This window comes from Dactylosporangium sp. NPDC049742, assembly GCF_040674675.1.
In the GTDB taxonomy this organism is placed as follows: domain Bacteria; phylum Actinomycetota; class Actinomycetes; order Mycobacteriales; family Micromonosporaceae; genus Dactylosporangium; species Dactylosporangium maewongense.
In genome coordinates this window covers 1-109,977 of record NZ_JBFANF010000040.1, presented here as the reverse complement: position 1 = coordinate 109,977, position 109,977 = coordinate 1, and the positions used below count along the sequence as shown (strand labels likewise).

Annotated in this window: 87 protein-coding genes, 1 rRNA gene and 1 pseudogene; 29 read left to right on the top strand and 60 right to left on the bottom strand. The window is 73.3% G+C overall.

All coding sequences use genetic code 11. The annotated features are described in order from the left end of the window. The 3 genes and pseudogenes from AB0J72_RS37780 to AB0J72_RS37770 form a co-directional block, all read left to right on the top strand. A partial coding sequence (locus AB0J72_RS37780; protein WP_363407743.1) for a BTAD domain-containing putative transcriptional regulator occupies positions 1 to 495 on the top strand: 495 nt, incomplete at its 5' end. Then, positions 411 to 674: pseudogene (locus AB0J72_RS37775) on the top strand (BTAD domain-containing putative transcriptional regulator); the annotation flags it as partial. The gene AB0J72_RS37780 and the pseudogene AB0J72_RS37775, both read left to right, overlap by 85 nt. Positions 675 to 1,062: 388 nt before the next feature. After that, positions 1,063 to 1,800, top strand: coding sequence for an NB-ARC domain-containing protein (locus AB0J72_RS37770; RefSeq protein ID WP_363407761.1), 738 nt, complete (start codon positions 1,063 to 1,065; stop codon positions 1,798 to 1,800). A gap of 341 nt (positions 1,801 to 2,141) precedes the next feature. Here AB0J72_RS37770 and AB0J72_RS37765 read toward each other — a convergent pair whose 3' ends face one another. The 4 genes from AB0J72_RS37765 to AB0J72_RS37750 all read right to left on the bottom strand — a co-directional run bounded on the left by AB0J72_RS37765 (position 2,142) and on the right by AB0J72_RS37750 (position 5,789). Further along, positions 2,142 to 2,861, bottom strand: a complete 720-nt coding sequence (locus tag AB0J72_RS37765; RefSeq protein WP_344512421.1) for a GAF and ANTAR domain-containing protein — start codon at positions 2,859 to 2,861, stop codon at positions 2,142 to 2,144. Between the two features lie 46 nt (positions 2,862 to 2,907). Further along, entirely contained in the window at positions 2,908 to 4,047 is a 1,140-nt protein-coding gene (locus tag AB0J72_RS37760; RefSeq protein ID WP_344512419.1) for a SigB/SigF/SigG family RNA polymerase sigma factor, read from the bottom strand. 206 nt (positions 4,048 to 4,253) lie between these two features. Next, a complete protein-coding gene (locus AB0J72_RS37755) occupies positions 4,254 to 4,994 on the bottom strand; it encodes an ATP-binding protein (RefSeq protein ID WP_363407739.1) in 741 nt (246 codons plus the stop codon). A gap of 102 nt (positions 4,995 to 5,096) precedes the next feature. After that, the gene (locus tag AB0J72_RS37750; RefSeq protein ID WP_363407736.1) at positions 5,097 to 5,789 is read right to left on the bottom strand and encodes a phosphoribosyltransferase family protein; all 693 of its coding nucleotides are present in this window, start codon (positions 5,787 to 5,789) and stop codon (positions 5,097 to 5,099) included. A 284-nt stretch (positions 5,790 to 6,073) separates the two neighbouring features. On the opposite strand from AB0J72_RS37750, the gene AB0J72_RS37745 reads away from it, so the two are divergent. Continuing rightward, entirely contained in the window at positions 6,074 to 6,571 is a 498-nt protein-coding gene (locus tag AB0J72_RS37745; protein WP_363407733.1) for a hypothetical protein, read from the top strand. 125 nt (positions 6,572 to 6,696) lie between these two features. Here AB0J72_RS37745 and AB0J72_RS37740 read toward each other — a convergent pair whose 3' ends face one another. The 9 genes from AB0J72_RS37740 to AB0J72_RS37700 form a co-directional block, all read right to left on the bottom strand. Then, positions 6,697 to 8,385 (bottom strand): insulinase family protein, encoded by a 1,689-nt coding sequence (locus AB0J72_RS37740; protein ID WP_363407730.1) that lies wholly within the window; start codon positions 8,383 to 8,385, stop codon positions 6,697 to 6,699. 2 nt (positions 8,386 to 8,387) lie between these two features. Further along, complete coding sequence (locus AB0J72_RS37735; protein WP_363407727.1) at positions 8,388 to 9,314, bottom strand: hypothetical protein; 927 nt, start codon at positions 9,312 to 9,314, stop codon at positions 8,388 to 8,390. 394 nt (positions 9,315 to 9,708) lie between these two features. Then, positions 9,709 to 10,599 (bottom strand): ROK family protein, encoded by an 891-nt coding sequence (locus AB0J72_RS37730; RefSeq protein ID WP_363407724.1) that lies wholly within the window; start codon positions 10,597 to 10,599, stop codon positions 9,709 to 9,711. Next, positions 10,596 to 12,059: a lyase family protein gene (locus tag AB0J72_RS37725; RefSeq protein ID WP_363407721.1), complete on the bottom strand. Its 1,464-nt coding sequence runs from the start codon at positions 12,057 to 12,059 to the stop codon at positions 10,596 to 10,598. Before AB0J72_RS37725 ends, AB0J72_RS37730 begins: the two co-directional genes overlap by 4 nt. After that, positions 12,056 to 12,886 (bottom strand): creatininase family protein, encoded by an 831-nt coding sequence (locus AB0J72_RS37720; RefSeq protein WP_363407718.1) that lies wholly within the window; start codon positions 12,884 to 12,886, stop codon positions 12,056 to 12,058. Before AB0J72_RS37720 ends, AB0J72_RS37725 begins: the two co-directional genes overlap by 4 nt. Continuing rightward, positions 12,874 to 14,628, bottom strand: a complete 1,755-nt coding sequence (locus tag AB0J72_RS37715) for an iron ABC transporter permease (protein ID WP_354905286.1) — start codon at positions 14,626 to 14,628, stop codon at positions 12,874 to 12,876. Before AB0J72_RS37715 ends, AB0J72_RS37720 begins: the two co-directional genes overlap by 13 nt. Continuing rightward, complete coding sequence (locus AB0J72_RS37710) at positions 14,625 to 15,707, bottom strand: ABC transporter ATP-binding protein (protein WP_363407714.1); 1,083 nt, start codon at positions 15,705 to 15,707, stop codon at positions 14,625 to 14,627. The genes AB0J72_RS37715 and AB0J72_RS37710 overlap by 4 nt, the downstream gene beginning before the upstream one ends. Before the next feature lie 100 nt (positions 15,708 to 15,807). After that, positions 15,808 to 16,866, bottom strand: coding sequence for an extracellular solute-binding protein (locus AB0J72_RS37705; RefSeq protein WP_344512398.1), 1,059 nt, complete (start codon positions 16,864 to 16,866; stop codon positions 15,808 to 15,810). Positions 16,867 to 16,895: 29 nt separating this feature from the next. Then, entirely contained in the window at positions 16,896 to 17,972 is a 1,077-nt protein-coding gene (locus AB0J72_RS37700; RefSeq protein WP_363407711.1) for an ROK family protein, read from the bottom strand. Between the two features lie 610 nt (positions 17,973 to 18,582). On the opposite strand from AB0J72_RS37700, the gene AB0J72_RS37695 reads away from it, so the two are divergent. Together AB0J72_RS37695 and AB0J72_RS37690 are read left to right on the top strand one after the other, a co-directional pair. Then, a complete protein-coding gene (locus AB0J72_RS37695; protein WP_363407708.1) occupies positions 18,583 to 21,228 on the top strand; it encodes a sugar-binding protein in 2,646 nt (881 codons plus the stop codon). 305 nt (positions 21,229 to 21,533) lie between these two features. Further along, positions 21,534 to 23,915 (top strand): hypothetical protein, encoded by a 2,382-nt coding sequence (locus tag AB0J72_RS37690; protein ID WP_363407705.1) that lies wholly within the window; start codon positions 21,534 to 21,536, stop codon positions 23,913 to 23,915. 14 nt (positions 23,916 to 23,929) lie between these two features. Here the strand turns inward: AB0J72_RS37690 and AB0J72_RS37685 are convergent, their stop codons facing one another. After that, a complete protein-coding gene (locus tag AB0J72_RS37685) occupies positions 23,930 to 24,475 on the bottom strand; it encodes a DoxX family protein (protein WP_363407702.1) in 546 nt (181 codons plus the stop codon). Positions 24,476 to 24,670: 195 nt separating this feature from the next. On the opposite strand from AB0J72_RS37685, the gene AB0J72_RS37680 reads away from it, so the two are divergent. Further along, entirely contained in the window at positions 24,671 to 27,982 is a 3,312-nt protein-coding gene (locus AB0J72_RS37680; protein WP_363407699.1) for a hypothetical protein, read from the top strand. Positions 27,983 to 28,058: 76 nt separating this feature from the next. Continuing rightward, positions 28,059 to 29,276 carry a glycosyltransferase gene (locus AB0J72_RS37675; protein WP_363407696.1) on the top strand — a complete coding sequence of 406 codons (1,218 nt, stop codon included), beginning with the start codon at positions 28,059 to 28,061 and terminating at the stop codon, positions 29,274 to 29,276. Here the strand turns inward: AB0J72_RS37675 and AB0J72_RS37670 are convergent. The 4 genes from AB0J72_RS37670 to AB0J72_RS37655 are packed head-to-tail and all read right to left on the bottom strand — an operon-like array spanning position 29,219 to position 32,839. Next, positions 29,219 to 30,430: an ABC transporter permease gene (locus tag AB0J72_RS37670; RefSeq protein ID WP_363407693.1), complete on the bottom strand. Its 1,212-nt coding sequence runs from the start codon at positions 30,428 to 30,430 to the stop codon at positions 29,219 to 29,221. The genes AB0J72_RS37675 and AB0J72_RS37670 overlap by 58 nt on opposite strands. After that, the gene (locus AB0J72_RS37665; RefSeq protein ID WP_363407758.1) at positions 30,427 to 31,101 is read right to left on the bottom strand and encodes an ABC transporter ATP-binding protein; all 675 of its coding nucleotides are present in this window, start codon (positions 31,099 to 31,101) and stop codon (positions 30,427 to 30,429) included. The genes AB0J72_RS37670 and AB0J72_RS37665 overlap by 4 nt, the downstream gene beginning before the upstream one ends. A 53-nt stretch (positions 31,102 to 31,154) precedes the next feature. After that, entirely contained in the window at positions 31,155 to 32,228 is a 1,074-nt protein-coding gene (locus AB0J72_RS37660) for a peptidoglycan-binding domain-containing protein (RefSeq protein ID WP_363407690.1), read from the bottom strand. Next, complete coding sequence (locus AB0J72_RS37655) at positions 32,225 to 32,839, bottom strand: hypothetical protein (RefSeq protein ID WP_363407687.1); 615 nt, start codon at positions 32,837 to 32,839, stop codon at positions 32,225 to 32,227. Before AB0J72_RS37655 ends, AB0J72_RS37660 begins: the two co-directional genes overlap by 4 nt. A gap of 129 nt (positions 32,840 to 32,968) precedes the next feature. Here AB0J72_RS37655 and AB0J72_RS37650 point away from each other — a divergent pair, with 129 nt between their 5' ends. The 4 genes from AB0J72_RS37650 to AB0J72_RS37635 all read left to right on the top strand — a co-directional run bounded on the left by AB0J72_RS37650 (position 32,969) and on the right by AB0J72_RS37635 (position 36,298). Beyond that, positions 32,969 to 33,625: a response regulator transcription factor gene (locus tag AB0J72_RS37650; RefSeq protein WP_344512378.1), complete on the top strand. Its 657-nt coding sequence runs from the start codon at positions 32,969 to 32,971 to the stop codon at positions 33,623 to 33,625. Positions 33,626 to 33,639: 14 nt separating this feature from the next. Further along, complete coding sequence (locus tag AB0J72_RS37645; RefSeq protein ID WP_363407755.1) at positions 33,640 to 34,791, top strand: HAMP domain-containing sensor histidine kinase; 1,152 nt, start codon at positions 33,640 to 33,642, stop codon at positions 34,789 to 34,791. A gap of 86 nt (positions 34,792 to 34,877) precedes the next feature. Next, positions 34,878 to 35,396 (top strand): NADAR family protein, encoded by a 519-nt coding sequence (locus tag AB0J72_RS37640; protein ID WP_363407752.1) that lies wholly within the window; start codon positions 34,878 to 34,880, stop codon positions 35,394 to 35,396. Beyond that, entirely contained in the window at positions 35,393 to 36,298 is a 906-nt protein-coding gene (locus AB0J72_RS37635) for a hypothetical protein (RefSeq protein ID WP_363407684.1), read from the top strand. Before AB0J72_RS37640 ends, AB0J72_RS37635 begins: the two co-directional genes overlap by 4 nt. A gap of 40 nt (positions 36,299 to 36,338) precedes the next feature. Here the strand turns inward: AB0J72_RS37635 and AB0J72_RS37630 are convergent, their stop codons facing one another. The 3 genes from AB0J72_RS37630 to AB0J72_RS37620 form a co-directional block, all read right to left on the bottom strand. Then, positions 36,339 to 38,444 (bottom strand): MMPL family transporter, encoded by a 2,106-nt coding sequence (locus AB0J72_RS37630; RefSeq protein WP_363407681.1) that lies wholly within the window; start codon positions 38,442 to 38,444, stop codon positions 36,339 to 36,341. 85 nt (positions 38,445 to 38,529) lie between these two features. Then, positions 38,530 to 39,822, bottom strand: coding sequence for a DUF1254 domain-containing protein (locus AB0J72_RS37625; RefSeq protein WP_363407678.1), 1,293 nt, complete (start codon positions 39,820 to 39,822; stop codon positions 38,530 to 38,532). Positions 39,823 to 40,075: 253 nt separating this feature from the next. Beyond that, entirely contained in the window at positions 40,076 to 42,691 is a 2,616-nt protein-coding gene (locus tag AB0J72_RS37620; RefSeq protein ID WP_363407675.1) for an ATP-dependent helicase C-terminal domain-containing protein, read from the bottom strand. Positions 42,692 to 42,814: 123 nt separating this feature from the next. On the opposite strand from AB0J72_RS37620, the gene AB0J72_RS37615 reads away from it, so the two are divergent. Beyond that, positions 42,815 to 43,795, top strand: coding sequence for a hypothetical protein (locus AB0J72_RS37615; protein WP_363407672.1), 981 nt, complete (start codon positions 42,815 to 42,817; stop codon positions 43,793 to 43,795). A gap of 8 nt (positions 43,796 to 43,803) precedes the next feature. On the opposite strand, the gene AB0J72_RS37610 is transcribed toward AB0J72_RS37615, so the two are convergent. Further along, positions 43,804 to 47,418: a BTAD domain-containing putative transcriptional regulator gene (locus AB0J72_RS37610; RefSeq protein WP_363407669.1), complete on the bottom strand. Its 3,615-nt coding sequence runs from the start codon at positions 47,416 to 47,418 to the stop codon at positions 43,804 to 43,806. A gap of 106 nt (positions 47,419 to 47,524) precedes the next feature. On the opposite strand from AB0J72_RS37610, the gene AB0J72_RS37605 reads away from it, so the two are divergent. Further along, entirely contained in the window at positions 47,525 to 48,187 is a 663-nt protein-coding gene (locus AB0J72_RS37605) for a hemerythrin domain-containing protein (protein WP_363407666.1), read from the top strand. Positions 48,188 to 48,207: 20 nt separating this feature from the next. On the opposite strand, the gene AB0J72_RS37600 is transcribed toward AB0J72_RS37605, so the two are convergent. Then, entirely contained in the window at positions 48,208 to 48,687 is a 480-nt protein-coding gene (locus tag AB0J72_RS37600) for a hypothetical protein (RefSeq protein ID WP_363407663.1), read from the bottom strand. A gap of 117 nt (positions 48,688 to 48,804) precedes the next feature. Next, positions 48,805 to 50,319: an amino acid permease gene (locus AB0J72_RS37595; RefSeq protein ID WP_363407660.1), complete on the bottom strand. Its 1,515-nt coding sequence runs from the start codon at positions 50,317 to 50,319 to the stop codon at positions 48,805 to 48,807. Positions 50,320 to 50,445: 126 nt separating this feature from the next. On the opposite strand from AB0J72_RS37595, the gene AB0J72_RS37590 reads away from it, so the two are divergent. Then, the gene (locus tag AB0J72_RS37590; protein ID WP_363407657.1) at positions 50,446 to 51,747 is read left to right on the top strand and encodes an FAD/NAD(P)-binding protein; all 1,302 of its coding nucleotides are present in this window, start codon (positions 50,446 to 50,448) and stop codon (positions 51,745 to 51,747) included. On the opposite strand, the gene AB0J72_RS37585 is transcribed toward AB0J72_RS37590, so the two are convergent. Genes AB0J72_RS37585 through AB0J72_RS37570 form a run of 4 tightly spaced genes read right to left on the bottom strand, consistent with a single transcriptional unit; the run spans position 51,701 to position 55,530 of the window. Beyond that, positions 51,701 to 52,306 carry an ATP/GTP-binding protein gene (locus AB0J72_RS37585; protein WP_344512360.1) on the bottom strand — a complete coding sequence of 202 codons (606 nt, stop codon included), beginning with the start codon at positions 52,304 to 52,306 and terminating at the stop codon, positions 51,701 to 51,703. The two genes, AB0J72_RS37590 and AB0J72_RS37585, sit on opposite strands and share 47 nt — an antisense overlap. Next, positions 52,287 to 52,670 (bottom strand): DUF742 domain-containing protein, encoded by a 384-nt coding sequence (locus AB0J72_RS37580; RefSeq protein WP_363407654.1) that lies wholly within the window; start codon positions 52,668 to 52,670, stop codon positions 52,287 to 52,289. Before AB0J72_RS37580 ends, AB0J72_RS37585 begins: the two co-directional genes overlap by 20 nt. Further along, on the bottom strand, positions 52,657 to 53,079 hold the full coding sequence (locus AB0J72_RS37575) for a roadblock/LC7 domain-containing protein (RefSeq protein ID WP_363407651.1): 423 nt from the start codon (positions 53,077 to 53,079) through the stop codon (positions 52,657 to 52,659). The genes AB0J72_RS37580 and AB0J72_RS37575 overlap by 14 nt, the downstream gene beginning before the upstream one ends. After that, on the bottom strand, positions 53,080 to 55,530 hold the full coding sequence (locus AB0J72_RS37570; RefSeq protein ID WP_363407648.1) for a nitrate- and nitrite sensing domain-containing protein: 2,451 nt from the start codon (positions 55,528 to 55,530) through the stop codon (positions 53,080 to 53,082). Between the two features lie 167 nt (positions 55,531 to 55,697). On the opposite strand from AB0J72_RS37570, the gene AB0J72_RS37565 reads away from it, so the two are divergent. Next, positions 55,698 to 56,099 (top strand): hypothetical protein, encoded by a 402-nt coding sequence (locus tag AB0J72_RS37565; protein WP_363407645.1) that lies wholly within the window; start codon positions 55,698 to 55,700, stop codon positions 56,097 to 56,099. 573 nt (positions 56,100 to 56,672) lie between these two features. On the opposite strand, the gene AB0J72_RS37560 is transcribed toward AB0J72_RS37565, so the two are convergent. Beyond that, entirely contained in the window at positions 56,673 to 57,614 is a 942-nt protein-coding gene (locus tag AB0J72_RS37560) for a PfkB family carbohydrate kinase (protein ID WP_363407642.1), read from the bottom strand. Positions 57,615 to 57,704: 90 nt separating this feature from the next. On the opposite strand from AB0J72_RS37560, the gene AB0J72_RS37555 reads away from it, so the two are divergent. Continuing rightward, the gene (locus tag AB0J72_RS37555) at positions 57,705 to 58,817 is read left to right on the top strand and encodes an FAD-binding oxidoreductase (protein WP_363407749.1); all 1,113 of its coding nucleotides are present in this window, start codon (positions 57,705 to 57,707) and stop codon (positions 58,815 to 58,817) included. Here AB0J72_RS37555 and AB0J72_RS37550 read toward each other — a convergent pair. Further along, positions 58,814 to 59,398 carry a PadR family transcriptional regulator gene (locus AB0J72_RS37550; RefSeq protein ID WP_363407639.1) on the bottom strand — a complete coding sequence of 195 codons (585 nt, stop codon included), beginning with the start codon at positions 59,396 to 59,398 and terminating at the stop codon, positions 58,814 to 58,816. The two genes, AB0J72_RS37555 and AB0J72_RS37550, sit on opposite strands and share 4 nt — an antisense overlap. 56 nt (positions 59,399 to 59,454) lie before the next feature. On the opposite strand from AB0J72_RS37550, the gene AB0J72_RS37545 reads away from it, so the two are divergent. From AB0J72_RS37545 to rpsT, 4 genes are all read left to right on the top strand, one after another. Further along, positions 59,455 to 60,222, top strand: a complete 768-nt coding sequence (locus AB0J72_RS37545; protein ID WP_363407636.1) for an ABC transporter ATP-binding protein — start codon at positions 59,455 to 59,457, stop codon at positions 60,220 to 60,222. A 61-nt stretch (positions 60,223 to 60,283) separates the two neighbouring features. Then, on the top strand, positions 60,284 to 62,755 hold the full coding sequence (locus AB0J72_RS37540; protein WP_363407633.1) for a PAS domain S-box protein: 2,472 nt from the start codon (positions 60,284 to 60,286) through the stop codon (positions 62,753 to 62,755). A 150-nt stretch (positions 62,756 to 62,905) separates the two neighbouring features. Next, the gene (locus AB0J72_RS37535) at positions 62,906 to 64,147 is read left to right on the top strand and encodes an Ig-like domain-containing protein (protein ID WP_363407630.1); all 1,242 of its coding nucleotides are present in this window, start codon (positions 62,906 to 62,908) and stop codon (positions 64,145 to 64,147) included. Between the two features lie 138 nt (positions 64,148 to 64,285). Further along, positions 64,286 to 64,552, top strand: coding sequence for a 30S ribosomal protein S20 (gene rpsT, locus AB0J72_RS37530; RefSeq protein WP_344512338.1), 267 nt, complete (start codon positions 64,286 to 64,288; stop codon positions 64,550 to 64,552). Positions 64,553 to 65,050: 498 nt separating this feature from the next. On the opposite strand, the gene AB0J72_RS37525 is transcribed toward rpsT, so the two are convergent. The 9 genes from AB0J72_RS37525 to nadD all read right to left on the bottom strand — a co-directional run bounded on the left by AB0J72_RS37525 (position 65,051) and on the right by nadD (position 75,481). After that, the gene (locus tag AB0J72_RS37525) at positions 65,051 to 68,128 is read right to left on the bottom strand and encodes a hypothetical protein (protein WP_363407626.1); all 3,078 of its coding nucleotides are present in this window, start codon (positions 68,126 to 68,128) and stop codon (positions 65,051 to 65,053) included. 104 nt (positions 68,129 to 68,232) lie between these two features. Beyond that, positions 68,233 to 69,216, bottom strand: coding sequence for a DNA polymerase III subunit delta (holA, locus tag AB0J72_RS37520; protein WP_363407623.1), 984 nt, complete (start codon positions 69,214 to 69,216; stop codon positions 68,233 to 68,235). A gap of 4 nt (positions 69,217 to 69,220) precedes the next feature. Next, positions 69,221 to 71,536, bottom strand: a complete 2,316-nt coding sequence (locus AB0J72_RS37515) for a ComEC/Rec2 family competence protein (protein WP_363407620.1) — start codon at positions 71,534 to 71,536, stop codon at positions 69,221 to 69,223. Next, positions 71,533 to 72,300: a ComEA family DNA-binding protein gene (locus AB0J72_RS37510; protein ID WP_363407617.1), complete on the bottom strand. Its 768-nt coding sequence runs from the start codon at positions 72,298 to 72,300 to the stop codon at positions 71,533 to 71,535. The genes AB0J72_RS37515 and AB0J72_RS37510 overlap by 4 nt, the downstream gene beginning before the upstream one ends. 129 nt (positions 72,301 to 72,429) lie before the next feature. Then, positions 72,430 to 73,296, bottom strand: coding sequence for a DegV family protein (locus AB0J72_RS37505; protein WP_363407614.1), 867 nt, complete (start codon positions 73,294 to 73,296; stop codon positions 72,430 to 72,432). Positions 73,297 to 73,407: 111 nt separating this feature from the next. After that, on the bottom strand, positions 73,408 to 73,665 hold the full coding sequence (locus tag AB0J72_RS37500; RefSeq protein ID WP_363407611.1) for a hypothetical protein: 258 nt from the start codon (positions 73,663 to 73,665) through the stop codon (positions 73,408 to 73,410). A 162-nt stretch (positions 73,666 to 73,827) separates the two neighbouring features. Beyond that, on the bottom strand, positions 73,828 to 74,427 hold the full coding sequence (locus tag AB0J72_RS37495) for a histidine phosphatase family protein (protein ID WP_363407608.1): 600 nt from the start codon (positions 74,425 to 74,427) through the stop codon (positions 73,828 to 73,830). Further along, positions 74,424 to 74,807: a ribosome silencing factor gene (gene rsfS / locus AB0J72_RS37490; protein WP_344512322.1), complete on the bottom strand. Its 384-nt coding sequence runs from the start codon at positions 74,805 to 74,807 to the stop codon at positions 74,424 to 74,426. Before rsfS ends, AB0J72_RS37495 begins: the two co-directional genes overlap by 4 nt. Before the next feature lie 80 nt (positions 74,808 to 74,887). After that, a complete protein-coding gene (gene nadD / locus AB0J72_RS37485; protein WP_363407605.1) occupies positions 74,888 to 75,481 on the bottom strand; it encodes a nicotinate-nucleotide adenylyltransferase in 594 nt (197 codons plus the stop codon). Between the two features lie 83 nt (positions 75,482 to 75,564). Here nadD and AB0J72_RS37480 point away from each other — a divergent pair, with 83 nt between their 5' ends. After that, a complete protein-coding gene (locus AB0J72_RS37480) occupies positions 75,565 to 75,783 on the top strand; it encodes a DUF397 domain-containing protein (protein WP_033365485.1) in 219 nt (72 codons plus the stop codon). 82 nt (positions 75,784 to 75,865) lie between these two features. Here AB0J72_RS37480 and AB0J72_RS37475 read toward each other — a convergent pair whose 3' ends face one another. After that, the gene (locus AB0J72_RS37475) at positions 75,866 to 76,375 is read right to left on the bottom strand and encodes a hypothetical protein (RefSeq protein ID WP_363407602.1); all 510 of its coding nucleotides are present in this window, start codon (positions 76,373 to 76,375) and stop codon (positions 75,866 to 75,868) included. Positions 76,376 to 76,377: 2 nt separating this feature from the next. After that, a complete protein-coding gene (locus AB0J72_RS37470) occupies positions 76,378 to 76,560 on the bottom strand; it encodes a hypothetical protein (RefSeq protein WP_363407599.1) in 183 nt (60 codons plus the stop codon). Between the two features lie 266 nt (positions 76,561 to 76,826). Here AB0J72_RS37470 and trpS point away from each other — a divergent pair, with 266 nt between their 5' ends. Further along, on the top strand, positions 76,827 to 77,852 hold the full coding sequence (gene trpS / locus AB0J72_RS37465; RefSeq protein WP_363407596.1) for a tryptophan--tRNA ligase: 1,026 nt from the start codon (positions 76,827 to 76,829) through the stop codon (positions 77,850 to 77,852). Here trpS and AB0J72_RS37460 read toward each other — a convergent pair. The 9 genes from AB0J72_RS37460 to AB0J72_RS37420 form a co-directional block, all read right to left on the bottom strand. Beyond that, entirely contained in the window at positions 77,785 to 78,933 is a 1,149-nt protein-coding gene (locus AB0J72_RS37460) for a hypothetical protein (RefSeq protein ID WP_363407593.1), read from the bottom strand. The two genes, trpS and AB0J72_RS37460, sit on opposite strands and share 68 nt — an antisense overlap. Before the next feature lie 129 nt (positions 78,934 to 79,062). Next, positions 79,063 to 80,517: a GTPase ObgE gene (obgE, locus tag AB0J72_RS37455; RefSeq protein ID WP_363407590.1), complete on the bottom strand. Its 1,455-nt coding sequence runs from the start codon at positions 80,515 to 80,517 to the stop codon at positions 79,063 to 79,065. Positions 80,518 to 80,644: 127 nt separating this feature from the next. Continuing rightward, on the bottom strand, positions 80,645 to 80,902 hold the full coding sequence (gene rpmA / locus AB0J72_RS37450) for a 50S ribosomal protein L27 (protein ID WP_360567371.1): 258 nt from the start codon (positions 80,900 to 80,902) through the stop codon (positions 80,645 to 80,647). 10 nt (positions 80,903 to 80,912) lie between these two features. Continuing rightward, positions 80,913 to 81,227, bottom strand: a complete 315-nt coding sequence (rplU, locus tag AB0J72_RS37445) for a 50S ribosomal protein L21 (RefSeq protein WP_033365478.1) — start codon at positions 81,225 to 81,227, stop codon at positions 80,913 to 80,915. 127 nt (positions 81,228 to 81,354) lie between these two features. After that, entirely contained in the window at positions 81,355 to 84,327 is a 2,973-nt protein-coding gene (locus AB0J72_RS37440; RefSeq protein WP_363407586.1) for an Rne/Rng family ribonuclease, read from the bottom strand. Positions 84,328 to 84,459: 132 nt separating this feature from the next. Beyond that, positions 84,460 to 85,263 (bottom strand): TIGR03936 family radical SAM-associated protein, encoded by an 804-nt coding sequence (locus tag AB0J72_RS37435; protein WP_363407583.1) that lies wholly within the window; start codon positions 85,261 to 85,263, stop codon positions 84,460 to 84,462. Then, positions 85,256 to 87,220, bottom strand: a complete 1,965-nt coding sequence (locus AB0J72_RS37430) for a TIGR03960 family B12-binding radical SAM protein (protein ID WP_363407580.1) — start codon at positions 87,218 to 87,220, stop codon at positions 85,256 to 85,258. Before AB0J72_RS37430 ends, AB0J72_RS37435 begins: the two co-directional genes overlap by 8 nt. Positions 87,221 to 87,269: 49 nt before the next feature. Further along, positions 87,270 to 89,615 carry a glycoside hydrolase family 65 protein gene (locus AB0J72_RS37425; protein ID WP_363407577.1) on the bottom strand — a complete coding sequence of 782 codons (2,346 nt, stop codon included), beginning with the start codon at positions 89,613 to 89,615 and terminating at the stop codon, positions 87,270 to 87,272. Beyond that, positions 89,615 to 90,370 (bottom strand): beta-phosphoglucomutase family hydrolase, encoded by a 756-nt coding sequence (locus AB0J72_RS37420; RefSeq protein ID WP_363407574.1) that lies wholly within the window; start codon positions 90,368 to 90,370, stop codon positions 89,615 to 89,617. The genes AB0J72_RS37425 and AB0J72_RS37420 overlap by 1 nt, the downstream gene beginning before the upstream one ends. 85 nt (positions 90,371 to 90,455) lie before the next feature. Between AB0J72_RS37420 and AB0J72_RS37415 the strand changes: the two genes are divergently transcribed. Continuing rightward, entirely contained in the window at positions 90,456 to 91,304 is an 849-nt protein-coding gene (locus AB0J72_RS37415; protein ID WP_363407571.1) for a hypothetical protein, read from the top strand. Positions 91,305 to 91,440: 136 nt separating this feature from the next. On the opposite strand, the gene AB0J72_RS37410 is transcribed toward AB0J72_RS37415, so the two are convergent. The 3 genes from AB0J72_RS37410 to AB0J72_RS37400 all read right to left on the bottom strand — a co-directional run bounded on the left by AB0J72_RS37410 (position 91,441) and on the right by AB0J72_RS37400 (position 93,758). Continuing rightward, positions 91,441 to 92,169 carry a lysophospholipid acyltransferase family protein gene (locus AB0J72_RS37410; RefSeq protein WP_363407568.1) on the bottom strand — a complete coding sequence of 243 codons (729 nt, stop codon included), beginning with the start codon at positions 92,167 to 92,169 and terminating at the stop codon, positions 91,441 to 91,443. Positions 92,170 to 92,271: 102 nt separating this feature from the next. Beyond that, on the bottom strand, positions 92,272 to 93,114 hold the full coding sequence (locus AB0J72_RS37405; RefSeq protein WP_363407565.1) for a DMT family transporter: 843 nt from the start codon (positions 93,112 to 93,114) through the stop codon (positions 92,272 to 92,274). Continuing rightward, complete coding sequence (locus AB0J72_RS37400) at positions 93,111 to 93,758, bottom strand: phenylalanine--tRNA ligase beta subunit-related protein (protein ID WP_363407562.1); 648 nt, start codon at positions 93,756 to 93,758, stop codon at positions 93,111 to 93,113. The genes AB0J72_RS37405 and AB0J72_RS37400 overlap by 4 nt, the downstream gene beginning before the upstream one ends. A 41-nt stretch (positions 93,759 to 93,799) precedes the next feature. On the opposite strand from AB0J72_RS37400, the gene AB0J72_RS37395 reads away from it, so the two are divergent. Next, complete coding sequence (locus AB0J72_RS37395; RefSeq protein WP_363407559.1) at positions 93,800 to 94,411, top strand: XRE family transcriptional regulator; 612 nt, start codon at positions 93,800 to 93,802, stop codon at positions 94,409 to 94,411. Here AB0J72_RS37395 and ileS read toward each other — a convergent pair. Further along, positions 94,392 to 97,499 carry an isoleucine--tRNA ligase gene (gene ileS / locus AB0J72_RS37390; protein WP_363407556.1) on the bottom strand — a complete coding sequence of 1,036 codons (3,108 nt, stop codon included), beginning with the start codon at positions 97,497 to 97,499 and terminating at the stop codon, positions 94,392 to 94,394. The two genes, AB0J72_RS37395 and ileS, sit on opposite strands and share 20 nt — an antisense overlap. Positions 97,500 to 97,856: 357 nt before the next feature. Between ileS and AB0J72_RS37385 the strand changes: the two genes are divergently transcribed. Continuing rightward, the gene (locus AB0J72_RS37385; RefSeq protein ID WP_363407553.1) at positions 97,857 to 99,383 is read left to right on the top strand and encodes a glycosyl hydrolase family 18 protein; all 1,527 of its coding nucleotides are present in this window, start codon (positions 97,857 to 97,859) and stop codon (positions 99,381 to 99,383) included. A gap of 87 nt (positions 99,384 to 99,470) precedes the next feature. Here AB0J72_RS37385 and ndk read toward each other — a convergent pair whose 3' ends face one another. Next, entirely contained in the window at positions 99,471 to 99,884 is a 414-nt protein-coding gene (gene ndk, locus AB0J72_RS37380) for a nucleoside-diphosphate kinase (RefSeq protein ID WP_354901747.1), read from the bottom strand. A gap of 236 nt (positions 99,885 to 100,120) precedes the next feature. Between ndk and AB0J72_RS37375 the strand changes: the two genes are divergently transcribed. After that, complete coding sequence (locus AB0J72_RS37375; RefSeq protein WP_363407549.1) at positions 100,121 to 102,592, top strand: VOC family protein; 2,472 nt, start codon at positions 100,121 to 100,123, stop codon at positions 102,590 to 102,592. Here the strand turns inward: AB0J72_RS37375 and AB0J72_RS37370 are convergent. The 4 genes from AB0J72_RS37370 to AB0J72_RS37355 form a co-directional block, all read right to left on the bottom strand. Beyond that, complete coding sequence (locus AB0J72_RS37370) at positions 102,589 to 103,560, bottom strand: YafY family protein (RefSeq protein WP_363407546.1); 972 nt, start codon at positions 103,558 to 103,560, stop codon at positions 102,589 to 102,591. The two genes, AB0J72_RS37375 and AB0J72_RS37370, sit on opposite strands and share 4 nt — an antisense overlap. Before the next feature lie 3 nt (positions 103,561 to 103,563). After that, positions 103,564 to 103,908, bottom strand: coding sequence for a DUF4233 domain-containing protein (locus AB0J72_RS37365; protein ID WP_363407543.1), 345 nt, complete (start codon positions 103,906 to 103,908; stop codon positions 103,564 to 103,566). Positions 103,909 to 104,082: 174 nt separating this feature from the next. Continuing rightward, entirely contained in the window at positions 104,083 to 105,351 is a 1,269-nt protein-coding gene (locus AB0J72_RS37360; protein ID WP_363407746.1) for a folylpolyglutamate synthase/dihydrofolate synthase family protein, read from the bottom strand. 148 nt (positions 105,352 to 105,499) lie between these two features. Next, positions 105,500 to 108,118, bottom strand: a complete 2,619-nt coding sequence (locus tag AB0J72_RS37355; protein ID WP_363407540.1) for a valine--tRNA ligase — start codon at positions 108,116 to 108,118, stop codon at positions 105,500 to 105,502. Between the two features lie 73 nt (positions 108,119 to 108,191). Here AB0J72_RS37355 and AB0J72_RS37350 point away from each other — a divergent pair, with 73 nt between their 5' ends. Beyond that, entirely contained in the window at positions 108,192 to 109,061 is an 870-nt protein-coding gene (locus tag AB0J72_RS37350; protein WP_363407537.1) for a hypothetical protein, read from the top strand. Between the two features lie 85 nt (positions 109,062 to 109,146). Beyond that, on the top strand, positions 109,147 to 109,773 hold the full coding sequence (locus tag AB0J72_RS37345; protein WP_363407534.1) for a hypothetical protein: 627 nt from the start codon (positions 109,147 to 109,149) through the stop codon (positions 109,771 to 109,773). 112 nt (positions 109,774 to 109,885) lie between these two features. Here the strand turns inward: AB0J72_RS37345 and rrf are convergent. Continuing rightward, a 5S ribosomal RNA gene (rrf, locus tag AB0J72_RS37340) occupies positions 109,886 to 109,977 on the bottom strand; the annotation flags it as partial.

Here is a 109,977-nt window from a genome sequence, read left to right as displayed (position 1 = left end):
GAGGCCACGGACCCGGCGGGCGACCCCGGCCAGCCCGTGCGGATCCACATCCTGGGCCCGCTCGCCGTGAGCCGCGCCGCCACCGACGTGCCGGTGGGCCGCGGCGCCCGCCGCGCCGTGCTCGCCCGGCTGGCGCTGTCGGCGAACGCGCCGGTGCCGATGGCCGAGCTGGTCGCGATGCTCGGGGAGGTCCGGCCGCCGCAGTCGCCGGCCCGGGCGGTGCAGACCTGCCTCTCCAAGCTCCGTGCGGCCCTGCGGCCGGCCGCGGTCATCGGCCGCACCCCGGGCGGGTACCGGCTCGACCTCGCCGGTGACCAGCTCGACCACGCCGAGTTCCGGCGCCTCGTGCGGCGGAGCCGCCCGGCGGGCCCGGCGGAGGCCCTGGAGCTGCTCGAGGCGGCCCTGGCGCTGTGGCACGGCGACCCGCTGAGCGACATCCCGCAGCTGCAGGACCACCCCTGGTCGTCGCGCTCGCCGACGAGCGGATCGCGGTGACGCTGCGGCACGCGGAGCTGGCCCTCGCCGCCGGCCGGCCCGACCGGTGCCTGGCGCCGCTGCGCGAGCTGGCCATCGCCAACCCGCTCCACGAGCCGCTGCACGCCCGGCTCATCGAGGTCCTCGCCGCCGCCAACCTCCAGGCGGCCGCGCTCAGCGCGTACGCCTCCATCCGCCGCAGGCTGGTCGCGGAGCTGGGCATCCAGCCCGGCCCCGAGCTGCTCGACGCCCACCGGCGGGCGCTGCGCCCGGAGGCCGGGACCGGGGCGGCGGGCGAGCCGCAGCCGCCGGCCCAGCTGCCGGCCGACATCCCGCAGTTCACCGGGCGGCGCGCCGCGCTGGCACGGCTCGACGCCCACCTCAGCGGGTCCGCGGTCGTCATCACGGCGGTCGTCGGCTCCGGCGGGGTCGGCAAGACCGCGCTCGCGGTCCACTGGGCCCACCGGGTGCGGGCCCGGTTCCCCGACGGCCAGCTGCACGTCGACCTTCGCGGGTACCACCCCGCCGCCGCGCCCATGACCCCGGACGAGGCGCTCCACGGCTTCCTGACGGCGCTGGACGTGCCGCCTGAGCGGGTCCCTGCCGGCCCGGAGGCCCGGGCCGCACTGTTCCACCCTGCTCGCGGGCCGGCGCGTCCTGGTGCTGCTGGACAACGCCCGCGACGCCGAGCAGGTCAGGCCGCTGCTGCCCGGGGCGCCCGGCTGCCATGTCCTGGTCACGAGCCGGAGCCCGCTCGCGAGCCTCGTCGCCGCCCAGGGCGCGCACCTCGTGCCGCTGGACCTCCTCACCCCGGACGAGGGCCGGGACCTGCTGGCGCACCGTCTCGGGGCGCGGCGGACCGCCGCCGAGCCCGACGCGGTCGGCATGATCGTCGAGCGGTGCGCCCGGCTTCCGCTGGCCCTGGCCATCGCGGCGGCCCGCGCCATCGCCCGCCCGAACGCGTCGCTCGCCGACCTGGCGGCGCAGCTCGGCGACGGCGGTGGCCGGCTCGCCACGCTCAGCACCGGCGACCCCGGCACCGACGTCCGGGCGGCGTTCTCGTGGTCGTACCGGGAGCTGAGCCCGGCCGCGGCGAGCCTGTTCCGCCTGCTGGGGCTGCACCCCGTGGCGGACTTCTCCGCGCCGGCGGCGGCCGGGCTGGCCGGGCGGCCGCTGCCGGAGACGCTCGCGCTGATCGCCGAGCTGACCGACGTCCACCTGCTCGCCGAGCCGGCGCCCGGCCGGTATGCGCTGCACGACCTGCTCCGGGCCTACGCCGCCGACCGCGCGGCCGCCTCGGGCCACCGGAAGCTCGGCACGCGCTAGCCTGGCACGCGCTAGCCCGGCACGCGCTAGCCCGGCACGCGTGAGCCCGGCACGCGTGAGCCGGTCCGGCCGCCGAAATGCTCAGCGCAGTCTGGCCGCCGGACCGCTCGGCGTGTGCCGGCCGGTCCGGCCACCGGAAGCCTGAAAGCTTGGCAGGTGCTGGGCGGTCCATCGCCGCCCGGCGCTCTGACCGGCCGCCGCGGGGGCGCCAGGCCAGCTCATCGCCGTACGGCGCGCCGACCGTCTCGATCAGCCGCCGCGCCGGCGTCAGGCCGGCCCACCGCCGTGCGGCGGCCCGACCGTCCCGGCCGGGTGCCGTGCGACCCGCCGGGCGCGGCGGCCTAAGCCACCGTCGCGCGGCGCTCGACCGTCTCGACCAGGCGCTGCGCGACCGTGGCGAGCGGCAGCCCGAGCCGGCTCGCGGTGCCGTGCAGCACCTCCAGGGCCGCCTCCGACGAGCAGGCCCGCTGCACCATCATGATCCCGATGGCCCGGTTGACGGTCTCGCCGTCGGCCAGGGCCTCGGTCAGCTCGGCGTGCAGGTCGGCCTGCCGGCCCCGGTCGAGGACCGCGGCGAGCAGGAGGCCGGCGTGCTCGGCGATGAGCATCGCCGTCAGACCCGCGTCGGGGGTGAAGCGGCCGGGCTGGGCCGCGTACACCGTCAAGGCCCCTATGACCTGCTCGTCGATGTCGACCGGGACGGTCAGCACACCGTGCACGCCGGCCGAGAGCGCATGCTCGCGCCACCCCGGCCAGCGATCGTCCGACGACAGGTCGGCGCTGACGATGAGGTCACGGGTGCGGATCGCCTCCATCGACGGGCCGGTGCCGCTGTGGTACTGGCTGTCGTGGAGCTCGGCCGGCAGCTCCGGCGACGCCGCGGCGGTCGACGGCCCCCCGGCCCGCACCAGCGTGACCGCACACCACGACGCCCCGTCCACCAGGTCGGCAGCGGTCTCGACGAGGTCCTCCAGGGCCTCGTCGAGGTCGTCGCTGGCGATCAGGCGCGCGGTGAGCTGGCGCAGGACGGCGGCGATCTCCACCGTGTGGAGCTCCGTCACAATTCCCCCTTCAGACACGCCGCCTCCTACCCGGCGCGTCGAGATCTCAACCGTCCAGCAGCGCCCGGCGTAATCCTTCCAGGGTCCGTGACAGCAACCGCGACACGTGCATCTGCGAGATGCCGAGGTCGGCGGCGATCTGCGCCTGGGTACGGTTGCCGTAGAAGCGCAGCGACAGGATCCGCCGCTCCCGCTCCGGCAGGCGGGCGATCAGCGGCTTCACCGCCTGGCGGAACTCGACGCCGTCGATGTCGCGGTCGTCGTCGCCGAGCACGTCGGCGAGCGTGCCCGCGTCGTCGTCCCCGCCGAGCGGCGCGAACAGCGACACCGGCCGGTACGCCGAAGAGGCCACCAATGCCTCCAGGATCTGGTCCTCGGCGACACCGAGGTGGTCGGCGACGTCCCGCGGCGTGGGCGAGCGCCCGAGCCGCTGCCCGAGCGTGTCCCGCACCCGGTTGATCTCGATCCGCAGCTCCTGGAGCCGCCGGGGCACGTGCACCCCCCAGCCCTTGTCACGGAAGTACCGCTTCAGCTCCCCGACGATCGTCGGCGTCGCGTACCCGCCGAAGTCGGTGCCGTAGTCGGGGTCGAAGCCGTCGATCGCCTTCATCAGCCCGAGCGCGGCGACCTGGCTGAGGTCGGCGGGCGACTCGCCCATCCCGTGGAACCGGCGGGCCAGCCGATCGGCGAGCGGCAGGCTGTGCTCGATGGCCCGCTGCCGCAGCGCGCCGCGCCTGGCGTCCTTGACGTCCATCGTGGCCGCCTGGCGCAGCAGCTCGTTGACGGTCGTCCACTGGCTCTGCGGCTCTTCCTCATCATGTACTGGTGGTGGGGCGCCGACCGGTGGGTCGTCGTACGCACGCAGGCGCTTCGCCGCCCCGATGATCTCCAGGACGTCCAGCACCAGGTCCGACGCGCCGGGGGTCCGCAGGCCACCGCCGCGCTCCTGGGCCTCCAGCTGCGCGCGCAGCAGCGTGTCGGCGGCGGCGCAGTCCAGCAGCCGCAGCCGCGACAGGTCGACGGTCAGGTGCACCCGTCCGGCATCGAGCCGCTGGTTGAGCTGGATTCGCAGGTCGAGGCTCGCCGCGTGGTCGAGCACTCCCGAGGGGCGCAGGATCTCCTCGTCTCCTTCGCGCCAGGATTCCAGTGAAAGTGCCGATTCAAATCGGTCTTCATATATGGGCATTGTCTCCATGGTGGAGACTCCCCCCTATCCCATCGCGTTGCGCAGCAAGCGATTCGCGGTTGAGCGTGCGGTCGTGGAACCGGGCGGAATTGCTTTCCCGGTCACTGTACGCACGGGGGAATTGCCAATGAATATGTGAAAGGGTGAGGTCGTGGGTGACCTTTCCTGCGCGCGCGAGGTCGCCTTTGTCTTGGTGGCCGCGGGATTTATGCCCGCAGCGACGCCCAGACGACCTTGCCGTCGGGGACGGGGGTGCAACCCCAGCGCTGGGTGAGCGCCTCGACCACGAGCAGCCCGCGGCCACCCTCGGCGAGGGTGTCGTCGGACGAGCCGCGGACGGGCAGGGCGTGGCTGCCGTCGCGCACCGACAGGTGCAGCTGGTGGCGGCGCAGGCTGACGCGGACCTCCAGCTCGGTGCCCGCGTGCCGCACCCCGTTGCTGACCAGCTCGGTGATGATGAGCTCGGCGAGGTCGGCGAGCCGGGCCACCTCCCACAGCCGGCAGGCCCGGTCCACCAGGTGCCGCGCCGCGGCGGTCGCGTCGAGCATCGGCTGGAGCCGGACGCGCATCATGGGCGGCTCGCCGCCGGGCGCCCCGGCGCAGCCGTGCGCGATCGCCGCGTCGGTGGTCGCGAAGAGGGGGATCTGCCGCGCGACCGCCATCCGGTCCAGCGCGTGCCGCAGCGGCGCGGGGGCGGCCGCCATGCTGACCGCGCTGCCGGGCCAGGCCGCGGCGTGCTGGGCGAGGGCGGGGAGCACGGTCAACGCCACGTCCTCATGGGTCCGCAGCTCGGCGACGTCGAGCACGATGAGCGCGGGCTCCGTGGCGAGGCACTCCAGGACGGTGGTGCGCAGCACCGGCGCGGTGTTCACGCCCAGGCTCCCGGCGACGTGCACCACGGTCGCATCGCCGCGGACCTCGACGGTTGCCGCAAGACTCGCCCTCATGGGGTGACGCTCTACCCGCCCCCGGTGGGTTAAACCCCACTGGCGGCGGATAGAGCGTCCTCGCATTGTTCCGGCGAACTGGTTGGATCGGGGCGTTGCCCCTCAGACCGGCGTGGGAACCTTCACGGCGCCCCACGCCATGGCGCAGATGCCGGCGACGTCCGTGTCGGCGACCGGGGTGAAGTCGGTGTAGTACAGGCCGAGAGCGTGGAACTCCCGGGGGGAGTGGATGTCGATGACCGCGTCGACGTCACCGGCGAGCAGGTCGACCGACTCCGCGGCACACACCGGCGCCGCGAACACGATGTGCGCCGGCTTCTGGGTCTGCAGCGCCCGGACCGCCGCCCGTGCCGTGACCCCGGTCGCGAGCCCGTCGTCGACGAGGATGACCACGCGTCCGGTCACCTCCGCCGCGGGCCGCGAACCGCGGTAGCGCTCCTGCCGGCGCCGCAGCTCCACCCGCTCCCGCTGTACCGCGGGCGTGAGGTCGCTGACGGTGAGGCCGGCGCACGCGAGCGCGCCGCGGTCGAACACCGGTGGCCCGTTCTCGGCGATCGCGCCCACCCCGTGGTCCGACTGCCACGGCAGCCCGATCTTCCGGGCGACCATGAGGTCGAAGTCGGCGTGGACGGTCTCCGCCACCGCGAACCCGACGGGGACTCCGCCCCGGGGGAGCGCGAGCACCAGCGGGGCCTGCGTCATGTCGAGCTGCCGCAGGTGCGCGGCGACGGCGGTGCCGAGCAAGCGACCCGCGGCCGTTCGGTCCGCGAACCGCTCGGCCTCAGGCGGCCACATGGTCGTAGGCTTCCACTCGGGCGACCCGGAGGCCGGCCAACATGATCCGCATCAAGCGGACACCTCCTTCGATCGGCGCGGTGGGGCCGTCGCCACGCTGGGCCGTGTCCCCTGCTGGCCGCTCTGCCGCGGCCTACCTCGCCCGGTCCGAAGACTACGCCCGTTGAGCTGGGGAAACGTCCGCTTGCCATACTTCCTCACGGGTGAAACCGGCAGTCCAGAAATTCCTGTTGTCTCCCGTTTCTGAAGTGACGCGGTCCCGCCCGGCCGGGCATGATGACCCGGTGGACACGCCAGCGCAGCGGGACGCGGCCCTCGCCGTGTTCGACATCGACGGAGTGGTCGCCGACGTCCGGCACCGCCTCCGCCACCTCGACAAGCGCCCGAAGGACTGGGCCCGCTTCTTCGCCGCCGCCGACCGCGACCCGGTCCTCCCCGAGGGCGTCGAGCTGGCCCTGCGGCACGCCGCCGACCACGTCCTCGTCTGGCTCACCGGCCGCCCCGAGCACCTGCGCCCGGTGACCGACGCCTGGCTCCGCAGCGCCGGCCTCCCCGCCGACCTGCTCTTCATGCGCCCCGCCCGGGACCGCCGCCCCGCGAAGGACTTCAAGGCCGCCCAGCTGTCGCTCCTGGCCCGCGAGTCCCGGATCGCCGTCGTCGTGGACGACGACCCCGAGGTCATCGTCAAGCTCCGCACCCTCGGCCACCCCGTCCACCTCGCCGACTGGGTCCCACACTCCTCCACCCTGCAGGCCGCCCAGGAACAGGACGGCAAGACCTGACCTTTCGGCTCGCGTCAGGCTTCCGGCTTACGTCAGGCCTTTCGGTTTGCGTCAGGCCTTCGGCTCGCGTCAGGCCTTTCGGCTTGCGTCAGGCCTTCGGCTCGCGTCAGGCCTTTCGGCTTGTGTCAGGCTTTCGGCTTGCGGAGCAGGCCGATGCCGATCAGGGCCAGCGTCACCGTGCCGCCGCACACCACGCTGCGGGCGACGACCCGCTGCCAGTCGTTGTCACCGTCGGTGCCGGTCAGGACCACCATGTAGAGGCCTCCGGCGCACAGCACGAGGAACGCCAGCGCGAACATCCCGATCGCCGCGACGATCCGGGCGGTCCGCGACGGCGGCGCCGGCGGTGCGTCCGCCGCGTCCGGACCTGTCTCGGCCGGTCGGGGCTGCGGGACGTGGTCGCGGGCCGGCATCGGGACGGTGACGGCGGCCAGGGCCCTGTCGACGGACTGCAGCGCCTCGGCGCTGATCTGGTGCAGCGTCGGCTCGATCGGCACCTGGATGGCGTCGTTGCCGATGAGGACCCGCCCGCCGTCGGGGAAGGCGAGCATGGCCGCGCACTCAGCGAACCGGACGGTCCGCTTGTGGTCGCCCGCCTGCAGGCCGGCGCTGTCGGGGCCGATGACGAGGACGGCCTTGCCGCCGCCGCGCGGTTCGAAGGGCTGGCCGGTCGCGGCCGTCTCCGAGAGGACCGGCGCGGCCGTGAACCCGGCCCAGTCGGCGGTGCTGCCGTCCGGCACCTGCAACAGCGCCGACCCGAGCACCTCGACCGCCGCCTCGTGGACGTCGGCGGCGGTGACCGCCCGCAGCTCGGCGCGGGCCTCCTCGACGGCCCGCACCGGGTGCCCGGTGAGCAGGTCGAACGCCTGAGCGGACAGGCGGCCCACCTCGGCACCCGGGTGCGCGTTGGCGTCCTCGGCCTTGGCGATCACGGCGGCCACGTCGGCCTCGTCGATCCGGCCGACGCGCAGCTTCGCCAGCACGTCGACGAACCCGCCGAGGACCGCGGTCTCCTTGCCCGGGGCGGCGTCGGCGAACGCCGTGACGACGGCGTGACCGTCGCCGCGGGGGTTGTAGGCGGCGCCGACCGCGTAGGAGTTGCCGTCCTCCTGGCGCAGGCTGCGGTACAGCTCCCGCTCCAGGACCCAGCCGAGGACGTTGCCGGCGATCCGGCGGCGCATGACACCGTCGACGACGACGTGGCCGTCACCGCGGTAGAAGGCCGGGGTGACCGGCAGCGCGGACGACGGGGCGGCGACGGGCCGGCGCGTGCCGTCGCGCAGCGGCAGGCGCAGGTCCGGCGGGACGCGCCGGCCGGCGATCCACAGCACGGCGTTCTGCCGCGTGAACCACGTCGCGGCCCACTCCCGCAGGTCCTCCGGCGTGAGCCGGTCGACGCCGAGCTCGGGGAAGCCGACGAGGCCGTGGTCGCGGGCCCCGTACCGCCACACGGGCAGGGCGTCGTTCACCCCGTCGTTACGGCCGGCCGCCTCGGCCCGCAGGATGGACCGTTCGGCCTCGAGGCGGTCCATCGGCGGGTCGAGCAGGGCCTCGCACACGCCGGCGAGGAAGCCGGTGATGTCGTCCTCGCCGCCCTGCAGGTGGAACGACGTGACGACGGTGCCGGTCGTGCCGTTGTAGTGGTAGTCGGCGAGGGCCCGGCCGTGCAGGACGAGGTGCTCCAGCAGGTGGGTGATGCCACGGCGCGGCAGCGTCTCGTCGGCCTGCCCGACCCTGAAGACGAGCCCGGCGACGGACGGGCCTTCGTACGGGGCGTACAGGGTGGGGACGCCGTCGACGTCGATCTGCCGCATGCTCACTGCCCCGCCGCCTTCCGGGCCTTGGCCCGTTCGGTCTCGAACGCCGTCACTTCGTCGTCGCCGAAGTAGTCCCAGTAGAAGCTCGAGCCGTGGTCGCCGACGGCCCGGAAGTGTTCGGCCGCGACGGCGTGCTCGCCCATCTTGCTGTAGACCAGGGCGAAGAGGTTGTGCGCGGTGACGGCACGGTAGCCGCCGGCGCGGAACGCGGGGTGCCGCACCGAGCGCGCGGCGGCCTCGTCGATCTCGGCACGGACGTCGGGACGCTGCAGGTGCGCGCCGACCTGTCCGCGCTCCAGGCCGATCTCCAGGTGCGCCTCGAGCAGGGCGAGCGCGCCGAGGGAGCCATCGGGGCCGCGGCGCAGGCACTCCAGCCCGAAGGCGTGGACCTGCTCGTCGGAGCCGCCCCACTTCTCGCACAGCTGCTGCACGAGCGACCCCTGGGCGTTGTAGACGTACGGGGTGTGCCGGCTGAGCCGGTCGTAACGGCGGCGCGCCTCCGGCAGACCGAGCTGCAGGCCACGACAGGTCTTCAGACGACCGACCCAGGCGACGGCGTTACCGGGCTCCTCGGCGGTGACGTCGATGAGGACCCGCTCGGCCTGGCGGAGATGATCGTGGAAGGCGGCGAACTGCTCGCGGCTCACATGCTGCGCCCGCAGCGCCGACCGGATGTTCCAGCCGACGACGATGAGGCGGTTGCCGTAGAGGGCGCGGGCGAGCGGGCTCCGTTCGGACTCCGCGACGGAGCGCAGGAAGTCCTCGCTGCCGTCGATCTCGCTGACGAGCGCGCCGGCGTAGGTCTGGTCGTCCGGATCGGCCAGCCCGGCGAAGAACGCGGCGACCGCCGGCCAGTCGCGGCCGATCACCGACTGCCGCAGTTGCCGCAGCTCAGGAAACGGCCCGGCCGGGTCGAAGTCGATCACGATGGGACAGCGTAGGGCAAGATCCTCTCGCGCAGCGTCCATATTTCGGCCGGTCCGGCTCCGCCGTTGACGGAGCCGGACGGCGGTGTGAGCTGGTTGCGGCAGAGCACGAGCGCGACGGGCCTGATCCGCAGACCAGAGATAGACACAGGCCAGCAACACAACACCAGCGATGCAGGCCAGCGCGGCCCACGCGGGGTAGGGCATGACGGCGGGCGCATCTGTCCCCAGTGAAGAGTCAGACACCACAACGCCCGGCTCCGACGCTTCCGGCGGCGACGAAGGCGACGGTGCGCCGCGCATCGAAGTGATGGCGGGTGAATGCCGATCCGCAGCGGCACGGGCGGGACCGCCCCGGGGGTTGGGCCGGGGCGGTCCTGCGGGTGGGGGAAGGTCAGGCCTGGGCTGCGAGCGTGATCGAGCCGAGCAGCGCGGCGTCCTGGGCGAAGTCGGACAGGACCACCTCGGGCGGGTACGGCAGCGCGTGGGAGAGCCTGTCGGTCAGCAGCTCGCGCACCAGGTCGTCGCGGGCGACGCCGCCGACGAGGACGAGGCGCTGCGGGTCGAGGAGCAGGCAGCACGTGACGACGTGGCGGGCCAGCTCGTCGACGCGGGCGACCAGCGCGTCGCGGACCACGCCGGGCTGTGCCGCGGCCGCGCAGAGGCCGGCGGCGCCGTCGGGCAGGGCGAGCCGGTCGGCCAGCTCGTCGAGGGCCCGGCCGGAGAAGTCGGTCTCGAGCAGCGGCTCGGGCGACGCCGGCCAGTCCGGGCCGGTGACGGCGTAGGCGATCTCGCCGGCCGCGCCGCGGAACCCGGGCACGACGGCGCCGTTGACCGTGATGGCGGTGGCGACGCCCGTGCCCAGGCCGATGACGAGGCCGGGGTCGGCGTCCCGCAGCGCTCCGCGGTGCAGTTCGGCGAGGGCCGCGGCGTTGAGGTCGTTGGCGACGCTGACGCGGGAGACGCCCAGGTGGTCGCGGACGGCCTCGGCCAGGCGCAGGCTCTCCCAGCCGGGCACGTTCGGCGCGAGGTCGATGCCGTCCTCGCGGATCACGCCGGGCGAGGCGATCCCGACCGCGTGCAGGGTGCCGCCGGTGTCGGTGACGAGCTTCTGGGCCCGGTCGAGGGCGCGGTCGAGGGCCTGCCGCGCCCCGCGGGCGGCCAGCGTCGGCAGGCGCTCCGAGACGAGCAGGCGGCCGTCGGCGTCGCCGATCCCGATCGCCATCTTCGTGCCGCCGAAGTCGATGCCCAACAGCCGCCGGTCGGCGGGGGCTTCGAGGTTCACTGTGCGGCCCTTTCCGCGACCGCGGCCGCGAGCTTCGTGTCGGCCTCGCGCAGCCGGTGCCGCAGCGCGTCGACCTCGGCGAGCGTCGCGTCCAGGTGGGATCGGAGCCGGGCGACCTGGGCCCGGACAGCGGCCTCGCCCGGGCCGTCGGCCTGGGCGCGGCGCAGCACCAGCTCCGGCAGCAGGGCCGCGGCGCGGAGGTCCTGCACGGCGGCGTCGCCGAGGGAGTCGATCCCGGCGACGTCGCGCGCCGCCTCCCGTATGCCGTCGTCGGTCCAGGTCGCGGGCGGCCCGGAGCGGACCAGGCGGCCGATGACGGAGTGGGCGGCGCGGAACGGCAGGCCGTGCCGGGTCAGGGCGTCGGCCGCAGCGGTCGTGGTCGCGCCGGTCGCGACGATCGTCTCGGCGTTCGGCGGCCGCAGCGGCTCCAGCAGCTCGAACAGGCCGCCGAGCAGGGCGAAGAACCGGTACGCGCGGTCGTTGCTCTCCCACAGCCGCACCTGCACGTCGGTGGTGGCGTTGTTGGAGTCCTCCCACCACGCCGCGCCGACGTTGTTGAACACGGACGCGGCGTCGGCGGCCGTCGCGCCGGCCATCGAGACCAGGTGCTCCAGCACGACCGGGTTGCGCTTCTGCGGCATGATGCTGCTGCCCTGCGTGAACTCCTCGGGGGTGCGCACCCATTCCCAGGTCAGCCAGTCCATGAGCGTGCGGGCCACGCGCGCCCCGGTGGCGGTCGCCTGCGCGTTGAGCGCGCCCGTGCGCATGAGGTGGTCGGCGCCGGCGACCGCCTCGTACGAGTTGACCACCACCTCGTCGAAGCCGAGCAGCTCGGCCACGCGGTGGGGGTCGATCGCCAGGTCCGTGCCCGCGAAGGCGCAGGAGCCGAGCGGCGACCGGTTCATCTCGGCGAGCAGGCTCGCGTAGGCGGCGGCCTGACCCGCGAGGGCCTCGGCGTATCCGGCGAGCACGTGCCCGATGGTGGTCGGCTGGGCGGGGCGGCGGTGGGTGTACCCGACCACGACCACGTCGGCGTACCGGTCGGCGCGGTCCAGCAGCACGGCGCCCGCGTCGCCGAGCGCGGCGATCACACCGAGCAGCTGGTCGCGCAGGACCATCCGGAACACGCCCGAATCGAGGTCGTTGCGGCTGCGGGCGAGCTGGACGCTGAGCTGCCCGGTCGGGATGCCGCAGGCCTCGGCGAGCCGCTTCTCCAGCGTGAAGTACGTGTCCTCGACCGAGCCGTCGTACTCGAACGTCCCGGGCCGGTCGTCGCGGAGCTTGACCAGCCCGCGCAGCATCTGCGCCGCCGCGTCGGCGGGGACGAGGCCCTGCTCGGCGAGCATCACCACGTGCGCCTCGCTGGCCTTCACCATCGGCCCGTAGAGGTAGGCGGCGTGGTGGTCGAAGACGACGCGGAGGTGGTGCTGCTGGTAGGTGGTCAACGGCTGGTGCGTCATGCGTTCCCCTCGTGTCGTTGTGGTGCCGGATCGGCGCCGGGCGGGCCGGGCAGCGGCGCTGCGACCCAGGCCCGCGCGACTTCTCCGAGCCGGGCGGCGGCCGTCTCGCGCACCCGCCGGCCGGCCGCCTCGGTGGCCAGCGAGACGTGGCCGGACCAGCCCTGCCACGGCTCGGGTCGCGACTCGACCAGGACGTACGGATAGGCGGTCGGCAGCTTCGGCCGGGGCGGCAGGTCGGGCGCGACGCCCGGGTGCACCGCCTCCGGGTCGAAGCCGAGCACGGCGGACGTCTCGTAGGCGCCGCCGTGTCCACGCGAGGGCAGCTCGCCGAACAGCTCGGTCGTCTCGCGGGCGTCGACGAGCTGGAACCAGTTGACCAGCAGCAGGCTCGCCCGCTGCCGGCCGGACACCCATTCCATCGCGGCCCGGGCCGTGGACATGTTGGCGTCGTGCCCGTTGACCACGAGCACCCGCGGGAAGCCCGCGGCGACGATGCCGTCGAGCACGTCGCACAGGTATCCGACGGCGATCTCGGGCCGCACGGCGATGGTGCCGGGCCACGGCCGCGTCTGCCCCGGGCACGCCGCGTACGGCACGGCCGGGAACGACACGGCCCGCAGCCCGGCGCCGGCCACCTCGCCCGCGAACCCGTCGGCCAGGATCAGGTCGGTGCCGAGCGGCAGGTGCGGTCCGTGCCACTCGACCGCGCCGACGGGCAGGACCGCGAAGTCGGCCGCCGCGGCGACGCGCGCCAGTTCGTGCCCGGGCAGGCGGCTCACCGGGAGGAGCCCGCCATCCGCCTGCCAGGCCTCGATCAGTTCGTCCATTGTTCCGCCTGTCGTGCCGCGGCCCGGCCGCCGCCGTTCTCCAGCCGGCTGGAGAACCACATCACCACGAAGATCAGCACCACCTGCAGCATGCCGTACGCGGCGGCCGTGCCGATCTCGAAGGAGTACATGCGGTTGTTGATGGCCACCGAGATCGGGACGGTCGAGGAGGTGTAGATGAGCACCGACGCGACGAACTCGCCCACACCGTGCACGAACGCCAGCAGCGCGCCGACGATGACGCCCGGCAGCATCAGCCGCACCGTGATGTTGAGGAAGGCCCGGAACCACGACGCGCCGAGGTTGCGCGCGGCCTCCTCCAGCGACGGGTCGATCAGCGCCAGGGACGCGGAGCTGGCCCGGAACACCAGCGGCAGGAACCGCACGAAGTACGCCAGCGGCAGGATCCAGAAGGTGCCGATCAGCGCCTGCCCGAAGCTGAACGAGTTGCCGGTGCTGAACGCCGAGATCAGGTTGATCGCCACGACGGTGCCCGGCAGCGCCCATGCGATCATGACGCCGATGTCGAGCAGGCTCCTGCCGACGAAGCGCAGCCGGCGCACCGCGTAGGCGATCAGGACGCCGATCACGATGCACCCGGCGGTGGCGAGCAGGCTCATCTGCAGCGAGTTCAGGATCGGCTGGAACGCCTTCGGCTCGGACACGATCGTGACGAAGTTGTCGATGGAGTACGCGGACGGGATGATCTCCGTCGTCCACGACCCGTCCTCGGAGAACGCCACCAGCGCGATCGTCGCGACCGGGGCCAGCAGCACGATCGCCGCCAGCACGGAGGCGACCGGCGCGAGCCAGCGCCCGACCGGGTTGGAGATCTCCCGGCGGCGCGCGGAGATGCCCTTCGACTGCGACAGGTAGCTGCGCCGCCCCTCGTACCAGCGCATCAGCAGCAGGAAGGCGATCGACACCAGGCCCAGCGCCGACGCGTACGTCGAGGCCATCGGCAGGTCGCCGTTGGTGCGGTTGATGTAGATCTGCATCGTCATGGTCTGGTCGACGCCGAACAGCAGCGGCGCCGTGTAGGACGCCAGCGACGTCATGAAGACCAGCAGCGACGCGGACACCATCGCGGGGGTCAGCATCGGCAGCAGCACCGTGCGCCAGACCCGGACGCGTCCGGCGCCCAGGTTGTACGCGGCCTCCTCGATCGACGGGTCCAGTCCCGCCAGCGCGGCCGACGCGGCCAGGTAGAAGAAGGGGTACATGGTGAAGGTGTGCACGACGAGCACGCCGGCGATGCCGTCGAACGCGAGCACCGGCGACTCGGTCCCGAACAGGTGCTGCAGGCCGCGGGGCAGGATGCCGATCTCGCTGTACAGCAGCTGGAACGAGATCGCTCCGATCAGCGGCGGCAGTGCGGCCGGCACCAGGATGAACGCCTCGATGAGGCGGCGGCCGGGGAAGGAGAACCGCTTGAGCAGGAACGCCATCGCGACGCCGACGACGCCGCAGAGCACCACGCTGGCCACCGAGATGGCCAGCGACGTGATCAGGGAGGTGCGCGCGACGCCGGCCGAGGTGAAGAACTGCGTGTAGTTGCTGACGCCGTCCTCGCTGACGCTCTCCACGAACGTGGCGAGCATCGGCTGCACCACGTAGCCCCAGAGGATCAGGACGAGCGGGGCCACCATCAGGTACGGGAACCAGGCCGCGTTCGCGCCACCGGCCAGCCGCCGGGCCAGCGCGACCCGGCGGGACGGGACGGCGGACGACGCCGCGGTCACGGCCGGACCACCCACAGCCGCTCGGCGGTGAGCCGCAGGCCGATCCGGTCGCCGACGTCGACGCGGCCGGGCACCTCGACCGCCGCGACGGTCACCTCGCCGCCCTCGGCGCCGATGTCGACCGTCAGGTGCGTGGCCATGCCGGTGAACTCCAGGGCGGTCACGCGCCCGCGGATCACGCCGGGGTCGTCGGGGCCGGCCAGCGCGATGTGCTCGGGCCGGGCGGAGACCAGCGCGGTGTCGCCGGTGCGCAGCCCGTGCCCTTCCGGCGCGCCGGACGCGATGGTGCCGGCGCCGCCGGGCAGCGCGACCTCGACCGTGGTGGTGTCGGCGGCCGTGACCGGCAGCGACAGCACGTTGCTGCGGCCGATGAAGCGCGCGACGAACGCGTTGGCCGGCTCGTGGTACACCTCGCGCGGCGAGCCGATCTGCTGCACGCGGCCGGCCTGCATCACGGCGATGCGGTCCGACATGGCCATCGCCTCGGCCTGGTCGTGGGTCACGTAGATGGACGTGGTGCCGGCCTCGCGCTGGATGCGCCGGATCTCGGTGCGGGTCTCCTCGCGCAGCTTCGCGTCCAGGTTGGACAGTGGCTCGTCGAGCAGGAGCATGCGCGGGCGGATCACCAGCGCGCGGGCCAGCGCGACGCGCTGCTGCTGCCCGCCGGAGAGCTGCTCGATCCGGCGCGACCCGTATCCGTCGAGGTGGACCTGGGCCAGCGCCTCGTTCACCCGCCGGTTCGACTCGGCCCGCGTCACCTTGCGCACCTTGAGCCCGTAGGCGACGTTCTGCGCCACGGTCATGTGCGGGAAGAGCGCGTAGTTCTGGAACACCATGCCGGTGTCGCGCTTGTTGGGGGCGAGCCGGGTGACGTCCTGCCCGCCGAAGCGGATGTGCCCCTGAGTGGGGAAGTAGAACCCGGCCACCATCCGCAGCGTGGTCGTCTTGCCGCACCCGCTCGGCCCCAGGAGCGTGAAGAACTCCCCCGCACCGATGGTGAGGTTCACGTCGTCGACCGCGGCGGCCTCGCCCGACCGGGAGAAGCGTTTGCTCACCGACTCCAACTCGACGTCGATCATCTTTCCCTCTCTACGCTGCCATCGATGCTGGACGGTCAGCAGACTTGGAACGTCCGGGGGGCCGGGTCGCCGCCGTGCGACGGCCCGGCCCGGTAGGCGGTCAGCCCTTGTTCTTGATCTCGGCGTTCCAGTGGTTGATCCACTGGGTCTCGTTCTTGGCGATGACGTCCCAGTCGACGTCCATCGGCTTGAGGTTGAGGTCAGCCAGCCACTGCGGCTTCTCGGAGATCGGCACGGCGGGGATCTGGAAGAAGTCCTTGGCCAGCTTGGCCCGCAGCTCGCCGTCGAACAGGAACTCGATGAAGGTCTTGGCGCCCTCGGTGTTGCCGCCCTTGATCGCGGCCACGCCGTCGACGAGCACCGGCGCGCCGGACGCCGGCATCACGTAGCCGAACGGCATCTTCGACTGCTCGGACTGCAGCAGGATGTCCTGGAGGTTCCAGGCGCTGAGCACGCCCTGCTCGCGGGACATCTTGACGTACAGGTCCGTCGGGTTGGCGGCGTAGTCACCGGTGTTGGCGTCGAGCTTGCGCAGCCAGTCGTAGCCGGGCTGCGGGTTGCTGCCGTCCTTCGACAGGCGCTGGATCATCGAGGCGTAGATGGACCGCATGGTGCCCGACGCGGCCACGTCGCGGATGATGACCTTCTTCTTCCACTTCGGGTCGAGCAGGTCGTCCCAGTCCTTCGGCGCCTGGTCGGCCGGGATCGCCTTGTTGTTGTACATGATGACCTCGGGCAGCAGGATCTCGCCGAACCAGCGGCCCTGCGCGTCCTTGTACCGGGCGTCCATCTGCCCCGCGAAGGAAGGCTGCCACGCCTCGAGCAGGCCGTCGCCGGCACCGGCCGACAGGCCCTGCTGCGTGCCGCCCCACCAGACCGAGCCCTGCGGGTTGGCCTTCTCGGCGCGGGTCCGCTCGAGCACCTCCTGGGCGCCCATGTTGAGCACTTCGACCTTGCCCTTGTACTCGGGGTGCTTGGCGACGAACTGCTCGACGACGAAGTCGGTGACCTTCTTGTCGCGCGCGCTGTAGACGACGATCTTCTCGGCCGGCTTCCCGGAGGCGCCCGCCGAGGCGGAATCCTTGTTCTCACTCCCGCAGCCGGTCAGACCGGCCACTAACGTGCTGACCGCGAGGGTGAGGGCAACGCGACGTCTCATGACTTCCTCCGCATGCAGAAAGGGGGGTGTTATCGGTGGTGGTTCGTGGTGAGGAAAGGGCCGGGTAGCCGTACCGCGGCCGACAGGGCGTAACTGATCGCGCCGTGCAGCACCGCCTGGTCCCCGAGCACGGCCCGGCGCACCTCGGTGGAGGCCGGAACCCTCGCGGTGACCAGGTCCTGGATGCGTGCCAGCGCCGCGTCGTCGAGCTCGGCCGCCGCGCCGCTGAGCAGCACCCGGCCCGGGTCGACGACGCAGGCGCAGGAGATGACGAGCCGGGCCCACGCCTCCAGCACCTCGTCGAGGTAGGCGCGGGCGGCGGCGGACGTGACCGCGAGCTCGATCAGCTCGCTGACCGGCGCCTCGGGGCGGCGGCCGGGGTTCAGTGCGACGACCCGCTCCGCGATCGCGTTGGCCGACCAACGCGCCTCGAAGGGGCCGACGCCGCTGTAGGCGCGGTCCGCCTGCGGATCGAGCGGGAGGAAACCTATCTCCCCCGCCGCGCCGCTCGCCCCCCGCCGCACCTGGCCGTCGAGGATGAGACCGGCGCCGATGCCGTCGGCGACGTGCAGCAACAGCAGGTCGTCGACGTCCTTCCCGGCGCCCGCCATCCGCTCCCCCGCCGCCATCAGGTTGACGTCGTTGTCGACGACCACCGGCACGCCGAGCTCCTGCTGCACCGACTGGCCGATCGGCCGCGCCTCGACGAGGCCGACCGAGGGCGCCAGCCGGACCGCGCCGTCGGACGACACGCCGGGCACAGCGATCGCGACCCCGCACAGCGACGGCCGGTTGTCGGCGACCAGCTCCGCCACGAACTGGCAGACGGTCTCGACGACGTCGCGGCCGAGGCGGGACGTGCGGTGGGCGATCACCGTGCCGTTGCTGTCCGCGATCTCGCACGTGATGCGGGCCGGCTCGAGCGACACCGCGGCCACCAGCTCGGCGCGCGGGTTGAACTCGAGCATCGCCCGCGGTCGCCCGTGCGTGTTGGCGCCCGGGCCGCGCTCGATCAGGTATCCGTCGGCGATCAGGTCACGCACGAGCGCCGTGAGCGTCGCCGCAGGAAGTCCGGTGAGCTCGGCCAGATCGACCCGGGACAGCACACGCGCTTCCCGGGCAGCCGAGATCACCGACTGGCGCTTGATCTCACGCGACCGTTCCCGGCTGACCGGACTTGTCGGTGCTCTCCCCACGGCGATCACCCTTTCTTACTAGTGCGAAGAAAATCGGGGGTCAAGTCACGGAACGATCTCGAAGGGCCACGATGCCCCCGCGATATCCGACGAGCTGGACATGGCAAAAGGCCAGGTGGCTCGCATAAAAGGACAGTAATGTGGACAGATCATAAACACAAATATGGACATTCATGGTCGGATCGGGACCATGCTCAGGGGCGCCTGATCGGCGATTCTTTCTAGAGCGAAGAAAATGCCCGTCCGAGTGTTGACAGCCCTTTCGGGCGGTCCCTAGCGTTACGCCACAACACCCTTCCAGTGCTGACCGGCTTGCCGGCCGCTGTGATGCATGGCGACTGTCCACTGTGGACGGTCGTTCTGCCGTGCCGGGCGCCGTCGCGTCCGCGCACTAATTTCGCAGTCTGAATTAACTCGGCAAACCGCCAGCGGTCCAGGAGTACCCCCGTCTCCACCACACGAAGAAGGTTGCCCTATGAGATGGCGCGGCAAAGCCGTGATCGCCACATGCGGTCTGTTGATGGTGGGCCTGGCAAGCCCTGCACAGGCCAAACCGAACGCACCGATCGACCTGGACATCATGTTCATCGGTGCGCACCCGGACGACGAGGCCGGACAGCTCGGCATGTTCGGGTACTGGAACGAGTACCACAACATGAAGGCCGGGGTCATCACGATGACCCGGGGCGAGGGCGGCGGCAACGCGGTCGGCCTCGAGGAAGGGCCCGCGCTCGGCATCCTGCGTGAGGCCGAGGAGCGCCGCGCCGTCGGCCGGGCCGGCGTCATGAACGTCTACAACCTCGACGCGCTCGACTTCTACTACACCGCGAGCGCGCCGCTGTCCGAGCAGATCTGGAACTACGAGAAGTCGCTGTCGCGCATCGTGCGCACGATCCGGACCACCAAGCCGGAGGTCATCGTCACGATGAACCCGTCGGCGACCCAGGGCAACCACGGCAACCACCAGGAAGCCGCGATGCTCGCCGTCGAGGCGTTCTACGCGGCGGCGGACCCCAACGTCTTCCCCGAGCAGATCAAGAAGGAAGGGCTCCAGCCCTTCCGGCCCGCCCGCCTCTTCCAGGGCGGTGGCGGCGGCACCAGCTCCAACGGCCAGGCCTGCGAGACCACCTTCACCCCCTCCCAGGCGACCAACACGATCTTCGGCACCTGGCAGGGCTACGAGTCGGCCCGCAACGGCGGCATGCGGTGGAACCAGGTCGGCGTGCTGGCCCGGCGTGAGTACGCCTCCCAGGGCTGGGCCGACACGGCCGACGCGCAGACCAACCCGGCGAGCATCGGCTGCAACCGGATCACGATGATCGACAGCCGGACCCCGTACCCGGACCCGAACGTCGGTGGCACCGCCGCGCTGCAGGGCACCAGCATCCGCGCCGCCGGCGGCCTGCCGCTCGGCACGGAGCTGCACGTCCGCTCCGAGCAGTGGGAGGTGCTGGCCGGCCAGCCCTTCGAGGTCACGACCCACGTGCGGGCCACGCAGGCGATCCCGGGCGCGAAGGTGGCCCTGGCGGCCCCGGCCGGCTGGACCGTCACGGGCCAGGGCGACATCGGCACCGTCACGCCCAACAACAAGGAGTCCGTCGCCACGTTCACCGTCACCCCACCGGCCACCCTGGTCGCGGGCGAGCGGTTCCAGCTCAAGGCGACCATGACCTCCAAGAAGGACGGCACCGGCAGCAACACCACGCTGGTGCAGGCCACCGCCCCGGTCCGCGGCACGCTCGAGCCGCTGCCCGAGGTGGGTGACTTCCGCGAGTGGACGCAGCGCAACGAGGTCCAGTCCCTCGACGCGCTGATCGAGTCGATGCTGAGCATCCCCAGCGGCGGCACCCGGCCGATCCGCGTCGACCTCACCAACCACAGCGACCAGGTGCAGTCCGGCTCGGTGAAGCTCAAGGTGCCCGCCGGCTTCGCCGTGGCCGAGGCGCAGCAGAGCTACAGCGGCCTGCAGCCCGGCGCGCGCGGCTCGGTCACGTTCACGGTGACCAACACCGACGCGTCGCTGCCGACCGCCAACCGGGCGCCCAACGACGGGCGCTACGCGGTGCAGATCGAGACCAGCTTCGCCGGTGGCAGCGCGGTCGAGCCCGGTGTCCTCAACATCGTGCCCGTCACGTCCATCCCCAAGGCGGCGAAGGCCCCGGTCGTCGACGGCACGGCGAGCCCGGGCGAGTACGGCGGCCAGGCCATCGACATCTCCACCCGCTGGGAGGGCACCGCGGCCTCGGCGGCGGACATCTCCGGCAAGGCCTGGCTGACCTACACCGACGACGCGATCTACGCACTGTTCGAGATCACCGACGACGTGCTCGGCACGGTGCTGCCGCCCGAGGACTGCAAGCGTCCCCGGCGCAACGACAACATCGAGTTCGGCATCGACCCGCGCGGCGGCTCGCCGAACACCTCCACGGTGTTCAACGTGGCGCTCTTCCCGGCGACGAAGGACCCGGCCAACGGCAACCCGCCGTGCTTCGCCCGGGAGCGGGACAACCACCAGGGCGCCGGCCCGGTGACCGCGCCCGGCATGCAGGTCGCGTCCGTCGTCTCCAGCAACCCGTACACCGGCTACCGCATCGAGGTGAAGGTGCCGTTCAGCGTCCTGCCCGACAACGTGGACGCGGCGAAGATGGGCATGAACATCCTCGTGAACGACTCCGACACGCAGGACCTGGCGGCGCAGACCCGCGTCGGCTGGTCCACCTGGAGCGGCGTGCGGGCCGACCCGTGGCGCTGGGGCGTCGCCAAGCTGGAGGGCTACCAGACCCAGCCCTCCTCGCCGAAGGCGCCGATCATCCCGGCCACCGCGGCGGAGAGCGTGAAGTCGCCGCAGACGATCCTGCAGTCGAGCTCGGACATGGTCGCCCCCGGCGGCTGGACGGCGCTGCCCGAGGGCACGATCAAGATCAAGGACGCGGTCAAGCAGCAGAACGGCGTCCAGGTCGAGCTCAAGGCCCGCCAGGCCGGCACCGCCCGGGTGTTCGTCTGGGACGGCAACGCGATCCTGGCGCAGTCCACGGTCGAGTTCGACGGCAGCGGCTCGAGTGCCGTGTGGCTGCCGACGACCGGCGCCCTGCCGGCCGGTGCCACGCTGCTGGTCTCGTACCAGTCCGGCGAGGCCACCACGGGCATCGCCCAGCCGCTGAGCTGAGCACACACAGCTGAGCTGAATACACACAGCTGAGCTGTGCGCATCACGGAGGGGCCGGCACACGCCGGCCCCTCCTTCTCGTGATCCCGGCGCCCCGGACCCTTCGTCAGGGTTTGGCAGATCGTGGTGCCTCGTGGGCGTTTTCGGGCCTGACCGCGACGCTCAGTGGTGGTGAACACCGGAAGAACGGGGCTTGACAGGGCGCGGGTGATGTCAGGCGTCACTGTGCGCGGTCGGGGTACGGCGGTCAGGATGCCTATACTCGGGCCGCAGCGTCCGGCGAACCCCTGAAGGTGACTCTCACGATGACTCTGGCACAGCAGGCCGAGCACGACGGCGGTGTCCAGTCCGACGAGCGGTCGTCCGGCCCGGTGCGGACGGCTGTCTGGAAGTCCGGGTGGTTACCGGCGGTGCTCGTAGCGGTCGCCACGGTCGGGCTGCTGTGGTTCTACGACGTGTCGCCGGCGACGACCGGGATCTTCGCGGCGTACGTCGCGGTCGGGATCACGCTGCCCGGGACGCTGTTGTGGCGGCTGGTGCACCGCAGGGCCCGGACGCTGCCGGAGGACCTGGCGGCGGGGACGGCCATCGGGTATGCGATCGAGGTGCTCGCCTACATCCCGGCCCGCGCCCTGGGGGTGCCGCTGGCGGCGCAGCTGGTGCCGCTGGCCGTCATCGCGGCGTTCGCGGGCGTGCCGGGGCTGCGCAGGTACTGGCGCGGCAGCGGGGAGAGAGCGCCGCTGGGCTGGTCGTGGGCGATGGCGGTCGTGGCGCTGGTCATGCTGGCGTGGGCGTCCAAGTACTACCGGTACCTGGGCACGGAGTGGCCCAGCTACGGCAAGACGGACATCGACCTGCCGTTCCACCTGGCGCTCACCGGCGAGTTCAAGCACCACATGGACCTCGTGACGCCGTGGGTGACCAGTGAGGGCGTCTTCTACCACTGGTTCGTCTACGCGGACTTCGCCTCGACCAGCTGGGTGACCGGGATCGAGCCGTGGGTGCTGATCGCCAGGCTGTCCCTGCTGCCGATGATCATGGCGTACGTGGTGCTGATCGCCGCGTTCGGGCGGCGGGTGACCGGGTCCTGGCTGGGCGGGGCGCTCGCGTCCCTGGCCACGTTCCTCATCCTGTCGCCGGACCCGTACGGCTGGCAGCTGGCGGGCTTCTACCAGAACTACGCGTTCAACACCATGGACGACGGCTCCAACATGAAGCTGTTCCTGTGGGCCAGCCCGACCCAGACGTTCGGCAGCCTGCTCTTCGTGCCGCTGATGCTGCTGCTCGTCGACCTGCTGCGGGAGCACGGCGGGGACCGGCGGCGGTGGGTGCTGTTCGCGCTGCTGCCCGCGGCGATCATGGGCGCGAAGGCGACGTTCCTGCCGACGCTGCTGTGCGGGCTGCTGCTGGTCGTCTGCGCGCAGCTGGTGTTCAAGCGGCGGCTCAACCGGGTGGCGCTCGCCGCGCTCGGCGTCGTCGGCGCCTGGATGGCGTTCGCGAACCTGGTGCTCTTCGGCGGGGAGAGCCAGGGGCTGGACATCGTGCCGCTCGGTGGCATGCGGCACAACCCGGCCGGCGACACCACCGGCTTCGTGGCCGACCCCAAGATGTACCGCCTGGTGATCCTGCTCGCCCTGACCGTGCTGTGCTGGGTCTGCATGTGGGCCGGTGCCGCCGGGCTGCGCCACCGGCTGTTCGACGCCGAGGTGCTGCTCATGGCCGGGCTCGGCATCGTCGGCATGGCGGCGCTGATGCTGTTCGCGCACTCCGGCGGCTCGGCCGAGGGCTTCTTCCTGATGGGCGCGCGGCCGTACCTGGCGACCCTGGCCGTCTGGGGGCTGCTGCTGCTCGCGCCGGCGCTGACCTGGCGCACCGCCCGCCCGCTGCTGGTGGCCTTCGCCGCCGGCGTGCTCGTGATCTTCGCGATCCGGGCCGTCGACGGCAGCCACACGCCGCGCTTCAGCCCCACGTTCCGCACGGTGCAGCTGACCGCGAAGATCACGTACCCGTACGTGATCCTGGCGCTGGTGATCGTCGTCGCGGCGGTCCTGGCCTGGCGGTACCGGAGCCGGCTCGGCGGCATCAGGCCGGCGGCGCTGGTCGTGACGCTGATGCTCGGCTTCTCGCTGCCGACCATCGCCAGCCAGATCGGCAACCTGTACCCGATCGGCCAGAAGAACGGCTGGAAGAACGCCGCCGAGCTCTGGCCGATCGTCACGGAGGGCACCCCCGAGGCGGGCCGCTGGCTGCGGGCGCACTCCTCGACCAACGACCTCATCGCCACCAACGCGCACTGTGTGTACCTCAGCGTCGCCGACGGTTGCGACCGGAGGCACTTCGGCATCGCCGCGTACAGCGAGCGCCGCGTCCTCGTCGAGTCGTGGGCCTACACCGCCGAGGCGCACAGCCAGGAGCTCTCGCAGGGCGTGATCCAGCAGTACACGATGTACTGGCACCCGCAGATCATCATCGACAACGACGCCGCCTTCACCGCCCCGTCCGCGGAGACCGTCGGCAAGCTGCGCGACCAGTACGGCGTGCGGTGGCTGTGGGTCGAGGACGTCTCCAACTGGTACTGGGAGGACGAGCCGCCGTTCCCCGACGAGGTCCACGTGTCGCCGGACCTCGGCAAGTTCGCTCAGCTGCGGTACCGCGCCGGACACGTGGCCGTCTACGAGATCAAGTAGCCCGGGGAGCGGTCTCAGAACTGGGCGTGGGTCATCGTGTACCAGGTGGGCACGAACGTCGTCAGGACCAGCAGGACCAGCACGGCCAGCGACGTCAGCGCGCGCCGGGTCGTGAGGCGGGCGGGCTCGGTGGGGCGCATGGTGGACCGGCCGGCGGCGACGAAGGCGGCCACCCCACCGAGCACGACGGTGGCCGGGACCAGCGCGAACTCGCCACGGACGAGGTGGAAGCCGGCGGCCAGGACCATGGTGAGCGCGAGCCCGGCGGCGGCGAGCGGGACCAGCCGCGGCCTGACCCCGGTGAACGCCGGCAGGATCAGGCCGATGCCGCCGAGCACCTCGGCGACCCCGATGAAGACGATGAGCGGCTGCGGCACCGCGGCGTACCAGGCCACCGCCCGGGGCGCCGCGGCGTAGAGGGCGTCGTCGGCGAGCAGCACCTTGCCGAAGCCGCTGCCGGCGAAGAAGAAGCCCCACAGCACCTGCAGGGTCCACAGCACGCCGTTGAGCGTGAAGCGGATCTTGGCGGCGGGCCGGATCGTGGTGGCGGTCGCGTCCATGGTGTCTCTCCCTGATGTCGTGGTGCGTGTGTCGCTGACGGAAGACAGCTGACCACCGCGGCGGCACACCGCGCGCCGGCCGTGGGACACCGTGGGACACCCGGAACGCGCCCCGCCTGCGGGAACACCCGGGTGTTCCGGCGGAGCCGACCGGGACGCGGCTCGGCACGGGCGCACGCCGGGCAAGATGTGGGGATGGACGGCGATCATCTGCCCTACCCGGCGCGGCGCGGGCTGCAGGCCGCGCGGGCCCTCGCGGGCGCGGCGGACGGCACGCTCGCCGCGACGCTCGCCGCGCTGCGCGCCGGGGAGCGGCACGAGCGCGAGGTGGCGCTGTTCATGGCGCTCGTCGGGCGGGACCGGCCGGCGGTGCTCGCCGCGCTCACCGACGAGGACCCGCACATCCGGCGCAGCGCCCTGCTCGCCTGGGCCGGGTCGGCCGAGACCGCGCCGGAGCCGGTCGCCCGGGTCGTCGCGGACGCGCCCGCCGACACGCGGGTCCGGCTGTACCGGCGGATCCGCGTCCGTGGGCGGACGGACCTCGCCGAGGCGCTCGTCGACCCGGTCCGCGCCAGGTTCGGCGACGCCGAGGCCGCGGCGCTGCTGCCGGCGTGCGGCGAGGCCACGGTCGCCCGGCTGCTGCCGCAGCTGGCCCACGCGCTCGGCGACCGGGCCACGCTGACCCGGCGCCACCCGCGGGCCTGCCTCGACCAGGCGGAGCGGGAGCTGGCGGCGCTGCCGGAGGCCGCCCGCGGACCGTGGTGGGCGCGGCACGGCGCGGGGGTGCTCGCCGCGGCACCCGCGCAGCCGCACCGGGTGCTGGAGCTGCTGGAGCGGCACGGGCCGCGGGAGTCCCTGCCGTCGCCGTTGCGCGCCTACGGCGTGCTCACCGCCGCCGACCCGCTGCTGGTCCTGGCGCTGCTGGCCCGGCCTTCGCGGGCGGCGTGGCTGGCCAGGACGACGCTGCCGCGGGCGGTGCTGTCACGGCTGGGCCGGCTGCCGGTGGCGGGGCTGGTGGGGCTGGCGCGCCGGCTGCGGGGGCACGGGCCGGCGTTCGCGCGGCTGCTCGCCGCGGTGCCGCCGCACGACCGGGCGGAGCTCTTCACCCGCGCGATGTCCGATGTGGACCGTTCCCGGTCGCTGCCGGAGGCCGGCGTGCACCGGGTGCTGCCGGCCGGGCTGCGGGTGGCGGAGGCGCGCCGGGCGCTCACGCTCGAGGCGGTGCGGCAGAGCGAGGCGCTGACCCTGGCCTACACCGCGCACCTGCCGTGGGCGGAGGCGGAGGAGCCGCTGCTCGCCGCGACCCGCCGGGCCCGCGCCGAGGACCGCGTCACCGCCTGGCAGCTGCTGATCCGGTGCGCGGCGCGCGGGAACGACCCGGCCGCCGTCCTCGCCGCGACGCACCACCTGCTGCGGCTGCGCAACGAGCAGGACCCGGTGCGCGCCGCCGCGCTGTGGAGCCTCGCCGACGTGCGGCCGGCGCTGCTGCGGCCCGAGCTGGTCGAGCCCCTCGAGCAGGTCGTCGCGGACGTCGTACAGGCGCGGGACAGCTCACCGATGGCGTTCGGCCGGCTCAGCGACCTCGCCGTGCTGGTGCTGCGCGAGCGGTTCGACTCGCCGGTGCTGGTCCGGTGGGCGCTGCACACGTTTCAGCGGCTCCTCGGCGACGACCGGGTGCCGCGCCTCGGCGACCTGCCCCGGCTGCGGCGGGGGCAGGAGACGCAGGCGTTCGAGGCGGTCCGCGGCTGGGTGCGGCTCGGCGCCGAGCGGGCGAAGTTCGAGCCGCTCTTCGCGATCGCCCGGGCCCTCGGCGAACGGGCCTGGCGGCTGCCGGACCTGCAGTCGATGCTGGAGCGGGCCACCCGCCGCGGCAACCTCGCGGACGTCGCCCGCACCGCCGTCGACCTGTGGCTCGCCGATCCGAGGCACCGCGCCGAGCGGGTCGAGGCGGTGCTGCGCGAGGACCCCTCGGCGATCGCCCTGCCCGCCGTGTGGCGGGCCGTCTGTGCCCGGCGCGGCGACCTGCTCGACGCCGCCCTGACCGGCCCGCCGCCGACCGGCCGGTTCGTGCCGGCCGGGGTCCGCTGGGTGCCGCCGCGCCCGGTGCACCCGCGGCGCTGGCTGCCCCATCAGCACCGGGCGTACGTCGAACGCCAGGCCGAGGTGGTGCGGGACGCGGGCGCGACGCCGCAGGCCCGCGCGGCGGCGCTGCGCGACGCGGCCCCGATCCCGGTGTACGGCGAGGCCCTGGTCCTGGAGTGGACCGACGCGGGCGACGTGGTCCTGGCGGAGGCGGCCCTGGCGGCGCTCGCCTGGACCGACCGGCCGGCGGCGGCGCTGCCCGTGCTGCTCCGCCACGTCGGTGACGACCGGGCCCGGGTGGTGGTCGCGGCGGCCGGCCGGGTCAGCCGCTTCACGCCGCCGTCGGTGCTGCTGGCGGCGCTCGACCCGGCCCGCGGCAAGGTGACCGCCCGGAAGGAGGCGGTCCGGCTGCTGGCGGCGCGGTCGGTGCCCGGCGCGGCGGACACGCTGTGGCGGCTGTGGCAGGACCCGGGCCTGCACCGCTCCGTCCGGGTCGCGATCGTGGCCGCGGCCCGGCAGCGCGCCGGCGACCCCGCGATGTGGCGGATCCTGCGCGCGGCGGGCACCGGCCCGGACCGGGACAGCGGCCGCGACGAGCTGGCGGTGCTCCTGGCGGCGCACCCGTGGGCGGTGCCGGTGCCGCTGCGCGGCGACTACGCGGCGCTGGTGACCGCGGCGGCCGCCGGGCCGGACAAGCACGCCGCGACGTGGGCATGGGCGGCGCTGCCCGGCTGGGCGCCGTGGCTGGCGGACGTGACGGGCGCGGCGGTGTCCCGGCTGACCGACCTCGACGACCGGATCGTGTGGCGCCCCGTCGTGCGGGCCCTGGCCGGCCTCGTCGGCACCGGGCGCGGCGAGGCGCCGCTCGTCGCCGCCGTGCGGGCCCTGGCGGCGACCGGCACCGACACCTCCGACACCTCGCGCGACACCGCGCGGCGGCGGGTCGAGGCGATCGTCGACGCGGTCGTCGCGTGGTCCGACCGGGCGGCGCACGACGCGGCGGGGCGGGACGCGGCCGGCGCCGCGGGGCGGGCACTGTCCACGGTGGACGGATACGTCCCGGCGGCGGCGACCCTGCTGGTCGAGGCGGCCGACCTGGCCGACCCGGCGGCCGGCTGGCTCGAGGGGATCCGCCGGCTGACCGCGGACCGGCCGGTGCTCGCGGCGCGGCTCGCCGGGCGGGCCGGCCGGCGGCTGGAGCGGCCGGCCGCCGAACCGGACACGACCCTGGCGATCGCCGCCCGGCTCGCCGCCGGGGACGGGCTCACCGACGGGCTGTTCGGCCTCGCGTACGCCGCCCGGGGTGGCGACCTGGGCTGGCCGGAGCCGTGGCGCGACGTCGTCGCCACGCTGCGCCGCCACCCGGTCGCGGAGGTGCGGGACGCCGCGCTGGCCCTGTCGACGGACCCGGCAGTGGATCAATGAACATCGGCTTTCCAGACGGCGTACACCTCGCGTGAGCCATCCCCGAACCCGGCGGGCGTGCCGCACCATGTCCGGCGTGAGAGTTGCGCACTTCTGCGACAGCCATCCCGGCCGCTCCGACGGCGTGGCGATCTCGGTGGCGACGACCGTGGCGCTCCTGCGTGACGCCGGGCACGAGGTCCAGGTGTACCAGCCGGCGCCGCTGCTGCGCGGGCGGGCCGAGCCGTGCGGGGTGCGGTCGGTGCCGGTGCCGCTGCGCAACGTCCGGATCGGGGTGCCGAGGTTCCCGGGGATGCGGCGGGTGCCGGAGGTCGTGCACATCCACACCCAGGGCCCGGTCGGCGTCGGCGGCCTGCGGTACGCGCGGGCCCACGACATCCCGGTCGTCATGACCTGGCACACGGACCTGCTCGCCTACTCGGCGCACTTCATGGAGATCCAGCTCGGCGCCGCCCACGCCGCGCAGCGCCTGCAGGTCGGCTGGACCGTCCGCGATTACCTGAAGCTGACCCGGCCCGGCACCGAGCGGCGGGCCCAGCTGGTGCGGGTCGGCCAGGAGTTCCTGGACCGCACCGCGATCCTCATCGCGCCGTCGGAGAAGACGGCGGCGAGCCTCGCCGAGTTCGAGCGCGTCCCTCCGGTGTGGACGGTGCCGACGTCGGTGACGCTGCCGGACAGCCCGCTGAGCCGCGACGACCTGCGGCGGTCGCTGCGGCTGCCGGCGGACGCCCCGGTGGTCCTCGCCGTCGGGCGGGCCACCAAGGAGAAGGACCCGCAGCTGCTGCTCGAGGCGTTCGCGCGGCTGCTGCGGCGGCTGCCGGACGCGCGGCTGGTGATGCTCGGCGTGCTGCAGCGGCGGCAGGCGGTGCTGCGGCAGGCGCGGCAGGCCGGGGTGGCGCACGCGCTGCGGCTGGTCCGGCCGGTGCCGCACGCGAGCATGGCCGCCTACTACCGGATGGCCGACGTCCTGGCGTTCGCGTCCACCACCGACACGCAGGGCCTGGTGCTCGTCGAGGCGGAGGCGCAGGGCCTGCCGGTCGTCCTGGCCGACGCGGCGCTCGCCGGCACGCACCGGCTGAGCACCGCGCCCGACGCCGACTCGTTCGCCGCCGCGCTCGTTCGGGTCCTGACGGATCCGTCGCTGCACCGCGAGGTGGCCGAGGCCGGCCGGGCCGCCGCGGGGGCGTACTCGACCCAGAACTACCTCGACCACCTGCTGCGGGCGTACAGCGCGGCTCAGGGTGTCGCGAGGGCCTCCGTCGGGGCGAGCCTGGCGGCGCGCACCGCCGGGTAGAGGCCCGCGATCGCGCCGATCACCAGCGTCGCGACGACCCCGCCGGCGGTCGCCCACGGCGGCACGACCGCCGGCCACGACCTCGTGAGCGCGTACACGCCGGTGACCGTGACCCCGAGGAACACCCCGCCGACCCCGCCGAGCGCCGACAGCAGCAGCGACTCGGCGAGGAACTGCAGCAGGACCTGCCCGCGGGTGGCGCCGAGCGCCCGCCGCAGGCCGATCTCGGCGCGCCGCTCCAGGACCGAGATGACCATCGTGTTGGCCACCCCGACGCCGCCGACGAGCAGCGCGACCGCGCCGAGGCCGAGCAGCAGCCCGGTGAACGTCTTGTCCGTCGCCTGCCGGGCGGCGAGCGCGTCGGACGGCCGGGACACCTTGACCTCGTTGGGCTTCTGCGGGTTCGCGGTCGCGGCCAGCACCGACCGGACCGCCTCCACCTGCTCGTCGCGGGACCGCGTGTAGACGGTCGTCGGGTGCCCGTCGAAGCCGAGGTAGGTCTGCGCCGCCGTCCAGCCGACGAGCGCGGCCGCGTCGAGCTCCGGCGCCAGCGGCACCGGCCGCAGCACCCCGACCACCGTGAACCACCGCCGGTCCAGGTACACCTGGACGCCCTCGCCGGCCGTGTCGATGCCGAGCCGCCGGGCGGCCGCCGCACCGAGGACGACCGCCGGGTAGCGGGCCGTGGCGTCGTTGAGCCAGACGCCGCCGGCGAGCGACGCGCCGACGGTGCGGGGCAGGTCCAGGTGCGCGGCCTGGACGCTGATCGCGCCGGTCTGCGCGGCCGGGATGTGGTCGCTGCGGTACACGTGCGCGCCGGACACCTTGCCGGTCGCGGCGACCTCGGTGACGGGGCCGATCCGCGAGATCATCGGCACCGACTCGTCGGGCAGGGTCGCCTCGCCGCCGAACAGGTCGTTGCCGGGGGCGACGGTCAGCAGGTTGGTGCCGAGCGCGTCGAGCTGCCGGTCGAGCTCCGCCCGGCTGGACGAGGAGATGCCGACGACGGCGGTCATCGCGGCGATGCCGATCGCGATGCCCAGCGCGGACAGGAACACCCGCATCGGCCTGGTCCGCAGCCCGGCGCTGCCGACCCGCAGCACGTCGCTGAGGAACAGCCCGGCCGGCCGCAGCGGCGCGGTCGCGCTGGTCATGCGACCACTCCCCCGGTCGGCGCGACCACCTGCCCGTCGCGCATGACGACCTGGCGGGGCAGGGCCGCCGCGATCGCCTGGTCGTGGGTGATGACCAGGACGGTGGTGCCGGCGGCGTGCAGCTCGCGCAGCAGCTCCACCACGCCGGCCCCCGACGTGGAGTCGAGGTTGCCGGTCGGCTCGTCGGCCAGCAGCAGCGCCGGCTCGCCGACGACGGCGCGGGCGATCGCGACCCGCTGCCGCTCGCCGCCGGACAGCTCGTGCGGCAGGTGGTCGAGGCGGTCCGCGAGGCCGACCCTGACGAGGGCCGCCTCCGCCCTGGCCCGCCGCTGGGCCCGCGACGGCCCCGCGTAGAGCAGGCCGTCGGCGACGTTGTCGAGCGCGCTCTGGCCGGGCGCGAGGTGGAACTGCTGGAAGACGAACCCGATCCGCCGGGCCCGCAGCGCCGACAGCTGCCGGTCGGTGAGCGCGGAGACGTCGTGCCCGTCGATGCGCACCGTGCCGGACGACGGCCGGTCCAGCGTGCCGATGAGGTGCAGCATGGTCGACTTTCCGGAGCCCGAAGGCCCGACGATCGCGACCATCTCCCCCGACTCGACCGTCAGCGACACCTCCCTCACCGCGGTGACGCCGCCGGGGTACGACTTGCTGACCCGCTCCAGCGCGACCACCTCGGCCGGCCCGGCCGCGACGGCGTCCCCCGCCGACAGGTCGATCATGGCGGTCATGACGGCACCCCGACCTGCATGCCCTCGGTGAGCCCGCCGCCGCTGACCTCGACCCGCCCAGCGGCGAACATGCCGAGCTCGACGGCGACGACGCGGCCGGCGCCCTGCTCGACGACCTGGAGCCCGTAGCCGCCCTCGGCGAGCGCGAGCAGCGCCGAGACCGGCACCGTGAGCACGTTCTCCTTGCGCGAGGCGGTGAACACGACCTCGACGGTGATCTGGTCGAGCCCGGCGAACGCGGCGCCGTCGTCGGGCGTCACGGTCACCTCCAGGTTCGTCTCCGCCGGGTTGTTGCCCTGCGCGGGCGTGATGACCGTGACGACCTTCACGACCTTGCCGGGCACCGTCTTGCCGGTCGGCAGCTTGACGGTGACGGCGGTCCCCACGGCCGCGAGCCGCTGCTCGGAGACCTCCAGGGAGACGGTGACGACCGGCCCGGTGCCGGTGCAGGTGAGCAGCGCCCCGCCGGCGGGGTCACCGAGGGCCGCCTTGTGCTCCTCGACGCGGACCGCCCCGACCGCGTAGACGACCCGGCCGAGCTCGACCACGCCGGTCTTCGTCAGCCCGAGCTTGCCCTGCCACGCCTTGACCGCGGTCGCCGTCGACGCGGTGTACTCGTCGTCGACGGTGAACCCCTTGTAGCCGAGCGCGGCGAGGTTCTCCTCGAACTGGCGCACGTCGGCGCCCTCCGTGCCGGGTGCCAGGTTCCGGTAGGCGGGCAGGCCGCCGTACAGGAGCACGACCGGCGTGTCGTCCACCTTGTACAGCGGCTGTCCACGCTGGACGGTCGCGCCGACGGCCGGCAGCTCGGTCACGGTGCCGCTGAGCCGCCCCGACACGGTCGCCGAGGTGCCGTGGCCGAGCGTGCCGTCCTCGGTCTGGGTGTCGACGAGCGTCTGCCGGGTGACCTTCGTGGTCTTCGGCGGCGCCGCCGCGGCCTGGGTGCCCGCGTCGCTGTCCCGGTCGGGCAGCCCCAGCCCGGCCGCCGCGGCCGCCCCGACGGCCGCCACCGCCACCACCGCCACCGCGACCCGCCCCGCCCTGCTCCTCCTCCTACGACCGACGGTCATGCGCCGCCGCCGGTCTCGGTCTTCTGGTTGGTGGCGGGGCCGCCGTCGCCGGGCCGCTTCGGGCCGAACTGCTGGCATGCCTGGTCGGCCTTCTTGAAGGCCTCGCTGCCGGGGTCGAGGTTGCTGCCCTGGCCGCCTTCGAAGCGGATGCCGCCGTCCTCGCCCGGGTCCGGGAACTCCGGCACGCCGTTCTCCCGCATGCACTGCGAGTACTTGCGCATCCGCTCCTGCATCTCCGGGTCGGCCTTCATCGGCTGGCCGCCGTTGGGCATGTACTGCTTGCACTCGGCGTTCGCGGCGTCGACCTTCGCCTTGTCGGTGCCCTGCGGGAGCATCATCCTGACCCCGCCGCCCTCGAACTGCGGATCGGGCATGTCGATGCCGTGCTCGCGCATGCACTGGGCGTACTTGAGCATGTTCTCCTGGTCCTTGGCCGGGTCCCGGGGCTGGTTCCCCGACCCGGCGCTCGCGCTCGCGGTCGGCGTGCCGCCGGCACTCGCCACCCCGTTGTCGCCGCCGCGGGCCTTGCCGCACCCGGCGGCGGTGAGGCCGAGGACCAGCAGCAGGCCGAGCAACAGACCCCGCGCCGGGGCTGTCCTGACGCGCATCATGGTGTTCCTCCCGAGAGGGGGCCGAGCGTTCGCCGGCCACTGCGCCGAAGTCAAGCGGGGAGCGCGTCACCCGGCCGTAACCGCGGACGTTGACGCCGGAGTGACGTCACCACGCGTCACCATGGAGGCATGCGGATTCTGGTGGTCGAGGACGAGCCGCTGCTGGCCGAGACGGTCGCGCAGGGGCTGCGGCGCGACGCGCACGCGGTCGACGTGGTCCACGACGGCGGCGCCGCCCTGGAGCGGCTCGACGTCAACGACTACGACGTCGTGGTCCTCGACCGGGACCTGCCGGTCGTCCACGGCGACGACGTGTGCCGGTCCCTGGCGGCCCGCGACGGGGCGGCCCGCGTGCTGATGCTGACCGCCGCCGCCGACATCGACGACCGGGTCGCCGGGCTCGCCATCGGCGCCGACGACTACCTGCCGAAGCCGTTCGCGTTCCGGGAGCTGTCGGCGCGGGTCGCCGCGCTCGGCAGGCGGGCGCGGGCGGCGGCGCCGCCGGTCCTGGAGCGCGCCGGGATCCGGCTCGACCCGCACCGCCGGGAGGTGTTCCGCGACGGCCGGTACGTGCCGCTGTCCCGCAAGGAGTTCGCGGTCCTCGCCGAGCTGCTGCGCGCCGACGGCGCCGCGGTCTCCGCCGAACAGCTGCTGGAGAAGGCATGGGACGAGCACGCCGACCCGTTCACGCACACGGTGCGGATGACGATCCTCAAGCTCCGGCGCAAGCTCGGCGACCCACCGGTCGTCCACACCGAGCCGGGCGTCGGCTACCGGGTGGCGTGATGACCACCAGGCTGATGAACAGGCTGACGATCCGGGCGCGGCTCACGCTGGTGTACGGCGGGCTGTTCCTCCTCGCCGGGCTGCTGCTGCTCGGGGTCACCTACGTCCTGCTGTACCAGCGGCTGAGCGGCAACGCGATCATCAGCGGGACCGTCAGCGGGTTGCCCTCGGGGGTCGCGGCGCCGCCGCCGGACGGGCAGCTGTTCGTCCGGCGGATCAGGGACGACATCACCACCGACACCCGGCAGACGCTGCTCGTCCAGGGCGGCATCGCGCTCGCCGTCATCGCGGCCGCGGCGACCGCGTTCGGCTGGCTGATCGCCGGTCGGCTGCTCCAGCCGCTGCACCAGGTCACCGCCACCGCCCGCCGGATCGCCAACGCCCCCGACCGCGGGCTGCACGAGCGGATCGCGCTGTCCGGCCCGCACGACGAGGTCAAGGAGCTCGCCGACACGTTCGACCTGATGCTGGCCCGGCTCGACCACGCGTTCGACGGCCAGCGGCGGTTCATCGCCAACGCGTCCCACGAGCTGCGGACCCCGCTGACGCTCAACCGGACGCTCCTGGAGGTCGCGGTCGACCCCGAGGACGCCTCCCCGGAGCTGCGGCAGCTCGGCAGGACCCTGCTGGCCGTCAACGCCCGGCACGAGCGGCTCATCGACGGGCTGCTGCTGCTCGCCAGGTCGGAGCGGGAGGTGACCGACCGGTCGTTCGTCGACCTCGCCGACATCGTCGAGCACGTCACGGCGCAACTGCCACCCGGGAAGGCGGCCGTGGACAGCGCGCCGCAGGAGGCCCCGACGACCGGCAACGCCGTGCTGCTCGAACGGCTCGTCCACAACCTGGTCGAGAACGGGGTCCGGCACAACCTGCCCGACGGCGGCTGGGTCCACGTCAGCTGCGGCACCCGCCCCGACGGGACCGTCGCGCTGACCGTCAGCAACACGGGTCCGGTCGTGCCGCGGTACGAGATCCCGCGCCTCTTCGAACCGTTCCGGCGGCTCGGACCCGAGCGGGTCGCGGCCGGTGTGCCCGGCGCCGGGCTCGGCCTGTCGATCGTCGGTGCCGTCGCCCGCGCCCACGGCGGGCGGGTGCGGGCCGAGCCGCGCGAGGGCGGCGGGCTGGTCGTCACGGTGATCTTGCCCACGGCACCGCCGGATTCCTGACATACCGGGTTGCCACCGTCCGGCAGACTCAGATCATGCCAGTTCCGACCGACCCACCGGCCAGCACCGCCGAGCTCATCGCGCTGATGGCGACCGACGCGCGGGTCCGCTTCCTGCACTTCTGGGGGCACCGGCCCAACCGCGACGGTTCCGTCGGGCCGGGCTGCCTGAGCCAGTGGTGGCCGGCCGAGTTCCAGGTCGGCGGCGTGCGGTACGCGTCCGCCGAGCACTACATGATGTGGTCGAAGGCCACCCTGTTCGGCGACGACGCCACCGCGGCGAAGGTGCTGCAGGCGGAGCACCCCAACGACGCGAAGACCCTCGGCCGCGAGGTCCGCGGCTTCGACGAGACCGTCTGGAAGCAGGAGCGCTTCGACATCGTCGTCAACGGCAGCGTCGGCAAGTTCGGCCAGCACGAGGACCTGCGCGCGTTCCTGCTCGGCACCGGCGACCGGATCCTGGTCGAGGCGAGCCCCGTGGACCGGGTCTGGGGCATCGGGCTGAGCGCCCAGGACGCCTCCGCCGACGAGCCGGCCCTGTGGCGCGGCCTCAACCTGCTCGGCTTCGCCCTCATGCGGGCCCGCACGATCCTGGCGTCGGCATGACGTCGTTGAAGAAGCACTCCCGCGCGCCGGAGCCGGAGCCGCTCCCGGACTGGCTGGCGTGGCCGGTGCGGGTGGTCGCGGTCGTCGTGGTCGTGCCGTTCAAGCTGCTGTGGGAGCTGCTCGTCGCGATCCGCCGGTACGTCCTGGAGCCGATCCCCCGGCTCCTCTACCGGTACGTCCTGCGCCCGATCGGCATCGCGATCAACTACGTCCTGCTCCGGCCGCTGGCCTGGGTGTGGCGCACCCTGATCTGGATCCCGCTGGTCTGGGTGCTGCGCAACCTCGTGGCGGCGCCGCTCGCGTGGCTCATCGAGCACGTGGTCGCGCCCGCGCTGCAGGCGCTCTGGGACGCGACCGTGTGGCTGGCGAAGCGCACCCGCCTGTTCTGGGTCTACCTCGGCAAGGGCGTCTACTACGTCCTCTGGGCCCTGGTCCAGGGGGTCCGGTGGACCGGGATCGGGCTGTACCGCTTCGTCCTGCGCCCGATCGGCATCGCGATCGCGTGGCTGGCCGAGACCGGGTACCGCTACGGCATCCGCCCGCTCGGCATCGCCATCGCCTGGCTCGCGGTCGCGCTGTGGCGCTACGTGCTGAGGCCGGTCGGGCTCGCGGTCGCGTTCGTCGTCGGCGTCATCGGCTACTACGGGATCCGGCCGGCGGGCCTGCTCATCGCCTGGCTCTGGCGCAACCTCGTCGTGCCGGTCGGGCGGGGGATCGCGTGGGCTGTGTCATGGGGGTGGAACCACTCGGTCGTCCTGCTGTGGAAGTACCTCGTGGTGGCCCCGGTCCGGTGGGTCTGGCAGTCGGTCGTCGCCCCGACCGGCCGGTGGATCCGCGATGCGGTCCTCCGGCCGGTGGGGCAGACGGTCAGGCGGGTCCTCGCCACCCTGGGGCTGCGCTGAGGCGCTGCGCTGAGGCGCCACCCTGGGGCTGCGCTGAGCCTTACGCCACGGGTGCGAGCTCCCGCTCCTCGGCCGCCTCGACCTTCACGTGCGGCAGGAGGCGGTCCAGCCACCCGGGCAGCCACCAGTTGGCGCGGCCGAGCAGCGACATCGTCGCCGGGACCAGGACCAGGCGGACCAGGGTCGCGTCGACGAGGACGGCCGCGGCCATGCCGACGCCGATCATCTTGACCGTCACGTCGGGGTCGAGGGCGAACCCGATGAACACCGCCACCATGATGGCCGCCGCGCCGCTGATGACCCGGCCGGTCGCGGACAGGCCGCGGACCACGCTGCCCTGCGCGTCGCCGGTCGCCAGCCAGTCCTCGCGGACCCGGGACAGCAGGAAGACCTCGTAGTCCATCGACAGCCCGAACAGGACGGTGAAGAGCAGGATCGGCACCCAGCTCGACACCGGCACCGAGTGCGGCAGCCCGACCGCCTTCGCGCCGGCGTCGGTCTGGAAGACGGCGGTCATCACGCCGTACGCCGCGGCGACCGACAGCAGGTTCATGACGGCGGCCTTGACGGCCACGACCGGCGCCCGGAACAGGACGGTGAGCAGCAGCAGCGACAGCGCCACCACGAACGCGACCACGATCCACAGCCGGTCGGAGAGCCGGTCGGAGATGTCGGCGAACACCGCGACGAGCCCGGTGACGAGCGCACCGTCGGGCAGGACGTCGGCGCGGAGACGGTTGAGCAGCTCGGTGGTCCGCTCGTCCTGCGGTCCGGTCGTGGGCTCGACGAGGATGACGGCGGCGTCGGCGGTACGGGCGGCCGGCGCCACCAGCGCCACCCCCGGCACGGCGCGCAGGGCGGCGACGAGACCGTCGACGTCCGGCACCTTGGCCGTGTCGACGGCGATGACGAGCGGGCCGTTGGCGCCGGCGCCGAACTCGGCGGAGGTCAGGTCGTAGGCCTGCCGGGTCGTGTTGGAGGTCGGCTGGCTGCCGGCGTCCTGCGGCCAGGTGCGCATGCCGAGGACCGGCGCGGCCAGCGCGGCGAGGACCAGCAGCGACGCCAGTGCCGCGACGACGGGCCGCCGCCCGACGAGCGCCGCCCACCGCGCCGTGAACCCGGGCCGCGCCACCGTGTCCCGCACCGCGGCGGTGCCCTTGCGGACCGCGCGGGGCAGGACCCGGTGGCCCGCCAGGCCGCACAGCGCCGGCACGAGGGTGATCGAGGCGAGCATGACGGCGCCGACCGCGGCGAACGTGGCGTAGCCGAACGACGAGTAGACCGGCAGCGTCGCCAGCCGCAGGCCGAACAGCGACACCAGCACGGTGAGCCCGGCGACGATGACCGACGCGCCCGCGGTCGCGTTCGCCGCGGCGGCCGCCTCCCGCGGGCTCAGCCCCGCCCGCAGCCCCTCGACGTGCCGGGCGACGAGCAGCAGCGCGTAGTCGATGCCGACGCCGAGCCCGACCATGGTCGCGATCGTGGGGGCGGTGCCGCTGATGTCGGTGACCTTCGCGAGCAGCGCGATGACGGCGCTGGCGACGCCGAGGCCGCTGATCGCCACGATCAGCGGCAGGCCGGCCGCGATGACCGAGCCGAGCGCGAAGACCAGGATGAACAGCGCGGCGACGATGCCGACGGCCTCGGCGGTGCCGGACGGCGCGGAGATGTTCTCGGCGACCTGGCCGCCGAACTCGACCTGCAGGCCCTCGCGGACGAGCGGCTCGGCGGCGGCCCGCAGCGCGTCCATGCCGGCGGTGCCTTCGAAGTCGGTGACCGGGATGGTGTACCGGACGGCGATGAGCGCGGTGTCGCCGTCGGCCGACATACGCGGCTGCGACACGTCCCCGGCGCTCGGCATCGCGGCGAGCCGGGTGCGGAGCCCCTCCAGGGTCGCGGGGTCCACCTTGCCCTTGCCGTGGACCACGACGCGGGCGTCGGTGCCGGCCAGCTCCGGCAGGTGCTTGCGCAGGAACTCGGTGCCCGCCTGCGACTCGGTGCCGGGCACGTTGTAGTCGTCGTGCGGGGTGCCGCCGAAGCCGGCGGACAGCGCGGTGAACGCGACGAGCACGATCGCCCACGCGCCGATGATGCGCCAGGGATGGGCGGCGGCCGCTCCTCCGAGCCGGCCGAGCAAGCGGGACATATGTGGTGCCTCCAAGTCGTCTGAATCAGCAGCGACACCATCCCGGGTGCCACTTACAGCCGACTTGGAGGTGACTAGGACAGCACTAGAGCCGCATGACCGGCGGCGGCTGGAACGTGCCGGACAGGACGGCCTGGCTCGGCTCGTACACCCGCAGCACCGGCCGGAAGCCTCCCTCCGGCGCCGGCAGCCAGTTGGCGACGTCGTCGGGCCGCTCGTGCTGGATGCGGATGGTGAGCGACCCGTCGGCCTCGGGCCGCAGCCCGGGTGTGCCCGCACCGATCGCCCGGCGGTCCAGGGGGTTCGGCACCGGGAAGGAGCCGGGCGCGTCGTACATGGACAACGACCACCCGGCCTCGGCCGGCGGCGGCTCGGGGAAGCGGAGCTCGTAGCGGTGGGCGCCGCTGAGCCGGACGCCGGCCGCGTCCTTGTGCACGGTCGGCGCGACCGACTCGTAGGCGTGGTTGCCCCACAGGCCGGTCCGCGCCGCGACGGCCCGCATCACGTGCGCCTCGTCGCGGTCCGGCATCGTCCACTCCGGCGTGTCCATCGTGCCGACCTCGAAGAAGTCGAGGTTGAAGTCGAACATGTGCAGGTCGTTGGTCCAGCCGTTGACGAGTTCGGCGTGCCGGGTCGTCGCCTCCTCCTCCAGCTGGTCGCGGGCCGCCTCGAGCCCGTCGCGCAGCGTCTCGCGGAGCTCGCGCGGCGCGCCCGCGTACGGCGACGTGCCCGGCTCCAGCAGCCCGATCGGCGCGAACCTGCGCTGGTAGCGCCGCTCCGCCGGCGACGGCGGGAACGCCGCGAGGGCCCGCCGCAGCGTCTCGAAGAACATCAGGTCCTCAGGGACGCCCGCCTGCGGGTGGGGCAGCCCGTCGAGCGGGACCTGCGGGTACATCGGCTCGATCCGCAGCGCGTCCTGCAGCGCGTGCACGGCGGGCGCGTCGCCGGGGCCGCCGCAGGCGAACCGCCCGATGAGCGTCGTCACCATCGTCGGGATCCTGATGACCTGGGCGCCGGGCGCCTCCCGTCCGGCCCACCCGGGCGGCACGAGCAGGAACTCGCGCTCGCCGCCGCCGGTGGACCGCCGGCCGACGTACGCGAAGTTGTCCGTCCACGCGTCGACGAACTGCAGCACGTGGTACCGGTCGCCGGTGTCGGGGACGCGCAGCCACAGCGGCCCGCCGGACAGGTCGAGCCGCGCCGTCGAGTGCAGCAGGTCCGGGTTGGCGTTGGCCCGGTCGTCGAAGCGCCGCTGATGCCTGAACGTGTTGTCCGCGCCACCCTCCCGCTCCACGGCGGCGAGGCTGGTCAGCAGCGGGTAGCCGTACTGGAACGCCTCGGCGGCCAGCGTGGTCAGGTCCATCGCGCGGAAGTCCATGCGTCCCTCCCGGAGTTGGATCGCCTCCTCTGGACTCCAGCCTGCCCGCCGGCCGTGACGCCGGTGGGTGAGTCGCCGGGTGGCTTCACCCGCACGGGTTCCCGCGGCCCCGGTTGGCTTCACCCGCGCGGGGTCCCGCGCCCGCCGGTGCTTCCCTTGCGCGGGCTGGTGCGCCTGGCCGGGGTTTCACTTGCGTGGGTTGGTGCGCCTGGCCGGGGTTTCACTTGCGTGGGTTGGTGCGCCTGGTCGGGGTTCACTTGCGCGGGTTGGTGCGCCTGGTCGGAACGGCGGTGGCCGGGTCCTCCGGCCACGGGTGGCGCGGGTACCGGCCCCGCAGCTCGGCCCGGACCTGCGGATATCCGGTGCGCCAGAAGGACGCCAGATCGCGGGTGACGGCGGTGGGGCGGCCCGCGGGCGACAGCAGGTGCAGCAGGACCGCCACCCGGCCGTCGCCGATGCGTGGGGTCTCCAGCCAGCCGAACGCCTCCTGGACCTTCACCGCGAGGACCGGCGCCTCGGGGTCGCTGTAGTCGAGCCTGACGAGCGACCCGCTCGGCACCGGCAGCCGCTCGGGCGCGAGCTCGTCGAGCCGGGCCGCCGCGGGCCACGGCAGCATCGCCCGGAGCGTCGTCCCGGGGTCGACCGCGGAGAGCTTCGTGACGCGGCTCAGGTCGGTGTGCATGATGACGGCGGCGTCGCTGACGTCGGGCCACGGCGGGCCGAGGACGCGGTGGCAGAAGTCCATCCGCTGCCGCAGCTGGGCCGCCTCCTTCGTCCAGCGCAGCCCCTGCTTGGCGAGCGCCTCGCGGAGCGCCCGCTCGACCAGCTCCCGCGGCGGGTCCTTCAGCTCGCGCCGCCGTAGCGTGATCGCGCCGAGCCGCTCCTGGCGCTCCGCGCCCTCCGCCGTCACCTCGTCCACCGTGGACAGCAGCGCGGCGCCGGCCTCGCGGGCGGTGTCCTCGTCGATCGCGGCGGCGAGCCGGACCCTGGCGGAGGCGTTGCCGGGCTGCCGGTCGGCGACGGCGACCGCGAGCCACGGGTGCCCCGTCAGCGCCGACCCCTGCGCCAGGGCCGCCTCGGTCCCGCCCGCCATCAGGTACGCGCCGCCGCGCAGCCGGGCGAGCCGCTCCGGATAGGCGAGCCCGACGATCAGCCCCGCGACCAGGTCGTCGGGCATCGTCGCGGGCGCCGCCCCGCCCCCTCCAGCGGCACGCCTCCGCCCGCCGTCCTGGTTGGCGCGCTGCCGGTCACCAGCGTGGGCGGCGGGCTGCCGGTCACCGGCGGCGGCGCGTTGCTGGTCTTCAGCGACGTCGCGCTGCTGGTCGTCGACGGCGGCGCGTTGCAAAGCGTCGGTGGCGGCGGCGCGTGGCGGGGCGTCGGCGGCGGCGCGTGGCGGGGCGTCGGTGGCGGGCTGCTGGGCGTCGGGGGTGGCGCTGCGCTGCAGGCGGTCGGCCTCGGCGCGCCAGCGGGGGTCCCGGGCGTCGCGGAGGTGGCGCCAGGCGGCGGCGAGGTCGTCGCCCCTGGCGAGGGTGTCGTCGGCGAGGATCGCGACCACCTCGGCCGCCTTCCGCGCCCCCACCGCCGGCGCGCCGTCCAGCAGCGCCCGCGCCAGCCGCGGATGCGCGCCGACGCGCGACATGCGGTGCCCGCGCGGCGTCGCCCGCCCCGCGTCGTCGACCGCGCCGAGCGCCCGCAGCGTCTCCTGCGCCACCCGCATCGCCGCGTCCGGCGGTGCGTCCGGCAGGGCGAGGCCCACCCCGCCCGGGTGCCCCCAGCAGGCGAGCGCGAGGGCGAACGCGCTCAGCTCCGCCACGGCCACCTCGGGCTCGGGCTGCGCCGGCAGCCGCTCGTCGTCCAGTTGCGACCAGCAGCGGTACACGACGCCGGGCCCCTCCCGTCCGGCCCGCCCGGCGCGCTGGACGGTGGAGGCCTTCGCCGCTCGTACCGTGGCGAGAGAACCCAGACCGCGAGCATGATCCGTCCGTGGGACCCGCGCCAGCCCGGCGTCGACCACGACCCGCACTCCCGGCACCGTCAGGCTGCTCTCCGCCACCGCCGTCGCGAGCACGACCCGGCGCCGGTCGCCGGCCCTGATCGCCGCGTCCTGCGCCGCCGCCGGCAGCCGGCCGTGCAGGACGTCCGTGGGCAGGTCGGCGAGCCTGCCGCGCACCGAGGCGATCTCCGCCGCGCCGGGCAGGAACACCAGCAGGTCCCCGGCCGTCTCCCGCCACGCCCTGCGCACCACCGCCGCCACGTGGTCCAGGAACACCGGGTCGACCTTGAGCCCGTGCGGCGGCCTGACCGGCCGCTCCGGCGGGCACCACACGACCGCCACCTCGTGCGGCGACCCCTCCGCCGCGACGATGCCCGCCTCCAGCAGCTCCGCGAGCCGCTGCGTGTCGGCCGTCGCGGACGTCGCCAGCAGCCGCAGCTCCGGCCGCAGCGTCTGCCGGCTCTCCACCAGGAACCCGAGCGCCAGATCCGTGTCCAGGTGCCGCTCATGACACTCGTCGATCATCACGGTCCCGACCCCCGCCAGCTCCGGGTCCGCGAGGAGCCGCTGCACGAGCAGCCCGGTCGTGACGACCTCGACCCGCGTCCCGGGCCCGACCCTGCGGTCGCCGCGGACGCTGTACCCCACGCTCTGTCCGACCCGCTCGCCCCGCAGCTCGGCCATCCTGCGCGCCGCCGCCCGCGCCGCGATCCGCCGCGGCTCGGCCACCACCACCCTGCCCTCGAACGCCCCCGCGAGCACCCCCGGCACGAGCGTCGTCTTCCCGCTCCCCGGCGGCGCCACCAGCACCCCGGCCCCACCCCCGAGCACGGAGACCACGTCCCCGAGCACCCGCTCCACCGCCAGCTCACCCACGCCCCCACTCCTACCCCATCCCGGCCACGACCCGTGGCCGGGGGGCGGTGGTGGGCGGAAGGTGACGGTGGGGAGCGACTTTCGGCGGTAGGCGGGGCGGTGGCGGGGCGGTGGACTGGAGGCATGGGAGCGTTCATCCGCAAGATGGCGCCGGTGGCCGGGCTGCTCGTGCTGGCGCCGTTCGTCGGGGAGTACCTGCTGGGCAACATCTCGGTGCGGGAGCTGGCCGCGCTGCCGTTCCTGGTGCCGATGTACGGCGCCGGCGCGCTGCTCATCAGGGAGGTGGTGCGGCGGGCCGGGTTCGGGTGGCCGGCGGTGCTGCTGCTCGGGGCGGCGTACGGGGTGATCGAGGCGGGGCTGGCGGACCAGTCGCTGTTCAACCCGGCGTTCGAGGGGCACGACTTCCAGTCGGTGACGCCCGTGCCGGCGCTGGGGATCAGCGCGCTGAACTCGATGGCGTTCGTCGTCGGGCACGCGGTGTGGAGCATCACCCTGCCGATCGCGCTGGTGGAGCACCTGACGCCGGACCGGCGCCGCACCCCGTGGCTCGGACCGGCGGGGCTGGTGGTGACGGCGCTGGCGTACCTGGGCGGGCTCTGGATCATCTTCAAGGAGCTGCACGACTCGTCGGGGTTCCTCGCCACGCCGGCGCAGCTGACCGGGGCGGCCGTGGTGGCGGCGCTGCTGGTGGTGGCCGCGTTCCTGACCCGCCGGCCGGGACCGCGCGGCGCGGGCGGGTGGGTGCCGAAGGCGTGGCTGGCCGGGGCCGGTGGGTTCGTGCTGTCGGGGTCGTTCGTGGTGGTGCCGGAGAGCTGGGCCGGGGTCTGGATCGGGGTGGCGCTGCTCGGGCTCGCCGCCGTCGTCGTCTCCCGGCTCGCCCGGAGTCCACGGTGGACGCACGGGCGGCACATCGCGCTCGTCGGCGGGGTGCTGCTGACGTACGCGTGGCTCGGCTTCGTCCTGACCTGGCTGATGCGGCCGGACGACCCGGTCCGGTGGTGGGGCAACGCCGGGTTCGCGCTGGCCGCGGTCGCGCTCCTGACCTGGTGCGGACGGGTCCAGCGCAGGTCCAGCGCAGATTCGGCGCTGGTTGCACGCGGGTGAGCGCGGGTTCAGCGCGGATGAGCGCGGAGCGCCGACAGGGCGGCCTCCGCGTCGGCGACCCAGTGGGCGGCGCCCCACGTGGCGGCGACGTCCCTCGACAGCTGGAAGTGCTCCGCCGCCCGGTCGTGGTCGCCGAGGAGCTCGAACAGCCGGCCGAGGATGTACGCGACCGGGCGCATCGCGATCGAGGTGCTGCTCATCCCGGCGATCTGCGTGCGGACCGGCAGCAGCGCCTCGATGACGGCGGGGGCCAGGTCGGCCCGGCCGAGCGCGACGACGGCCAGCCCCCGCACCGCCATGAACGCGGACTGGAAGTAGTCGGGCCGGTGCCGGTGCTCGCCGACCGCGATGGCCCGCGCCTCGTCCGGCCGGCCCGCCTCGACGAGCGCCAGGGCGAGGGCGTCGTCGGCGATCGGGCCGAGCGCCTCCCTCGTCGCGCGGGTCTGCGCCAGGTACTCCTGGAAGCGGCCCTGGCTGATGAGCAGGCTCGCGGTGGCGAGGAAGTGGAACCCGTCGGCGTGCAGCGACCCCTGCCGGCGCATGTGTTCGAGCGCCTCGTCGTAGCGCCGCTGCGCCTCGGCGTAGTCGCCGGCGACGTGCGCGAGCGCGGCCCGGGCGCTGAGGATGACCGCCTGGGGCTCCGGCAGCTGGTACGCCGTGGCGAGCGCACCCTGCCGCGCGATCCGGTCCCGCACGCCGGCGGCGTCGTTGCCGGCGGCGGCGCAGTTGGCGAGGATCTGCTCGGCGGCCCACTCGTAGGCGACCATGTCGTGCGCCCTGGCGAGCTCCGCCAGCCGCGCGCCGACCTCGGCCCGCTCACCGGCCTCCAGGTCGAAGCGCATCGTCCTGGCCCTGGCGGCCAGCCCGAGCGCCCGCACGGCCGGGTCGGGCAGGGCCGCGGCGAGCTCGAAGGCCTCCAGTCCGGCCGCCGGGCCGCGCGGGTCGTCCTCGCCGTCGAGCTCGGCGGTGAACGCGTCGAGCAGCCGCACCCTGGTCGCCGGGTCCAGGTCCGGCTTGCGCAGCAGGCGGCTCAGCAGGCCGACGACCCGGTGGTCGATCACGCCGTACGGACGGATCTGCCAAGGCGTCGGCACGTTCCACGCGGTGAACGCCGCGATCAGCAGCTCCTCGCGCCCGCCGGCGACGGCGATGTCCAGCGCGCGGTCGCGGGTCTGCCGGGCCTGCGCCACCGCGCCCGCCCGCGCCTGCGCCCGCAGCAGCCGGCCGAGGAGGTCGATGCGCAGCTGGTCGCGGTCCCCGGCGACGGCCTCCACGGTCTGCACCGCGCCTTCGAGCAGCTCGATCGCGGCGTCGTACGCGTAGCGCCGCTCGGCCAGCTCCGCCGCCCGCACCGCGTAGTCGACGGCGAGCGCCGCGGTGTCCGACGAGGCGGCCCGCGCGTAGTGGTACGCCAGCGCGGGATAGTCGTCGGGGCGCAGCTGCCGGGTGCACGCGGCGACCTTCGCGTGCATGCGGGTGCGGCGCAGCTGCGACAGGTCCGTGTACATCGTGTCCCGGACCAGCCCGTGCACGAACCTGACCCGTCCCGGCGCCGGCTCCGTCAGCAGGCCCGCGATGAGCCCGGCCTCGAGCGCGTCGAGGACGGCGCCCTCGTCGGTGTCGGCGGCCCCGACGAGGGTCTCCACGTCGGCCTCCCGCCCGACGACCGCGGCGAGGCGCAGCACCGCGACGGCCGGCTGCGGCAGCCGCGACAACCGGCGGCGCAGCACGTCGCGTACCCCTTCCGGCACCTCTGACGTGGCGACGAGCGCGCCTTCCGAGGCGAGCAGCCGCGCGGACTCCCGGACGTAGAACGGGTTGCCGCCGGTGCGTTCGGCGAGGGCCGCGACGGTGCCCGCGTCGGCGTCGGTGAACGCGCCGACGAGCCGCTGCACGTCGGCGGGCCCGAGCCCGTCGAGGTGGACGCGGAGCGGCGACCGCCGGGCGAGCGCCGCGAGGGTCTCGGCGAGCCGCTCCCTGTTGTCGGCGGGCCGCAGCGCGGCGACGATGAGCACCGGCGCGTCGGTGAGGTCGGCGACGCTGGCGAGCAGCAGCAGCGTCTCGGCGTCCGCGGCGTGCAGGTCGTCCAGGACGATGGCCACGGGCCTGCGGGCGGCGGCCCGCCGCAGCCACGCGCGCACGGACCGGTGCAGGCGGAACCGGCCGCCGGCCACGTCGCTGACCTCGCCGGGGGCCGCCAGGGGGCGGTCGGCGTCCTCGAGCAGCGGCGCGAGCGCCGGCGCGAGGTCGTCGGGCGGCACGTCGCCGGCGAGCCCGCGCAGCGCCTCGACCCAGGCCCACGCCGGGGGCGCACCGTCGACCTCGGGGCACCTGCCGACCGCGACGAGCCAGCCGCCGTCGAGCAGCTCCTGCCGGAACCGGGCGAGCACGCTGGTCTTGCCGACCCCGGCCTCGCCGCTGAGCAGCACGATCCGCGGACCGCCGGCGACGGCCTCGGCGGCGACTCCGGCGAGCGTCGCCAGCTCCTGTCCCCGCCCGACGAACACCTCGTCCTGCCCGGCCCCACGCGCCTGTGGTGCCGTCGTCCGCTCATGTACGGAGCTGCCGCCGGCACGTTCGGCTGTGCCCGCCCGCCGCCCGCCGGCCCGCGCATGGTGCTCGTCGCCCGCCGGTCCCGCGCTCTCCGCAGTCCACCCCTCGGCTTCGCCGGAGCCGGACCGCGCGCCACGCCCGCCGGAGCCGGGCCACGCCTCGTGCCCGCCGGAGCCGGGCCGCACGCCGTGCTCGCCGGAGCCGGGTCGTGCGTCGTGCCCGCCGGGCGCTGGGTGCGGGTCGGGCTCGGCGGTCGCCGGTACATCTGCCCGGACGCTGCCCGCAGAGGTGGGCGCCGGGCGCAGGCTGTCGAGGATCTCGACGCGCTGGCCGAGGATCGCGGACTCCAGCTCCACCAGCGCGGGCCCCGGGTCCAGGCCCAGCTCGTCGGCGAGGACGGCGCGGGCGCGGCGCAGCGCGGCGAGGGCGTCGGCCTGCCGGCCGGTGCTCCACAGGGCGAGCGCGAGCAGCCGCCACCCCTCCTCCCGCAGCGGCGCCTGCCGGGTCAGCAGCTCCGCCTCCGGGACCGCCTCGGCCGCGCCGCCGGTCCGCAGCGCCACGTCCAGCAGCAGCTCCCGGGCGACCAGGCGGAGCTCTTCGAGACGCGCCGCCTCCGGCTGCGCCCAGGGCTCCTCGGCGAACTCGGCGTACGCGCCGCCCTGCCACAGCTCCAGCCCGGCCCGCAGCAGCAGCCGCGCCCGGCCGGGCTCGGCGGTGTGCGCGGCACGCGCCTCGGCGAGGAGGGCCTCGAAGCGCCACGCGTCGACGGCGTCGGGCGGCACCCGGATCGCGTAGCCGGGCGGCGCGCTGATCAGCAGCCGGGCCGGCGCGCGGCGTTCGCGGGCAGGCTCGAGGACGCGGCGGAGGTTGGAGACGTACGCCTGCAGGGACGCGATCGCCCGCGGCGGCGCCTCGCCGCGCCACAGGTCGTCGATCATCCGGTCGACGGAGACGACGTCGCCGCCGGCGGACAGCAGGAGCGCGAGCACGGCGCGCTGGCGGGGGCCGCCGAGGTCGGCCGCACCGCCGCCGACGTCGACCGTGAACGGCCCGAGCACCCGCATCAGCATGACGCGGGCCATCGTAGCCGTCCCCAAGCGTGTTCCAAGACTGCTACAAGACAGTCCCCGCACCTTGAACGCACCACTGAATCCCGCGTTCGAGGAGTTACCCGATATGACCACCACCGTTGAGCGTCCCTGGGTCCAGGAGATGGTCGTCGTGCACCGCGTGTTCCGGCGCGAGTCGCGGCTGATGCCCCAGCTCGTCCGCAACGTCCGGCCCGGCGACGTGGAGCGCGCGAGGTTCCTGGGCTCGATGTTCCGCGAGTACGACGCCGGCCTGCACGCCCACCACACGGGCGAGGACGCGCTGCTGTGGCCGAAGCTGCTCGCCCGCGTCGACCTGGACGCGGACCTGGTGCTGCGGATGGAGCAGCAGCACGAGGTCGTCGCCGCCGGGCTCCGCGAGGCGATGGCCCTGCTCGCCGTGTGGGAGGCCGACGCGTCGGCGCCGGCCCGGGACGCGCTCGCCGACGCGATGGACCGGCACCGCCGGGACCTGCTCGTGCACCTCGACGAGGAGGAGCACTCGGTGCTGCCGCTGGTGTCGGAGCACATCACCGTGGCGGAGTGGACGGCGCTCGGCGAGGAGGCCCGGTCGCACACCCCGAAGGACAAGCTGCTCTTCATGCTCGGCGCGCTGCTGGAGGATGCCACGCCCGAGGAGACGAGCCGCTTCCTGTCGCACCTGCCCATGCCGGCCCGGGTGCTGTGGCACACGGTGGGCCGCCGCCAGTACGAGAAGCAGATGCGCAAGGTCCGCGCGGGGCTGCGCTAGTCGCCCGGCTGGTTGCCCGGCTAGTTGGACGTGTAGCCGGGGACGTCCTGGGAGCCGTCGGCGTTCTCGACGCGGTCGACCTCGCCGTCGAAGTCGTCGTCGTGGTAGATCAGGTCGATCTTGCCGTCGTGGTCCTGGTCGTAGGCGACCTGGTCGATGAGGCCGTCGTCGTTGGTGTCCCACATGGCGATGTCGGTGACGCCGTCGTGGTTCTCGTCGGCGACCAGCACGTCGGCCACGCCGTCGCCGTCGCTGTCGTAGCTCGCGGTCTCCAGCCCCTCGGTGGACGGCGGCGCCTGCGACCCGGCGGCGGCTGCGGCGGGGTCGGCGTCGGACTCCTCGGTGCCGGGGTCGGCCGTGGTCTCGCTCGCGGGGCTGAGGCCGGCCTCCACCCCGTGCTCCTCGCCGAAGACCGCGTGCGGGTCGGCGAAGTCGGACACACCGAGGTCACCCGGGTCGAAGTCGACGCCGAAGTCGGATTGCAGGCCGAAGTCACTCATGCCTGTCACCTTTCCAGCACCGGCGAACCCGGCGCCACCCGGGACACGTGCGGGTCGGTATGAGAAGACCCGCACCCCGGGGGCGCCGGCTCCGCGTCCCGTTCGGCCCGAGCCTCCCTACGGCGTCCGGTCGCCCGGCGCCGACCGGTCGTCCGGCCGCCCGCCGCCCGCGGTGAGCCCCTCCCCGCCTTCCGTGGCGAGCGCGAGGTTGGCGCGGCGCATCCCGTACAGGAAGAACAGCACCAGACCGGCGGCCATCCAGACCAGGAACCGCACCCAGGTCACCACCGGCAGGTTGAGCATCAGCCACAGGCTGGCCACCACGCTCAGCGCCGGCAGCCACGGCACCCCCGGCGCCCGGAAGGCCCGGGGCAGGTCGGGCCGCGTGCGCCGCAGGACGATCACGCCGAGCGACACCACGATGAACGCGAACAGGGTCCCGATGCTGGTCAGCTCCGACAGCTCCGACAGGGGCACGAACGCGGCGAGCACGGCGACCACGACGCCGGTGATCGCCGACATGACCCACGGGGTGCCGTAGCGGGGATGCACCTTCGACAGGATCGGCGGCAGCAGGCCGTCGCGGGCCATCGCGAACGACACCCGGGCCTGCCCGAGCAGCAGCACGAGGATGACGGACGTGATGCCGCACACGGCGCCGAGGGAGATCAGGTCGGCGGCCCAGCCCTGCCCGACGAGGTCGAACGCCTTCGCGAGCGGCGCGGCGGTGTCGAGCTGCTCGAAGGGGACCATGCCGGTCACCACGAAGGCGACCGCCATGTACAGCACGCCGCAGATGACCAGGGAGCCGATGATGCCCCACGGGACGTCGCGCTGCGGGTTGCGGGTCTCCTCGGCGGTGGTCGCGACGACGTCGAAGCCGATGTACGCGAAGAACACGATGGACGCGGCCGCGACGATGCCGAACCAGCCGAAGTGCTGCGGCGTGATCCCGGCCAGGACCTGCAGCAGCGGCGCGTCGCCGCCGCTGGCCTTGGTCGACGGCTCGGCGGCGGGGATGAACGGCGTGTAGTTGGCGGCCTTGATGAAGAACACGCCGAGCCCGATGACGAACACGACGACGGCGACCTTGACGACGACGAGGAACCCGGTGACCCGCCCGGACAGCTTCGCGCCCATGACCGCCACGATCGAGAGGGCGGCGACGATGAAGGCGGCCCCGAAGTCGGGCAGGGCCTTGTCCCCGGCGAGCCAGGTGGGCAGGTCGAACAGCTCCTGCAGGTAGGCCGACCAGCCGCGGGACACGACGGCGGCGCCGAGGGCCAGCTCCAGGCACAGGTCCCAGCCGATGATCCAGGCGACGAACTGCCCGAGGGTGGCGTAGGAGAAGGTGTACGCGGAGCCGGCGACCGGCACGCTGGAGGCGAACTCCGCGTAGCAGAGGGCGGCGAGGGCGCACACCACCCCGGCCAGGGCGAACGAGATCACGATGGCCGGGCCGGCGTTGCGGGCGGCCTGCTGGCCGGTCAGCACGAAGATGCCCGTGCCGATGATCACGCCCACCCCGAAGACCGTCAGGTGGAACGCCGACAGGTTCTTGCGCAGTCCTCTGCCCGGTTCGTCCGTGTCCCGCAGCGACTGCTCGATCGACTTGGTCCGAAAGATCGACATCGGTGCACCTCCTCGGGGCCCGACAGGCCCTGAACCCGACATGCCCGGACGATCTGGGTTCTACACCCGGGCGGCCGCACCTAGTACAGTTAAAACCTACCGGTTAGATAGAAATTAGGGGCGGGCATGCAAACCACAGTGGTCGTGGGCGGAGGCTGTAGCGGCGCCCTGACGGCGATCCATGTCAGCGGTCCGGCGGACCGGGTCGTGCTGGTCGACCCGGCGCCGGCGGGCACGCTCGGTCGCGGCGCGGCGTACCGCACGACCGACCCGACGCATCTGCTCAACTCGCGGGCGGCGGCGATGAGCGCGCTCGCCGACGCCCCGGACGACTTCGTCGACTGGTGCCGGGACCAGGGACTCCCCATCGGCCCGGCGGACTTCGCGCCCCGCGCGGTCTTCGGCGACTACCTGCACGACCGGCTGCGCGGCGCCGACTTCGAGCACGTCCGGGGCGTGGCGATCCGCGTGGACGCCGGCCGGGAGCGACTGAGCGTGGTGCTGCGCGGCGGGCAGACCGTGGCCGCGGACCGGGTCGTGCTCGCCCTCGGCCACGGCGCCCCGGCGGGCCCGCTGTCGATCACCTCGGCCGTGCGCACCCACCCCTACTATGTGGGAAACCCGTGGACGCCGGGCGCGCTGGACCGGGTCCCGGGCGACGTGCCGGTGCTGCTGATCGGCACCGGGCTCACCGCGCTGGACGTGGCGATGTCGCTGAGCAGCCGGGGGCGCCGGGCGCCGCTGCACGCGGTGTCGCGCCGTGGCCTGCTCCCCCAGCCGCACCTGGAGACCCAGCCGAAGGCCACCGGGACGTTCGCCCATGACGGCGCCGACGCGCGCGGGCTACTGCGGGCGGTCCGGCGTTACGCGGCGACCGAGGCCGACTGGCGCTGCGCCGTCGACACGCTGCGGCCGCAGATCGACCGGCTGTGGCGGCAGCTGTCGGTGGACGCGCGGCGGCGGTTCCTGCAGCACGTCGCGGCGTACTGGGAGGTCCACCGGCACCGGATGGCGCCGACGGTCGCGGCACGGGTGGCCGCGCTGCGCGACAGCGGCGCCCTCCGCACGCACGCGGCGGCGATCCACTCGATCCGGCGCGGCGAGCGCGGCTTCGTGGTGACGCTGCGGTTCAAGGACAGGGACGTGAGCTGGCCCGTCGGCGCGATCGTCAACTGCACCGGCCCGGGCGGCGCCACCACCAGCACGCTCGGCCGGGCGCTGCTGGACGACGGGCTGGCCCGACGTGACCCGACCGGCACCGGTCTCGACGTCGACGCGCACGGCCGGCTCGTCGGCCGCGACGGCGAGCCGTCCGACCGCATCTTCGCGATCGGCCCGACCCGCCGGGGTGCCTGGTGGGAGACGACGGCCGTGCCGGAGATCAGAAGCCAGGCCGCCGCGCTGGCTCGAGTGCCGGTGCCTGCTTGATCGTCATCACGTGCTCGACGAGCGCGATGAGCACGCCCTTGATCGAGCGCCGGTCGCGGGCGTCGCAGAGCACCACGGGCACGTCCGGGTCGAGGTCCAGCGCCCGGCGGACCGCCTCCGCGGTGTGCTTCTGCACGCCGTCGAAGCAGTTGACGGCGACCAGGAACGGCGTGTTGCGCTCCTCGAAGTAGTCCACCGACGGGAAGCAGTCGGTGAGCCGCCGGGTGTCGGCGAGCACGACCGCGCCGAGCGCGCCGAGCGCCAGCTCGTCCCACAGGAACCAGAAGCGGTCCTGTCCCGGGGTACCGAAGAGATAGAGCACGATGTCGTCGTTGATGCTGATCCGGCCGAAGTCCATCGCCACCGTCGTGGTGGTCTTGCCCTCCACGCCGTTGACGTCGTCGATGCCGACGCCCGCGTTGGTGAGCACCTCCTCCGTCTGGAGGGGACGGATCTCACTGACCGCGCTGACGAGCGTGGTCTTGCCGACGCCGAACCCCCCGGCGATGAGGATCTTCACCGCCAGCGGGATGTGCCCGTCAGAGCGATCGGAGACCATTGACAACCGCCTTGAGAATGCGATCGTCGGGCCGCTGCGGCCCGACGGATTGGTCGTACACGGGTTCATGCATTTCGATGAGGCCCTGCTGGAGCAGGTCGCCCAGCAGCACGCGCACGACGCCGAGCGCGAGATCGAGGTGTGAGGCGAGCTCCGCGACCGTGATCGGCACGCGGGTGCGGGCCAGGATCGCGTAGTGCTCGGGCTGCAGGTGCCGGGGGCCCGTCCCGCCGTCGGCGTTGACGACGAACGCGACCAGGTCGAAGCCGCCGACGACGGGCTTGGCCCGCCCGCCGGTCACCGCGTACGGGCGGACCACCGGCCCGGCGTCGGAGTCGAGCCAGTCGTGCTCACCCCGCGACATCGGACGGAGCGCCCGTTCGTGACGGTGCGGTGAGGTACTGCCCGACCCGGGTCACCAGCATCGCCATCTCGTAGGCGATCACGCCGATGTCGGAGTCCGCCGTGCTCAGCACCGCCAGGCAGGCGCCCTGCCCGGCGGCCGTGACGAACAGGAACGCGTCGTCCATCTCCACGATCGTCTGCCGGACGGCGCCGCCGTTGAAGTGCCGGCCGGCGCTGCGGGCCAGGCTCTGAAACCCGGATGCGACCGCGGACAGGTGCTCGGCGTCGTCCCGGCCGAGGTGGCTGGACGCGCCCATGAGCAGCCCGTCGGCGGAGAGCACCACGGCGTGCTGCGCCGACTCGACCCGATCGACAAGGTCGTCGAGGAGCCAGTCGAGCTTGCCGGTGCGACTCGTCGATTGTGCCACCTATGCGTCCCTTTCCAGTGTGGGTTGATCGTCGGTGAGCGCCGCCTCCCGGCGCCCCCGGGTGAACCCCGCCTGCAGCGACGTCATCATCGCGCGGGTCTGCTCGGGCGACCTGCCACCGGTCCCGGCGGCCGCGAACTGCGACGCCGGCACGCCGTCGACCGTGTGCTCGTCGTCAGGTCGCTCCCGGAGCTGCGGGGCGAGGCTCGCCTGCCGGCGCCGCTTGGGGAGTCCGTCGTCGGTGAGGTCGACGGGTTGCTCTGCCGGCGTCTGCCGCGTCGGTACCGCCTGAGCCGGCACGACCGGCTGCGGTGCGTCGGCGTCGGCGTCGGCGTCGCGCCCGCGGACGGGCAGGGGCGCGTGCGTGGCGGCCGTGCTCACGTGCGACGGGACGAGCTCCAGGACCTCCGCGGTGAGCCGCTCGTCCGCCCCGACATGGCGCGCCTCGAACTCGGGCTGCGCCACCGGCTCGTCGGCCAGCTCATCGGCCAGCTCCGATGCCGCCTCCGACGGGGTCGACGCGGTCAGCTCCGGGGTGGCGCCCGTGATCAGGTGGGGCGGGATCAGCACGACCGCGGTGACGCCCCCGTACGGCGACGACCGCAGCGTGACCCGGACGCCGTGGCGGGCCGCGAGCAGCGCCACCACGAACAGGCCGAGCCGGGCGCTGTTGGCCGGGTCGAAGTCCGGCGGGTGCAGCAGCCGCTGGTTGGCCTCCTCGATGGCCTCCGGCGCCATGCCCAGCCCGCGGTCCTCGATCTCGACCGCGAACCCGTTCGGCACGAGCTGGCCGCTGATCTGCACCCGGGTGTGCGGCGGCGAGTACGACGTCGCGTTCTCGATCACCTCGGCGAGCAGGTGGATGACGTCGGCGACGGCCCGCCCGACCAGCGACGCCTCGGGCAGCGTGAGGAAGCCGACCCGCGCGTAGTCCTCGACCTCCGACACCGCGCCGCGGACCACGTCGACCATCGGCACCGGGTTGCGCCAGCCGCGGCCGGGGGTCGCGCCGGCCAGGATGACCAGGTCCTCGGCGTGGCGGCGCATGCGGGTGGCGAGGTGGTCGACCCGGAACAGGTCCTCCAGCTCCTCCGGGTCGCCGGTCCGCCGCTCCATCCGGTCCAGCAGCGCGAGCTGGCGGTGCAGCAGCGTCTGGCTGCGGCGGGCGATGTTCAGGAAGACCTCGTTGAGCCCCCGGCGCAGCTGCGCCTCGTGCGCCGCGGACTCGATCGCGGTGCGCTGCACGGCGCTGAACGCGTTGCCCACCTTGCCGATCTCGTCGGTGCCGTACTCCAGCGGTGGTGCCGCCTCGGCCAGGTTGAACTCCTCGCCCCGGCGCAGCCGGCCGACGAGCTCCGGCAGCCGCTGGTCGGCGAGGATCTGGGCGTCCTGCCGCAGGCCGGTGAGCCGGTTGATCAGCGACCGGCCGATCCGGATCGACAGCACGACCGAGATCGCGATCGCGAGCAGCCCCAGCACCGCGGCGAGCACCAGCCGGACGATGATCGCGACACCGACGGGCTCGGCCCGCTCCAGGATCGTGTCGCCGTATTGGAGGTCCAGCTGGCGCAGCTGCTCGGCGAGCTTGTCGTAGGCGTCGCGCCACACGGCGATGTCGACCGGGATGGCGACGTTCGGCCTGGCCTCGGCGATGATCTTGTCCTCGAAACCGGTCAGCTTCTTGTGCGCGTCGCCCGCGACGATGTCCCGGTAGACCCGCTGCACCGTCTCGGGCAGCTCCGCGGACTGCTCCGCGTATTCGGCGCGCTTCGCGCCGATCGCCGCGATCAGGTCGGCGGCCTCGGTGCGGATGAACTTGCCCGCCGCGGCGGCGCCGTTGACCAGCGAGTCCTCCCGGGCGAGCAGCTCCCGGGCCCGGCTCATCGCGATGTTGGTCCGGGCGTCCTTGCTCAGCTGCGCGTCACTGACGCCGGGCAGCGCGTTGTACCAGCGGTAGATCGCGTCGATCGGCCCGTTGTAGACCTCCATCGCGCCGGTCCGGTCGATCTGCCCGAGCGAGATCCCCGAGCGCCCCGACACGATCCCGTCGAGCGCCACCATGATCTCCGTGAGGCGCCCCCTGGCGACCTCCGGCATGGCGTCCCTGGTCTCGCCCTTACCGGCAAGGGACCGGAAGTGGCTGATGGCGGTGTCGGTCTTGCGCCGCTGCTCGGCCAGCAGCGCCGCCTCCGGCTTCCCCTCGGCCCGGCCGGACCCCAGGTACACCTGCGAGAGCTTCCGCTCCCGCTGCAGCTCGACGGTCATCGTCTCGGCCGGCTCGGCGGCCAGCGTGTAGTAGGTCTGCGCATCGAACAGCTCGACCACCGCACCGGACGTCAGGCTGGTCGCGAAGACCCACAGCACGACGAGCGACAGCAGCGGCGGGAGCAGCAGGGTGACGATCTTGGCGCGGATCGACCACGTGCGGATTCTCCACGTGCGGGTCTTCATGTGGTCCTCGTGGGTCGCGTCGACAGGGGGGTGGCGCGTCTCGGGCATGATACGGACAGACAGGCGGGGAAGTCACCAACAAGGTCGTCGCCGTCCCAAACCCAGCTCGCTCCCGATCTCCCTCCCCCGCCGGTGTGCATTCCCCACTCCCGGGCAGGGCGCCCCGCATGCGGCGTGGACGGTGGGTTTTCGCGATCAGTGCCTGGGCCGTGTGCACGACGGCGCTCGGCGTCGTCGGCGTCGACAAGGTGGAGGCCGTCCGCTCGTCCATGGTGGCCGCCACCAGCGGCGGCCGCCCTTCCGCCGACCCCTCCCCGTCCCCTTCTCCGTCGCCGGGCTCCACGCAGATCCTGCGCACCCCCGGCGGCACCGTGGCCGCCCACTGCAACGCCGGCCTGACCTGGGCCGACTACCTGCGCCCGGCGACCGGCTTCCACGTCGAGGACGCCCAGCAGGGCCCGGCCGCCGAATACCGGGTCACCTTCAAGACGAACGGCCAGGAGGTCCGCGTCGTCGTCCGCTGCGACCCCAAGACCCTCATCCCCACCACCGAGGTCACCCTCGGCTGAACCACCGCACCCCGCGGAACAAAACCCACGAATTGCGACATTGACCAACGTCTGCACGCGGCGCCCTTGGCAGCTTCACCTCACAACCGACACAGCTCAGCAATGCCCCATCCGCAGAACAACCCCATACCGCCCCACCCACACGCCGACGCCGCAGCCCAGTTGAACAGCACCACAAACCCACCACTCCCACCGAACCCCGGCGCGCACTCAGCAAACACTCGACGGCCACCCGGCTGAGCCGAGCCACCGACCCACCACCCTCGCCGAGCACCGGGCGGCCACCGGCAAGCACGGGGCTGAGCAAACCACCAACCCGCCACTCTCGCCGGGCACTCGACGGGCACCCGACGGGCACTCCCCCGCACAGACGTTGGCCAATGCCCCGAAATGCCCCCTTGGGGGAATCGACGCTGCGCGATCCACCCCGCATTCGGAGATCAACTTGGGGGTGGATCGCGCAATATCTATAGAACAAAAGCCGCTTATTCGGGCATTGACCAACGTCTGCGCGGGCGGGCGGGCGAGGAGGGCGTGCACGGAGCGGAGAAAGTCGGGCGGCTTGGTGGTGGGTCAGGCTGGGGTGGGGTCCAGGGAGCCGAGTTGGGCGGCGGCGAAGGGGAGGTCGCGGTCGCGGATGGCGGCGCAGCGCTGGGCGGTGGCGGCGGCCTCAGGCAGGGCGGCACCGGCGAGCTGGGCGAGGACGAAGCCGGCGACGTACGCGGACCGGTTGCGTGGTGTCGGGGCCGCCGAGGTGTGGACCGTGTCGGCGTCGTGGCTGTGCACGACCGCACCGTCGGCGTCGAGGGTGACGGCCACGACGGCGGCGGCGGTCGAGCGCAGGAGCATGCCGCGGGATGCGATGACGGCGGCGGTGGTCGTACCGTCGACGACCCCACCGACGGTGTCGAGGGTGGGTGTGACGAGGTCAGGGCCGAGGTGGGCCCACGGCGCGAGGTCCAGCGCGTCGACGGCGAGGAGCGGCACGTCGAGGCGCCGGCTGGCCAGGAGCGTGCGGACGGCGGGGCCGAGGGTGCCGGCGCCGAGGTCGCAGACGACGACCGCAGCGGGGCGCTCGGCGAGGGACTCGCCCAGGCGGTGCAGGAGCGTCTCGGCGGCCGGGCCGGTGAGGGGGCTCGTGTCGCCGTCGTCGAACCGTGCCACCACCTGGCCCGCGGCGACGACGCGGCGCTTGGTGAGCGTGCGCCGGCCGACCGCGACGACCAGGCGGTCGGTGGCGCCGCCGTCCCACACCCTGGAGCGCAGCATGGCGCCCGCGTCGTCGTCGCCGGTCACGCCGACGACGGTGGTCCTGGCGCCCAGGCCGGTGAAGGCGCCCGCGACGGCCGCGGCACCGCCGGCGACCTCGCGGGTCGTCTCCAGCGTGATGACGGGGACGGGAGCCTCCCGGCTCATGCGGGTCGGGGTCCCGGTCAGCCAGCAGTCGAGCACGGCGTCGCCGACGACGAGCACGGGACGGTCCTGCCAGCGGGCGGCGAGTTCGGCGAATCTCACGCCTCATGCCTACCCGACTCGAAACGGAACATTCTGCAACATCACAACATCGCCTGCGACAATTGCAGGATCGAACGCGCAGACGTGGCGATGATCGGTGGGGGCATGGCCGGCCTGTCCCTCGCCGCGGAGCTCGCCGAGCTGGACAGCCGGTTGGTCGCACGGGTGGAGGCGGCGGGTGGCCACCGCGAGCCGTTACGGATCATGGTGCTCGAACGGGAGAACCAGTTCGGTTACCACACGACCGGGCGGTCCGTGGCCGCCTTCCTCGAGAGCTACGGCACGCCCGAGGTGCGGGCGCTGACCCGCGCGTCGCGGACGATCCTCGACGCGCTCGGCGCCGAGTCCGGCACGCCGCTGCTGCGGGCCAGGCCGCTGGTCTGGATCGCCGGCGAGGAGCAGCTCCCGGCGATGAACGCGCTGCTGACCGCCAACCCGTCGCTGCGCGGCACGGACGTCGTCGGGGCGCAGACGCTGTGCCCGGCACTGCGCCCGTCGGCGGTCGCCAGGGCCGCGGTCGAGCGCACCGCGCAGGACATCGACGTCGACGCGCTGCATCAGCTGTACCGCAAGCGTGCCGCCGCCGCGGGAGTGGTGCTGCGCACCGCGATCGGCCTGGAGGCCGGCGAGTGGACCGGCCGCGGCTGGCGGCTCACCACCGACCGCGGCGAGCTTGAGGCCGAGCGGGTCGTCAACGCGGCCGGTGCCTGGGCGGACGCCGTCGCCGGGCGGCTCGGGGTGGCTGCCGCGGGGTTGGCGCCGCTGCGCCGTACCGTGGCGATCGTCTCCATCGAAGGGGTCGCGCCCAGCTGGCCGCTGGTGCACGACGTGGGCGACGAGTTCTACTTCCGGCCCGAGGGCGGCGGGCTGCTGGTGTCGCCGTGCGACGAGACGCCGTCGCCGCCGGTCGACGCGGTCGCCGCGCCGGAGGACGTCGCCCTCGCGGTCGAGCGGGTCGCCGCGGTCACCACTCTGGACCTGCGGCGGGTGCGGACGAGCTGGGCGGGGCTGCGGACGTTCGCGCCGGACCGCAACCCGGTCGTCGGGCCCGACCCGGTGCAGGACGGGTTCTACTGGTTCGCGGGGCAGGGCGGCTCCGGCATCCAGACCGCGCCGGCGCTGGCGCGGCTGGGCGCGGCCGAGCTGCTGGGCGAGCCGTTCGAGATCCCCGGCCTGCGGCGGGGCGCCCTGCACCCCCGTTAGGCGGGTTGTTGCAGCTGGTCCGGGCCCGTCGGCCGGACGCCCTTCAGCGTGGCGACCGTGGCCGGATCGTTCAGCAGCGCCCGCTCCGCGTCGTCGACGAACGCGAGGTCGGCCTCGACGTGCCGGGTCGCCGCCGACAGCAGCAGCCCGACGACCGGGTCGGCCGCCTTGCGCCGCAGGCCGTCGAGGTTGCGCAGCTCGCGCAGCAGGTACGTGCGCTGCTGGCCCAGCACGGTGCGCACCACCTCCCCGTCGCCGGAGCGGGCCGCCGCGGTCACCTTGAGGAAGAAGTCGTCGCGGAAGCCGCCGCTGCGCGGGCTCGCCTCGTCCAGCCAGCGCCGCAGCTCGCCGCGGCCGGCGTCGGTGATCTCGTAGACGACCCGGTCGGGCTTCACCGCCTGGGCGTGCCGCTCGGAGCTGACCATGCCGTCACGGGAGAGCCGGTCCAGGATCTGGTACAGGTGCCCGATGTTCAGCGGGCCCCACTGCGGGCCGACCGCGGTCTCGAAGGCGCTCTTCAGCTCGTACCCGTAGCTGGGCCCGTGCGACAGCAGCGACAGCACCGCGTGATGGATCGGCATGTCCAGAGCCTACTCGCCCCTTGCATTGTCGCAATGCATTGCGACAGAGTAGGGCGATGACCGCACCGTCCACCGGCGCCACCCTCTCCACGGGCGCGGCGCTGTCCGTCGCCGGGCTGACCAAGCGCTTCCACACCGGGGAGCAGGACATCGTCGCCGCCGACGAGCTGACCCTGAGCGTGGAGCCCGGCAGCTTCACCGCGGTCACCGGGCCGAGCGGGTCGGGCAAGTCGACGCTGCTGCACCTGGTCGGCGCGATCGAGAGCGCCGACGCCGGCACGATCGTCGTCGACGGCGTCGAGGTGACCGCGCTGCGGCGGCGCAAGCTCAGCGAATACCGGCGCACGGTCGGGTTCGTGTTCCAGCGGTACCACCTGCTGCCCGCGCTCACCGCGCTCGACAACGTCATCGCGCCGGTGCTGCCGTTCCGCGTCGGGTTCGACAAGCAGCAGCGCGCCCGCGAGCTGCTCGACGCGGTCGGCCTCGCCGGCCGGGAGCGGGCCCTGCCGGCGCAGCTGTCCGGCGGCCAGCAGCAGCGGGTGGCGATCGCCCGGGCCCTGATCGGGTCGCCGAAGCTGCTGCTCGCCGACGAGCCGACCGGCAACCTCGACTCCGCCAACGGCGCGCAGATCCTGGACCTGCTGCTCGACCTGCGGGAGGCGCGGGGCATGACGGTGCTGCTGGCCACACACGAGCAGCAGATCGCGGCGCGGTGCGACCGGCTGCTGCGGCTCGCCGACGGCCGGCTCACCGACGACATCGATCTGACCGCCGGCGAGGACCCGTCGTCGACCCTGGCCCGGGCCACGCAGCTCCGGCTTTAGTCTGATTTAACCCCTTTGCGCGGGTACCATCGACCTAGCTGCTCGCGGGTTGGGGGTGGACATGCCGCAGCTCGACCTCGGCGTGCTCACGCAGCCCGAACGGCTCGCCGCGCTCCGGCGCGCACAGTCGCTGCTGGCGTCGTCGTCCGCGCCGGTCGACGGCCTGGTCCGGCTCGCCGCACGCTCGGTCGTCGCCCCCGTCGGTCTGCTGACCCTCGTCGACGACGAGCGGATGCACATCATCGGCCGGCACGGCCTCCCGCCGGACCTCGACCGCGTCCACGCCGAGCCGGCGACCAGCTCGTTCTGCCAGTACGTGGTGACCGAGAACGCGCCGCTCGTCGTCAGCGACGCCCGGGACCACCCGATGCTGCGCGACCTCGGCGCGGTGCTCGACCGGGGCGTCACGGCGTACCTCGGCCACCCCATCCACGACCTGCACGGCAACACGCTCGGGGCGATCTGCGTCACCGACTCCGTCCCCCGGCACTGGACCGACGACGACATCGCGGCCGTGTCGGAGTGCGCCGCGATGCTGGAGGTCATGCTCGGCGCCGAGACCAGTCGGCAGGACATCTCGATCGCCGCGGCCGAGACCGACGCGGTGCTGGAGACCGCGCTGGAGGCGTTCATCGCCATCGAGCTCACCGGCGAGATCACCCGCTGGAACAAGGCGGCCGAGCGCACCTTCGGCTGGTCCGCCGCGGAGGCGATCGGCAAGCAGGTGGACGAGCTGATCATCCCCGAGCGGTTCCGGGCCGCGCACCGCGCCGGGCTGACCAGGTTGGCGCGGGGCGGCGTACCGAAGCTGATCGGGCAGCGGCTGCAGCTGTACGCCACCAACCGGGCCGGCGACGAGTTCCCGGTCGAGCTGACCCTGAACGTCGTGGAGGGGCCGGCCGGGCGGCACGCGCACGCGTTCGTGTACGACATCAGCGAACGCGTCACCGCCGAGCGGCAGCTCGCCCGCGAGCGGCACTTCCTCAGCGCCCTGCTCGACAACCTCGACGCCGGTGTGGTCGCCTGCGACGAGCGCGGCCGGCTCATCCTGTTCAACCGGGCGATGCGGGAGATCACCGGCGGCGACGCCGACCAGTCGACCGCCGCCAGCTGGGTCGAGACCTACCGGTCCTACGGGGACTCCGGCTCCTCGCAGGCGGAAGACCTGCCGCTCGTCCGCGCCTTTCACGGCGAGCACGTCCGCGAGGCCGAGGTCGTCGTCCACATGCCCGGACGCCCCCGGCGCAGCTTCACCGCCAACGCCCAGCCGATCCGCGACACCGACGGCAACCGGCTCGGCGCCGTCGCGGCCCTGCACGAGGTCACCGACCGGCGCCGGGCGCAGCGGCTCATCGAGTGCGAGCTCGCCGTCTCCCGCATCCTGGAGCAGGCGGCCACGATCGAGGACGCCGGCCCGGAGCTGCTCGGCACCGTCGCACGGACCCTGCAGTGGCCGCACAGCGAGCTGTGGCTGGTCGACAAGGTCGGCAACGTCCTGCGCAACGCCGCCATGTGGACCGAGCCCGGCTACGTCATCCCCGAGCCCGGCCCCCTCGCCCCCGGCGTCGGCGTCTCCGGGGTCGCCTGGGAGACCGGCCAGCCCGCCTGGGTCCCCGACATCTCCGTCGTCGGCAGCCGCCTCAACGTGCCGTCGCTGGCCCGGCACGGCCTGCGGGTCGGGCTGGCCGTGCCGATCCGCGACGGCACCGGGGTCACCGGCACGCTCAGCTTCTTCGGCGACGCCGCCGAGGAGCCCGAGCAGTCCCTCATCGCGCTGCTGTCCGGGATCGCCGCGCACGTCGGGCAGTTCCTGGAGCGCCGCCGCGCCGAGGACCTGGCCCGCCAGCTGGCCCGCACGAAGGACGAGTTCATCTCCCTCGTCGGCCACGAGCTGCGCACCCCGCTCACGTCGATCTCCTCGTACACCGAGCTGCTCCTGCACGACAACGACGACGAGACGACCCGCTCGCAGTTCCTGTCGGTCATCGCCCGCAACGCCGAGAACCTCCGGGCGATCATCGACGACCTGCTGGACCTGGCCGGCCTGGAGAGCGGCTACGTCTCCCTCGTCGAGCGGCCCCTGGACCTCGCCGCCGTGGTCGGCGACTCCGCGCTCGCGGGCACCCGCGCGGCGCAGGAGAAGGACATCGACATGCGGGTCACGCTCCCCGACGGCCCGGCGCCCATCGCCGGCGACCCGCCGCGGCTGCGCAAGGTCGTCGACCACCTCGTCACCAACGCGGTGAAGTTCACACCCGCGGGCGGCCGGGTCGAGATCGAGCTGACCCGCGACCGGGCCGGCGTCGACCTGAGAGTCACCGACACCGGCGTCGGCATCCCCGAGGAGGAGCGGTCCCGGCTCTTCGAGCGCTTCTTCCGCGGCTCCAACATCCGCAGCCTCGGCCTGCCGGGCACAGGCCTCGGCCTGGCCATCAGCCGCACCGTCATCGAACGCCACGGCGGCACGATCACCGTCACCGACCACGGCGACAAGCCCGGGACCACGTTCCTCGTCCGCCTGCCGTCGCTGTAGCCCGTGGCGGCCGCCCGCTCGCCCTCCCGGCCCGCGACCACTGTCATTTTGCCGTCCCGGCGGCGCGCGACGGGCGTCAGGCTGCCGTCCCGGCGGCCTGCGGCGGGCGTGAGGTTGCCGTCCTTGCGGACGGGGGCACAATGGTTGCTGATGCAACTACGACGACTGACCTCCGTGTTCGTGGTGAGCGCCCTGCTGCTCGCCGGCTGCAGCGACCCCGCCCCGTCCTGGAAGGGCGGCGGCAGCGGCTCCAGCGCGGCGGCCGCCACCGTCAAGGTGACGGCCCCCACCGACGGCGCCAAGGACGTCTCGACCGCGACGTCCATCGTGTACGAGGCCTCCTCCGACGCCACGGTCACGCTGCAGGACGCCTCGGGCGCCACTGTGTCCGGCGCCGCCCTGCCCGCCGGTGCCCAGGGTGCGCCCTCCACCGGCGCGTCGGGTGCGCCCGCCTCGCCCTCCACCGGCGCCTCGGGCTCCACCGGCGCCTCCGGTAAGGGGGTCGAGTGGATGCCGGACAAGCAGCTGAAGTACTCCACCGAGTACACGGCCACGATCACCGCCGGCAGCGCCAAGTCCACGGTGAAGTTCACCACCATGGCCAAGCCGTCCAGCCTCGCCCGCACCAGCAGCCAGATCGGCGACGGCCAGGTCGTCGGCGTCGGCATGATGATGATCCTGTCCTTCGGCGTCGAAATCCCGAAGGACAAGCGCGCCGGCATCGAGCGACGGCTCCTCATGTCCTCCGACCCTCCGCAGGAGGGCAGCTGGAACTGGTACACCAGCAAGGAGATCCACTACCGCCCCAAGGAGTACTGGCAGGCAGGCACGAAGCTCTCCCTGCGCGCCCGCGTCGGTGGCGTCTCCTTCGGCGGCAGGTCCTACGGTGAGAAGGACATCACCGTCGACGCCGTCGTGGGCAAGAAGCTCATCATGGAGGTCGACAACGCCACCAAGCAGATGACCATCACCGAGGACGGCGTCCTGCTCAAGACGATGCCCGTCTCCCTGGGCAAGCCGAGCAACCCCTCCGACAGCGGCAACTTCATCGTCATGGTGAAGAACGAGTGGGAGTGGTTCGACTCCTCCACCTACGGCGTCCCCGTCGACTCCCCCGACGGCTACCGCACGAAGGTCGAGTACCCCCAGCGGATCACCTGGAGCGGCCAGTACATCCACGCCGCCCCCTGGTCGGTCAAGGACCAAGGCAAGCGCAACGTCTCCCACGGCTGCGTCAACATCTCCCTCGACCTGGCAAAATGGCTGTACGGCGTGACCCACATCGGCGACCCCGTCATCGTCAAGGGCACCGAGGAGCGCGTGAAGTACGGCGACGGCTGGACCGACTGGGAACTCTCCTGGGACGAGTACAAGAAGGGCAGCGCCCTGTAGAGCCCCACCCCACCGTGGCCGCCCGTTTTGGCTGGCAGGGTGGGGACCTGGTAACCTGATTCATCGCGCACGGTGACGCGTCCCTGTTGCTTGCGCCTAAACTTTTCCAACCCGAGCTAACAAGACGAGGTCTGTCGCGTGGCGAACATCAAGTCCCAGATCAAGCGCAACCGGCAGAACGAGAAGCGCCGCCTGCGCAACAAGTCGGTCAAGTCTTCCCTGAAGACCGCGATCCGCAAGTTCCACGAGGCCACCGCCGCCGGCGACACCGAGGCCGCCACCACCCTGCTCCGCGACGCCTCGCGCAAGCTGGACCAGGCCGCGAGCAAGGGTGTCATCCACAAGAACCAGGCGGCCAACCGCAAGTCGGCCATCACCAAGAAGCTGGGCTCGCTGGCCGCCTGACCGGCCCCAGCACTTTTCTTCTCAGCTCCGCGAAAAGCGCCGCCCCGCTGGGGCGGCGCTTTCGCTGTTTCCCACCCCCGCCACGAACCCCCGGGGCTGCCGCAGACCCCGCTCCGCATGCATCCGGCTCCTGGCAGCAGCCCCACCGCCCCGAACACCGCAGCGCCCGAAGCAACCAGGCCCGGGCGGACGATCCGCTTCCGGCACATCGTTCACACTGCTCGAACCCCGCCGCAGCCCACCCGGCCCACCAGGCCCGCCAGGCCCGCCCTGCCGGTCCGGCCTTGGACGAACGATCCCGGCCGAAGCCACCCTCCTGCCGCCAGGCCAGGCCGACCCAGCGCCCCAGACACCGTTGTCAGGCCAGGCCGACGCAGCGCCCCCAGACAGCAAAGAGCCGGAGGCAACCGGGGCAAGTGCCCCGAGCCGCCTCCGGCTCATCGTTCATGCCGTCCAGAGCCCGTCAGGTCTCTGTACCGGCCGGCCTGCTGTTCGGCCTCAGGCGAAGCGCCCCTGGTTGAAGCCGCCAGTCCGCTGCCGGGTCAGGTCGTCGTCGGTCCGCCAGGGCCGCTCGGCGTGCCGCCCCGACTGGAACTGCCCGGACGGGAAGTGCCCAGTGTCGTCCGCCCTCCGGCGCCCTCCCGGCTGGCGCTGCGCGTGGCGCCCACCGGCAGCATCCCGGTTGGCGGCGTCCCGGTTGGCGGCGGTCCGGCCGTTGTCGACGGGTCGCGCCGGCTCGTCGGTGTCGGGCTCGTCGGCCGGCTCGTACCCGTTCCACGCCGCCTGACCCGCCCCCCAACCGGTCTGCCCACCCCGACTCGGCGCGGCACCCCACTGCGCCTGGTCCGCCCAGCCGGTCTCGTCGTCCCACTCCGCCCACGGGTCGACCGGCTCACCGGGCACCACGTTTCCGTTCCCGTCGCCGCGCCCGCCCTGCTCGCCGCCGGTGTACCCCGAGCCCGCCTGCCCGGCATACCCCGCTTCACCGCTACCCGCATAGCCCGCCTGACCGGCCGCGTAGCCCGCCTCGGCGCTGCCCGCGTAGCCCAGCTGGCCGGCCGCGTAGCTCGCGTCGGCGCTGGCCGCGTAGCCCTGCTGACCAGGCACGTAGCCCTGCCCGCCGTCGCCCGCGTAACCCTGCTGGCCGGCCGCGTAGCCCGCCTCGGCGTTGCCCGCGTAGCCCGGCTGGCCGGCGGCGCCTGCGTAGTCCTCTTGGCCGCGCGTGCCCGCGTAGCCGGCCGATCCGCCGGCGACGGTGTAGCCGGCCTCCTGCTGCGCGTCGGCGTGGCCGTTCGGGGCGTGACCGTCCGCGTACGCCTCCATCGCCGCCCGCGCGCCCGGGGCAGGCTGCTCGGTGCGTGCGGCGGCGGCACGGCTGATCCATGCGGCGCGGTCGCCCCAGGCGGTCTCGTCGCCCCAGTTGGCCTGGCCGTCGCGGGCGCCTGACCGGCCGGCCCACGCCGCCTCGTCGCCCCAGCCGGCCTCGGTGTCCTCGCCCCACGCCTGCTGGCCCTCACCGGCGCCGCCGTGCCCTGCACGCGTCACCCGATCCTGGCTAGCGTCCTGGGCGACCTGCTCCCAGCCCGCGGGGGTGGCCCGGTCCCAGCGCTGGCCCTCGTCGTCGTGCCCCCACTCCGGCGCGCCATGGCCGGTGTAGCCGCTCGGGTCGCCCTGCCGACCCTGGGCGTCGTGACCGTGCTGCACGCCGCGCCAGCCGTGACCGTCGGAAGCGTCCCGGTCGCCCTGCGAGCCGTGACCGTCGTGGCCACTGCGCCAGCCGTGACCGTCAGAGGCGTCCCGGTCGCCCTGCGAGCCGTGACCGTCGTGGCCACTGCGCCAGCCGTGACCGTCAGAGGCGTCCCGGTCGCCCTGCCAGTCGCGGCCGTCCTGACCTGCGCGCCAGCCGCGGCCGTCCGAAGCGTCGTGGTCCGCCCGGCCGTCGTGCTCCCAGGCGCCGCTGTCGTGGGCTCGGTCCTGGGTGGCCCGGCCGGGCACGTCCCAGGCCTCGGTCGCGTCGTCGTCGCGGCTGCGGCGCTGGCTGATCTGCGTGGCCTGGCCCCGGTCCTGGCCGGCGCGGCCCGCGCGGTCCCAGTCCTGGCCGGGCTCGCCGGAGTGGTCCCAGTCCTGGCCGTTGCCGGAGTAGTCCCAGTGCTGCCCCGCGTGTGCGGGCTCGGCCGACTCGTCCCAGCCGCTGCGGGTCGGCCAGGTGGCGTCGCCGGTGGCCTGGTCCCAGCCCTCGTGCCCGCCGGTCCGGCCGTGGCGGCCGTCGGACTCGTCGGTGTGCAGGCGCGACCGGCGGCCGTCCGAGGTCTGGTACGCCGAGTGGCTACCCGTGTCCACCTCGTGGATGTCCTCGTGACCGCCCTGGCGGAACCCGGGCCGGGCGCCGCCCTCCCCCGTCCGGAACGCCGGGTGAACCCCGGTGTCCCCGTCGCGGACCACGACCTGCTGACCCGGGACGCCTTCGCGGAACGCCCGGCCAGAACCCGTGTCACCCTCCCGGAAGGCCCGACCGGAGCCCGTCGTGTCCCCGTCCCGGAAAGCCCGACCGGAGCCCGTCGTGTCCCCGTCCCGGAAAGCCCGGCCAGAGCCCGTGGTGTCGCCGTCGTAGAAAGCCCGGCCGGAGCCCGTCGTGTCGCCATCCCGGAAGGCCCGGCCGTAGCCGGTCGTGTCGCCATCCCGGAAAGCCCGACCGGAGCCCGTCGTGTCGGCGTCGTCGAATGCCGCGTGGGAGCCGGTGTCGGCGTCGCGGACGGGCTGGCCGGAGGCGGCGTGGTGGCCGGCGGTCTCGGCGGTGGGCTGGGTGGGCGGGGCGTCGCTGGCCGGCGAGATGCCGTATTCGTTGTTCGTCTCCGGCTGGCGGGCGCCGCGCGGGCCGCCGTCGCGAGCCGGGACCGAGATCCGGATGACGCCGACCTTCTTGCGCTGCGCTGGGGGCTCGCCGGATGCCTGCCGGGTCGCGGTGCGCATGGCACCCGCGCCGCCCGTGCCGCCCTGGCGGACGCCGACCCCGCCGGAGCCGTTGCCCGCGGAAGCGGCCGCGGCGGCACCGGCGGACGAGCCGGCACCCCGGGCCCCGCCGGACGGTTCCGAACCAGAGCCACCTGACGAGCCAGAGCCGGACGAACCCGAACGGGAGCCGTAGACGCCGGAGCCGCCGACGCCGGCCGCGGCGAAGCCGGACCTGGCGACGCTGCCCGCGGCCGCGCGGCCCGAGCCGGCGGTCGAGACCCCGATCCCGGACGAGTCGCGCCCGGCGCCCGCGGCGCGGGCCGCCGCGCCGGAGCCGGTGCCGGTCCCCGCGCCCCGGGCCATCTCGGCGCGGTCCAGCGCGGTCGTGGTCCGCCGGGTGGCGGAGGTCGGCTCATCGGTCTCGGTGGCCGGATCCACCCGAGTGGATGACGCCCGTTCGGATGAACCCCGGGCCGCGGAACGCGCCTGCGCCCGGACCCGCTTCGAGCCGCCGATGGCCATGTCGTTGACCTTCACCATCACGGCGACGACAGCGGGAAGGACGGGGACCGCCCACCAGCTGACCAACTCGGCGAGTGCGAGCAGCACACCGGCCGCAATCATGCACTCAAACAGCATGAAACTGACGAATCCGCCGATATGCAGGTGGCGAAGCCGCAGCGCACGCACATACAGCGGCGCCTGTGAGGCAAACCCGTTGCTCGTCGTCATCGTCCTATTCCTCCAGCACGCGCCGCGACCACAGCGAACACAGCCCGCTCGAGCGCATAGCCGCGGTCGTCCGAGCCACCCTTCACGGCGGCATTGCACTCTGCCGCCACTCGCATGGCATCAACGAGCGCCTCGGCCGTCCAGCCACGGGCTTGGCGCTGTGCGCGTTCGACCTTCCACGGAGGCATTCCCAAATTTCCGGCGAGTTGATATGCGCTGCCCTTGCCCGCGGCGGCCACCCGGGCGACGGTGCGGACGCCGTCGGCGATGGCGTCGGCGATCGGCACGGGGTCCACGCCGACGTGCATCGCCCACCGCAGAGCCTCCAGCGCCGCGGCCGTGTCGCCGACCATGACGGCGTCGGCGACGGTGAACCCGGAGACCTCGGCGCGGCCGCGGTAATACTGCGCCACGGTGCTCACGTCGATCCGCCCGCCGGTGTCGGCGACCAGCTGCGAGCAGGCGGCGACGAGCTCGCGCAGATCGTTGCCGACGGCGCTGAGCAGGGCCTCCGCCGCGTCCTCGCCGATCTTGCCGCCCTGCCTGCGGATCTCGTTGCGCACGAAGTCGACCCGCTCGCGGTGCTTGCCGATCTTCGCGGCGGGGACGACGTCGGCGCCGGCGGCCTTGAGCCCGTCGGCGAGGGCCTTGCCCTTGGCGCCGCCGGCGTGGGTGACGACGAGGACGACGTCGTCCTCGGGGTCGGCGGCATAGGCGAGCAGCGCCGCGACGATGTCCTTCTTGGTGTCCTGGCCGCTCTCGACGACGAGGACCCGCCGCCCGCCGAACAGCGACGGGCTCAGCAGCTCGGCCAGCTCACCGGCCGTCAGATCGGCCCCTGGACGGCGGTGGACCTCGGTGTCGGGGTCGTCCGCCCGGGCGGCGGCGATGGTGTCGGTGACGGCACGGGAGACGAGCAGCTCCTCGTCGCCGATCACCAGGCGGAGGCGGGGCAGACCAGATCCAGACACGCGAGCCATCGTGTCACGACCCCCTGACAAAAGCGGACGAGCCGTGGGCCACGACCGCGAGCCGACCGCCGGCGTCCCGGACGACGGCGATGTCCCCTTCCTCGTCGGTACGGACGACCCGCGCACCCCCACGGACCAGGCGGCTCAGGACGGCGGGGCTCGGGTGGCCGTAGTCGTTGCCGGCGCCGACGCTGACCAGGGCGACCCTCGGGGCGACCGCGTCGAGGAACGCCGGATCTTGAAACGCCGAGCCGTGGTGGGCGACCTTCAACACGTCGGCGTGCAGGGGCGCGTCGAGCAGGCTCAGCTGCTCCTCCGTCTCGGCGTCGCCGGTGAGCAGGATCCGGATCCCGCCGACGGTGACCGCGACGACCAGCGAGTTGTTGTTGACGTCGGACCGGGTGCCGGTCACGGGGCGGGCCGGGCCGAGGACGGTCAGCCGCGCCGCGCCGACGGTGAGCACGGTGCCGGCGGGCGCGTCGAGGGTGACGACGCCCCGGGCGAGGACGGCCCGGCGGCCGCTCACGGGCTCGGCGAACGGCGGCACGAGCAGCCGGTCGACGCGGCGCCGGCGCAGGACGCCGTCGAGGCCGCCGATGTGGTCGACGTGGAAGTGGCTGACGATCAGCAGCGGGACGCGGCGGACGCCGAGGTCGCGCAGGCAGCGGTCGACTGGGTCGGCCTGCGGCCCCGCGTCGACGACGACGGCGGCGCCGCCCCCGGCGGCCACGACGAGCGCGTCGCCCTGGCCGACGTCGCAGGCGACGACGACCCAGCCGGGTGGCGGCCAGCCGCCGGCGAGGAACCTGACGGGGACGGCGCCGAGCACGCCGGCGAGGGTGATCACGACGACGATCCGCCGCACCACCCGGCGCCGGAACGCGAGGATCAGCGCCGCGAGCAGCCCGCCGAGCAGGATCCCGCCGAACGCGCCGCCCGGCCACGGGAGCACACCGTCCGGGACGGCGGCGCCGTGGTGGGCGATCGCGACGAGCCAGCGGGCCGGCCAGGCGGCCACCCAGGCGGTGAACGCCGCGACGCCCGGCAGCACCGGCGACGTCACCGCGGTGATGATGCCGAGGACCGTGGCCGGGGCGACGGCGGGCGCGGCGAGCAGGTTGGCCGGCACGGTCGTCAGGCTGACGCCGCCGGAGATGCCGGCGATCACCGGCGCGCACGCCGCCTGCGCCGCCGCGGGCACGCACACCGCCTCGGCCGCGAACGCCGGCCAGCCCTTGGCGCGCAGGGCCTCCGCCCAGCGCGGCGCGAGCAGGACCAGGCCGCCGGTGGCGAGGACGGACAGCGCGAAGCCGGCGTCGACGGCCAGCTCGGGGTCGGCGACGACGAGCACGAGGACGCTGGTCGCGAGGGACGGCAGGACCGCCCGCGGGCGGCCGAGCGCGAGCGCGACCAGGGCGAGGCCGCCCATCGCGGCGGCCCGCAGCACGCTCGGCGACGGCCGGACCAGCACGACGAACCCCACGAGGGCCAGCACGCAGATCAGCGCGGCGACCTTCGGGCCGGCGCGGCACCATCGGGCGAGCAGCAGCACCAGCCCGACCACGATCGCCAGGTTCGCGCCGGACACGGCGGTCAGGTGGGTCAGGCCGGTGGCGCGGAAGTCGTCGGCGAGCTGCTGGTCGAGCCGGCTGGTGTCGCCGACGACGAGCCCCGGCAGCAGCCCGCCCGGCTCGGCGGGCAGGGGCAGGCAGGCGCGCTGCAGGCCGGACCGCAGCGTGCCGGCGGCCCGCTGGATCGCCGGCGCCGGGGTGACGCGGGCCGGGGCGTCGGTGACGGAGATGATCGCGGCGCGCAGGTCGCCGCCGTCGGCCGGTGACAGCCGGCCGGTCGTCTCGGCCCGCTGGCCCGGCAGCAGCCCCAGCCAGCCCTTGTCGGCGGCGAGGACGAGCACCCGTGCGCCCAGGTCCACGTTCGTGCCGTCGGCCGTGCGCAGCCAGGTGAGCCGGGCGGGCACGACGACCGTCGGCGACCGGCCCGCCGTGGAACGGCCGAGCCGCGGGTCGTCGGAGATCCGCAGCCCGAGTCGCACCGTCGTGTGCGCGGCCGCGAGGCCGGCGAGGGGCTCGGCGTCGCGCTCGCCGACCCGGGCGGCGGTGGTGACCGCGCCGCAGGCGACGCCGAGCAGCGCCGCGACGACCACCCACCGGGTCGGGCGCAGCGCCCGCACGGGGAGCCGCCCCCACAGCGCGGCGAGGACCACCGCGCCGAGACCCACCGCCCAGCCGGCCCGCGCGGGGCAGAACAGGCAGCCCAGCGCGGTCAGCCAGCAGCCGATCGCGGCGCCGGCCAGGCGCAGGTCGGTGCTCACACCGTCACCCGGTCCTTGAGCTGCGCGAACTTGGCGTCGCCGATGCCTTCGACCTGGCGCAGGTCGGTGACGGCGCGGAAGCCGCCGTGGCGGTCGCGGTGGTCGATGATGCGTTGGGCGAGGACCTGACCGATGCCGGGCAGCGTCTGGAGCTCCGCGAGGGTGGCGGTGTTGAGGTTGACGAGGCCGCCGCCGCCGGAGCCGCCGCCCCCGCCGGGCGGCGCGGCACCGGGCGGCGCAGGGATCCCGACCGCGATCATCTCTCCGTCGACGACCTTGCGGGCGAGGTTGAGACCGGTCGGCTCGGCGCCGGGCAGCAGGCCGCCGGCGGCGGTGATGGCGTCGGCGACGCGGGCCCCGGGCGGCAGGTCGACGAGGCCGGGGCGCTGCACCTTGCCGACGACCGAGACGACCAGCCGGGGCGGGGCGCTGGAGGCCGCCGCGGGCGGGGCGGCGGAGACGGAGGCGACCGGCGGCGCCGGGGTGACCTGCGGCCGGGAGCGCCAGGCCAGGAACGCGGCCACGCAGACGACCAGCGCGGCGACCACGACGAGGGCCCGCACGCCCCGCCGGCCGGGGTCGACCGCCGACAGCCAGGACCGCCCACCGGAGGCGCCCGGACCAAGGTCCGGGCCAGGGTCCGGAGACCCGGCGGGCGGAAACGACTCATCCCACGGATACGGATCGGGATCCGGCGGAAGGCCGACCACCCTCGCCAGCCGCCCCGCCGTCTCGCTGTCACCGTCTGCAGTACTGCGCCTCATGCCCGGTCACGCTAAGACCGGTCACGACCGCCCCACCCCGACGAAACCGCCGGCCTGTGGACAACGACGCCCTTGTGGACAACCGACACGAAGGAACAGCCGACACGAAGGGACGACCGACAGCGGCGGCTACACCGCGTGCACCACCACGGCCACCATCCCCGGCCCGACATGGGCGCCGACGACCGCGCCCACCTCCGTCAGGTACGCCCCCCGCAGCCGCTCCCCGAGCCGCTCCTTCAACGTCGTGAGCAGCGCATCGGCACGCTCCGGCGCGGCCAGGTGGTGCACCGCCACATCGACGACCGACGACCCCGCCGCCTCGTCGGCCATGTCGACCAGCCGGGCCAGCGCACGGCTCGCCGTGCGGACCTTCTCCCGCACGACGACCCCCTGGTCGGTGGTGTGCAGGATCGGCTTCACCGACAGCGCGGTGCCGAGCAGCGCCGCCGCCGCCCCGATCCGCCCGCCCCGGCGCAGGAACTCCAGGGTGTCGACGTAGAAGAGCGTCGAGGTGCGGCCGACCGCGTCGAGGACGGCCTGCCTCGCCTCCGGCAGCGCGGCACCCGAGGAGGCCGCGGCCGCCGCGGCGAGGGCGGGAAAGCCCAGCCCCATCCCGGTGGACTGGGTGTCGACCACGGAGACGGCATCGCCGAACTCGGCCGCCGCGAGGCTGGCCGCGTCGTAGGTGCCGGAGAGCTTCGCCGACAGGTGCACGGACAGGACCGCGGTCGCCCCGGCGGCAAGCAGCCCCCGGTAGACGTCGGCGAACGCCTCCGGCGAGGGCCTGGAGGTGGTGACGGCGACCCGCCGGGCGTTGAGCGCCTCGGCGACGGTGGCGGAGTCGACGTCGACGGTGTCGAGGCCGGGGACACCGTTGACGACGACGGCGAGCGGCACGACGGTGAGCCGCCGTGCCGGGTCGGTGGCCAGCTCGGCCGGCAGGCAGGAGGTCGAGTCGGTGACAACGGCGACGGCGGGGTGTGAGCCGGTCATGCCGCCACCTCCGCTGCGCTCCGGCGTCGGCCTGACCGACGGACTGCGCTCATGATGCCCGACCCTCCGCTCCGCTCCGCTCCGGTCCGGTCATGACGGCACGGTAGCCGATCAGCCGCCCTGGACCGAGCTCACCTGGAACGGGGTGCCCTGCTGGCACGTGGTCATCAGGTCCGGGGTGGGCCGCCCGGTGACGGTGACCTGCTTGCCGGCCTGCAGCAACGCCCGGTCACCACCGATCAACAGGTACGTCTTGTCGGCCCCGCGAAGCAGCAGGCAGCCCGACTCGACGCCCTCGAAGACCTGACCGGAGACGGTGATCGCGGCGGGAGCGGAGCCCGGCGCGGCAGACGACGGAGCGACCGACATGGACGACGGAGCGGGAGCGGAGACCGACGGAGGCTCCCCGGGAGAGGAGGTCGGAGACGCGGCACAGCCGCCGAGCGCGAGAGCGACGGCGGCCACCAGAAGCACAGAACGCACTGCCATGATCCCTTCGACGCTACCGGTGCCCGCCCGGTTCCGCGACAATCATGGCAGGTTGTGGCCGGCCAGCTGCCACCCCCGGGTCGCGTCGAACCGCAGGTCGGTCGAGTGACAGTTGTGCAGCGCGCCCAGCGTCGCCGCCAGCGCGTGCGGCCAGCCCAGCAGCGCGCACGTGCCGTGCCTGGCCACGGCGCCGTGCGTCGCGACCACGATCGTCGACCCGTCCGGCGCCGCCGAGACGATCTCCTGCAGCACCTCGGTCATGCGCTTGCTGAGCGCGTCGACCTCCTCGACGCCGGCGTCGTCGACGGGCTCGCCCCGCCGCCACCGCTCGAACGCCTCCGGCCAGGTCGCGCCGATCTCGGGGTGCGTCAGCCCCTCCCACTCGCCGAAGCTGCGCTCGCGCAGGCGCGGGTCATAAGTGACCGGCACGTCCACAAGCGCGGCCAGGGCGTCCATGGTGGTGCTGGCGCGGCGCAGATCGCTGGAGACGAGCACCGCGGGCTCGAGCGCGGCGAGCCGGGGCGCGGCCGCGGCCGCCTGCGCCAGCCCGGTCTCGGACAGCGGCGTGTCGATCTGCCCCTGCACCCGCCCACCGGCATTCCAGGAGGTCTGTCCGTGCCTCCAGAGAATCAGCCTGGTCACGCCGGCGCGGGCAGATCGCGGTCGACGAACTCGATGACCGGGCAGTCCTTCCACAGCTTGTCGAGCTGGTAGAACTCGCGCTCCTCGCTGTGCTGCACGTGCACGACGATGTCGACATAGTCCAGCAGGACCCAGCGCCCGCCCCGGTTGCCCTCGCGACGCACCGGCTTCGCCTTCTCGGGCAGCTGCACCAGCTGCTCCTCGATGGCGTCGACGATCGAGAGGACCTGCCGCTCATTGGGCGCCGACGCGATCACGAACGCGTCGGTGATGGCCAACTGGTCGGCGACATCCAGGATGACGATGTCTTCAGCCTTCTTGTCGGCGGCCGCCTGTGCAGCGGTGAGCGCCAGCTCGATGGCACGCTCAGTCGCGGGCACCGGGCTCCCTTCGTCGGTCTCCCCCGGCCTGCTGTGCCGGGCTCGTTCTAGCCTCTCACGCCCGTACGACACTCTGCCCCTCAGATGTTGTCGACTTTTCGGTACAAACCGCGCTTAGCGATGTATTGCACCACTCCATCGGGGACGAGATACCAGACCGGTTTGCCGGACGCGACCCGCCGCCGGCAGTCGGTGGACGAGATCGCCATCGCCGGCACCTGGACCAGGCTCACCGAGTCCGCCGGCAGGTGGGAGGCGTCGAGCTCGAACCCGGGCCGCGTGACGCCGACGAAGTGCGCGAGGTCGAAGAGGTCCCGCGCGTCCTTCCACGACAGGATCTTCTTGAGCGCGTCGGCACCGGTGATGAAGAACAGCTCCGCCGACGCACCGTACTGCTCACGCAGGTCACGCAGCGTGTCGACGGTGTAGGTCGGCCCGCCGCGGTCCACGTCGACGCGGCTGACGGTGAACCGCGGGTTGGAGGCGGTCGCGATGACCGTCATCAGGTAGCGGTCCTCCGGCGAGCTGACCACCGACCCCGACTTCTGCCAGGGGTCGCCGGTCGGCACGAACACCACCTGGTCCAGCCCGAACCGATCGGCCACCTCGCTCGCCGCGACCAGGTGGCCGTGGTGGATCGGGTCGAACGTCCCACCCATGATGCCCACGCGCATCCTGGCATCGTAGTGATCACCTCGTCGCCCGGACGAGTGCTCCGTTTCCGTCGTCCCATGTTGTACGTGTAGCCTCAAGTTCCATGACGTTGTCGCACCCGAAGGGTGCCTTTGACAGCTCCCGCGCCGTGTGGCGCTCGGCCCCGGGCGAGAGCCACGGCAGCCGCGTGGAGGTCGCGTTCGTGGACGACCTGATCGGCCTGCGCAACGGCGCCGACCCGCACAGCCCGGTGCTCGTCTTCACCCAGGACGAGTGGGACGCCTTCGTGGCCGGCGCCAAAGACGGCGAATTCGACGTCTGAAAAAAGCCGCACAGCGGCAACAGACGCACAGCCGTACCGCCGCAGCCGCCGCAACAGCGACGGCCGCGGCGACGACCGATCGTCACGGATACAGCAGCGACCGGATCGGCGGCATCCGCTCCAGCTGCGGTGCCAGCGCCCGCAGCCGGAGTGCCAGCGTGACCGCCTCCAGCGTCACGTCGGCGTCCCCGGCGGACGGCACTGGCGCCCGGTGCAGGTCGAGCCAGGCGGACACGTCCGGCCAGTGGTAGACCGGCCGCCGCGGGTGCTCCCGGACCGGCGCCGGAAACCCGGCGTGCGTCCACCCCCGCACGACCTCGACCGGCCGCCGCACCCGGACCGAGATCACCTCCAGGGTCACCAGCGGGTCGTCGGCGACGGCCCGCACGATGCCGACCCCCGCCGCGTCCAGGTCGCGGACCCCGGACACGACCGCGTCGACCAGCGTCGGCGCGACCCGGTCGAACGCCACCCAGGCGACCCCCTCGCCGGGCACCACCTCCACGCTCAGGTCGTCCGCCCTGTCGAACAACAGGTCGGCCCGTTCGTCGTCCAGCGGCCCGCCGACGGTCAGGCGAAACTGGCGCAGCATGGTCACCTCCCACACCGCGCGTGCCGCTGCACGAACGCGTCGATGCGCCGCGCCACCAGCTGCGCCGCCGTCCCCGGCGGCACCTCGCCGGGCACCCCCAGCCACCCCCGGCAGCCGGGACAGCTGAGCCGAAGCCAGTGCCGCTCCCCCGCCACGTCGATGTCCGCCCCTGCCATCTCGTGCATGTCGCGCCTCCCCGATCGAACCTCCGCTCCAGCCAACACCTGGATCCGCCGTTTGGGAGGGGCCAGCGAGGGGGCCACTGTGACCACGGCAAATGCCATCGCGGGCTGCTATCGTGGTGACGTGCTGCACCGTGACTCGAGCTGGCGCGCCCTCTAGGGGCGGCCGCTGTTTCCTGCACACATCCCCATCGAGGCCGTCCGTTTCCGGGCGGCCTTTTCGTGTGTCCCGGTGGCGGCGGGCCTCCCGACCAGACCGAGGAGCCCCAATGTCCCGTCGCATCTCCGGCTTCAAGCCCACCGGCCCGCTGCAGCTCGGCAACTACGTCGGCGCCATCAGACCCGTCGTCCGGGGCCAGCACGAGCAGGACACGGTGGCGTTCATCGCCGACCTGCACGCCCTGACCGTCCAGCACGACCCCGTCCTGCTCCAGAACCGGACCCGCGAGGTGGCCGGCCTGATGCTCGCCGCGGGCGTCGATCCCGGCCGGACGCTGCTCTACCGCCAGTCCGACGTCGCGGCCCACCTGGAGCTGCACTACCTGCTCGAATGCGTCGCCAGCTACGGTGAGGCGCACCGGATGATCCAGTTCAAGGAGAAGGGTGGGGGCGGCGGCTCACGGCTGTCGCTGCTGACGTACCCGGTCCTGATGGCCGCCGACATCCTGGTGCACGACATCGACGAGGTACCGGTGGGCCGCGACCAGCGCCAGCACGTCGAGCTGACCCGCGACCTGGCGGAGCGGTTCAACGAGCGGTACGGCCGCACGTTCACCGTGCCGCGGGCGGTCCACCCGGCGTTCGCCGCCCGGATCGCGGACCTCGCCGACCCGGCCCGCAAGATGGGCAAGACCAACGCCTCCACCGCCGGCGTGCTGTTCCTGCTCGACCCGCCGGACGTGCTGCGCCGCAAGGTGATGCGGGCGGTCACCGACGCCGGCACGGAGGTGGTGTACGACCCGGAGGGCAGCCCCGGCGTCGCCAACCTCCTCGACATCCTGGGCGCGCTGACCGACCGCGCCCCGGCGAGCATCGACTTCCAAGGCAGCGGGTACGGCCGGCTCAAGACCCAGGTCGCCGACGCGGTGATCGCCACCCTGGAGCCGATCCAGCGCCGCTACCAGGAGCTCACCGACGACGAGATCGAGGCCGTCCTCGCCAAGGGCGCCGAGCAGGCCGCCCAGACCGCCGACGCGACCGTGCGCCGCGCCAAGGCGGCGATCGGCCTCACAGGTGGACGGCGCGCTCCCGCAGGTAGCCCAGCGACGCCGGTGACGGCCGGTCGACCGCGGTGAAGCGCGCCGGCCGGAAGTCGATCTCCTCGATCAGCAGGTCGGCCTCGATCATCAGCGCCCACGGCACGTAGAACACCCGCTCCCCCGGCAGCGCCACCCCGACGAAGTCGACGACCGGCAGCAGCGTCGGCGTCCCGACCGCCCAGACGGCGGTGGTGAACGTGGAGCCGTCGGGCCGGGCGGTCAGGGTGCAGTCGGACAGGCGCGGGTCGGCGAGGGTCCGTCGCTGGTGCTCGGCCACGTCGGTGGCCAGGCGGCGGCGGGCCTTCGCCGCGGCGTGGAACGCCGGGTGGCCCGGCGACGGGTCGAAGGGCACGACCCGTCCCTCGTCGTCGGTGGTGTACGCCATGGGCGACAGCGGCACCGGCGTGCGCGCGTACTCGTCGGCGGCCAGGTCGAACAGCTGCTCCACCAGGCGCGGCTCGTCGGCGCAGACCAGCAGCATCAGCGTGCTCGGCAGGAACGCCACGGCCCGCCCGCCGACCTGCTCGTCCAGGTCGGCCAGCCAGCCCTCCAGGAGCACCCAGGAGACCAGGTGGTCGCCGGAGTGGTCGGGCACGTGCAGCACCGACGGGCCGAAGAGCGCGGCGCTGGCCGGCAGCTCGGCGCGGGCGAGGGTGTGCTCGTGCGCGGCCGCGAAGATCTGCTCGGCGCTGACCCCCCAGCGGGCCGGGCTGTCCAGGTCGACCGGGATGTCCTCGACGAGCACGACCTCGTCGAGGTGCGGCAGCGCGGGCCGGCGCAGCGTGCGGGTGCCACGGGCGGCGTGCCGCAGCGCGAGGCGCAGCCGCGGCAGCGCCTCTTCGAACGTCGAAGGCTGGGCCGGCGGCGCGAGGCTGCTGGCCACGAAGTCCCGCACGAAGCGCTTCCGGTCGCCGGGTCTGCGTTGGTACTGGCTGAATGCCTTGGCCAGGAAGAGCCAGCTGTACGCGTCCTGACCGCACTCGCACACGATCGCGAACTGGGTCGGGCGGAACTCGGCGTCCCGGACACCGAGCCTGCGCAACTCTGCCAGCACCTGGTCGGCGAAGCGCTCACGTGGCGATCGCGCAGGTCGGGTCAGCCGCTCGAGGATGCCCACCGACCGAACATTAGCCTCACGCGAGCCCCCGCGCGATGGCCTCGGCGGCCATTGCCGGTTTTTCGTAGCAGAGGCTGAGCAGACAGTAGACGGACGTAACCCGCAGATTCGTACAAACGGATCGGCGGGTCAGAAGTCGTCCTGGTCGTCCTCGTCCGAGGGGGCGAGCTCCAGCGTCTCGTACGGCTGGCGGCGGGCACCCCGCATCGCCTTGCGCTCCGCGGCGCGGACCCGCTTGTTGGGCTCCTCCAGGCGGTAGTCGGTGCCCCGGTTGCCCGGCACGAAGTCGTCGGCGGTGTACGTGTTGGGCTGCCAGTCGAACTCGCGGACGCCGATGCGGACCGGCGACCCGGGCTCCGCGCCGGCCTTCTTGAGCGCGTCCTCGACGCCGAGGCGGGCGAGCCGGTCGGCGAGGTAGCCGACGGCCTCGTCGTTGTCGAAGTTGGTCTGCCGGACCCAGCGCTCGGGCGCGCCGCCCCGGACCACGAAGACGCCCTCGTCGTCCTGGACGATGGTGAAGCCGCTGTCGTCGACGGCGGCGGGTCGGATGACGATGCGGGTGCGCTCCGGCGGCGGGGCCAGCTTGCGCTGCTGCCCGACCAGCTCCGACATCGCGAAGATGAGCTCCTTGAGCCCCTCGTGGGTGACGGCACTCACCGCATACACGGCGTAGCCGCGCTCCTCCAGGTCGGCGCGCATGATGTCGGCGAGGTCGCGGCCGTCCGGCACGTCGATCTTGTTCAGCGCGACGATCCGCGGCCGGTCCTCCAGGCCGCCGTACGCCGCCAGCTCGGCCTCGATCGCGTCGATGTCGGACACCGGGTCGCGCTCGGTCTCCAGGGCGGCGGTGTCGACCACGTGGACCAGCACCGCGGTGCGCTCGATGTGCCGCAGGAACTGCATGCCGAGGCCCTTGCCGGTGGCGGCGCCGGGAATCAGTCCGGGCACGTCGGCGACGGTGAACGTGTTGTCGCCGGCCTGCACGACGCCCAGGTTGGGCACCAGGGTGGTGAACGGGTAGTCGGCGATCTTCGGCCGGGCCGCGGAGATGACCGAGATCAGCGACGACTTGCCGGCCGACGGGAAGCCGACCAGGCCGACGTCGGCGACGCTCTTGAGCTCCAGGACGACGTCGATCTCTTCGCCGGGCTCGCCGAGCTCCGCGAAGCCGGGCGCCTTGCGGCGGGTGTTGGCGAGGGCCGCGTTGCCGCGCCCGCCCCGCCCGCCACGGGCCAGCTCGAACTCGGTGCCCTCGCCGATCAGGTCGGCGATGACCTCGCCGTCCATGCTGTGCACGACGGTGCCGTCGGGCACCCGCAGCACGAGCGTCTGCCCGTTGGCGCCGTCGCGGTTGTTGCCCGCGCCGCCGGCGCCGTTGCCGCCCTTCTGGTGCGGGTGGAAGTGGAAGTCGAGCAGCGTGTGCACGGCCGGGTCGACGACGAGCTTGACGCTGCCGCCGTGCCCGCCGTCACCGCCGTCGGGCCCGCCGAACGGCTTGAACTTCTCGCGGTGGATGGACACGCAGCCGTGGCCACCGTCGCCCGCCCTCACGTGCAGCACGACGCGGTCAACGAACGTGGTCACGACCCGATCCCCTCAACCTCACAGATCGCCGGCGGCGCGGCGCTGCCGCACCCCGAGGACCTCACGAACACGAGAACGGCGGGCCGGGAGCGAATATGCCCCCGGCCCGCCGTCCGGAAAAGCTGCTTCAGCCAGCGACCGGGGTGATGCTCACGGTCTTGCGGCCCCGCTTGGTGCCGAAGAGCACGTGGCCCGCGGCGAGCGCGAACAGCGTGTCGTCGCCACCGCGGCCCACCAGGTCACCCGGGTGGAACTTGGTGCCGCGCTGCCGGATGATGATCTCGCCGGCGTTGACCAGCTGGCCGCCGAAACGCTTCACGCCGAGCCGCTGGGCAGCGGAGTCGCGCCCGTTCCGCGAGCTGGACGCACCTTTTTTATGTGCCATCGCGCTGCCCCTACTTCCCGGTGGAGATGCCGGTGACCTTCACCTGGGTCAGCGGCTGGCGGTGACCCTGGCGCTTGTGGTAGCCGGTCTTGTTCTTGAACTTGTGGATCCGGATCTTCGGACCCTTGGTGTGCGCGACGACCTCAGCGGTCACCGCAGCGCTGGCAAGCTTCGCCGCGTCGGTGATGAGATCTTCGCCGTCGACAAGCAGCACCGCCGCGAGCGACAGGGAGTCGCCAGGCTGGCCCGCGAGCTTCTCGACCTCGATCACATCGCCCTCGGCGACCTTGTACTGCTTGCCGCCGGTCTTGACGATCGCGTACATCGGACGCGGACTCCTGTCGTAGCTACTGGCGGTTGGTCATCCGCGTGACCCATACAAAGCACGCAAAGACCCGACGCACGAAAGTGCGCCTTGAGAAGGGTACGCCATCGGTGGCGTACCCCCCAAATCAGGGGCGGGTCCGCCTGCGCAGACCACCCCGGCGGGTCCGGCGGCGGGCACCGTTGCCGGCCGACTCGTCCTCGTCGTCGTCGATGTTGTCCGGGTCGTCCTCGGAGGCGATCGGCGTGAACTCCGCCTCCTCCTCGACGTCCTCCACCGTGTGCGGCACGTCCACCGCGTCGGTCTCCTCCTCGGCGACCTCAGCCACCTCGGCCACCTCCGCGACCGCGGCGCCGCCCCGGCGGCCACGCCGGCGACCGGTGCGGGCCGGCTGGACGTCGGCCTCCTCCACGCCGCTGGTGACGGTCGCCGCGGCCACCTTCGCCGTGCCGTGACCGTTGCTGCCGGCGCTGCCGCCGCCACCGCCGCGCTTCTCGGGGATCGGCTCGGTGTGGATGATCAGGCCGCGGCCCTTGCACACCTCGCAGGTCTCGCTGAACGCCTCGAGCAGGCCCTGACCGACCCGCTTGCGGGTCATCTGCACCAGGCCGAGCGAGGTGATCTCGGTGACCTGGTGCTTGGTCCGGTCCCGGCCCAGGCACTCGGTCAGCCTGCGCAGCACCAGGTCGCGGTTGGACTCCAGGACCATGTCGATGAAGTCGATGACGATGATGCCGCCGAGGTCCCGCAGCCGCAGCTGGTGGACGATCTCCTCGGCCGCCTCGAGGTTGTTGCGGGTGACCGTCTCCTCGAGGTTGCCGCCGGCGCCCGTGTACTTGCCGGTGTTGACGTCGATGACGGTCATCGCCTCGGTGCGGTCGATGACGAGGCTGCCGCCGGAGGGCAGGAACACCCGCCGGTCGAGGGCCTTGATCAGCTGCTCGTCGATGCGGAGGTCCGCGAAGACGTCGTTGACGCCGGTGTACCGCTTGACCCGGTCGACCAGGTCCGGCGACACGTGCGACAGGTAGGGCTCGACCGACTCGTAGGCGTCGTTGCCCTGGATGACCAGCTCGCCGAAGTCCTCGTTGAACAGGTCGCGGACGACCCGCACGACCAGCTCGGGCTCCTCGTAGAGCAGGGCCGGCGCGCTGCTGCTGCCGGACTTCTCCTGGATGGCCTCCCACTGCGCCTGCAGCCGCTTCACGTCGCGGGCCAGGTCGTCCTCGCTGGCGCCCTCGGCCGCGGTGCGCACGATGACCCCGGCGCCGTCGGGCACCAGGTTCTTCAGCACGTCGCGGAGGCGCTTGCGCTCGATGTCCGACAGCTTGCGGCTGATGCCGGACGCGTTGCCGTGCGGCACGTAGACGAGGTGCCGGCCGGACAGCGCGATGTGGCTGGTCAGCCGGGCGCCCTTGGTGCCGATCGGGTCCTTGGTCACCTGGACCAGCACCGAGTCACCCGACTTGAGGGCCTGCTCGATCGAGCGGGTGCGGCCCTCCAGGCCGGTCGCGTCCCAGTTGACCTCGCCGGCGTACAGCACCGCGTTGCGGCCCCGGCCGATGTCGACGAACGCCGCCTCCATGCTGGGCAGCACGTTCTGCACGCGGCCGAGGTAGACGTTGCCCACCATCGAGCTGGACGAGGCCCGGGTGACGTAGTGCTCGACGAGCACCTTGTCCTCCAGGACCGCGATCTGCGTGCGGTCGTTCTTCTGCCGGATGACCATGGTGCGGTCGACCGCCTCGCGGCGGGCCAGGAACTCCGCCTCCGACAGGATCGGCGGGCGGGTCCGGCGCTGCTCGCGGCCGTCGCGGCGGCGCTGGCGCTTCGCCTCCAGGCGGGTCGAGCCGGAGATCCCCTGCACCTCGTCGCGCTCGCGCTCGCGGGCGGCCGGGCGGGGCTCGCGGATCTTCACCACCACGTGCGGGTCGTCGGCGGGCTCGGTGTCGGCGGAGCCCTTGCGCCGGCGGCGGCGCCGGCGGCGGGTCATGCCCTCGCCGTCCTCGTCGCCCTCGTCGGACGCCTCGGCGTCCTCGTCGGCGGCGGCCTCCTCGCCCTCACCCTCGGCGTCGGTCTCGGCCTCGCCCTCGACGTCGTCCACGTCGTCGCCGAGCGTGCCCCGGCCACGGCCGCGGCCACGGCGGCCGCGCCGCCGCCGGCGGCGGGTGCCGGGCTCGAACTCGTCCTCGTCCTCATCCTCGTCGACCTCGGCGTCGACCTCGTCGGTCTCCACCGGAGCCTCGGCGGCGGCGGGCGCCTCCTCGGCGCCGCGGCGGCCCCGGCGCCGGCGGCTGCGGCCGACCGGCTCCTCGGGAGCCTCCTCGCCCAGGTCCTCGTAGTCGACGGCGGCGGCGGCCGGCGCGGCGAACGGGTCGATGCCCGACGTGGCGCCGGACGCGGCACCGAACGCCGGGGTGGCCGGGCGGACCGGCTCCACCTCCTCGCTCGGCGGCATGAACAGCACCTGGATCGGCGCGGCCCGGCGCCCCCGGCGGGCGGGCGGCTCCTCGACCGGCGCGACGACCTCCTCGGCGACGGTCTCCTCGACCGCCTCCTCGTCCTCGGTCTCGGTCTCGGCCGGAGCGGTCTCCTCCGGAGCCTCGACGACCTCGGGGACGACGGCCTCGGGCACGGGCAGCGGCTCGGGCTCCTCCACCGGCGCGGCCTTGACCGCCCGGCGGCGGGTGCGCTTGACCGGCGCGGCGACGGCTGGCTCAGCCTCGGCAGCCTGGTCGCCGGCGGCCGCGGTGCTGTCCGCAGCGGCGGCGGCCGGGGTGCCGGCGTCCAGCGGCAGCGCCTGCTGTCCAGACTCGCCCAAATCGCCCGATTCGGCGCTCGCTGTCGCCTTCACCGCTCTGCGGCGCGTCCGGCGGACCGGCGCGGCCTCCTCCGCCGGTGCCGCTTCCGGGGTCACATCCGGAGTCACATCCGGAGTCGCCTCGGGAGCGGCCGCGTCAGGCTCGGCGGCGGGGGTGGCGGCCGCCTTGGTGGTCCGGCGCCGCGTGCGGCGGACGGGAGTGGTCTCTTCGGTGGTAGCGGCGTCTGCAACCGGCGCGTCGCCGGTTGCCTCGCCGCTTGCCGACTCGTTGTCGAACATGCGGACGTTCTCCAGTTCTGGCGCTCCCGGGCGCGTAGCAACGCAGCCACACGGGGGCACCGCATATATGTTGTGCCGGCGGAGGTATCCGCTCACACGGACGATCCGCCGAAAGTCTGCCAACCTCGCCGACTACTCCAGTGACGAAGCCCCGACGACGACCGCCGGCCGATCCGCGGCGAGCGGATCGACAAGCTCTTCCTGCGCGGTCAGCACTCCCTGAGCCAGTCGGGTCGCACGAGGCGGGACCGGAGGCTCCAGGTCGGCTACTACACGCAGACCGGACAGCACATCATCGGGTCGCACGGTCGGGGTTCCCTGCCGCACGACAAGGTCGAGTATCGCACACGGTGCCTCGGTGACCTCGGAAGGTACGTCACCGGGGGTCGAAGGGACGGAAAGTACGGCGAGCCGGACAACCGCGGCACGCGTGTCGAAGACCCGCTTGCCCTGCTTGGTGAGCCGCTCCACGAGCACCTCGGTGGCGTCCAGGAAGGCCCGGACCGCCGCCTCGGCCTCGGCCGGCGTGACGCCGGGCAGCTCGAGGTGCCAGGCCGACGCGTCGATCCGGTCGGCCAGGCTGCCGCCGCCGTTGAGCGGCGACTGGACGGCCTCGATCACGTCGAGACCGGGCGAGAGGGCCGCGTCGAGGGCGACCCGCAGGTCGTCCGGGTCCACGACGGCCCGCAGGCCGATCTCCAGGTATTCGGCCTCGCTGGCCACGCCGGTCGGGGCGGCGGAGGCGTAGGAGACCTTCGGGTGCGGGGTGAAGCCCTGCGAGTACGCGATCGGCACGTTGGCGCGCAGCAGCGCCCGCTCGAACGCCCGGGCGAAGTCGCGGTGCGAGGTGAAGCGCATCGGGCCCCGCTTCGAGTACCGCAGCCGGATCCGCTGCACGACGGGGTCCTGGCCGCCCTCAGGCTGTCGCTTAGCCATGCCGGTGCACCGCCTCAGGCATCCGCAGCCCCGCGCCGACCGGGGTCAGCGGCAGCAGCTTCTTGCCCGTGGGGCCGATCTGGATCTCGGTGTCCTGGCTCGGACACACGCCGCAGTCGAAGCACGGCGTCCACCGGCAGTCGTCCTGCTCGAACTCGGTGAGCGAGTCCTGCCAGTCCTGCCAGAGCCAGTCCTTGTCCAGGCCGGAGTCGAGGTGGTCCCACGGCAGGACCTCGTGCTGGTCGCGCTCGCGGGTGGTGTACCAGTCCAGGTCCACGCCGTGCGTGGGCAGCACCGCCGCGGCGGCGTCGACCCAGCGCTGGTAGGAGAAGTGCTCGGACCAGCCGTCGAAGCGGCCGCCGGACTCCCAGACCCGCCGGATGACCCCTCCCACCCGCCGGTCACCCCGGCTGAGCAGGCCCTCGATCAGGGAGGGCTGACCGTCGTGGTACCGGTAGCCGATCGCCTTGCCGAGGTTGCGGTCGGCGTTGATCGCCGTCTTCAGCGCCCGGAGCCGGTGGTCGATGACCTCCGGCGTCTCCATCTTCGCCCACTGGAACGGCGTGTGCGGCTTGGGGACGAACCCGCCGATCGACACCGTGCAGCGGATGTCCCGGGAGCCGGTGGCCTCCCGGCCGGCCCGGATGACCTCGTGCGCCAGCTTCGCGATCTGCAGCACGTCGTCGTCGGTCTCGGTCGGCAGCCCGCACATGAAGTACAGCTTCACCTGCCGCCAGCCGTTGCTGTACGCCGTGACGACGGTCCGGATCAGGTCCTCCTCGGTGACCATCTTGTTGATCACCTTGCGGATCCGCTCCGAGCCACCCTCGGGCGCGAAGGTCAGGCCGGTGCGCCGGCCGTTGCGGGCCAGCTCCTGGGCGAGCGTCACGTTGAACGCGTCGACCCGGGTCGAGGGCAGCGACAGGGAGACGTTGGTCCCCTCGTACTGCTGGGCGAGGCCGGAGCACATGTCGCCGATCTCGGAGTGGTCGGCGGAGGAGAGCGAGAGCAGGCCGACCTCGTGGAAGCCGGAGAACTCGAGCCCCTCCTTGACCATCTGCCCGACCGTCGTGATCGACCGCTCGCGCACCGGGCGGGTGATCATCCCCGCCTGGCAGAAGCGGCAGCCCCGCGTGCACCCGCGGAAGATCTCGACGGCGTAGCGCTCGTGCACCGTCTCCGCGAGGGGCACCAGCGGGCGCTTGGGGTAGGGCCACGCGTCCAGGTCCATCGTGGTGCGCTTGTGCACCCGGAAGGGCACGTCGGCACGGTTGGGCACGACCCGCTGGATGCGCCCGTCTGGCAGGTAGTCGACGTCGTAGAAGCGCGGCACGTAGACCGACTCGGTCCGCGCCAGGCGCAGCAGCAGCTCGTCGCGGCCGCCGGGCGAGCCGTCGGCCTTCCACTGCCGCACGATGGCGGTGATCTCCAGGACCGCCTCCTCGCCGTCGCCGAGCACGGCGGCGTCGATGAAGTCGGCGATCGGCTCGGGGTTGAACGCGGCGTGCCCGCCGGCGACGACCACCGGGTGCCGGTCGTCGCGCTCGCGCGAGTCGAGGGGGATGCCGGCCAGGTCCAGCATGGTGAGCATGTTGGTGTAGCCGAGCTCGGTGGCGAACGAGATGCCGAACACGTCGAACGCGGTCACCGGGCGGTGCGCCTCCACGGTGAACTGCGGCACACCTTCGGCGCGCATGAGCGCCTCCAGGTCGGGCCACACCGCGTAGGTGCGCTCGGCAAGCACGTCCGGCTGCTCGTTGAGCACCTCGTAGAGGATCTGGACGCCCTGGTTGGGCAGCCCGACCTCATAGGCGTCCGGATAGGACAGGGCCCACCGCACGGTGGCGGAGTCCCAGTCCTTGACGACCGCACCGAGCTCACCTCCCACATATTGGATCGGCTTGCTGATCCTGGGCAGGAGACGCTCGAGTTGCGGGAAGACGCTTGCGACGCTCACGAGCTACCAGGGTACCCGCAAGCCCCGGACGCGCCCTGCCGCCGCCGCTTCAGGAGTTCCGGTGGCGCCGCCTCGGCTCCCGCCTGGCGGGCGGCTTGGGCGCCGGCGTGGCCGGTCGCGGCGGCGGGACCCGCAGCGTGACCGGCTTGTCTGCCGTGACGGTGAACTGCTCGCCGTGGTGGCGCAGCGTCATCTCTCCGGAGTCCAGCTGGTACGTCGCCGCGGCGTGGTCGACGGTGACCCGCAGGATGCCGCCGTGGCAGGTGATCGCGAACGACAGCCGGTCCAGGCGGTCCGGCAGCCGCGGCATGAACGACAGCTCCCCGCCGTGGTCCCGCATCCCGCCGAAGCCCGCGACGAGCGCCAGCCACGTCCCGGCGAGCGAGGCCATGTGCAGTCCGTCACCGGAGTTGTGCTGCAGGTCGTACAGGTCGACGAAGGCCGCCTCGCCGAGGTAGTCGTAGGCCAGCTCGGTGTGCCCGACCTCGGCGGCCATCACCGCCTGCGTGCAGGCCGACAGCGAGGAGTCGCGGACCGTGCGCTCGTCGTAGTAGGCGAAGTTGCGCGCCTTCTCCTCCGCGGTGAAGGCGTCGCCCCGCCAGTGCATGGCCAGGACCAGGTCCGCCTGCTTGACGACCTGCCTGCGGTACAGGTCGAAGTACGGGTAGTGCAGCAGCAGCGGGTAGTGGTCGTCGGGCGTGTGCTCGAAGTCCCATTCCTGGTGCCGGGTGAAGTCGGCGGACTGCTCGTGGACCCGCAGCTCGTTGCTGTAGGGCAGGTGGATCCTGGCGGCCGCGTCGCGCCACGACGCGATCTCCTCGTCGTCGACGCCGATCGCCCGCGCCTCGTCCGGGTGGCGTTCGGCGGCGCCGGCCGCGGCGACGAGGTTCTGCTGGGCCATGAGATTGGTGTAGATGTTGTCGTCGGCGATCGCGCTGTACTCGTCGGGGCCGGTCACGCCGTCGATGTGGAAGACGCCGTGCCGGTCGTGGTGGCCCAGGGAGCGCCACAGCCGGGCCGTCTCGACCAGCAGCTCCAGGCCGCAGTCGGCCTCGAAGGCGGTGTCGCCGGTCGCCTGGACGTAGCGGACCACGGCGGCCGCGATGTCGGCGTTGACGTGGAACCCGGCGGTGCCGGCGGGCCAGTACGCGGAGCACTCCTGCCCGCGGATCGTCCGCCACGGGAACGCCGCCCCGGACAGGCCCAGCTGCGCGGCGCGGTCGCGGGCCAGCTGCAGCGTGTCGTGCCGCCAGCGCAGCCCGTCGCGGGCCGCCTGCGGGTGCGTGTAGGTCAGCACCGGCAGCACGAAGCTCTCCGTGTCCCAGAACACGTGCCCGTCGTAGCCGCGGCCGGTCAGGCCCTTCGCCGCGATCGGCCTGGCCTCGGCCCGCGCGCCGGCCTGCATCAGGTGGAACAGGGCGAACCGCACGGCCTGCTGGATCTCCGCGTCGCCCTCGACCTCGACGTCAGCCTGCGCCCAGAAGCCGTCGAGGAACCTCCGCTGCGCCGCGACGAGGCCGTCCCAGCCGCCGAGCCGGGCGCCGGCGATCGCGCCGTGCACCTGGTCGCGGATCGCCTGCCGGGACCGCTGGCTGGACCAGCCGTACGCGAGGTACTTGACGATCCGCAGCCGCTGGCCGGGCTGCAGCTCGCACGCGAACGTGGTGCGGGCCCAGTCCTCCCTGGCCTCGGTGTGCGAGCGGACCGGCACCGGCGCGTCGACCTCGTGGTCCATCTCCGCGCCGAGCCGCAGCCAGCTCGCCTTCGTGCGGTGCAGCAGCTGGCCGTTGAGCTCGTTGGCCGAGTGCTCCTCGGGCTCGAGGGCATGGCCGAGCGCCGCGGCGACCCGCGGATCCTTGCTCTGCTGCGGGACGTCCTCGTTGGCGACCAGCTCCGACTGCACGATCACCCGCGCCGGGCCGTCGACGGGCTCGACCTCGTACAGGAACGCGGCGATCGACCGCTGCTCCAGCGACACCAGGCGGGTGGTGCTGATCTTGACCCGCTGCTGGGCCGGCGACATCCAGTCGACGTCGCGCCGCAGCGTGCCGGCCCGCAGGTCGAGGACCCGCTCGTGGCTCAGGAGGTTGCCGTACCGCACGTCGAACGGCTCGTCGTCGACCAGCAGGCGGAACACCTTGCCGTTGGTGACGTTCAGGATCGACTGGCCCTCCTCGGGGAAGCCGTAGCCGGCCTCCGCGTAGGGCAGCGGGCGCTCCTCGTAGAAGGAGTTGAGGTACGTGCCGGGCAGCCCGAACGGCTCGCCCTCGTCGAGGTTGCCGCGCAGCCCGACGTGCCCGTTGGACAGCGCGAACAGCGACTCGGTCTGGCCCAGGTCGTCGAGGTCGAGCTCGGTCTCGCGGACCGCCCACGGCTCGACCGGGAATGTCGCCATCAGCGGTCCCGCCCTTCCGGCTGTTCCCGGCCCTCCAGCAGCGCGTCGAGGTCCGGCACGACGATGTCGGCGCCGGCGGCCCGCAGGTCGTCGGCGTGCCCGCCGCCGATCCGGTCGATCCCGACGACGTAGCCGAACCCGCCGGCCTTCCCCGCCGCGACCCCCGAGAGCGCGTCCTCGAACACGGCGGCCCGCTCCGGCGCGACGCCGAGGTCCCGCGCCGCCGCCAGGAACGTGTCAGGGGCGGGCTTGCCGTGCAGGCCCTGCTGGCGGATCGTGACGCCGTCGACCCTGACCTCCAGGTAGGCGTCGAGGCCGGTCGACGTGATCACCTGCAGCGTGTTGGCGCTGGAGCTGACCACCGCCCGGCGCAGCCCGTTCGCGGCGGCCGCCTTCAGGTAGCGCACGCTGCCCGGGTACGGCTCGAGCCCCTCCTTGATGAGGGTGAGCAGCAGCTCGTTCTTGCGGTTGCCGAGCCCGTTGACGGTCTGGGCGTCCGGAGGGTCGTCGGGGGTGCCTTCGGGCAGCGTGATGCCGCGGGAGGCGAGGAAGTCGCGGATGCCGGCCTCGCGCGGCTTGCCGTCGACGTAGTCGTTGTAGTCGGCGACCGGGTCGAACGGCCGCTGGTCGTCGCGTCCGGCGAGGAAGTCGTCGAACGTCCTGGTCCATGCCTTGTTGTGGATGATCGCGGTCGGGGTGAGCACCCCGTCGAGGTCGAACAGGCAGGCGGTCACGCGTTCCGGTAGACCCAGCACACCGCAACCGTATCCGTGCGAGGTGTCCGCCAAACCTGCCGCCGCTGAACGGCGGCCCGTGCACGGGGTCGCTAGCCTTCAGGGTGTGACACTTCCGGATGAATCGCCGACCGACCGCCAGCCGGCCACGCCGACGTGGGTGGGTTCGGCGGCGGTGCCTCCGGGCGGGTCACGCCGGCGGCGGCAGTGGGAGGACACCCTCGATCTGCCCGCCGCGCCGCGGACGGTCCCGCTGCCGGCGGATCCTTCACCGCCCCCGCCAGAGATCCGGTACGTGCCGGTGCCGCAGTACGGTCCGCCCCCGCCCGGGTACCGCCCGCCGCCCGGTTATCGCCCCCCGCCCGGCTACGGTCCGCCGCCCCCGGCCTACCGGCGGCGCAAGCGGCGCTGGCCGTGGGTGATGCTGCTGCTCATCGCCCTGTGCGCGGGCTGCTGCGGCGGCTCGTACGCGTGGGCCCGGCCCTACTGGGTGCAGTACCCGGCCTCGGTGCAGGTGGACGCGACGGTGCCGGGGCTCACCCGGTCCAGCGACGCGAACGCCAAGAAGGCGGCCACGGACCTGCAGAAGGCCCTGACCTCCGACCACCTCGACGAGTCCGGCTTCACGGTCACGTACACCGACGCCTCGAACAGGCAGCTGCGGGTCCTCGTCGCGGGCGCCACCCGCTTCATCACCGACCCCACCCGCGACCTGGAGGCCTCGATCCGCAAGCTCCCGGCCGCGATGCAGGTCGGCACGGTGCGCGACATCGACCCCGGCCCCTTCGGCGGCGAGCAGCGCTGCGCCGCGGCCCGCTTCGACGGCCGCTCGGCGACCGTCTGCGGCTGGGCCGACCACGGCGTCATCGCCCTGGCCGTCTTCCCCGGCAAGCCCGTCGAGCAGGCCGGCACCCTGACCCACAACATCCGCGGCTCCATCGTCCGCCGCGGCTGACCACTGATGCACAGGCACAAACTCGCCGCGCTCGTGGCGGCCGGTCATGGTGGGCAGCACCCTGACCAGGATCACGCTCGATCAGGTCAGGGCCGCGGTCAAGTAACGCGCGTCAGTGGACGGCAGCGGCGGTCGTCTACTGTTCCGCCGGAGCCGAACCGTTCGTAGCCGAACCGTTCGCGGCGGCGATCTGGTCGGGGCGCTTGGGGGCGTACCGGGTGACGTACTCCTGGCCGGTGAGCTGCTGGATCGCGTTCATGAGCTTGAGGGTCAGCTCGCGCAGACCGCGGCTGTCGATCTCGCCGCCCTGCCACTGGCTCAGGTCGAGCGGCTCGCCGACGCGGACCTCGACGGTCGGGCCGAGGCGCGGCACGGAGGCGCCGATCGGCTGGATCTTCTCGGTGTTGAGCAGGCCGATCGGGATGATCGGGGCGGGCGCGTCGAGGGCGAGCTTCGCCACACCGGGGCGGCCGCGGTACAGGCGGCCGTCGGGTGAGCGGGTGCCCTCGGGAAAGATGCCGAGGACGTGGCCGTCGCGGAGGACGGGCAGCGCGGCGTCGAGCGCCATCAGGCTGGCCCGGCCGCCGGAGCGGTCGACGGGGATCTGGTTCAGCCCGTACATGACGTTGCGCATGACGGTGCCCTTGACGCCGGGGGCGATGAAGTACTCGTCCTTGGCGAGGAAGTAGACGTTGCGCGGCATGAGCGCGCCCATCAGCACCGAGTCGATGACGGACTGGTGGTTGCTGGCGAGGATGGCCGGGCCGGTGGCCGGCACGTTGTCCAATCCGCTCACCTTGGGCCGCCACAGCAGGCGGGACACTGGTGAGATCGCGAACTTGCCGACCGCATACAGCGCGGACAAATGCCCTCCACCAGGCTCAACAGACGATGCCGCCCACTGTAGACGGCGCGGGTCGTCAGGTCAGCCGCTGAGCTCACACCGTGGGCAACACCACCCAGGTTCTCATGAGGCGACGAGCACCAGCGCGGTCGCGGCCAGCCCGAGCCCGGCCAGCTGGACCGGGCGCAGCCGCTCGCGGTCGACGAGCATCGCGAGCAGGACGGTGCTCACCGGGTACAGCGACGCGACCGGCGCGATGATGCTCAGGTCCCCGCGCTGGACGGCCAGGACATAGAGGGCGTTGGCGCTCATGTCGAGCATCCCGGCGGTGAGCAGCCAGCGCAGCGGCGCCCCGGACGGACGTGCCGCGCCCGGGCCGCGCAGCAGCAGCGGCGCGCCGAGCACGACGGCGGTGACCTGCGCGCCGAGGACCGGCCACATCCCGGCGGCACCGCCGGCGGCGTCGCTCGCGGCGGACAGGCAGATGAAGAACAGACCGAACGCGACGCCTGCGCCGAGTGCCATGCCGAGCAGCCGGACGGAAAGCCCGGCGCCGCCTCCGGGCGCGAGGCTGACCAGGCCGATCGCGACAATCGCACAGCCCGCGCCGGCCAGAGCGAGACCACCCGGGCGCTCGCCGGAGAGCAGGCCGGCGGCGACGGGCAGCAGGGCGGTGGTGACGGCGCTGACGGGAGCGACGATCGTCATGGCGCCGCCGGCCATCGCCCGGTAGAACACCATCATCCCGACCATGCCGAGCGCGCCCGCGGCGGCGCCCCAGCCGAGGGCGCCGGCGTGCGGCGCGGTGGGCATGAGCACCAGGAAGAGCAGCAGCAGCGGGATGCTGGCGGCCTTCGACAGCACGACCACGGTCTTCGAGTCGACGCGCTGGCTGGCCTTGCCGCCCGCGAAGTCGCCGACGCCCCACACCAGCCCCGACAGCGCGGCGAGCACGATCCCGATCACGCGAGCCTCCGTACGGTGATCGTGTCGGCGTCGAGCAGCTCGGCGAGCATCTCCGCGGCCGGCGTGAGGTCGGTGTCCAGACCTTCCAGGAGGAAGACGGCCGAGGTGGTGGCGGCGGTGATGGCGGTGCGGCGGCCCTGGCGCCAGTTCCACCGCCGGCAGGTCACCCCGAGGTCGTCGCGCCAGATCACCTCGCCGGGCTCCGGCGTCTCCACGACCGGCGCGCCCTCCTTCACCGTGTCGAACGGCTCGTCGCCGGCGGCGAGCACGAGTCGCTCGGTGCCGGCGAGCGCGGCGCGGTCCTCGCCGCCGATCGGCACGGCGAAGCGGATGCTGACGGCGTTGTACGCGTCGACGATCCGGTCGATCACGGGCACGTCCCCGCGGGCGGCCCGCTTGCGCAGCGCCTCCGCCGAGCACGGGGTGCGCTGCGGCTTCGCCCCGAAGGCCCGGTAGACGTCGCGCCATGCCGGTAACGGGGCGTCGAGCGGCAGGCCGAGATCACCGGCGTCCTTGATCGCCTGCTGCAGCACGGCACCGTCGCTGGGACCGTTGCGGAGTCCGTCGGCGAGCACCGCGAGGACGGTAGCCTCATGGCCCACGGACCGGCACAGGTCGAGCACCTCATCGGCGATGGCGAACATGCCGCAGTCGTATCATGATATTGACTGTGAAGGAAAATATTTTGACCGACGATGTGGCGCAGGTCGCCCAGGCGGCGATCGCCAGGCACGTGAAGGCGCTGCGGCAGGGCCGGCGCTGGTCCCTCGACGAGCTGGCCAGCCGGTCCGGCGTCAGCAAGGGCATGCTCGTGCAGATCGAGGGCGCGAAGACCAACCCGAGCATCGGCACGCTGTGCCGGATCGCGGAGTCGTTCGGGGTGAACATCGGCCGGCTGCTGGAGTCGGAGCCGGAGCCGGTGGTGCGGATCGTCGGCGCGGACGAGCCGCCGGTGCTGTGGCGGGGCGGCGCGGGCGGGACCGGCAGGCTGCTGCGCGGCGTGAACGACCCGGCGTTCGTCGAGGTCTGGGAGTGGCGGATGCCGCCCGGCGAGACGCACGACTCCGGCGACCACTCCTCCGGCACGCGGGAGCTGATCCACCTGCGAGAGGGCTCGCTCGTGGTGACGGTCGACGGTTCGCAGTACACCGTGCGGACCGGCGAGACGATCGACTTCCGGGCCGACCGCCCCCACACCTACCGCAACGCGGCGGACGTGGAGGCGGTCCTCACGATGGTGGTCGTGATGCCCGAGGGCGAGTTCGACCGGCGGGCGCCTAGGCCTTCGTCACCTTGACGACGACGGCCTGACCGTCGCCGACCTCTCCGGCGAAGCCCTGGGGCACCGCCCCCAGCGACACCGCGTCGGCGAGGACCTCGCCGGCCACGAACGCGCCGTGCGCGGCGAGCACCGCGTCCAGCCCGTCGCCCTGCACGAGGACCGTGATGCGGTCCGAGACGTTCAGGTCCGCGTCCCGCCGGGCCTGCTGCACGACCCTGACCAGGTCGCGGGCGAGCCCCTCGGCCGCCAGCTCCGGGGTGACCGTGCTGTCGAGCACGACCACGCCCTCGCCGCCGGGCAGCGGCGCCGACTGGGTCGGGTCCGCCGCGACCAGCTTCAGGTCGTACTCGCCGTCCTGCAGGGTCACGCCGCCGGCCACGACCTCGTCGCCGGTGTGCTGCCAGTCGCCGGCCTTGACCGCCTTGATCACCTGCTGGACGTCCTTGCCGAGGCGCGGGCCGAGCACCCGCGGCACCAGCGTCAGCACCGGCGTGCAGTGCGCGGCGACGTCGCCGGTGAAGACGACCTCCTTCACGTTGACCTCGTCGGCGACGAGCGCGGCGAAGGGCCGCAGCGCCTCCGCCCGCGGCGTGGCCACCGTCAGGGTCTGCAGCGGCAGCCGTACCCGCAGCCCGCGGGCCTTGCGCAGGGAGAGCGCCGCCGAGCAGACGTCCCGCACCGCGTCCATGTCCGCGACCAGCGCGTGGTCGGCGGGGAACTCCGCCGCCGACGGCCAGTCGGTCAGGTGCACCGACCGCTCGCCGGTCAGACCGCGGAAGATCTCCTCCGCGGTCAGCGGCGCGAGCGGCGCGACGACCTGTGTCAGCGTCGACAGCACGGTGTAGAGCGTGTCGAACGCGTCGTGGTCGCCGGACCAGAACCGGTCGCGGGAGCGGCGCACGTACCAGTTGGTCAGCGCGTCGAGGTAGGACCGGACCGTCCCGCAGGCGCCGGACAGGTCGTAGGCGTCCAGCTGCGCGGTCACGGTCGCGACCAGCTCGCCGGTCTTGGCCAGCACGTACCGGTCGAGCAGGTGCGTGCTGCCGGCGCGCCGCCGCGCGGTGTAGCCGTCCGCGTTGGCGTACAGCGAGAAGAAGTACCAGACGTTCCACAGCGGCAGGAGCACCTGCCGGACCGCGTCGCGGATGCCGACCTCGGTGACCGGCATGTCACCGCCGCGCAGCACCGGCGACGCCACGAGGAACCACCGCATCGCGTCGGAGCCGTACTCGTCGAACACCCGGTAGACGTCGGGGTAGTTGCGCAGGCTCTTGGACATCTTGCGGCCGTCCTCGCCGAGGAGGATGCCGTGGCTGACGCAGTTGTTGAACGCCGGGCGGTCGAAGAGCGCGGTGGCCAGCACGTGCATGGTGTAGAACCAGCCGCGGGTCTGGCCGATGTACTCGACGATGAAGTCGCCCGGGTAGTGGTGCTCGAACCAGTCCCGGTTCTCGAACGGGTAGTGGACCTGCGCGAACGGCATCGAGCCCGACTCGAACCAGCAGTCGAGGACCTCCGGCACGCGGCGCATGACGGACTGCCCGGTCGGGTCGTCCGGGTTGGGCCGGGTCAGGTTGTCGATCTCGGGCCGGTGCAGGTCGCCGGGGCGCACGCCGAAGTCGCGCTCGAGCTCGTCGAGCGAGCCGTACACGTCGACGCGCGGGTACTGCGGGTCGTCGGACTTCCACACCGGGATCGGCGAGCCCCAGAACCGGTTGCGGCTGATCGACCAGTCGCGGGCGTTGGCCAGCCACTTGCCGAACGAGCCCTCCTTGATGTGCTCCGGCGTCCAGGTGATCTGCTGGTTGAGCTCCACCATCCGGTCGCGGAACGTGGACACGGCCACGAACCACGACGAGACCGCCTTGTAGACCAGCGGCGTGTCGCAGCGCCAGCAGTGCGGGTAGGAGTGCGTGTAGGAGTCGTGGCGCACGACGACGCCCGCGGCCTTCAGGTCGCGGATGACCGGCTTGTTGGCCTCGAAGACCTGCAGCCCCTGGTACGCGGGGACGACCGAGGTGAAGCGGGTGTGCTCGTCGACGGTGACGACGGTGGGGATGCCGACGGACGCGCAGGCCGCCTGGTCGTCCTCGCCGAAGGCGGGCGCCATGTGCACGACGCCGGTGCCGTCCTCGGTGGTGACGAAGTCCGCGCCGATCACCTGGAACGCGTTGGGGGTGTCGGCGAGGAAGTCGAACAGCGGCGTGTACCTGCGCCCGACCAGCGTCGCGCCCTTGACCGTGTCTACCTTGGAAGCGTTCGCCAGCTCCTTCTCGTACGCCGCCACCCGCGATTCCGCGAGAACATAACGGACGCCCTCCTCCTCGAACACCGCGTAGTCGATGTCCGGGCCGACCGCGAGGGCCAGGTTGGACGGCAGCGTCCACGGGGTCGTCGTCCAGGCGAGGATCTTCTCGCCGCTCTCCAGCTGGAAGGCCACGGTCAGCGCCGGGTCCTGCCGGTCGCGGTAGACGTCGTCGTCCATGCGCAGCTCGGTGTTGGACAGCGGGGTCTCGCAGCGCCAGCAGTACGCGAGGACCCGGAACCCCTCGTAGACGAGACCCTTGTCGTGCAGGGTCTTGAAGGCCCACATGACGCTTTCCATGTAGTCCAGGTCGAGCGTCTTGTAGTCGTTGGTGAAGTCGACCCAGCGCGCCTGGCGCGTCACGTACCGCTCCCACTCGGCCGTGTAGCGCAGCACGGACTCCCTGGTGGCGGCGTTGAACTTGTCGACGCCGAGCTGGAGGATCTCCGCCTTCGTGCTGATGCCGAGCTGCTTCTCCGCCTCGACCTCGGCCGGCAGGCCGTGACAGTCCCACCCGAAGCGGCGCTCGACCCGGAAGCCGCGCATCGACTTGTACCGGGGGACGACGTCCTTCGCGTAGCCGGTCAGCAGGTGGCCGTAGTGCGGCAGGCCGTTGGCGAACGGCGGGCCGTCGTAGAACACGAACTCGTTGGCGCCGTCGACGCCCGCGTCACGCTGCTCGACGGAGGCCTCGAAGGTCTTGTCGGCGGCCCAGTAGTCCAGGACGCCCCGCTCGACCTCGGGCAGGTCGGGGCTGGCCGGCACACCCTGCGCGGCATTGTGCATCGGATAGGCCATCGGCGGTCGCACTCCTCGCGTGACGTCAGCTGTCTCGACTCCACGCGGGGACGAACCTTCGCAGGTCCGCGGTACCACCCCGCTTGCCACCTGACGGTGGCCGCTCGTTGGCCGGCTGTGACGGACCGGTGCCCGTCCGGTTCTACTGAGGCCGCCGATCACCCGGCGGCCCGTTCTTCCGGAGGCTCGCCGGTGATGGCCGGGTCGACGCCTGTGCGTCCAGGGTACCGCGTCGCGCATCCAGGTTTCCCCGGCTGCCATAAAGAATAGTAAAGAAACCTTGACATTAATTCCCCGCTGGAGTTTCGTGACACCAAACGTCGACGCCCATCGACGTCACCCCCACCTGGAGCCACGATGCGTCCACGCACTATCGCCCTGCTCGCGGGCACCGGAGCGGCCGCGCTGACCCTCGCCGGGGTCGTGATCGCGCTGCCCGCCTCGGCCGCCGAGCTGCTCACCAACCCAGGCTTCGAGACCGGCAACGCCAACAGCTGGAGCTGCGAGGCGTCGGCCGCGGTCACCTCCGGCGGCGCCCGGTCCGGCAGCTACAAGCTCACCGGCACGCCCGGCGGCACCACCGCCCGGTGCCAGCAGACGGTGTCCGTGCAGCCGAACACGAAGTACACCTTCTCCGGCTACGTCAACGGCTCCTACGTGTTCATCGGCGTCACCGGCGGCGTCGACGCCAGCACCTGGACGCCCGGCACCGGCGGCGCCTACTCGCAGCTCTCGGTGTCGTTCACCACCGCCGCGACGCAGAAGACGGCGGTCGTCTACGTCAACGGTTGGTACGGGCAGCCCGCCTACACCGCGGACGACTTCTCGCTGAACGGCCCCGGCGGCACCCCGCCGACGACGCTCGAGCCGACCACCCCGTCCGCGTCCCCGTCGCGGTCGACCTCGCCCTCGCCGTCGGTGTCGCCGTCGGTCTCGAAGTCCCCGTCGACCTCGCCGTCACCGTCGACCTCGACGCCGCCCAGCCCGCTGCCGAAGCACTTCCTGACCGGCTACTGGCAGGACTTCGTCAACAGCGCGGCGAAGCTGAAGCTGCGTGACGTCCCCAGCGAGTACGACCTGATCGACGTCGCGTTCGCGGAGACCGGCTCGCAGCCGGGCCAGCTGACCTTCGCGGTCGACCCGCAGCTCGCCTCTGCGCTCGGCGGCTACACCGACGCGGAGTTCAAGTCCGACATCGCCACCCTGCACGCCCGCGGCAAGAAGGTCATCCTGTCCGTCGGCGGCGAGGCCGGCCGGGTCAGCGTCGGCGACGCGACCGCCGCGACGAACTTCGCCAACAGCGCGTGGGCGCTGATGCAGCAGTACGGCTTCGACGGCATCGACATCGACCTGGAGAACGGGCTCAACCCGACCTACATGGCCCAGGCGCTGCGCTCGCTGCGGGCCAAGGCCGGCGCGAACCTCATCATCACGATGGCGCCGCAGACGATCGACATGCAGTCCACCGGCGCCGGCTACTTCGCGCTGGCACTGTCCATCAAGGACATCCTCACGGTCGTCTACACCCAGTACTACAACTCCGGCGCGATGCTCGGCTGCGACCAGATGGCCGCGTACTCGCAGGGCACCGTCAACTTCATGACCGCGCTCGCCTGCATCCAGCTGGAGAACGGGCTGCGCCCCGACCAGGTCGCCCTCGGCCTGCCGGCCGGCCCCGGCGCCGCCGGCGGTGGCGTGGTCGCCCCGGCGCTGGTCAACCAGGCGCTGTCGTGCCTGGCGTCCGGCACCAACTGCGGCACGTTCAAGCCGCCGCACACCTACCCCGGCATCCGGGGCGCGATGACCTGGTCGATCAACTGGGACGTCACGAACGGCAACAACTTCGCCAAGACCGTCAAGCCCCACCTGGCGACGCTGCCCTAAGGCTTTCTTCCCCAACACAGTGAGGAGGGCGGGTGTCCCAGCACCCGCCCTCCTCGCCATTCAGGTCTCGCCCATTCAGGGTGATTTTTATTCCGCGAGCTCCGGGAACCACAGGGCGATCTCACGCTTCGCACTGTCCACCGAGTCGGACGCGTGCACGAGATTCTCCCGGTTGGACAGCGAGAAATCGCCGCGGATGCTGCCCGGCGCGGCCTTCCTGCCGTCGGTCGAACCGATCAGGGTGCGGATGACGGCGATCGCCTCGTCGCCCGAGACGACCAGCGCGACGAGGTCGCCGCTGGTCATGAAGTCCCGCAGCGGGGGGTAGAAATCGCGCTCCACGTGCTCGGCGTAGTGCTGGTCGGCGAGGGTCCGATCCATGGTGCGCAGCCGCATCGCGTCGATGGCGAGGCCCTTGCGCTCCAGGCGCCCGATGATCTCGCCGACGAGTCCACGGCGCACGGCATCAGGCTTGATCAAAACGAGCGAACGCTCGGCCACGACGTGCCTCCAAGATGGGTCCGGTTCGGCCCTGAGCCTACCCAGCGTCACCGAACCCGACCCGCCCGGGTGCCGAAGACTTCCGTTCCGGCGATGATCAGGCATAGCCTGATGTCAGTCGTCTGGGGAGGTCGACTTTGCCGTCCAGCAATCGTGCGCAGGACACCGGCACCAGGAAACTCGTGATCGCACTGCTCGTCGTGGTCGGTAGTTTCCTGGCATTCTGCGGACTGGGTATGACCAACGCGTTGGTGGTCGCGTTGGGCATCATCCTGGCCGCCGCCGGTCCGGTGCTGATCCTTGTCCTCAACTCGCGCAACAAGGTGCGGCAATACGTCTACGGCACAGCGAGGGTCGCCGATATCTCGCCCCGCCCGACGACCGACGGCCGCACCGCCCGCGGGAGGCTCAAGCTCGTCGTCAGGGCGACGGGCATCAACGGCGTCACCGTCTCCACGGTCGACCCGGCCATCCCGCTGGACAAGTGGCCCGACGCCGGCGCGACCCTGCCGGTCCAGGTCCTCAAGGGCAACCCGCGCAAGCTCGCGGTCGTCTGGGACAAGGTCCAGTCGCACCAGGACGCCCAGGCGTCGGAGCGGCGCCCCTCCGGCGGCGGCGGTCCGCGCTACTCCGTCGACGGTGACGAGCTCGACATCGTCGACTCCCCCACCGACGACTACGAGCGCGAGCGCGAACGCGCCAGGGTCACCGCCGGCGGCGCCGTGGGTGGTCCGGCCGGTGCCCCGGCCAGGGGGCCAGGCGGCGGCTCGGTCACGCCCTTCGAGCGGCCCGCCGAAGACCTCCCGCCCGACAACCGGCCCACGCTCACCGACCTCCCCCCGATCGCGGCGCCGGTCATCGAGCCGGTCCGGCTGTCGGGGCGCGGTGACCGCACCGGCCAGACCCGGCCCGCCCAGCGGCCGACCTCCCCCGCCCCCGGCGGCACCGGCGACCCCGCCGGCACGTCAGGATTCGCGGCACCGGCGGCGGTCGCCTTCACCAAGACCGGCTCGCAGACCACCGGCTCGCCCACGGCGAGCGCTTCGTCCACGGCAACCGGCTCGCCCACGGCGAGCGCCTCGCCGGCATCGGCCGGCGGGCAGGCGGCGACCGGGGAGCACGCGCTGGCCGGGGAGCACGCCGGGGTCGGGACCGTCACCGCCGCGCCCGTCAGCGGGGCAGGTGCCGCGGATCCCGCCGCCGACGCCCAGGCCGCGCACGCGGGTGTCGTCACCGAGGACACCCCGCCGATGGTGGTGCGCCTGCCGTCCAACCCGGTGCGGGGCGGCGCCCGGCGCCGGCCGAGCCCGCGTCCCCGCCCCGGCACCCACGACCACGCACCGGCGAGGACCGTGGAGCCGGCGGTCGCGCCCGCCCCGGAGGAGACCCCGGCCGCGGTCACGGAGGCCGCGCCGTCGTACACGATCCCGGAGGCGGGCTCCACCCTCTCGCCACCGCCGGACCTGCCGTCCTCGGACCTGCCGCCCGCCGCCGCCGACCACTCCTCTGACGAGCCCTCCGAGCAGCCCTCCGAGCAGGCCGCCGCGGAACAGACTGCGGAGCATGTCTCCGTACAGACTCCGGAGCTGACGCCCGCGGTGCAGGAGGTCGAAACAGCCGTCGAGGGGGGTGTCGAGCAGTCCGGCGACGAGCCCACGGGCAGCGCCGCCCTTCCGTCGGGGATCACCTGGTGGCCCGACCGCGAGACCGAGCAGCTGCCGACCCGGCTCCCGCGTCTGGAGCACCTCCAGGCCCACGACGCCGAGCCGCCAACCGACACCACGCCCACCGACACCACGCCCTCGGACCCGGCCCCGGCGGACAGCGACCCCACCGACACCGACACCGCCGACACCGACACCGCGCCCGTGGGTGGCACCGACGAGTCGGCAATCGTCGTGGGGCCGGCACCGGTCGTCGGGTCGTCGCCGGTCCTCGGGCCGTCGCCGTCCGGGCCGCCGACGCCGCTGCGGTCGGCGAACGAGGCCGCCGCCGGCGACCCGGCGAGCAACGGCAACTCCACCGTCCGCCCGTGGGGTACAGGCGACGCCGGCGGGCCCACGACGTCGGCGTGGTCGAGCAACGGCCACTCGCGCGACGCCACCGCGCCCGGCACCGGCGTGTTCGGCGCCGCGCCCGCGTGGCCGACGCCCGGCACGGCGCTCCCCGGCGGGAGCGGCGACGACGATGACGAGGAGCCGGTCGCCCCGAACCCCTACGCCACGGAGCACTACGTCGGCGACTCGCCCGAGGACCAGCTGGAGGAGCAGCCGCCGTCCGAGGGCGCGGTCGGGCAGTTCCTGGCGACCGAGCAGCGGCAGCAGCCCAACCCCCTCGACGGCGTCAACGGGGTGAGCATCACGCTGATCGTGTCGGACCTGGAGCGGTCCCGGCGGTTCTACCGCGACACCCTCGGCCTCACCGAGCTCGACAGCGGCGACGCGGCCGCGGTCCTCGCCACCGGCGACGCCAGGGTCGTGCTGCGCCGGGTCGCGGACATGCCGCCGGTCGACCGCCGGGTCGTGCACCTCAACCTCGAGGTCCCCGACGTGTACGAGGCGTACGAGCGGCTCCGCGAGCAGGGCGTCGACTTCGTCCACCGGCCGCGGGTCGTGCCGCAGGGCGAGCAGCTGGAGCTGTGCTCGGCGACGTTCCGCGACCCCGACGGCCACGCGATCGCGCTGACCAGGTGGGAGCTGCGGCGCTAGCCGGAGTAGCGGCGGAGGGTCTCCTCGGCGGTGCGGCGCATCAGCTCGCGCAGCTCCGCCGGGGCGAGCACCTCGACGTCGGGGCCGAAGCGGCCCAGGTCGACCCGGACGTGCTCGAAGGTCTCGATCGGCAGGACGATCTCCACCCAGCCGTCGGCGTCGGGCGGGCCGGCGGTCTCGCGCAGGGCCCGTTCGGCGACCGGGCCCAGCATCCACCACATGCTCGCCGCGCGGGGCCCGACGCGGACGGTGGCGTCGCCCCCGCGGTACAGGGTGCGCTGCAGCCGATCCGACCACCCGGTCCAGTAGTCGCGCAGGTCGAAGGCCTCGGGCCGGTCGAACCGCTCCGGCAGGACGTCGACGGCGTCGACGCGGGAGATCCGGTAGGCGTTGACGCGCTCCCGTCCGCGGGCGACGACGTACCAGGCGGTGCCCTTCAGCACCAGGCCGAGCGGCTCCAGGGTCCGTTCGACCTGGGTGCCGTCCCACTTGCGGTACGCCACCCGCAGCCGCCGCTGGTCCCACACCGCGCCGGCGACGGCGTCGAGATGCGGCGGCGCCTCCGGGTCGCGGAACCAGCCGGGCGCGTCCACGTGGACCCGCTCCTGGATGCGCGCCGCCATGGTGCGCTGCTCCAGGGGCATCGCCGCGAGGAGCTTCAGCTGCGCCGCGTCGAGCGTCGGCCCGAGGCCCAGGTGCCCGGCGGTGGCGCCGCTGCCGGCGAGGAAGAGCGCGGCCGCCTCGTCGGTGGTCAGCCCCGTCAGCGTCGTGCGGTAGCCGTCGACGAGCTGGTAGCCGCCGGCGGGCCCGCGGTCCGCGTACACGGGAACCCCCGACGCGGAGAGCGCCTCGATGTCGCGGTAGACGGTGCGGATCGAGACCTCGAGCTCGTCGGCGATCTGCTGCGCGGTGAGCCGGCCCCTGGTCTGCAACAGCAGCAGCGTCGAGAGCAGCCGGCTCGCCCGCATGCGTCAGGGTTTGTTCGCGTAGACGGCTCGCCGCACGTACAACACGTAAGCCCACGTCAGGCCGAAGACGATGCCGAGGGCGAGCAGGGACCAGTGCAGGACCCCACCGGCGAGCAGCCCGACCGGCACGACCAGTGCCGCGTGCCACGCCCATCCGTGCCGCAGCAGCCCGCAGAGGGCGAAGCTGAGCACGGCGAGCCCGCCGCAGAGCCACAGCGCGCCGGCCGACTGGCCGAGCTTCGCCAGGGGCAGCAGCGCGAGCAGCAGGACCAAGCCGAACACGACGAGCGCGGACGCGCCGACGCCGCGGACGGCGCCGCCGGGGTTCTTCAGGCCGGTGGTGCTCATGCCGCCACCTTCCGCTGCGCTCCAGGCGTCGACCTGAGCCACAACCACACCCATGATGAGCAGCCCGAGACGCTACGCTGGCCGCTCATGCCGCCACCTTCCGCTGCGCTCCAGGCGTCGACCTGAGCCACAACCACACCCATGATGAGCAGCCCGAGACGCTACGCCGGCCGCTCATCGCTTCAGCAGCCCGCGGGCGTCGGCGACGGTCACGACCGAGCCGGTGACCAGGATGCCGATCGAGCCGGGGATCGCGTTGTCGGACTCGGCGAGCGTGACGGCCGCGTCGATCGCGTCGGCGAAGTCGGGCACGACGTGGACCCGTTCGGGCCCGTACAGCTCCTCGGCGATCGCGCCGAGCTGCGCGGCCGACATGGCCCGGGGCGAGCTGTTGCGGGTGCAGACGATGCTCTCGGTGATCGGCTCGAGCAGTTCCAGCATGCCTTCGACGTCCTTGTCGGCGAGGGCCGCGACGACGGCGACGAGGCCGCTGAACGCGAACTCCTCGTTGAGCGCGCGGACGGTGGCCTGCATGCCGACCGGGTTGTGCGCGGCGTCGACGAGGATCGGCGGTGACTTGCGGACCCGTTCGAGCCGGCCCGGCGAGGTGGCGCCGCCGAACCCCTCGCGGACGGCGTCGGCGCTCAGCGCCCGCTCGTTGCCGGCGCCGAGGAACGACTCGACGGCCGCCAGGGCGATCGCCGCGTTCTGCGCCTGGTGCTCGCCGTGCAGCGGCAGGAAGACGCCCTCGTAGGTGCCGGACAGGCCCTGCAGGGTGAGGACCTGCCCGCCGACGGCGAGGTCGCGCCGGACGACGCCGAACTCGCGGCCCTCCCGGGCGATGGTCGCGCCGACCTCGGCGCAGCGCTCCAGGATCGGGCGCATCGCCTCGTCCGGCTGCGCCGCGCAGATCAGGGTCGCCCCCTTGTGCACGATGCCGGCCTTGGCGAGCGCGATGTCCTCGATGGTGTCGCCGAGCCACTCGGTGTGGTCGAGGCCGATCGGGGTGATCACGGTCGTCTGCGCCTGCAGCACGTTGGTGGAGTCGTCGGCGCCGCCGAGGCCGACCTCGACGACGGCGACGTCGACGGGCGCGTCGGCGAACGCGGCGAACGCCATCGCGGTGGTCATGTCGAAGTACGTCAGCGGCGCGTCGCTGCGCGCGTCCAGGTACTCGGCGAGGGGCTGGACCTCGTCGTACACCTCGACGAACCGCTCCTCGGTGATCGGCTCGCCCTCGATGCTGATGCGCTCACGGATCGTCTGCAGGTGGGGGCTGGTGTAGCGGCCCGTCCGCAGGCCGTGCGCGCGCAGCAGCGAGTCGATCATCCGGGCCGTCGAGGTCTTGCCGTTGGTGCCCGTCAGGTGGATCGCCGGGTACGCCCGCTGCGGGCTGCCCAGCGAGTCGAGCAGGGCCTCGATCCGGCCGAGGTCGAACACCATCCTGGTGAAGCCCCGGCCGTTGAGCTCCTGCTCGACCTCGTTGAAGCGACCTGGTCCGCTCACGCCGCCCCCTCCGCTGCGCTACGGCGACGGCGTGAACTCCACCCTGTGATTCTGGTTCGCGGCCCTCCGCTGCGCTCCGGCCCGCTCACAGCGCGTCCAGCTGCCCGTTGATCCGGGCCAGGTCGGTCTCGGCGGCGGTGAGCCGCTGGCGGATCTTCTCCACGACCGCGTCGGGTGCCTTGTCGGTGAACGCCGGGTTCTCCAGCTTGGCCCGGCACTGCGCGGCTTCCTTCTCCGCGGCGGCCTTGTCCTTGCCGAGCCGGGCCCGCTCCGCGGCGACGTCGATCGTGCCGCGGGTGTCGAGCTCGACGGTGACCCCGACGCCGACGCTGAGCTTCGCGGTGGCCGCGAACTCCGCGCCGGGCGCCTCGAGCCGCGCCAGGGACCGGATGAGGCCCTCGTGCGCGGACAGGCCGGCGGCGTCGAGGCCTTCGAGCCGGGCGACGACCCGCTGGGCCGGCTTGACGCCCTGGTCGGCGCGGAACCGGCGGACCTCGGTGACGACCCGCTGCAGGTCGGCCACCTCCCGCTCGGCGGCGTCGTCCACCAGCGCCTGGTCGGCGGCCGGCCAGGTGGCCCGCACCAGAGTCGGCGCGCCGGTCAGCGTCGTCCACAGCTCCTCGGTCACGAACGGCGTGATCGGGTGCAGCAGCCGCAGCAGCTGGTCGAGCACGTGGCCCAGCACCCGCTGCCGCTGCGGGGTCATGGCGCCCTTCGACAGCTCCAGGTACCAGTCGCAGACGTCGTCCCACGCGAAGTGGTAGAGCGTGTCGCACACCTTCGCCAGCTCGAACGCCTCGAACTGCTCGTCGACCTCGGCGATGACGTGCTGGAGCCGGGACAGGATCCACCGGTCGACGGTCGACAGGTCCTCGGTGGGCAGGTCACCCTCGACGGTCGCACCGTTGGACAGGCCGAACCGGGTGGCATTCCACAGCTTGTTGCAGAAGTTGCGGGCGCCCTGCACCCACTCCTCGCTGACCGGCACGTCGGCGCCGGGGTTGGCGCCGCGGGCGAGGGTGAAGCGGGTCGCGTCGGCGCCGAACCGCTCGATCCAGTCGAGCGGGTCGACGACGTTGCCGAACGACTTCGACATCTTCTTGCCGTGCTGGTCGCGGACCATGCCGTGCAGCATGACGACGTCGAACGGCTGGCGGCCGTCCATCGCGTACAGCCCGAACATCATCATCCGGGCGACCCAGAAGAACAGGATGTCGTAGCCGGTCACCAGGACGCTGGTCGGGTAGAACTTCGCCAGGTCGGGGGTCTCGTCGGGCCAGCCGAGCGTGGAGAACGGCCACAGCGCCGAGGAGAACCACGTGTCGAGGACGTCCTGGTCCTGCGTCCAGCCCTCGCCCGATGGCACCTGCTCGTCGGGGCCGACGCACACGACCTCGCCCTGCGGCCCGTACCACACCGGGATGCGGTGCCCCCACCACAGCTGCCGGGAGATGCACCAGTCGTGCATGTTGTCGACCCAGCCGAAGTAGCGCTTGGTGAGCTCCGGCGGCTCCACCCGGACCCGGCCGTCGCGGACGGCGTCGCCGGCGGCCCGCGCCAGGGGCTCGGTGCGCACGAACCACTGCAGCGACAGGCGCGGCTCCACGGTGGTGCCGCACCGCTGGCAGTGGCCGACGGCGTGGACATACGGCCGCTTCTCCGCGACGATGCGCCCCTCGGCGCGCAGCGCGGCGACGATGGCGGGCCGCGCCTCGAAGCGGTCCAGGCCGAGGAACGGGCCGTGCACGGTGATGACGCCGTGCTCGTCCATGATGGTGAGGCTCGGCAGGTCGTGCCGCTGGCCGATCTCGAAGTCGTTGGGGTCGTGCGCGGGGGTCACCTTGACCGCGCCGGTGCCGAACGCCGGGTCGACGTGCGCGTCGGCGACGATCGGGATCCGGCGGCCGGTGAGCGGCAGCTCGACCTCGGTGCCGACGAGGTGCTTGTAGCGCTCGTCGTCGGGGTGCACGGCCACCGCGGTGTCACCGAGCATCGTCTCGGCCCGCGTGGTGGCCACCACGATCGCGTCGGCACCCTCGCCGTAGCGGATCGAGACCAGCTCACCGTCGTCGTCGGAGTGCTCGACCTCGATGTCGGACAGCGCGGTCAGGCACCGGGGGCACCAGTTGATGATGCGCTCGGCCCGGTAGATGAGGCCGTCGTCGAAGAGCCGCTTGAAGATGGTGAGGACGGCGCGGGACAGCCCCTCGTCCATGGTGAACCGCTCGCGGCTCCAGTCGACGGAGTCGCCGAGGCGGGTCATCTGGCCGAGGATCTTGCCGCCGGACTCGGCCTTCCACTGCCAGACCTTCTCCACGAACGCCTCGCGGCCCAGGTCGTGCCGGGACTGCCCGGACGCGGCGAGCTGCCGCTCCACGACGTTCTGCGTGGCGATGCCGGCGTGGTCCATGCCCGGCAGCCACAGCGCCTCGAAGCCCTGCATCCGCTTCCGGCGGGTGATCGCGTCCTGGACCGTGTGGTCGAGGGCGTGACCGATGTGCAGCGAGCCCGTCACGTTGGGCGGGGGCAGCACGATCGTGAACGGTGGCTTGTCGCTGGCCGCGTCGGCCTTGAACAGACCGTCGGCCACCCATCGCTCATACCGCCGCTGTTCCACCTCGCCGGGCGCATACTGGGCCGAGAGCACCGAGGCAGTGGGGGCGGTCGGCTCGGCGCTGCCGGGCGTCCGTTGAGTCTCCGTCACAACAGCGAGTCTAGAACTTCGCGCGTGGGGTCTACGCTCGCCATTGCCCCCTCACTCAGGAGACTGATCGACGGTGACTTACCCGCCCCGCCCGTCCGACGACGAGCCCCACTCGCAGCCGTTCCAGCCGCAGTCGTACGACCTGGCGCCGGAGTTCGGCACGCAACAGGCTCCGAGCGGCGGGTCCTACCCGCAGCAGCCCGGCCCGTACGACCCGCCGCAGTCGTATGCGCAGCCTCAGCAGCCGTACCAGCAGCCGGCGTACCAGGACCCGTACCAGGCGTCGGCACCGCCGTTCCAGCCGTCGGCACCGCCGTTCCAGCCCGCCGCGGCGCCGTTCCCCGGGCAGGGTCCGGCCTTCCCGCCGCCCCCGCCGCCGCGCCGGGGCAAGGGGCTGAAGATCACCCTCGGGATCCTGGGCGCGCTGTTCCTGATCTGCGCGGTCGGCTGCGGCGTGTTCCTGTACCCGATCATCGACGCGTCCGGCACCACGGTGACGGCGCCGGAGACGCTGCCGGGAGGGCTGAAGAAGGAGACCTCCGACGAGATGCAGACGATCGTCGACCAGATGGAGCGTGACCTGCGCAACGACGTCGGTGACGTGGACCAGGTCGCGGCGGGCATCTACAGCACCGGCGACCCGCAGAAACTGGTCGTGATCGTCGCGGCGACCTCCACGGTCGTCTTCCCCGACGACGAGATCGAGGACGCGTTCAAGGGCTTCAACTCCACCGGCGGCAGCGTCGGCGGGCAGACCAGCTACCCGGCCGGCGACCTGGGCGGCACGGTGAAGTGCGCGAGCGGCACCGAGGACGAGCTGCCGATGACCCTGTGCGCCTGGGCCGACCACGGCAGTGTCGGCATCGGGGTGTTCATCGGCCGGGACCTCGAGGATGCCTCGTCCCTGTTCCTGCAGATCCGCCCGGCGGTGGAGTCCCGCTGATCGCGTCTGCCGCTGATGTACCGGTGGGGTCGGGCCGCTGCGGTCCGGCCCCACTGTGCGTGCGGGGCCTTGCTAGGCTGCGCCGATGGTCGATCTTCCGGGCATCTCCGACGCGGATGAGCCTGATGACGAGCCGCGTTCTTCCGTCAATGTGAAGAAGGTGGCCATCGTCTGCGGGGCGCTCGCCGGAGTGGCCCTGCTGGGCTCCGCGGTCGTCTACGGCCCGACGGTCTGGCGGGTGACCGCGCAGAGCGACACCAAGGTGTCCACCCCGACGCAGATCGGCTCCTACACGCTGTTCTCCACCGACGAGGCCGCTCAGGCCTCCGAGTACGTCCGGGACGCGATCGTGACCGAGGTCAGCCTCGACGACAGCCTCGGCGCCATCTACCGGGAGCCGAACGGCTCCGAGACCCGCACGGTCATCCTGGTGGCCGGGACCGGCCGCATCTGGAAGCCGGAGCGGTCCCTCGACGGTGCCTTCAAGGCCGTCGCCGGCGCGGACACCGCGATCCGCGGCGTTCATGACGTCGACGCCGGCGACCTGGGCGGGGTGGCCCGGTGCGGCGAGATCGACGACAAGGACGGCGTGATCGCCGTGTGCGGCTGGGCGGACAACGGCTCGCTCGGCGTCGTGGTGCTTCCCGGCAGCAAGACGGCGGACGCGGAGAAGGCCCTGTCGACGATCCGGCCGGCCGTCGAGAAGCGCTGACCCGCGGCTTTCCGCTTTCAGCGCCTTCCCGGCGCTGTTTCCTGGTGCTGTTCTTTCTGGTCCGGAAATGCGAGTAGCCCCAGCCTGATGGCTGGGGCTACTGCAAAATTTTGTCCGGCGGCGTCCTACTCTCCCACACTCTCTCGGGTGCAGTACCATCGGCGCTGGAGGGCTTAGCTTCCGGGTTCGGAATGGGACCGGGCG

Bases quoted from the DNA above. Each gene is read 5' to 3' on its own strand.
- rpmA (WP_360567371.1), bottom strand. From the start codon at position 80,902: ATGGCACATAAAAAAGGTGCGTCCAGCTCGCGGAACGGGCGCGACTCC.
- AB0J72_RS37760 (WP_344512419.1), bottom strand. From the start codon at position 4,047: ATGCCCATATATGAAGACCGATTTGAATCGGCACTTTCACTGGAATCC.
- AB0J72_RS37345 (WP_363407534.1), top strand. From the start codon at position 109,147: ATGGTCGATCTTCCGGGCATCTCCGACGCGGATGAGCCTGATGACGAG.
- nadD (WP_363407605.1), bottom strand. From the start codon at position 75,481: ATGCGCGTGGGCATCATGGGTGGGACGTTCGACCCGATCCACCACGGC.
- rplU (WP_033365478.1), bottom strand. From the start codon at position 81,227: ATGTACGCGATCGTCAAGACCGGCGGCAAGCAGTACAAGGTCGCCGAG.
- AB0J72_RS37525 (WP_363407626.1), bottom strand. From the start codon at position 68,128: ATGATTGCGGCCGGTGTGCTGCTCGCACTCGCCGAGTTGGTCAGCTGG.
- AB0J72_RS37435 (WP_363407583.1), bottom strand. From the start codon at position 85,263: ATGGCTAAGCGACAGCCTGAGGGCGGCCAGGACCCCGTCGTGCAGCGG.
- AB0J72_RS37650 (WP_344512378.1), top strand. From the start codon at position 32,969: ATGCGGATTCTGGTGGTCGAGGACGAGCCGCTGCTGGCCGAGACGGTC.
- AB0J72_RS37375 (WP_363407549.1), top strand. From the start codon at position 100,121: ATGACCAACGCGTTGGTGGTCGCGTTGGGCATCATCCTGGCCGCCGCC.
- AB0J72_RS37600 (WP_363407663.1), bottom strand. From the start codon at position 48,687: ATGAGTGACTTCGGCCTGCAATCCGACTTCGGCGTCGACTTCGACCCG.
- ileS (WP_363407556.1), bottom strand. From the start codon at position 97,499: ATGGCCTATCCGATGCACAATGCCGCGCAGGGTGTGCCGGCCAGCCCC.
- AB0J72_RS37480 (WP_033365485.1), top strand. From the start codon at position 75,565: ATGACGTTGTCGCACCCGAAGGGTGCCTTTGACAGCTCCCGCGCCGTG.
- AB0J72_RS37725 (WP_363407721.1), bottom strand. From the start codon at position 12,059: ATGACGCACCAGCCGTTGACCACCTACCAGCAGCACCACCTCCGCGTC.
- holA (WP_363407623.1), bottom strand. From the start codon at position 69,216: ATGGCTCGCGTGTCTGGATCTGGTCTGCCCCGCCTCCGCCTGGTGATC.
- AB0J72_RS37625 (WP_363407678.1), bottom strand. From the start codon at position 39,822: ATGGACTTCCGCGCGATGGACCTGACCACGCTGGCCGCCGAGGCGTTC.
- AB0J72_RS37360 (WP_363407746.1), bottom strand. From the start codon at position 105,351: ATGGTGTTCGACCTCGGCCGGATCGAGGCCCTGCTCGACTCGCTGGGC.
- AB0J72_RS37670 (WP_363407693.1), bottom strand. From the start codon at position 30,430: ATGACCAGCGCGACCGCGCCGCTGCGGCCGGCCGGGCTGTTCCTCAGC.
- AB0J72_RS37705 (WP_344512398.1), bottom strand. From the start codon at position 16,866: ATGAGACGTCGCGTTGCCCTCACCCTCGCGGTCAGCACGTTAGTGGCC.
- AB0J72_RS37510 (WP_363407617.1), bottom strand. From the start codon at position 72,300: ATGAGGCGCAGTACTGCAGACGGTGACAGCGAGACGGCGGGGCGGCTG.
- AB0J72_RS37585 (WP_344512360.1), bottom strand. From the start codon at position 52,306: ATGGTCTCCGATCGCTCTGACGGGCACATCCCGCTGGCGGTGAAGATC.
- AB0J72_RS37655 (WP_363407687.1), bottom strand. From the start codon at position 32,839: ATGATGCGCGTCAGGACAGCCCCGGCGCGGGGTCTGTTGCTCGGCCTG.
- AB0J72_RS37565 (WP_363407645.1), top strand. From the start codon at position 55,698: ATGCGGCGTGGACGGTGGGTTTTCGCGATCAGTGCCTGGGCCGTGTGC.
- AB0J72_RS37590 (WP_363407657.1), top strand. From the start codon at position 50,446: ATGCAAACCACAGTGGTCGTGGGCGGAGGCTGTAGCGGCGCCCTGACG.
- AB0J72_RS37365 (WP_363407543.1), bottom strand. From the start codon at position 103,908: ATGAGCACCACCGGCCTGAAGAACCCCGGCGGCGCCGTCCGCGGCGTC.
- AB0J72_RS37710 (WP_363407714.1), bottom strand. From the start codon at position 15,707: ATGATCGACGTCGAGTTGGAGTCGGTGAGCAAACGCTTCTCCCGGTCG.
- AB0J72_RS37540 (WP_363407633.1), top strand. From the start codon at position 60,284: ATGCCGCAGCTCGACCTCGGCGTGCTCACGCAGCCCGAACGGCTCGCC.
- AB0J72_RS37680 (WP_363407699.1), top strand. From the start codon at position 24,671: ATGGACGGCGATCATCTGCCCTACCCGGCGCGGCGCGGGCTGCAGGCC.
- AB0J72_RS37690 (WP_363407705.1), top strand. From the start codon at position 21,534: ATGACTCTGGCACAGCAGGCCGAGCACGACGGCGGTGTCCAGTCCGAC.
- AB0J72_RS37750 (WP_363407736.1), bottom strand. From the start codon at position 5,789: ATGTGGCCGCCTGAGGCCGAGCGGTTCGCGGACCGAACGGCCGCGGGT.
- AB0J72_RS37630 (WP_363407681.1), bottom strand. From the start codon at position 38,444: ATGTCCCGCTTGCTCGGCCGGCTCGGAGGAGCGGCCGCCGCCCATCCC.
- AB0J72_RS37470 (WP_363407599.1), bottom strand. From the start codon at position 76,560: ATGCACGAGATGGCAGGGGCGGACATCGACGTGGCGGGGGAGCGGCAC.
- AB0J72_RS37580 (WP_363407654.1), bottom strand. From the start codon at position 52,670: ATGTCGCGGGGTGAGCACGACTGGCTCGACTCCGACGCCGGGCCGGTG.
- AB0J72_RS37685 (WP_363407702.1), bottom strand. From the start codon at position 24,475: ATGGACGCGACCGCCACCACGATCCGGCCCGCCGCCAAGATCCGCTTC.
- AB0J72_RS37440 (WP_363407586.1), bottom strand. From the start codon at position 84,327: ATGTTCGACAACGAGTCGGCAAGCGGCGAGGCAACCGGCGACGCGCCG.
- AB0J72_RS37660 (WP_363407690.1), bottom strand. From the start codon at position 32,228: ATGACCGTCGGTCGTAGGAGGAGGAGCAGGGCGGGGCGGGTCGCGGTG.
- AB0J72_RS37720 (WP_363407718.1), bottom strand. From the start codon at position 12,886: ATGGACGAACTGATCGAGGCCTGGCAGGCGGATGGCGGGCTCCTCCCG.
- AB0J72_RS37640 (WP_363407752.1), top strand. From the start codon at position 34,878: ATGGCGACCGACGCGCGGGTCCGCTTCCTGCACTTCTGGGGGCACCGG.
- AB0J72_RS37425 (WP_363407577.1), bottom strand. From the start codon at position 89,615: ATGGCGACATTCCCGGTCGAGCCGTGGGCGGTCCGCGAGACCGAGCTC.
- AB0J72_RS37555 (WP_363407749.1), top strand. From the start codon at position 57,705: ATGATCGGTGGGGGCATGGCCGGCCTGTCCCTCGCCGCGGAGCTCGCC.
- AB0J72_RS37635 (WP_363407684.1), top strand. From the start codon at position 35,393: ATGACGTCGTTGAAGAAGCACTCCCGCGCGCCGGAGCCGGAGCCGCTC.
- AB0J72_RS37570 (WP_363407648.1), bottom strand. From the start codon at position 55,530: ATGAAGACCCGCACGTGGAGAATCCGCACGTGGTCGATCCGCGCCAAG.
- AB0J72_RS37645 (WP_363407755.1), top strand. From the start codon at position 33,640: ATGAACAGGCTGACGATCCGGGCGCGGCTCACGCTGGTGTACGGCGGG.
- AB0J72_RS37500 (WP_363407611.1), bottom strand. From the start codon at position 73,665: ATGTCGGTCGCTCCGTCGTCTGCCGCGCCGGGCTCCGCTCCCGCCGCG.
- AB0J72_RS37370 (WP_363407546.1), bottom strand. From the start codon at position 103,560: ATGCGGGCGAGCCGGCTGCTCTCGACGCTGCTGCTGTTGCAGACCAGG.
- AB0J72_RS37740 (WP_363407730.1), bottom strand. From the start codon at position 8,385: ATGCGGCAGATCGACGTCGACGGCGTCCCCACCCTGTACGCCCCGTAC.
- AB0J72_RS37695 (WP_363407708.1), top strand. From the start codon at position 18,583: ATGGTGGGCCTGGCAAGCCCTGCACAGGCCAAACCGAACGCACCGATC.
- AB0J72_RS37400 (WP_363407562.1), bottom strand. From the start codon at position 93,758: ATGTTCGCCATCGCCGATGAGGTGCTCGACCTGTGCCGGTCCGTGGGC.
- AB0J72_RS37385 (WP_363407553.1), top strand. From the start codon at position 97,857: ATGCGTCCACGCACTATCGCCCTGCTCGCGGGCACCGGAGCGGCCGCG.
- AB0J72_RS37505 (WP_363407614.1), bottom strand. From the start codon at position 73,296: ATGACCGGCTCACACCCCGCCGTCGCCGTTGTCACCGACTCGACCTCC.
- AB0J72_RS37545 (WP_363407636.1), top strand. From the start codon at position 59,455: ATGACCGCACCGTCCACCGGCGCCACCCTCTCCACGGGCGCGGCGCTG.
- AB0J72_RS37550 (WP_363407639.1), bottom strand. From the start codon at position 59,398: ATGCCGATCCATCACGCGGTGCTGTCGCTGCTGTCGCACGGGCCCAGC.
- AB0J72_RS37535 (WP_363407630.1), top strand. From the start codon at position 62,906: ATGCAACTACGACGACTGACCTCCGTGTTCGTGGTGAGCGCCCTGCTG.
- AB0J72_RS37605 (WP_363407666.1), top strand. From the start codon at position 47,525: ATGACCACCACCGTTGAGCGTCCCTGGGTCCAGGAGATGGTCGTCGTG.
- AB0J72_RS37615 (WP_363407672.1), top strand. From the start codon at position 42,815: ATGGGAGCGTTCATCCGCAAGATGGCGCCGGTGGCCGGGCTGCTCGTG.
- trpS (WP_363407596.1), top strand. From the start codon at position 76,827: ATGTCCCGTCGCATCTCCGGCTTCAAGCCCACCGGCCCGCTGCAGCTC.
- AB0J72_RS37755 (WP_363407739.1), bottom strand. From the start codon at position 4,994: ATGAGGGCGAGTCTTGCGGCAACCGTCGAGGTCCGCGGCGATGCGACC.
- AB0J72_RS37475 (WP_363407602.1), bottom strand. From the start codon at position 76,375: ATGCTGCGCCAGTTTCGCCTGACCGTCGGCGGGCCGCTGGACGACGAA.
- AB0J72_RS37610 (WP_363407669.1), bottom strand. From the start codon at position 47,418: ATGCTGATGCGGGTGCTCGGGCCGTTCACGGTCGACGTCGGCGGCGGT.
- AB0J72_RS37595 (WP_363407660.1), bottom strand. From the start codon at position 50,319: ATGTCGATCTTTCGGACCAAGTCGATCGAGCAGTCGCTGCGGGACACG.